This is a genomic window from Brevibacterium oceani, assembly GCF_013623835.1.
In the GTDB taxonomy this organism is placed as follows: domain Bacteria; phylum Actinomycetota; class Actinomycetes; order Actinomycetales; family Brevibacteriaceae; genus Brevibacterium; species Brevibacterium oceani.
Map to the genome: position 1 here is coordinate 57,672 of NZ_JABKDE010000009.1, position 111,786 is coordinate 169,457.

Consider the following 111,786-nt stretch of genomic DNA (forward strand, 5'->3'; position numbering starts at 1 on the left):
ACGGGTTCTCACGGTGCCGGAAGGCATCGCCACTTTAAGTGATCAGTTTGATCACTATAAGTCGATGTGACGTTAGACTCAAGACATGACGGAGAGAAATCCTTCGACACTTGATCCGGGGCCTGCGGAGGCGCATGCGGTCGACCGAACCCTCTTCGCCGCCCCCGGGGCCGCCGAACTCACGCGTCTGTCCGCCGTCGACACCGTCCGTGCCCGTGTCCTCCTCTCGATCGAACACGCGCTGTTGGCACCCGGCAGCAGACTGCCGAAGACCGAGCTTCTGGCCGCCGGGCTCGAAGTCAGCGTCATCACCGCCCGGCGAGGTCTCGAGAGCCTTGTCGATGACGGGGTCCTTGTCCGCCGGCGGGGTCGGGGCGGCGGCACCTTCGTCGCCGATGATCCGCCGCATCTCAACGACTCCGCCGTCACTGCCTACCGGGCCGACGCCGACGCAATCCACAGACTCATCGACCAGCGCAGTCTGATGGAATCCGCCATCGTCGCCGAGGCTGCCCTGCGCGCGACCCCCGACCAGTGCGATGAGCTCGACTCACTCATCAGGGCCTCCGCCGAGGCTGCTGACTGGCACGAGCATCACATCCCCGATACCCGGTTCCACCATCGTGTCGCCGACATCAGCGAACTGCCCGAGGTGCCGACTTATCTGGCCAGCTATGGCGGACTGACGAAGTACTTCGTTCCCTATCCCCAGGAGCAGCTCGAAGAGGGACGGGACCATCATCGACAGTTGGTGGCCGCTCTCCGGGCGCACGATCCGACCGCAGCCATGGCGATCACCCGTGTGCATGTCGATGCCCTGCGGCGGGAGATGTTCGTCGGCCTCGAACGCAACGACGGGACGGGGAAGTCTTGATGACTGAATTGGTGGAGCCGCGCGCATCTGAACTCGAACGATTCTGGTCGGCGGTTCGCACGCGCATCCTGGAACTGCCGGAACGGGTGCCCGAGGCGTGGGCGTTCGGTGCGACAGCGGACCATGCGGGCGAACTCCTCGCATTGGTCCTGTCCGGAACGAAGACGGGAACCGCCTCGGCGCTGTGGGACATCGAAGCCGACGGCGAGACCGTCCCCGAGGTGGGGCAGCTGAGCATCATCCTCGACGGGCAGGAGCGGCCGCGTGCGGTCATCGAGACCACTGCGGTCGACATCGTCCCCTTTGCCGAGGTGACTGTCGAACACGCGTGGTCCGAAGGTGAGGGTGACCGCACCCTGGAGGCCTGGCGTGAGATCCACGAACGCTTTTGGCGTGAGCGCGGCCGTCGAGGTTTCGCCGTCGACATGCCCGTCGTCTGCGAGCGTTTCGAACTCATCTATCCGATCAGTCACGCCGACGAGGTGCTCAGTTCATGACCGCAGCAGAATCCGCCGAGCATTGGAAGCTCATCCACGCAGAGCGAGCCCGTCTGCTCGGAGCGCTCGAGGACCTCTCCCCGGAGCAGTTCGCCCAGCGTTCGCTGTGTGACGGATGGTCCGTCGACGAGGTCGTCGCCCATCTCAGTGCGGCAGCGAACACCGGACGGTGGACCTGGATCCGCAGCATTGTCCGATCCGGTTTCGACCCCACCAAGCACAACGCACGCCTGCTGTCACGGTATCGGGGACGCTCGCCCGCCGAGACCGTCGACAACTTCCGCGAGGCGGTCACGGCCACGATCGCGCCGACGAAGGACTATCCGGCGTTCCTCGGCGAGGTGGTCGTCCACAGCCAGGACATCGCACTCCCGCTGGGGATCGAACTGTCGCCCGATCCCGAGGCGGTCGCATCCGTGGCCCGCTACTTTGCGGCGAAGGATTTCGCGGTCAACAGCAAAACGTTGGCCAAGGGTCTGCGACTGCGCGCAGACGATGCGGACTTCGACTCCGGATCCGGCCCGATGGTCACCGGACGACTGCTCGACCTCGTCATGGCGATGGCCGGACGCCCCGAGGCTCTGCGTGCACTCAACGGCGACGGCGTGGCCGAATTGCGAACCCGCATGAGCTGAATCGGGTGCCGCCACGGGGAGCCCTTGAAGGTCCAGACTCCTTGTGGACCCAGACACCTTGCATGCCCAGGTAATACGGCTCAGCCTTCAGCCGCGTCCCCGGTCCGCAGCTGTTTGCGGCTTCGCGTCGTAGGTCACCCAGTTCGTCTTGGTGGCCACCTTGTCGTAGAGCACCTGCGCCTGTTCGTTGTCGGAAGCGGTGATCCAACGGACGACGGAGCGTCCCTCCTCGGCGGCGATCTCCTGTAGGCGCGCGACGAGGGCACGCCCGGCACCGGACCCGCGCACCTCGGGGTCGGTGAAGAGGTCATCGAGCCAGATCCCGACGCTGCCGGTGGAGGGGCGGGAGAAGCGGCGGAAGTCGGCGATGGCGACGATCCGTCCGTCCACCTCGGCCGCGAGGCTCTGGACCTCATGGTCGGCATCGACGATCCACGACCAGACGCGGGAGACAATCTCCTCGGACTCCGGCAGATGGTAGAACTCGCGGTAGGCGCGGAAGAGCTCCTTCCACCGCGACTCATCATCGGGCGAGGTGGGGCGGACGGACAGCTGTGACGGGGCAGAGGAGTTCATCGGGACCTTTCCGGGGTAGACGATCGTGTGGATGACACTCTAGACGCCCAGAGTAAGTGGGATGACGGAGAGCAGTCCGGGGACGACCGCAGTCAGGCACAGCGACGTCGCGAGGAAGATGCGGAAGACCGTGTTCTGCCGGTCTTCCTGGGCATTGGCGACGACCAGGGTCCCGGCAATGTGGATCGGATTCATCACCATGAGTCCGGAAGGGACGGCAATGGCGGCGACGATCCAGAAGACGTTCGGCGAGTCGCTGAAGAATCCGAAGGCCAGCGGCATCGTCAGGCTGAGCACGCCGAGAGCGGATGACTCAACATTGCACAGCACAGCAGTGAGGTAGGCGAGCACCAGCAGTAAGACCGCACCGGATCCAACAGCTCCCATGCCGCTCTGGATCGCATCGATGGTGCCCACCGACTCCAACAGGCCGAGGTAGGTGAGGAGGCCGCCGATGAGCAGAGTCGCTCCCCAGGGCACCCGGCTGAACATCTCCTTCTGCGCGGGGTGGAAGACGATCTGAAGAATCGCGGCGACCGCCATCGACGTGAGACCGACGTCGAGCCCGAAGGCGATCACACAGAGGACGAAGGCGAGCAGACCGACGATCGAACTCACCGCATAAACGGTATTCGTCGGAGTGGAACGGGATTCTTCACCCTCGGCGACCTGGGACGCCTGCGGTTCTACGAGTGTTTGACCGCGACGCGCCAGCCACCGGAAGACAACCTGCAATGCGGCCAGGCAGACGGCGGTGACTACGACGGCGACGAGCCAGAGCGACCACTCCGAGTACGAGATGCCGGCCTTCGCTGCGAGGTGGCTGATCGTGGCCCCCCGTCGGGTTGAGCGGAGACATCCCCAGGCCGATGGAGCCCATGATCACGCCGAGGGCATTGATGAGGTAGGTGCCGGGATACTTCACCGAGATGAAAGCGATGATTGGGACCAGAATGGCGACGGGCCCGGTCCCGAAGATCCCCACGGTCGACAGGAAGCCGCCCAAAGCAAATCCGACCCAGGGAATCAGAGCTCTGCGATCACCGACGATGCGGAATGCCCCGTTGATGATCCAGTGGACCGCCCCGCTGAGCTCGAGATGGCTGAACATCAGCGAGACACCGATGATGAGTACCACCAGGTTCGCGGGGAAGCTGCTGTAGACGTCGTCGGCCGAAGCGTCAGACACGATGAGCAGAATGAACGCGGCGAACAGCGAGAGGATGCCGATGTTGATCTTCTTCCACACGGCGCCGATCAGAATCAGCACGAGCAGAATCAAAGCGATGATCTGGGCTGTTGTCACGGGATCCTCCTTATAGCCATGATGGTGCGACCCAAAAGCACCCGGTCACGCTATCAGGAGTCCTTGCCCGTTGTTTCGCGGTCTCGATGCGGATGAAGCAGTCGAGGCGAGCGCGCCGCACACGCGGTGAGCCTTCGGCCCGAATGTCAGTCGAAGACGACGAAACAGCCCTCCACCGCGACCCATCGGGGTCGGGCAGAGGGCTGTTTAGTCGTACGCGAGAGGGGACTTGAACCCCTACGTCCGAAGACACTGGAACCTAAATCCAGCGCGTCTACCAATTCCGCCACTCGCGCTCAAGCAGCCGGAACAGCGGCCGCAACGCCCTCAAGACTAGCAGGGGCGCCACGGCCTGCTGAAAACTCACGCGGCTCGGACGTCCGCGGAACGGAACTCAGGCGGCGTCGATGCCCAGTTCCTTGCGCACACGGGCAACGTGCCCGGTGGCCTTGACGTTGTACTGGGCGAGTTCGACTGTGCCCTCGGCGTCGACGACGACGGTCGAGCGGATGACGCCCTGGACGACCTTGCCGTAGTTCTTCTTCTCGCCGAAGGCACCCCACTCGGTCATCATCGTCTTGTCCTCATCAGAGAGGAGGTCGAAGTTCAGGCCCTCCTTCTCGATGAACTGCTGCAGCTTCTCCGGCTTGTCCGGGGAGATGCCGAGGACGACGATGCCAGCGGCCTTGAGAGCCGAGAGCGAATCCCGGAAGTCGCAGGCCTCGGTCGTGCAGCCGGGGGTCATCGCTGCGGGGTAGAAGTACACGACGACCCGCTGACCTCGATAGTCACTGAGGCTCACGGATTTCCCGTCTTGGTTGACGAGGGTGAAATCCGGGGCGGTGTCGCCGACCGACAAGCGTGGCATAGGAACTCCTGAATGCGTGATTGGGAATCGTTCTCCGCGTCCACTCTACCGTTCCGAGGACTTCCCGGCTCCCGGACCTGGCCCGCAGCGGATCACCGGTGGTCTCAGAGTGCTGCGGCCCAGTCCGCCACCGAAGTGACGAGCGCCTGGCGAGGGAACACCTTCTCCGTGAGGACATGATGGACCTCCGCATCCGGATCCGCGCAGGCGTCGGCGAGCACCGTGAGGCGGAAGTCGAGGTCGGCGGCGAGACGCACCGTCGAGAGCACGACCCCGCTCGTCGAGATCCCACCGAGCACAAGCGAATCGGCGCCGAGCCCGCGCAGCAAAACCTCGAGGTCGCTGCCGGCGAACGCCGAGATGCGTTTCTTGACGACGATAGGCTCGTCGTCCCGGGGGCTCAGGCGATCAATGATCTGGGTCGCCGGAGCGTCGAGACTCATCGCGTCGTCACCGCGCTCCTTCGCCGCAGAGAACGAGAGGTTCGATTCCGCGATCTCGGGGCAGCCGAGCCGGAAGGCGACCCGCACGAAGACGATGGGCATACCGGCATCGCGAGCGGCGGTGAGCGCGCGTTCGGCCGCGTCGACGGCAGGTTCGAAGCCGGGACGGCCGGCGATTCCGGCCTGGAAATCCATGAGAAGCAGTGCTGAGGTCATACGAGAACTCCGTTCGATGGGAGGTGGGTGAGAAATGGGCCATGAGGGACAGGCGAGAAGAACCGCACCGATAGCCAGTTTCAACTGCACAGTCTAGACTGTCAATATGTCGATGTCAGATTCCAACGCCCCGAAGCCGATGAACGACCCGTCGGAGACAACCGACCCGTCGCAGGCGAACGCCCACCAGGTGGCGGTCGATCTGCGAGCTGTCCTCGCCCGGCTCGTCCGCCGCCTGCGCGAGACCACGCTCGAGGACTCGCTCACCCCGTCCCAGGCCTCCGCACTGTCCCGACTGAGCAAGGGCGGGGTGTCCACGGTCGCGGCGCTCGCCCATGCCGAGAAAGTCCGCCCGCAGTCGATGGCCGCGACCGTCGAGTCGCTCGAGTCCCGCGGCTTCCTCACCCGCAGCCCGGACCCCACCGACGGCAGGCGGCAGATCGTCGACCTCACCGACGCCGGTTGGCAGCAGGTCGAGGGGCAGAGGGAAGCCGGTCTCGCGTGGCTCGACCACAGCCTCGCCGAGGAGGTCACCCACGCCGAACTCATGACGCTGGCCGAGTCGAGCAGAATCCTCGCGAGGATCCTCGACCGATGAGACTAGATCCTCGACCGATGAAACAGGCTCCCTCCGACCGTTTCGACCGTCGCCTGCTCGCGCCGATGATGCTCGGTGCGATGCTCAACCCGATCAACACCGCGATCATCGCGGTGGCTCTGACGCCGATCGGCATCGCCCTCGGCGCCCCTGCCTCCGAGGTGGTCTGGCTCGTCTCCGGCCTCTACCTCGCCACCGCGGTCGGCCAGCCCCTCGTCGGCCGCCTCGTCGACATCTTCGGGGTACGGACCCTCTTTCTCGCAGGCGGCGGGCTCGTCGCGATCGCCGGGACCATCGCACTGCTGGCACCAGAGACGCATGCGAGCCTGTGGTGGCTCGTCGCAGCACGCGTCATCCTCGGGCTCGGCACATGCGCGGGATATCCCGCGGCGATGCACATGATGCGCGCCGAGGCGACCCGCACCGGAATCGAATCCCCGGCGAGCATCCTCACGATCCTCACCGTCACCACCCAGACCGTCGCGGTTATCGGACCGACCCTCGGCGGCCTCCTCGTCGGCAGTTGGGGGTGGCGGGCGACCATCGCCGTGAACCTTCCGCTGGGGCTGGCGGGGGTCATCCTCGGTTGGCTGTACTTCCCGCGCAGGACCGGACTCGAGCCCGCGCGGTCCGATCGACCCCGCCTCGACTGGCCCGGCGTCGCCCTCTTCGCAGTCTCGATCCTCTCACTGCTCGTCTACCTCCAGAACCTCTCGCCGAGTCTGATCTGGATGCTGGCCGTCGCCGTCATCGCCGGTGCCGTGCTCGTGTGGTGGGAGCTGCGAGCCCCCGAACCCTTCATCGACGTCCGCGTGCTGGCCGGCAACGGGCCGCTGCTGCTCACATACCTGCGGTCCCTGCTCACCGCGACGATCTCCTACGTCTTCGTCTACGGGTTCACCCAGTGGCTCGAAGAGGGACGTGACCTCAGTGCGACCGGTGCAGGGCTCGTTCTGCTGCCCGTCTTCGCCGGCGGGATCGCGGTGTCGATCGCCTTCGGCCGCAGTCCCGAGGTGGCGTGGAAGCTCATTCTCGGTTCGATCGCGCAGCTGCTCGCCGGCGTCCTCGTCCTCTTCATGACCGACGGCTCACCGCTGTGGTTCCTCGTCATCGCGATGCTCGTCCTCGGCATCCCGCAGGGCCTGAATAACCTCGCGATCCAGACGACGCTCTACCATCAGGCCGAACCCGGGCGCATCGGATCCTCGGCGGGGCTGCTGCGCACCTTCATGTACCTGGGCGCGATCCTCGCCTCGGTCATCTACGGCAACGTCTACGGCACGCACGCGACGAGCAGCGGATTGCACATCCTCGGCTGGGTCGTCGTCGGCGTCGCCATCGTCTTCATCGCCATCACGGCCTTCGACCGCAGCCTCGCCGGCATCGGACGGACGTCCGCCGACGCCGGCAGCGACCGGAACGAGGACTCGACCGTCAGCTGATCCGCGCGATGACTCCGCCGACGGCGATCGCGTCCCCGACCTCGGCGAAGCGGCTGAACGTCCCCGATGTCGGAGCTTCGACGCGCGTCTCCATCTTCATCGCCGACAGCACGGCGACATCGTCACCGGCGTCCACTTGTGAGCCATCTTCGACGAGGTAATCGACGAGGCTGCCGGGAACGGGCGCGGTCACGTCCCCGGCGTTCTCGCCGCCGTCCCCATCCGCCGAGGCGGCCCCGCCGTTCCCGACTGTCGTCCCGTTCCCGGCCCCGCCGGCCGAGCCGAGGGCCGCGACCAGTTCCGCGGGCAGGCCGATGGTCGTGAGCTTCCCGTCGATTTCGATGCTCATCCGCTGGAGCTGGGCGTTCTCCGCCGGTGCCGGACGCTCCTGGGTGTCGAGGCGGGGGAGGAGCTCGGTCTCGATCCACTGCGTGTGGATGCCCGCGACGCCGTCGGAGCCGAGACCTGTGAACGCCTCATCGCGAAGGATCGCCAGCGAACAGGGCAACACCGTGGCCGGACCCTCGACCCTCAGCTCTGTGGCCGCGGTGATCGTCCGCGCGATCGCAGAATCACGGTTGGGACCTGCGACGATGAGCTTGGCGAAGAGCGAGTCGAAGGCCGGCTGCACGGCATCACCGGCCACGACGCCGGAATCCCAGCGCACGCCGGGGCCGCCGGGAACGTCGAGGGTCTCGATGCGGCCCGGAGTGGGCAGGAATCCGCGGCCCGGGTCCTCGGCGTTGATGCGCAGCTCGATCGCATGCCCGGTCGGCTCCGGAGTGGCCTCCACCGACAGTCCGTGGTCGAAGGCGATGCGGAACTGTTCGCCGACGAGATCGACCCCGGAGGTCACCTCGGTGACGGGATGTTCGACCTGCAGTCGGGTGTTGACCTCGAGGAACGTCATGGTGCCGTCGGCGGCGAGGAGGAACTCGACGGTGCCGGCACCGCGGTAGTCCACCTCGGCGCAGATCGCCTCGGCCGAACGATGCAGGCGCTCACGCTGATCGGGCGTCAGTCCCGGAGCGGGAGCCTCCTCGATAAGTTTCTGATTCCGTCGCTGGGCCGAGCAGTCTCTGTCGCCGACCGCCACGACGCGTCCCCGCCCGTCGCCGACGACCTGGACCTCGACGTGACGGGGCCGCTCCAAGAACTTCTCGACGAAGCACTCGGAGCGTCCGAACGCCTCGGCGGCCTCACGGGTGGCCGATTCGAAGGCTCCGGCCACCTCGTCGAGGTCGTTGACGATCTTCATCCCGCGCCCGCCTCCGCCGTGGGCGGCCTTGATGATGATGGGCAGCCCTGCCTCGGCGGCGAAGTCCTCGACCTCTCCCGCGTCCTTCAGCGGGCGGTCGATGCCGGGCGCCAGGGGAGCGCCGACCTTCTGCGCGAGCTGTCGGGCGGTGACCTTGTCGCCGAGGGCCGTGATGGTCGCAGCAGTCGGGCCGATCCAGGTCAGCCCGGCGTCCTCGACGGCGGCGGCGAAGTCCGCGTTCTCGGACAGGAAGCCGTAGCCGGGGTGGACGGCCTCGGCACCGGCGGTCTGCGCGGCGGCGAGGATCGCGTCGATGCTCAGGTACGTGTCCGCGGCGGTCGTGCCGGACAGCGCGAAGGCCTCGTCGGCGAGGCGCACGTGCAGGGCATCGGCGTCCTGATCTGCGTAGACGGCGACCGAGGTGTGCCCGTGCTCGGCGCAGGCGCGGATGATGCGAACGGCGATCTCGCCGCGGTTGGCGATGAGGATTCTCGACATTGTTCAGCTTTCGTTCTCGTGAGGGTAGGGCGCCTTGGCAGTGCCGTTGCTCTGGGCCCGGCGAGTACTCGATGCAAGGTGGTCGGCGGTGAAACGCAGCTTCACACCCGGGGGCAGCTGCGCGGCGAGGTCGAGGTCGTCGACGCTGGCGATGATCGGATAGCCGCCGGTGAGCGGATGGTCGGGGCCGAAGAGCACAGGCTGCCCGTTCGGCGGGACCTGCAGGGCACCGGTGACAGCGCCCTCGCTGGGCAGCTCACCGGTGCGGGCACGTTCGAGGACGACCTCACCGGACAGGCGCAGCCCGACGCGGTCGGATTCGTGGGTCACGATCCACTCCTGACCCAGCAGAGTGTCGATTCCGGCGTCCGTGAACCAGTCCTCGCGTGGCCCCAGGGTCACCGACAGCGTCACGGTCTCACCGGGCTGCGGCAGATTCCGGGGCGGTGCCGGGCGCGGATCGACGAGGTAGGGCGCGGTCTGCGGGTCGTGCAGGGCGAGGAGGGTGCCCTTCTCAGGCGTGGCCGGACCGAGCCCGGCGAGCGTGTCGGCCGAGCTGCTGCCCAGCGCCGTCTCGACGGCGATCCCACCGCGCAGCGCCAGGTACCGGCGGATGCCGCGTTCGACCGTGCCGAGTTCGAGTTCGTCACCGTCGACCAGGGCGAACGCCTCGCCGAGGCGGGGCGTGTGAACCGTGCCGTCGACCGCGGTCACGGTGATCGTGCCCTCGGCTCCGGTGACCGCGGCGACCGTATCGCCGGTGACGCGCAGGAGCGCACCCCCGCCGAAGCTCTCGAGCCCGGCCGCGGTCTCGGCATTGCCGACGAGGCGGTTCGCGCTGGTCAGGGCGCTGCGGTCGGCGGCTCCGGCACCCGAGACGCCCATCGACGCGAACCCGGGGCGCCCGAGGTCCTGGATAAGCAGTTGGAGCCCGGGTCGCACGACCTCGAGGTGGTGGGCTGCCGATACCGGCGATGCTGCCGGTGTTGCGCTCGCCGAGGTGGCCGACCCGGTGTCGTCGTGTGCCCCGCCATCCGTGTCGGAGGCAGCCGATTGCACCGCCTCGGCTGCCCCGTGTGTCGACGTTCCCACTTCGACGCTCTCGCGTCCCACGTCGGTGAATGTCACGATCGTGCCCGGTACGAACAGGGCAGGAGGTTCCCGGTCGAGGTCCCACAGTGTGGCGTCGGTGCGGCCGATGAGCTGCCACCCGCCGGGGGAGGAGCGGGGGTAGACGCCGGTGAATTCTCCGGCCAGGGCCACGGCACCCACGGGCACGCGGGTGCGCGGAGAGGACCGGCGGGGAACGTCGAAGAGATCGTCGTCGCCGGCAAGGTAGCCGAAGCCGGGGGCGAACCCGGCGAACGCGACCTCCCAGGTCGCGGCCTGGTGGCGGCCCACCACCTCGGTGGGGGAGACGTTGAGGAGGTCGGCCACCTCGGCGAGGTCGTCCCCGTCATAGATCACGGGGATGCTCACCTGGCGGGTCTCAGCCGACGTCGACTGGGTGAGGTCGAGCCCGCTGACGGCCTCAGCCAGGGCGCTCGCCCGAGTGCGGGATGGGTCGAAGCTGATGAGCACGGTGCGGGCGGCGGGGACGAGCTCGACGACGCCGGGCAGGTCGGCGGATTCGAGACTGTGGTGCAGGGTCATCGTCGCGGTCAGGTCGGCGCACTCGACGAGGAGGTGCCGGCGGGACGCGGTGCGGAAGGTCAGCCCGGTGGGGGCGGGTGTCGGTGCGGTCATCGGCGGTAGGTGTCTTCCGGTTCGTCGGTGATGAACATCTTCCCAGGTGAGTGGGTGATGGCGAAGGGCACGCCCGAGGCTTGGATCGCCGCCTGCGGGGTGACTCCGCAGGCCCAGAAGACGGGGATGTCGCCGTCGTTGATGACCGGCGGGTCGCCGAAGTCGGGGGAGTCGAGGTCGGTGATGCCGATCTGGGCGGGTTCGCCGATGTGGACGGGGGCGCCGTGGACGGCGGGGAAGCGGTCGGTGATGCGCACCGCCTCGGCGACCTGGGAAGCGGGGATCGGGCGCATGGACACGACCATGTCTCCGCTGATCCGACCGGCCGGGGTGCACGCGGTCGAGGTGCGGTACATCGGCACGTTGCGGCCGGCCTCCTGGTGTCGGATCGGGATGCCCGCGGCGGTCAGCCCGGTTTCGAAGGTGAAGGAGCAGCCGATGAGGAAGGACACGAGGTCCGGGTGGGTCTCCCACGCCGAGGTGGCATCGGCGACCTCGTCTGTGAGTTCCCCATCCGTCCAGATCCGGTAGCCGGAGATGTCGGTGCGGATGTCGCTGCCCGGGGCGAGGACCGATTCGACCTGCCCGGGTTCGAGGACGTCGACGATCGGGCACGGCTTCGGGTTGCGCTGGGTGAAGAGGAGGACGTCGAAGGCCCAGTCGACAGGCACGGCGATGAGGTTGGCCTGAACGAGGCCCGGCGCCAACCCCGAGGTGGGGCCGTCGAATCCCGCCCGGATACTCTCGCGGGCTTCCGCACCTGTGTTCATTTCCCGACCCCGGCGAACGCGGCGATCGTGACTCCTTCGGATTCGAGGAGATCCCGTGCCGCGCGGGCCATGTCGATCGACCCCTGGCTGTCGCCGTGGAAGCAGATCGATTGGGCGTCGACGTCGACGAGGCTGCCGTCGATCGCTTCGACCTGCCCGGTCTGCACGAGGCGCAGCACCCGGGCGGCCACGGCGTCGGGGTCGTGGAGGACAGCGTTCGGCTCCGACCGGGAGACCAGCGAGCCATCGGGGTTGTAGGACCGGTCGGCGAAGGCCTCGGCGGCCACGGGCAGTCCCGCCTCGGCGGCGACGCGGTTGGCAACGCTGCCGGCGAGTCCGAGGAAGACGAGGGAGTCGTCGACGGCTTTCACAGCGTCGACGACGACCTTGGCCTGTGCTTCGTCGTGGACGATCGCGTTGTAGAGCCCGCCGTGGGGTTTGACGTAGGCGACGGTTCCTCCGACGGCGGTGGTCAGGCCGAGAAGCGCACCGATCTGGTATTCGACCTGGGCCTGCAGGGTGGCGGCGGGCACGTCGAGGGCGCGACGGCCGAAGCCTTCGTAGTCGTCGTATCCGGGGTGAGCGCCGATGACGACTCCGCCGCGGGTGGCGGCATCGACGGTGGCGCGGATGCCCTCTGGATTGCCGGCGTGGAACCCGCAGGAGACGTTCGCGCTGGTGACGAGTCCGAGCATGGCGTCGTCGTCGCTGACCACCCGGTCGGGGACGTTCTCGCCGAGGTCCGAGTTGAGGTCGATGGTGGCGCCGGCGGCGCCCGTTTCAGTGGCTGTCATAGTCACCCTCCGATTCCGATCATGGCGAAGATGGGGCCGATCGACTGCACGGCCGTGTACCACGTGACCAGTGTTGCCGCGGTGCCGATGATGAGCAACCACTTCGGGTACGAATCCGTGCGCAGCAGGCGCGGCCGGAACCAGCCGATGTACATGAAGACCGTCAGACCGATCGGCAGGATGAGGCCGTTGAAGCCGCCGACGAAGACGAGCAGAGTGGCCGGCGCAGTGCCGAGGACGAGGTAGACGACAAGTGAGACGACGATGAAGGTCACGGTCGCCAGCTGCAGCGGCCAGCCGCCGCCGAGCCGTTTCGAGAAGGCGGAGAGGAAGGTCGCCGAGGTGTAGGCGGCGCCGATGACCGAGCTCAGTGCCGCGGCCCAGAAGATCGCCCCGAAGATGCGCATACCCGCGTCGCCGAGGACGGCCGCGAAGGCCTGACCGGCCGGGTTCGCCACGCTCGAGTCGAGGTCGAGGGCGACTCCGGAGGCGACGACGCCGAGGATGGCGAGGAAGAGGACGTAGCGCATGACGCCGGTGACAAGGATTCCCGACAGGGCCGAGCGCATGACCGAACCGGCGTTCTCCGGGCCTGTCTTGCCGGAGTCGAGGTAGCGATGGGCTCCGGAGTAGGTGATGTAGCCGCCGACGGTTCCGCCGACGATCGTCGTCACGGTGGCGAAGTTGATGGTGTCGGGCACGAAGGACTGCCTGATGGCCTCACCGACCGGCGGGTTGGAGACGATCGCGACGATCACGGTGAGGATGATCATCCCGATGCCGAGGATGAGCACGACGGTGTCGACGACCTTTCCGGCGCGCTTGAACAGGAAGATGCCGATGGCGAGCAGGCCGGTGACGAGTCCGCCGAGCTTCGGGTCGATGCCCAGAAGTGCGTTGAGGCCGAGGCCGCCGCCGGCGATGTTGCCGATGTTGAAGGCGAGCCCGCCGACGACGATGAGGATCGAGAGGATGATGCCCGTCCCGGGGATCGCCGAGGAGGCGAGCTGGGCGGCGCGTTTGCCCGATGAGGTGACCATCCGCCAGATGTTGAGCTGGATGGCGATGTCGATGAGGATCGACACGAGGATCGCGAACGCGAAGGCCGCTCCCATCTGGGCGGTGAACGTGGCCGTCTGGGTGATGAATCCCGGGCCGATCGCCGAGGTGGCCATGAGGAAGATGGCCCCGACGATCGCGCTGCGACTGATCTTCGCCCCGAGCTCGGTCTTCTGATCCGCGGACCCGGAGGCGATGGCGTCCGAGGTCGGTTCCGGCGGCTGGGCTTCCGGTGCGTCTGGCATGGGAGTCTCCGACTGTCTGTCTTGTCGATCTGGCTGGATTGTCAGTGTGGCTGGATTGTCAGCGGCGCGATGGCCGATCCGGCCGGGTGGCCGATGGTGCTCTGTGAGCGGTCTGCGGCTGAGAACAGTGGTGTCTGTGTCGTGGACCACTCGGTGAAGTGGTAAACAATCTAGCACCTATTGTTCAACAAACATAGACGCGGGTCACAATTTCTCAGAGAAATTGTTGACCGGAAGATGGATGTTCGCGCCGCTCTGTCATTAGGATGAAGGTGTGAATCACGACTCATCCCTGGTCAACAGGCTGACCGCCCGACTCATCGCCGGAGAGCTGCGTCCTGGGGGCCGTCTGTCCGAAACGTCGCTGGCCAAGGAATTCGATGTCTCGCGCAACACGCTGCGCGAGGCCTTCCGCGTGCTCGGTGAACAGGGGCTGGTCACTCACATCCCGCACCGAGGTGTCTCTGTGGCGTCGCCGAGCACCGCCGATGTCGTCGACATCTACCGGGTGCGCCATCACGTCGAATGTTCGGTGCTCGAGCATGCTCCGCGCAACCACCCGAATGCGGCGCAGATGGAAGCGGCTGTCGAGGTGGCCGAGAAGTCCGCGGCGGAGGAGAACTGGCTGGAGGTGGGCACGGCGAACATGGCGTTCCACAACGCCGTCGTCTCGCTCTCGGACAGCAGACGGCTGATGCGCTCGTTCTCGAACGTGCTCGCCGAGCTGCGACTGGCCTTCCTCAAGGTCGAGGTCCTCGACTTCCTCCACGCGCCCTTCATCGAACGCAATCGCGAGGTGCTCGAGGTCTACCGAACCGAGAGTCCGGCTGCCGCCGCGGCGAAGCTCGGCACGTACCTCGGGGATTCCGAACGGCAGGTGCTCGGCGCATACGCCCGCGCCGGCCAGGACTGAGCGATATAAGGCAAGTTCGGCACACTTCGCGCTGGGCAGCCCAGTTCGGAAACTGGGCTGCCCAGCGCAGAGTGTCCCTCTTGATCCCTCACCCGCGCCGCTGGCCCGAAACCCGCCGAAGCCCGGACCGCTTGAATGCGAAAGAACCGCTCCCGACGTGATGCCGGGAGCGGTTCTCTCTGTGCTGTGCGCCCCCCGGGACTTGAACCCGGAACCCACTGATTAAGAGTCAGTTGCTCTGCCAATTGAGCTAGAGGCGCGTGCTGCGCTCGCTGCGCAACGAGAATTAATATTACTCAGGTGTCGGACGATCATGCAAACCGAGATCGGCTCGTATTCGATTTTGTGATGAACGTCGCAAGCCCCAGGTCAGAGACCCCAGAATTCCGACCGCGCCGACTCTCAACCCACCGATGACGGGTCGCGCGGCACACCCGGTCCGACGGCTGTCACACCCTGTCCTGCCCCGGCCAAGACCCCTACAGGTACATCCCCGAACTCGACTGTTCGTCGGTCTCGGAGATCGCATGGACGTCGCGTTCGCGCAGCAGCACGTACAGCTGTCCTTCGAGCTCCACCTCGGCGAGCTCCTCCGGATCGTAGAGGACGGTGTCGCCGAGGTTGGCTTGCCGCACATGGGGCCCGGCCGCAACGACCTTGCCCCACACGAGGCGCTTGCCCATGCTGGCGGTGGCGGGGATGACGATGCCCGCCGAGGACTTGCGCTCTCCGGCCTCGGGGCCGGGTTCGAGCAGGATCCGGTCATGGAGCATCCGGATCGGCAGTGGCGAATCAGCCACGCTTGCGACCGGAGAGTCCGACGATCAGGGCGGCGACGCCGAGGACGGCACCGGCACCGAGGGCGATGATCTCGGGCTTGGGGGAGCCGTCCTCCTCGACGACCTCGGACTTGGCCTTGTTCACTGCGCGCGTCGCCAGCACCTTGGGGTGGATGCGGCCGACGAGCTCGTCGATGCTGTCAGCGATGCGCTCCTCGCGCAGACGGATCGACTCCGCGAGCTGTGCGGTTGTCGCCTGGTCGACGGTCACATCTGAGGTGTAGACGTTGTCAGTCATCGGGTCGAGTCCTCCCGGTCGAGAATGCAGATTGCGTCTGTGACCTTGTGCCACAGTGCTTCGCGTTCCAGCTTAGCGGCTGGGGGATGCGAGTGTCAGATATCGGGTGCGGTTCGGTGGAATCTTACGATCTCGACTTCTGCGTCAGTCGGAACCGCACGATCTCGACCTCCGCATCCGTCGGCATCGCGGGGTAGTGCCCGCGGAGGTTCGCGATGTAGCGGTCCACTCCGTCCGTTCCGTTCACCTCCAGATCGACCGGGCTGAGTTCCGCGACGCGTTTCACCGTCACCGAGGTGACGTCCACCGGAAGCGGATCGAGCTCCGTGTCCTCGAAATAGGCCAGAGCCTCACCCGCCGCGTGGGATTCGTTCCAGCGCACCGTCAGGGTCTTGGTCCCCGCGGCGACCGCCTCGGCGTAGCGGGCATGAAACCGCAGGAGCCGCAGCGGTGCCGCGTCCGGGTGCCGGTAGGAGTGGGGGAGGAGGGTCGGGATCGGTGCGATCGTGGGCTCGCCGGTGGCTTTGTCGGGCAGTGCAACGAGTGCGTCCGGGTGGAGGTCGAGGATGACCTGCCGGCACCGGCCGCAGGGGGCGAGCAGGCCGCGATCGTGGTCGCCGACTGCGGCGATCGTCACCAGCGGACCCGCTCCGGCCGCGGCGGCGGTTCCGATGGCGACGAGTTCGGCGCACGGTCCGCCGGTGAAGTGGTGGACGTTGACGCCGGTGTGGATGCGCCCGGACGTGTCCATTGCGGCCGCGGCGACCGTGTGGGAGGCATCGGCTCCGAGGCGGCGCGCGAGCGCTCCGGCCGCGTCGATGACGCGCAGTTCGGAGTCGAAAAGGTCCATGACTGCGATCTTAGGTCACAGATGCGTAGGTGATCCTGGGTGAGTGAAGGAAATCCTCGCCGAGGTGGCCGACCCCGTCCGTGGGTCCTCATTCCTGCTTGCCGCGGCGTCCCATGATGTAGATGATGAAGCCGACGGCGGCCATGCCGGAGGCGGCGAGGACGAAGACCGGCCAGGAGCTGACGATCGTCGACACGATGGATTCGCCGAACGACGTCGAGGGCTGCTGGTTCGCGCGCGGAGAGGGCTTGTCCCCTCCTGTGATGAGGTCGGTGTCGTCCTTCGGGGTAGGGGCGTCGGGGTTCTGCGGCACCGGGTCCGAATAGTCAGGGCGCTCGGCGTGGTCCTCGTCGCCGGGCAGCCATTCGTCGCCCGCGGTGCCGGGAATGGTCTCCCGTTCGTCGTCCTTCGAACCGTTGCCGTTCGACGGGTCAGGGGTGGTGTTGTCGCCGTCGGCTGTGCCGACAGGGGAGCCGTCCGGGTCGTCGGAGTCGTTGCCGTCGTCGTCCTTGGGCGACGAGTCCGAACCCGAACCCGCGGAATCCGAGTCGCTGTTGCGGGAGCCGTCGGATCGAGAGCCGGAGTCCGCAGTGGAGTTCTTATCGTCGGAGTTCTTGTCCGTCGACGAGTTCGCCCGGTCCCTGGACTCGGAGTTGCTGTTCGACGAAGAGTTGTTGTCCGACGCAGAATTGCTGTTCGAAAAAGCATCGTCCTCGTCCCCGGAACTGCCGCTGGCGTCGCTTCTCGCGGAGTCCGAACCATCGTCATCGCTGCTCGCCGAGCTCGACGAATCGCCGTCCGGAGAAGCATCGGTGGATGCGGCCCGGTTGCTGTCGTTCTCCCCGTCCTTGTCCGATGCCGAGCCTGCGGATCCATTCTTCGAGCCATCGGTGTCATTGCTGTCGGACCCATCGCCGGAGTCAGGGTATCCCCGGCCGGATACGATCGTGATTTTTCCCTCTTTGAGGTCGAGTGTCCAGTCTGGATCTCTGGTGAAGCCGGTGAAGACCACCGGATCACCTCCACCCTCAGGTACAACAGAGCCATCATCGGCGAGCTGTAACGTTTCTGGGACGGCGGCATCAGCAGCGGCTGAGGGCAGAGGGTGCCCGCTGTCATCGGTGTCTACGGCATTGTCAGCGGACTGCGAAGAGTTCTCGGAGTCGGTCGACGAAGAATCTTGGACCGGAAGGCTGACGGGGGTCCTCTTCTTGAGCTTGAATTTCTCGCCGGCCCAGTTCCTGGGCATGTTCCCTGCTTTGTTCTTGTCTGCAGTGTCCGCAGTCTTCAGCTTCAGAGTCTTGTTACTACTGCTCCAGTTTGCTTTCACCGGTTCCCTGACGGTGCAGGGCTCGGTGTTTGCCCCGTCAGCAGGGTCCTTGCACGCATCGTCGAGCTGATCGTCGCCATCGTTTGCGTTACCATCGCCGTTGTCATCCGTTTCGTCGGCAGATTCCGAATCGGCATCGGGGTTGCTGTCGGTGGCTTTGGGGCTGGGGCCTTCGGAATCGCCGCCGTCGGCACCACCGGAGGAACCTGCCCCGTCGGAAGTGTCGCTTCCATCCGCACCATCAGCCGCCTCGGCGTCGGCGGTTGAAGTCGAACCGGCCTCCGCGGACGGAGAAGGTGAGGGCTGCGCGAATGCGGGGGTGAACGTCGAGGACACAGGCAGTGCCACCAGGGCAAGCGCAGCGCCGATGGCGGCGATTCTGCGGTTGAACTGGTGTGAAACTGGCACTGCGTTCCTTAGCGGAGGGGATTCCGGCACTATGGGGTCAAGGGGACATGACGTTCAGACACATCGATCCCATCTTAATGGCTTGATCAGATGTGTTAAAGCCTGGGCTCGTTCGGCCGCAGGGACGGACGTCGGACCACTGTCCTGACCTGGACCTCGACAACCGATCCCCGGGCCGCCAGCCATCGAACTGCCGATCACCGGGCTACCTGTCCTCGGAGTCTGAGGTCTTCGAATACGAGCGGACCGTGGAGTCGTCGCCGAGGACCAGTGCCGAATCCCCGCCGTTGACGATGGCCAAGAGGTCGGTGTCGGTCTTGAACGCGTGCTTTCCGGCCAGCAGGCACGACGTGTTCGTGTCCATGGTGCAGGGGACGATGGTCCCGCGCGGTTCAGAGAGGTGGATGTCGCGGTTGGAGACATCCATGAGCAGCAGACCCGACTCGAGGTCGAAGAGATAGGGGCCGATATAGGCGCGCTGGCCGCCCTGACCGCGTACCCAGGACTTCTCGCCGACGATGTCGGTGGTCGTGGTCACGGTCGAGAGGATCGAGCCGTCCTTGAGGGAATGGACGACGAGCTGGATCCGGTGGCCGGAGTTCGTCGACGCGCCCTGTTCGCCCCACAGGGTGATGGCCTTCCCGTGCCCTGCGGAGATCCAGTCGATGATCTGCAGGTCGTCGGCGGGGCGTTCGAGGTCGATGCTGCGTTCGTCCCCGGTCTTGACGTTCTTGGCTTCGACCGGTCCGTTCCAGTCGGAGCTGAAGAGCTCGTCGTCCTCGATCGCCATCGGCGTCGAGCCGGCTTCCGGGGTCGGCACGTTCTCGAGGCCGTCGGCCCCGAAGGTGGAGAGCTTGTTGCCGGACTTGATGAGGACGCTCGTGCCGGCCGAGGTGATGCGAGCGTTCTCCGGCAGCCGATAGGACTTGGGCTTCTTATCACCGTCGAAGAGCGCCTCGGCGGTGTCGCCTGCCTGCCACAGCAAGGCGGGACGGCCGTCGATGACGGTGTCGACGGCAAATGTCGGGGCCTCGCTGATCTTCGCTTCGTAGCGGGACTTGCCGGTGTCGGAGTCGAGGACTTCGAGCTTATTCTTATAGACGAGGAGGACGCCGCGGTCCGAGGCGGTCACCGACGCCTTCTTCGGCACCTTGGCCTCCCAGGTCGGGGAGTTGTCGAAACTCGGAACGACGTCGTTGGTTTTGTCGACGGAGAATTCGGAGGCCGGATTAATCTGCTGCTCTGAGCCGATCGTCTGCGGCGAATCATCATCGTTGACGGGGACGATGTTGGGAACGACGAACGCCCCGATCATGAGGATCGCCAGCCCGATGAGGACCAGACCGGGAACGGTGACCTTCCTCAGTCGCTGCGGACGGCTCCGAGCGGAGCGCTTCCGCACTCGGGTCTTCTTCACTGCGGGTGCCGCGGGTGCGGCCGGGCCGGAGAACGGGGTCCCGAGCGGATAGCCGTCGCCGCCGCTGCCCTTCTGTTGGGCGCTGTCGTCGGACGGCTCTCGGTCTTCGGAGCCGGCATCCGTGGTCGCGTTGCCGGCGGCCCCGGCGGCGCCGGCGGGGGCTGTGGCGGCGTCGCGGGAAGCAGCGCTGTCGCCGGATTCGGCGGCGGCCGCCTCGGCGGGGGAATCGTCATGGTCCTCGTCTGCGTACCGCGCGCCCGCGGATTCCGAAGTCCCATCCGCGGAATCCGCTGACGGAGCGTTCGCACCCGACGAGGAGTCGGGCGGGGGACTCGACGAGGTCAAGCCCAGCCGTCCGTCCTTGTCGATGACCACCTCGGCGGTCTGGGTGCCGTCGTCGATGGTCACGGCCAAGGGTGTTTCGGTCTCTCGGGCGTAGTCGCCGAGGTAGGCGATGGCCTGTCCGGTGTCCGAATAGCGACTCGTCGCCCCGTTGAGGGAGATGTAGGTGAACCCGTCGTCGGAGACGGAGATCAACGCACGAGTCATGTACAGGGTTCCTTGAGTGATATCGAGGACAGGGCCGAATCAATCCTAATGAATGTCGCTGGGTGCTCCTACCGGTTTTCCGAAACCGTTATACAACGCTACTGAATCGTTGCACGTGAGGAGATCTCTGTCTCATTGTTCAGTATGACCGGTTCTGGTTTGCCCGGCTGAGGTCCTGAGGTTAAGATGTATCTTGCTGTCTGCGCCTGTATGCAGACATAGTGGTGGGTATAGCTCAGCTGGTAGAGCGCCGCGTTGTGGTCGCGGATGTCGCGGGTTCAAGTCCCGTTACTCACCCCGATTAAATCGCCCCGCGATCCCCGAGAAATCAGGGATCGCGGGGTTTTTCTTATGCTGCGGAATCGTCTCTGCCCATGTTTTGCCCAAGTTTCAAATCACGAGCACGGTTCAGCGCCTCGGCCACGACCGTCAGATCCTCGTCCCACAGGTCCGCGTACACGTCGAGAGTCATGGCCGCCGAGGCGTGCCCGAGCATGCGCTGGACGGCCTTGACGTTCGCGCCTGCCTGCACCGCCAACGATGCCGCGGTATGCCGGAAGTCGTGAGGCGTAATCGAGGCCGGGACACCAGCCGCCTCTTTGCCGCGCTTGAACCACCGCTCATTCGATCGTGCATGCCGAAGGAACCCGCCCATCGGGGCCGGGAATAGCAAATCATCAGGGCCCTTGCCGTCGACCTGCTCGGCCATGAGGTCATCGAGGAACGCCGGGTACTCGACCTCGCGTAGCTCGTGCGTCTTCGGAGTCTGCACATGATGCTTGCCCTTCACGTACACCGCGTTCTCGACGATGCGCAGCCGCCGGCGCTTCACGTCCGTGCGCGAGATCCGCAACCCCGCGAGCTCACCCCAGCGCAGGCCGGTGTAGCAGGCGACGTAGACGAGGCAGTCGCGCCCATTCGATCCCTCGGCGAACTTCGCCACCTGCTCGTGAGTCATGTAGATGTGCTCGGTCCGCCGTCGCTTCGGAAGGTTGTCGAGGTCGGCGGCAGGGTTGACGGGGATGAGGCGGTCCCGCATCGCATCACCGAGGATCCCGAGCAGCGCACCGTGGGCGCGGAGCACGACGGTGGGGGAGCGGGTCTTCGACATGGCGGCCACCCAGTCGGCGACGGCGGTGCGCTTCACGTCCGCGACTCGCACGTTCTCCCACACGGGCAGAACATGGATCCGCAGCGCCTGCTCGAGTCCGGTGCTCGTGGTGATCTTGAGGTGCGATTGCCGTGCTCGCCACGGTTCCGCGAGTTCACCGACCGTCACCTTCCCCTGCGTCGGGTCGACATACGTGCCGTCTAGCTTCGAGACCTCGACGGTGTTGAGGAAGATCTGCGCGTCCCGCTTCGTCTTGAACCCGCGCCGGTCGGTCGGCTTGCGGTCGGGTTTGGTGTAGCGGACCCTATACCGTTTGCCCTTCTTCGTTTCGTAGGGTTCGATCGTTGCCATTTCTGAGTCTCCGTAGTCGGTTGACGAGCACCGGTTCCAGCCATGCGGCCTCGGGGTCGTCGATTAAGGCGTTGAGAATCTGGAAGTACGACGTCGCGGACATGTCGAACCGTTCCCGGATCGCGTCATCCTTCGCGCCGCCGTACCGTGGGTGCTGCTTCTCGAGCTTGAGGATCTGCCGGTGTAGGTCGTTCATCGGTCGCAGAACCCTATGTCGCGGATGAGCTCGACGATCTGCTCGGCCTCGTCCTCGGTGACGTCGTGGTCGGCGTTCGAGAATCGCGTGATCGTGCTCTGCGTCAGCTTGTCACTATCGAGGCTTGTGCAGGTGTTCCGTGCGTTTCCGCGAGCGCCTTGGTCGGCGATGGCGGGATTGATCTCATTAAGGTCGTCGCGGAACTGCGCGAACTCCTCGTCCGTCATGTCCGGCGGCGCGGCGCTCGTGATGGCTTCCTGCACGCGCTCGTCCTCGGCGCGCTTCTCGGAGATCTTGACGAGCACCGCGGCGACGACCACGACAAGCACGATCGCGCCGACGATCGGGAGCAGGATGCGGTTGACGCGCCGATTTCGGGCGGCCTTATCTGAGGTGGGCATGGGCTTCCTTTCCAAGTGGGGTAGCGGGTCAGCCGTGGCGGGCTGCACCGATGAGCGCAAGCAGGGCGCGTTCGTTCGGGTGGAGGAACCGCAGGCGGTCCTCTAGGACTTCGGGCGTAACCCATAGTTCGTCGGCGGCCTCGTGGGCGTTGTGCGCCCATTTGAACACGTCGACCAGGGCATCCCAGGTGATGAGCTTCTGCGCCGCCAGGCGGCGGGTAGCGTTCTCCTCGGCGACGGTGGGTTTCGTCGTGTGCCCGAGGTCGATGTGCGCGAGCTCGTGCGAGAGTGTGCACCGTCGCTCGACCTGAAGCTGACGCGGTTCCATCCAGATCGCCGAGCTGCCGTCGGTGAGCCCGCGAACACCTGGCGGGAGATCCGCCCAGGTGAGTTCCAAGTGTTCCCGCGACCTCAGCTCGCGCCACGGGTGATAGTGCTTCCTTGCCATGACCACACCATATGAAGTGGGGGTGACACGACGATGGTGGCGCTAGTCCTAGCCGGACTTGGCGGCGAGTTCGCGGGCCTTTGTGCGGCGCTGTTCGAGTCGTCCCCATGTCGTCGAGCCCTGGTCGTGAGGGTCGCCGGCGGCGTACCTCTGGCGCTGAGCCTCGTAGCGGTCGATGAGCGCGATCTCGTCGGCATACTGTTTTCGACGCCGAAGGATGACCGAGGCCCGCTCGGTGTATCCAGGAGGTGGCGGTCGGTTCTCAATCGCCGCCGTCCGTTCGCTGGCCTCAATGATCTCCGTCAGCAGTTCGAGGCCCGCGTCATCATCCTTCTCCTTGCGGAGCTGGTTGAGGCGCGGCACCAAGTCGACGTAGAACTCGCCGCGGACCATTCCCGCCTGCCGGGCAAGGTGTTCGGTGCGCCTGCTCTCCTCGAGCTCATCGAGAATGTCGGGCGACTGCGCACTGGGGCGTGGATCCGGCGCTGGCTCCGGTACGGAGGGCTGCTGGCTGGGCGGCTCCGACTTCGGTGTGAATAGTCGTTTGAGCCAGTTCATTGCGGCTCCTCTCCCAGTTCGCTGGCCTCTTTGTCGAGGCGTTGCTGTTCGGTCATGTTGCCGACTTCGTATGCGGCAAGGTCGTAGTCACTCGCCTTCGCCGGCTTCCCGCCGGCGCGCTTCATGGAGGTGGCACTGCGTTCACTGCCATCACCTGCCCTTTCAAGATCGTGTATCTGTCGGTTCTGCTTGACGAGCACACGAGCCATTTCGATCAAAACGCGACGCTGGTCTGCGTCGAGAGTGTCAACATCGGGCGGCAGCTGATCCGCGAATGGAGCCTGCGGGAGCGGTAGGCCGGCGACCCGGTACGCGATCTCTTTCGGCACGCTGGCGAGTACGGCCAGGGCGTCGACGGTTTCGCGCTTCGGGGTGGACATGTACTTGCCGCTGTAGATGTTGTCGAACGTCGTGTACGTCAGGGTGAGCCCATGCTTCGCGGCGATCCGACCGAGTGCTCGCCCCCGCTTGCCGTCGTGGCGTTCGGATGCGAGTCGGGCGAGATCCTGCAAGGTCTGGGGTTCGTCTGACATGGCTTCATCCTCGTTTGGATTGTTCTACTGGTTCAAACATTATTACCAGCGGTTCATACAAGTTAGTTGTCAGTTTACGGCCTAGTTTCAAGGGTTTCGCGGGGTGGTGTTGACAAGTGAATGACGAATGGTGCAGACTCTACTTGTCAGATCGAATCAAGGAGGACAGAATGAACTCATACCAATTCGCCGGGGCGACTCGAGCGAAGCAGCGCAAGCGGCCACGAAGCCGTTATCTCAGGGAGGTGTACATGCGACCGATCAACCGCGAACGACTCGCAAGGCGTCGAGTCGAAGCGGGGTTCACTCAGCGAGAGCTCGCCATGCTGTGCAAGTGCACGCAGGCCGCGATCTCCGCACTTGAGACCGGGGCGATGGTGAACTGCTCAGCGGATCTCGCGAAGCAGATCGCCCGTCGACTCGATCGCGACTTGGAGGAACTGTTCGACTCTCACGACGGCGCTCGCGTGGCCAGAGTGACAAACGCAGTGAAATCCAATCGACAAAATGACCGCCTCGCGGCATGAAATGAGCCCGCATCTGCGGGAACAGATACGGGCTCTCGATCCAGAAAGGGATCAGCACATGACAAACGATATCAGCACACTCGTCCCGATCCGGGACCATGACGGCCAGCAGGTCGCCAGCGGTCGAGACATGCACGCCTACCTCGGCGTCAGCTCGAACTACACGACGTGGTTCGACCGCATGGTCGGTTACGGCTTCGTCGAGGGCCAGGACTACGTTTCCATTTCTGGAACCGTACCCACCGGACGCACCGACCGGACCTATACGCAGATCGACCACGCCGTCACGGTCGACATGGCGAAGGAACTCGGCATGATCCAGCGCACCCCGGAGGGCAAGCGCATCCGCCAGTACTTCATCGAGGTCGAGAAGCAGGCGAGGGAAGCGCAGGCAGTCGCCGCACCATCCGGCCCCGAGCTTGTCGCTCGGGCGCTCATCGAGGCGCAGTCGATGCTCGAGGCCAAGGACGAGAAGATCGCGACCCTCGAGCCGAAGGCGCGGGCGTGGGATCACATCGTCAGCTCGGAGGCTTCCTGGTCGTTCAACGATGCGGCCAAGTTCCTGTTCGAGCACAAGCAGATCGTCGTCGGCGAGAAGCGCCTGTTCAACCGCTGCGTTGCCTGGGGATACCTGTACCGCGACCACAAGCGACGCCCCCACGTCTACCAGCGCTACCTCGAGCAAGGGCTCTTCGCGGTCAAGGCTCGCACCTACCGCGACCACGAGACCGGCGAGGTCTTCGAGTCCTCGGCCCCGCAGGTGCGCATCACCGGCAAGGGCCTGGACACGATTTACCGCCGACTGACGGACGGGCAGCTCGAGGTGTCGGCATGAACGTCCACGTCGCATTCGACTGCGGGGGATGCGTCCCCGAGTCTGCCGCCCAGCACCACCGGAACACCTGCACCCTGTGCCACGAACTTAGGAGCCAGTCATGAACCCGACCCTCGGAAAGCGCCACCTGAAGCTCGCTAACAACACCGAGTTCACACGGAATATGCACCCCGAGACGCTCAAGAACTCGAACGACAGGCTGTGGTTGAAGTTCGACGAGCAGGCCGCCGGGGCTGTTGACGCCACGGATGGAATCTCCGGCGACGACCTCGCACGCATCGCGGCATTCGAGCCGAAGCGCGAACCGTCCCTGTGGTCCGACGTCCGCAAGGAGGGAGCCAGCAATGTCCGATCTGCTGCCTGACGAGGAAGTGGCGCGCCAGCTCAACATCTCGAAGAAGCGCCTGCAGAACCTCCGCACCTTGGAGCGCGGCGAGGCGCACGACCTGATTCCCGAATGGGTGGAGACAGGCACGTCATGGCGACCACGAGTGCGCGGGACGGCACAGGAAGCGATCGACGCATGGAAGCAACGAAACACGAGAGGCGGGGCCGCCGCATGACGAACCGAACACCGATCCAAGCGATCACAGCGAACTTCATCACCAACTACGTCGGCATGCAGGACCACTCGGCCATCCACCTCGAGGGCGCACTGGCGGACGGGTCGACATTCGACCACGCCATCAGCATCGACTCGGCCCGGGAACTGCTCGGCGACCTCGAGGAAGCCGTCGACGCCGAGGAAGAGCACCGCAACGTCGGGGCCGCCTTCGCAATGGATCGAGGTGCCGCATGAGTCGCGCACCCATCCACCGCAAGCGCCGCATCTGGTTCATCTGGACCCCGATCGTCGTGCTCGCCATGGTCGCCTACTTCGGCTCCTACTTCATCACACCCACACTCAACGGCCTCGGGCTCCTGGCGATGCTCGTCGGCTTCGGCGCCATGGTCGCCATCACCAAGGAAGGGACAACGCTATGACCTTCACATACTCCGTCGACAGCACCGACGAGGCCGCATGGCACGCCGCCCGCAGCACCACTGATGACGGGCAGATTGTCGTCACCGCATCCGAGGTTGCGGCCCTGGCATCGGGTGGCACGTCCACGTGGGCGAACCTCCGCGCCGAGAAGGCCGGCGGCAAGTCCCGATGGGGCGGCAACGAGTACACAGAATGGGGGCACGAGCGGGAGCCGGTTATCGCCGGAGCAGTCCACGCCCTCTACCCGCAGCTGCTCGCGAACACTCGACTCGTCATCAGCGACGACGATCCGCGCTGGCGTGCCACACCCGACATGATCGGCGAGACCGGGGACATGCTGTGCCAGATCAAGACCGTCCTGTGGGCCGGTGAGAAGTGGGTCGCCTTCGACGTGCCGAAGCGGTACTACGACCAGTGCCAGTGGGAAATGCTCGTCACCGGCGCGACCATCAACCTCCTGGCGGTCGAGTACTACGACCGGCTCGAGGATGGCGTGTTCGTCCCGACGTTCCTGTTCGAGGATCCGCACATCATCCCCATCGAGCGCGACGACGCCCGGATCGCCGAGATCATCGCCATCGCTGAGCAGTTCGTCGGCATGGGCGAACCGGACACGCTCGACCTGTACCTCGCCGACTACGCCCGAGCCGACGCCCGGGAGAAGGCAGCGAAGGCGGAGAAGGAAGCGGCCCGGAAGCTCATCGCCAAGGAGATCGCCGAACGCCCCGGCGGGAAGTACGTCTCCGACCTCGGCAGTGTCACGCAGGGCCAGGACACGACGAAGACCGTGACCGTGCTCAACGAGGCACGACTCAAGGAGAAGGCCCCGAAGACGTGGGAACGCTACGTCGAAGAACAGACCAAGACCACGAAGGGGCGACTGACCATCACCCCCGCGAAAGACAAGGAAGCAGCGTAATGACAACCGAAATGACACAGCATGGAGGGTCCGAACTCGCACTCGGTTCCGACCAGACATTCTGGACACCGAACCAGCGGGCCGTCCTCTCCCAGCTCGGAGTGAACCGGGCATCCGAGGAAGACCTGGCCGTGTTCTTCCATCAGGCGCAGCGCACCGGGCTCGACCCGTTCGCGAAGCAGATCTACATGATCGAGCGCCAGGGCAAGCAGACCATCCAGACCGGCATCGACGGCTTCCGACTCATTGCCCGTCGCACCATCGACCGCACTCATGAGGACTTCGGCTACCGCCCGACCCTGTGGTGTGGCCGCGACGGCCAGTGGCGCGACGTGTGGCTCGAGAATGAGCCGCCGGCAGCCGCGAAGGTCGTCGTCGTTCGTGGCGGACAGGAGTTCGACGCGATCGCCCTGTTCGAGTCCTATGCGGGTCGGAAGCGCGACGGGAACCTCAACAGCATGTGGTCGACGCAGGGCGCACACATGATCGCGAAGTGCGCCGAGGCGCTGGCATTGCGTAAAGCTTTCCCGCAGGATCTCTCCGGCCTGTACACGGCGGACGAGATGGCACAGGCGGACAACTCGCAGACCATCACCTCGCAGGTTCAGCGTCCCCGTCCTCAGCAGCAGGCACAGCGGCAGGGGAGTGGCCGTGACTGGCTGGCCGAGCTCGACCAGTGCGCGACTGCTGAGGATGCCCGGAAGCTGTACGCCGAGTGCTCGGCTGCCCGGGAGCTGACGAAGGAGATCGCGGAGCAGATCACCACCGCCGGGCGCACTCTGGCCGCGACGGAGAGCCTGCAGTCCGATGAGGGCGAAGTCGTCGACGGGCAGTTGATCGACGATGACGGCGTAATCCAGGACAACGCGGCATGAGCCGCACCATCAACCACCACAACATCAAGGAGAAATAACCATGCCAGACGCACCGATCCGAATCGACGGACGAATCGTCACCGAACCCCGCTACAACACCGTCAACGGCAAGGACGTCGCGAACCTCCGCGTCCTCGCAGGACGGTCGAAGAAGCTCGACAACGGCGACTATGAGAAGCAGTCCGAGACCGCGTACAACGTCGCATTCTGGGGCGACTACGCGCACCTGGTAGCCAACCTCGCCCCGAACAGCGGGGACAGCGTGATCGTTCACGGCACCGTCACGGGCCTCGAATCGTATGACGGCCAGAACGGGCAGTCGTTGTCGGCGAAGGTGTCCGGTGACGGGCTTCGCGTGTTCCCGAAACAGCAGCAGTCGGGCGGCGGGTTCAGTGGTCAGCAGTCCGGTGGTAACTTCGGCGGCCAGCAGTCGGGCGGGTTCCAGTCGGGCCAGCAGACCCAGCAGTCGTCCGGTTGGGGTCAGAACCCAAACCAGGGCCAGGACGCATGGGCCGCGCAGGGACAGCAGGGAGGTGGCACCGATGCGCCTCCGTTCTGACTCCACCACCTGCAAGACCCCCGGCTGCACCCGGGCGCCGAGGGCCGCCGGCTTGTGCCGTCCTTGCCGTACACGCGAGATCCACGGCTCAGACGTCGTGATGACCCACACGGCAGGCGAGGTCCAGCACCTCATGCGCCGGATCCTCGACCACTACCCGACAGCCCGGGACGCGATCGGTGCCTGCGGAATGTCGAGCGAGACGTTCTATCGGATCATGCGCAAGGATTCCCGAGCGTCGCTCAAGACGCCCACGTATCAGCGCATCATGGCCGCCGCCGAGGTGCTCAACGGGCTGCCGATCGAGTCGGAGCCGGGCGCGATCACCTGGCCGGAGGTCGCAGAATATGCGACAACTCCCGAGGGGCTGGCGTTCATTGTGCAGTGCCGGGCGCCGAAGGTTATTGGGCGAGCAGCATGAGCTTCATCAAGATCACCACGATGTACTCCGAGGACTACGAGATCACGAGCATCACAGAGCAGAACGTAGTCTCCGCCAAGGATGCGTTCGGCAACCGCGTCGAACGTCTCCGGGCCCGGTCGAGTCGACACGAAGCCGACGCGAAGAAGCTGACGATCCTGATTTATCCGACCGATGTAGTCGACTACTCCCAGCTGCTCCAGTATGCCGACACCCTCGCGGGGTTCGGCGACTACCAGCCAGGGCTATTTGAGGTGACGCCATGACCGAGCTCATCGTCAATGTTCCCGATAACGAGTGGTTGTCTTCGAATCAGCGACTCCACTGGCGACCGGAACGGCAACGGAAGCGGGCACTGCGCAACCGCGGCATGATGCTCGCACGTCAAGCCGAGCTGATCGTCCCGACGCCCGCGATACTCATCGTCGAGGTCGGTTTGCGCACTGGCGGCAGGGCGGATCCGCCAAATGCGGAGCCGACCGTGAAGTGCCTCATCGACGGCATCGTCGACGCCGGTGCGATTGCGGATGACAACAGCGACTTCATCACCAGCACTACCTACCGCCGCGGCCCCAGAGTCACCGAGAAGGGCTGGCGACGCATCCACCTCAAGTTCATCGACCAGCACGTCCCATTCTGAAAGGCAGATAAGCATGGCGAATATCCACTCACAGAACATCGTCCACTGGCTCGCAACAGGAGAGCGCGGCGTCTCGTCCGAGGCTATCGTCTCGCATCTCACCGGAGTCCCGGTGGGCGGCCGCCCAGGATCTGGCGGATATCCCTACGATCCCGCCGACTTCAACCGATGCCACAAGCTGCTTGAACGGTGCCCCCAGCTACGTATCGAGCTTCACCGCATGGCCGAACTCGGCCCGGTGTGGGCATCGCTCGTCGAGCGCTGGGACAACATCACTCGCCTGTTCCTGGCCGAGGTGGAGCAAGGTACAGGAAGGGCGCCTCGCACATACAAGGTGATGCAGTCCCTGCGCGAGGGCGGACGAAAGCAGGAGGCCCAGGCATGATCCCGAAACTCGAAGGCCCGATCCGGCCCGGCGCCGGCATCTCGTTCGACGCACAGAACACCATGAACGGCGGATACGCCGAAGCGCCCGACGAGGCCAAGCGCAACGCATCCTTGCATGCCGTCGCCGAGGCCCGCGACTTGGACGAGCGGCGCACGTTCCTCGCCATGCTCGGGCTACTCCCACCACGACCACAGGAGGGAACACCATGCGGATCCGGTCGGTGAAGCCGGAGTTCTGGCGAAGCCCCGACGTGAGCGAGCTGTGCATCGAGGACCGGCTGCTGTTCATCGGACTCTGGTCGTATGTCGATGACAACGGTGTGGGTCAGGATCGGGTGTCGACGATCTGCGCGGATCTGTTCGCCGATGACCTTTCGCGAGATCCTCGCGAGTGTCTCGCGAGGGTATCCGAAGGTCTCCGGAGGCTGTCCGAAGCGGGCCGAATCGTTCGCTACTCCGTCGAGAAACGCGACTACCTCGCCATCGACAACTGGGCGAAGCATCAGCGCATCGACAAGCCGAACAAGGCACGCTATCCCGGCCCCACCAGCGATAACGCACAGATTCGCGAGACCCTCGCGGAATCCTCGCGAGAGACTCGCGACATCCCCGCGCCTGGAACAGGGGAACAGGGGAACAGAGGAACAGGGGAACAGTTCTCTTCGTCGCAAGTCGCAAGCGACCCGCGACCCGACGAGCCGGATCCCGAACCACGCCCCGACGTGGATGAACTCCTCGACCTGCTCGATGCCGAGATCGAAGCCAACGGCAACCGGCCACCGAAACGCAACAAAGGAAACCGGGACGCCATGCGGCTCCTCCTCGACCGAGACAACGCCACCGAGGAGCAAGCGGCCTACGTCATCCGCTGGTCCCAACAGGACCAGTTCTGGAAGGCCAATATCCTCTCAGCCTCCAAGCTGCGCGAGAAGTTCCCGCAACTGGTCGCGAAGATCCGATCCGAAGCCGAACGACCAACGAGGCGGGACCAGCCCCGCAACTCAGCCGATGAGCGCATGGAACGCAACCGGGCCGTCATCGAGAACCTGCGCCGCATCGAAGAAGAACAAGACCGAACCATCCAAGGAGAACTGCTATGAGACTCAGTGAAGCCGGCGACGTCCTCACCCTCATCAGTGCCTACGACAATCGCAACTTCAACGAGGAGACCTCCGCTGCCTGGTACGACCTGCTCCACTCGTACTCGCTGGCCGAGGCCAAGCACGCGGTGAAGAAGCACTACGCCGAGTCCCGAGACTGGCTGATGCCCGCCGACGTTCTGCGCATCATCAAGACCGAACGGCGTGCGCGTCTAGCGAAGGTGGAGACCATTGCCCCGTCCCGAGCGGACATGACCAGCACGGCAGCCGAGCTCGAAACGACGAAAGCACTGTCGAAGGCGATCGCATCGGGAGAGCTCACCCCGGAGGCGTATGAGGACTATGTGCGCGGCAATACTCCCTGGGCGACCTACAGGCGGGGCCTGCGCGAGCTGAGAGCCGCATGATCCCCGCCCTGATAGCCGCCATCGTCACAGGATGCGCCACGGCGGCGATTCCAGCCGCTATCCCACACATCGAGTCGCATCTGACTCGCAAGCGCCTACAACGGGCACACAGGACCGCAACCGAAAGGACCGAATCATGAGCACCAAGGAAGAACAGCTCGCAGTCATCGCCACGATCTGCGAAGCCCTACCACGAGAGGAACTGAACAATGACGTAGCCCGTGGGATCGCGTTCGCAGTCGGGTACATCAGCCAGGCCGGCACAGAACAGGAGGCCAACGATGAGCACTGAACCGTATGTGCCGAGTGAAGAGGACGTGCGAGTTGCGTACATGGATCGCCAGGACTTCATAGCGCAGATCCACGACCATGACCGGAAGAGCGATCACACGCTGTCGGTCGAATTTGGCCGTTTCATTTCGAAGATCAAAGCGGATGCACGAATAGCCGCGTGGAAAGAGGCCGCTGAGTTCATGCGGAACCAGCGATCCGATGACGTGACGGTGTTGCGTGCCGCCCACTTGGCCGCGACAACCATCTACTACCGGGCCAGCCAGATCGAGCAGGAGGAATCCGATGACTGATAACCCGATCAAGGCGTGGATCGAGGAACGACGAGCAATCCACGCGGGCGGGAGAGATGTTCTCCTACGGAGTAGCTACGAACTTGAGCGTGAGAGCGGCATCGAAGAAGGCAACGACATTGACGCAATCGTGGATGCTCACAACATGTTCCCTCGCGCCCTGGACGCATTGAACGCGGTACTCGAACTGCACAAACCGATGCCCGTCTACGAAGTGGCCGAGATGTGCGAGAACGAGGACGAAGACCACCAGGACTCTCGGCACTGGGAAGCGGACGACGGAACGCTCATATGCGAAGACTTGCCCACCGGTGACACGAATTGCCGCTGGTGCTGCGACGAAGATGGCGATCCCATTGAGGGGCCGTGCTTCAACGTGAAAGTGATTCAGCAGGCAATCGAAGGAGCAACCAATGAGTGACGTGGACAACCTGCGGGACAGGATCGCGGACATTCTGGAAGCGCTTGACGGCAGAGACTTCGGCCAAGTCGCCCAGGCAATCATCGACGAGTTCGGGCTGACCGTGGAGGAACGCATCGACGAGCCAGGGAAGCGCGGCATCAACCCCGTGCAACGCGTCGTCGGGAAGTGGGAGAAGCAATGAGCTGGGACGACATGCACCTGCGGGACGCCGAGGCGCTGGGCGAGGCAAGGAAGCGCGATAAGGCCGATTCGGATTGGCATGCACGAGAGGCACGCCTGCTGTTCATTGATGCCGCACGCTGGCAGCGCGATCAACTCCGCACCGACGAGGCAGTCGAGAGGGTGGCGCGGGGAATCTGCCGCCGCAACTGGCCGAAAGACTTGGACTACGAGTACTACTGGCGACGCTATGGCGACGACTTCCAATCTGATGCCCGCGCCGCGATCACCGCACTACTCGAACAGGAGCCACGACCATGATCGAAGACCAGCACGAACGACTCCGCGGCCACCGCATCCGCATGACCCTCAAGCGCGTCCCCCAAATCCTCGACGACCTCGAACCCACACCCAAACGCGGGGGAGGGGCGGGCTCGTCCGAACCGCTGCTGCCCATCAGTGAGACCGTTCTCGAGGCCGGGAGCGTCCTGCGCAATGTCCTCGCGTCATGGGCGCGGATCACGATGGAAGAGCGCCACGTCCCACGACCATCCAGGGACACCCTGCCAGCCCTGGCCGCATACCTCACGTACCACTCCGAATGGCTGGGCAAGCACGAGGCCGGCGAGGAAGCCGAGGACGAGATCGCCGATGCCGTGGCGAACCTCGAACGCCTCACCGACCAGCCGGGCGCGAGCGTATTCGCCGGCAAGTGCCCCGAATGCGGGGGAGCGGTCTACGCCAAGGAAGGACGGAACGCCGCAACCTGCTCGCGCAAGCCCAGCGACGACGCCGAACCCTGCGGAACCGTCATCGACGTCGCACTCGGGAGGGAGCAGCTCCTCACGCAGGCCGTGAGCATGTTCGCATCAGCTGCCGATATTGCGAGCATCCTGCCCGTGAAGGCGTCGACCGTCAGGAAGTGGGGACAACGCGGCCACATCGGCGGATACTGCGACGTCGAAACCCGCGCCGGGAGGTGGCTCATCGGAGACGTCATGGAACGACTCAACGACACAATGACAAACGCGGCCTAATCCACTCGACAATATCGGATAGCACTGTCACACTAGGAGGGACGGCATAGTTATGCCATCTTCCAGACTTCGAAGCCCCGAGCCAACACCGGCCCGGGGCTTCACCATTGCAACGGCCCACACGGCCACATGCGTATCCGACCGGTCGGGAACCGGAGCGATACGGAGGTGAGCCATGGCGAGACGTGTGTACACCGAGGATGAGAAGGCCGAGGCGGTCAGCCTCTACGAATCCGAGGGCACCTCAGCCGCGTCGAAGAAGACCGGAATCCCGAAGAACACCATCCAGGGATGGGCGCGGAAGGCGGGCGTTCGTACTGTACGAAACGAAAACGTGCGCGCTCGAGTGGATGCGGCGCAGCTCGACAACGCCGAGCGGCGTGCGAACCTCGTGAAGCGTCTCTACGGTCTCGCGGAGCAGTCCGTGGAGCTCGTGGAGAAACCCGCCGAGTATCAGACCATCATGAAGGGCGATATGGGCGTGGAACGCTCAGCGATGCCTGGCTTCATTCCTGCGCAGGACAAGCAGCGGGAGATGACCGCCATCGGCATCATGCTCGACAAGGCTGCGGTGCTTGAGAAGTTCGATAACGACAACGGTGCCGCCGAAGCCAAGGGCCTGCTCGTGTCGTTGGCCGAGCAGATCGGTGTCGGCAGTGAGTGACGCATTCAGTGGCAAGCAGATCGCGTTCCTCAAGCAGTCATCGGCGCGTGTGAACTTCACCGAGGGCTCCATTCGTTCGGGCAAGACCATCGTGACGCTCGTGCGCTGGCTCGTGTACATCGCGACCGCTCCGTATGGTGGCGAGCTCGTCATGGTCGGACGCACCCGTGACGCTGTGTGGCGTAACTGCATCGCACCCCTGCAGAACCCGGAGCTGTTCGGCAAGAACGCCGCGCAGGTCGTCGGGAACTACGGGGCGCCCACGGTGAAGATCCTGGGCCGCATGGTCCACGTCCTCGGCGCATCGGACGCGAAAGCCGAGAAGGTCATCCGAGGCATGACAGTCGCCGGCTCCTACGTGGACGAGGCGACGACATTGCCGGAGGAGTTCTTCACGCAGCTGCTCGGGCGCATGTCGGTACCGAAGGCGCAGATGTTCGTCTCGACCAACCCAGACAATCCGGCGCACTATCTCAAAGCGAAGTACCTCGACCGCATCGAGCAGCTGCCCGACTGGCGGGCCTGGCACTTCACCCTCGAGGACAACCCGAGCCTGACCGAGGACTACAAGGCGTCCATCCGGTCCGAGTTCACTGGCCTCTGGTTCCGTCGCTTCATCCTCGGCGAATGGGTCGCCGCAGAGGGTGCCATCTATGACATGTGGGACAACGACACCCACATCATTCGCCACGAGGATCTGCCGCTCATGCGCCGAGTCCTCTCAGTCGGCATCGACTACGGCACCACGAACGCCACCAGCGCCGTCGCTCTCGGCCTCGGCATAGACGGGAAGCTCTACGCCCTCGACGAATGGCGCTACGACGCCGCACAGGATCAGCGCCGGTTCACCGACGCGCAACTGTCCGCCGGAGTGCGCGGGTTCATCAACGACCTCGAAGCACCGCCCGAGTGGGTGATCGTCGACCCGGCGGCCGCATCGTTCAAAGTGCAGCTGGCCTCAGACGGGATCCTCAACGTTATGAACGGCGAAAACGATGTCCTCTACGGCATCCGCCTCACCGCCTCATTGCTCGGCTCCGGGCACCTGTACGTGTCCGACCGATGCAAGGGCATCATCAGCGAAGCACCCGGGTATTCGTGGAGTCCCGAGGCGACAGCCAAAGGTGAGGACAAGCCCATCAAGGTCGCCGACCACTCGCTCGACGCATGGCGCTACGCCATCACGACCACTGAGACGCTGTGGCGTCCATACGTTGACACACCGATAGGAGGATGACCGATGAGTGACTGCGTGTTCTGCAGGATCGTTTCCAGCGAAGAGCCGGCAAAGGTTGTGTGGAGCACCGCCAATAGCATCGGCATCGTTCCGCTGAACCCGGTCACCGAGGGGCACGTCATCATCGTCCCGAACGTCCATGTTGCCGATGCTCTCGAAGAACCAGACGTCACCGGCACGACGATGCACGACGCCGCCTGGTACGCGAAGTCAGAGGGCATCGGCCCGGTCAATTTCATCACCAGCGTGGGCCGCGAAGCCACACAGTCAGTGTTCCACCTGCACGTCCACGTCGTGCCGAGAGCCGAGAACGACGGCCTCGCGCTGCCGTGGTATAGCGGTAAGACCTCGAAGAAGCGGGAGGTGCACTGATGCCACTGCCGACTATCGGTGGACACTGGCCGCCCGAAGATCAGGCCAGCATCTTTGCCAAGATGCGCGAATGGCAGGCGTGGTGGTCCGGCGACACCGACACCCTCCGCGACGTGTACACCGGGGCACAGTCCGTGCGCCCCAGCCTCGCCAAGGACGGTCTGATCGGAGCGGTCAAGCGCTTCTTCTGGGGCCGCAAGAACACCGACCCGCGCCGCCAGGAATCGCGCCTGCACATTCCCCTCGCCGGGGATATCTGCCAAGCCTCCGCGGACCTCCTGTTCTCCGAACCCATCACCGTCACCACCGACGCAGGCGACGAAGCCCAGGAACGCCTCGATGACATGCTCGACGACGGGTTCCACTCGACCATCGCCACCTCGGCGGAGATCGGCGCAGCGCTGGGCGGCACGTTCCTCCGCGTCGTGTGGGACTCGAAGATCGCGGACACGCCGTTCATCGACGTCGTGGATGCCGACTACGCCGCACCCGAGTTCCGCTGGGGCAGGCTGGTCGCGGCGACGTTCTACTTCATCATCAAGACCGAAGGCCAGTCCGTCTACCGGCACGCCGAACGCCACGAGCTCGACGAGCAGGGCAACGGCGTGATCTTCCACGGCCTCTACCAGGGCACCGCCTCGGAACTCGGCAGGATCGTCCCACTCGCAGACGCGGACGCCACGAAGGGCATCCAGGTCGACGAGGACGGCAAGATCGACACCGGCACGCCAGGCCTCGCCGCCGTGTACGTTCCGAACGTCACCCCCTCCCGCGGCTGGCGGAAGCACCCGATCGGTCGCCACCTTGGCCGCTCCGATTTGGACGGTGTGGAGGGGCTTCTCGATTCGCTCGATGAGACCTATTCGTCATGGATGCGCGACATTCGCCTTGGCAAGGCTCGCATCCTGGCGGGCGCTACAGCCCTTGAAGACAACGGGCCCGGGCGCGGCGCAACATTCGACCTCGACCGAGAGGTCTACGAGTCACTGAACACGACACCCGGATCAGCGAAGGACTCGAAGCTCGAGATCGAGACCGTGCAATTCGCCATCCGCTACGCCGAGCACCAGCAGACGGCGCAGGAACTCACCCGCAACATTCTCCGCTCGGCAGGCTACAGCCCGCAGACGTTCGGAGAGCAGGGCGAGATCGCCACGACCGCGACTGAGGTCTCGGCCAGGGACAGGCGGACGACGCTGACGAAAGGCCGCAAGGAGCGGCATTGGAAGCGCAGCATCCGCCAGATTTTGCAGAAGCTCATCGACGTCGACCAGGCCCTGTTCAACGGCCCTGGCGGTACCGTGTCGGTCGAGTTCCCGGACGGTCAGCAGGACTCGCAACTGCAGCTCGCCCAGACCGCGCAGGCGCTCAGCGCGGCGCAGGCGGCATCGACGCGCACTCTCGTCCAGATGGTCCACCCGGATTGGGATGAGGCCGCTGTGGACGAGGAAGTGGGCCGCATCAAGGACGGTTCGAGCATGTCGGACCCGGATCGCGTCGGCTACGGCGGGTTCGGGCTGTCGAATCAGTTCGAGACCGAGGGTGACGAGGAGGACGATGACGATGGACCCACTGAGTGATTCCGGTCTGGACGCCGCGATTTCGGCGTTCACGGCCCATAGCAATGCGCAGTCGTTCCTCAACCACCCGACGCGGAAGTTCGTTTGCAATGAGTGCGATGCAGAGCTTGCCGAGTTCGTGGACCTTCGGCGGCACGCCATGCGAGAAGCGATCATTGCATCGCACTATGGTGTTTCGGCTGGCACCGTAGAGTCGTAGCATGGCTGTCTCACCCGACTACGCTCGCGAACTCGTCCAGGCGATCCGCGAGGTCTACGAGGACGCCACGACACGACTCATCGCCGCCATCGCCGAGCAGGTCGCGGAGGGCATCCAGGACGAGGGCCGGGCGGACTTCCGCCTCGAATCGTTCCTGCGCCTCATCCAGCGCATCGACGTCATTATCGACGACCTCCGCCGAGGTGTCCCCGGTGCTGTCGAGCGAGCCATCGGCATCGCCTACCGACGTGGCAGTGCTGTGGCCACGGCGGACGCTGGCAAGGCTGGGCTGCCCGCCGCGAACGTCGGAGCCGTCGCTGCCGTTGGACGCACGGACGCCATCACACGACTCTTGTCGGAGGCGATGCGACCCCATGAGGAAGCCATACTGCAGATACGCAGGCAGGCCCGAGACGCCTACGACCGAGCAGTCACGAATGCTGTGGCTCAAATGCTCACCGGAAGCGGAACACGATTCGAGGCCGCCCGAGACGCTGTGCTGGACCTTATGCGCAGCGGCGTGACCACCTTCCGGGATCGCACCGGACGCAAGTGGGATCTCGCGTCCTATGTGGAGATGGCGACCCGCACCTCGGCAGGCAACGCCATGATCGAGGGCCACACGGATCGGCTCGTCGACATGGGTGAGGATCTCGTGATCGTGTCGAATGCCCCGGAGGAGTGCAAGATCTGCCGACCCTTCGAGGGCCGCGTGCTCTCAGTCTCGGGCCGCACAACCGGGAAGTTGTCGGACGGCAAGACGGTCATGTGCTCGGTCTCCGAGGCGAAGCGCGAGGGCCTGTTCCACCCGAATTGTCGGCACTCCATGTCGCTGTACCTCGTCGGCGTCACCGAGGCCCCTACCCGCACCGCCGACCCGGAGGGCGACAAGCTCCGGCAACGGCAGCGAGCCTACGAACGGCGTATCCGCGAATGGAAGCGACGAGTCGCCATGGACGAGGCCACACTCGGCAAGGATCACGCGACGACGAAGGCCGACCGGAAGAAGCTGAGGACCGCACAGTCCGAGTTCCGCGCATGGCGGGAAGCCAACGGCCGCAAGAACCTATCGAGGCGGACGAACATCACCGTTCGCTGACCACCGCACCATTCGAGCCCCTGGGGAGATTCCTCGGGGGCTTTCTCATGCACGAAAACACTTGGAGGACCAATGCCGAAGCCGACAGTTGGGCGAATCGTTCACTACTACCTGGACAGTGGAGATGCCGACTACCCCTCGCCTGCAATTGTGACGGCGGTTCCAGAGCTCTTGTCAGAAGCAGGCCCGAACAGTGGCCCGGAGGGGTATGTCGAGGCCCTGTATCTGGCTGTAATCGCACCTGCCGGAATCCTCTTCTGCTCAGACGTCCCGTTCAGCCGTGAACCTAAGCCGGGCCATTGGACGTGGCCGCCAATTGCACAGTGAAACACAGCACACCACTTGGAGGAATCATGAAGCGCAATACCATCAAGGCCGCGGCCCCGATTGCCCGCCGCGCATCGTTCCAGAACCCGCTCGCGTTCCCTGGCATCCGGTTCGTCGGTGATGGGGGAGACGGCTCGGCTGTCGGTGACGGTGGAGCACCCGCCGGAGACGGCCAGGAGGCCCAGGGCGGCGACGAAAGCACGCCGCCGAGCAACGATGCCGAGACCCCTGCGAACGACGGCCAGCGGGCCGCGCAGGACGACGAGCAGACCGGCTCGCAGGCCGACGATCCGAAGCTGAAGGCCGCACGCGACGAAGCCGCGCAGAACCGCATCAAGGCACGCGAGGCCACCGAGCAGATGGAGTCGCTTCGCACGACGCTCGGCAAGGCGCTCGGTCTCATCAAGGACGACGACGGCAAGGGCGAGGGCCCCGACGCTGAGGCACTGGCGAAGCAGATCGCCGACGAGCAGGCCAAGGCCACAAGCGCAGCGCGAGAACTCGCCGTATACAAGGCCGCCGCGAGTAACGGTGCCGACCCTGCGAAGCTGCTCGATTCGCGCTCGTTCCTGTCGTCCATCGAGAACGTCGACCACGCCGACGACAAAGCCATCGGCCAGGCGATCAAGTCCGCCGTCGATGGCAACCGAAGTTTCGCACTTGCCCGGGTGGCAGGCGCGTCAACCGCAGACACCGCCAGCGGGCCTGGTGGAAGAAGCACCCCGAAAGCCGAGGTGTCGCTCGACGACGCCGTGGCAAGTCATTTCAACAGCTAACCACTCACAAGGAGTAAGCCATGCCTGTTTCCCTTTCCCAGGCCCGTCAGAACGCGACGGACGCCCTGGACCTCGCCGTCATCGACGAGTTCCGTACCAATCAGATTCTCGACCTCCTCACCTTCGAGGACGTCGTGAACCCCGCCGGTGGAGGCGCGACCCTCACCTACACCTACACTCGCAAGGTCTCGCGTGGCACCGCCGGATTCCGCGCAGTGAACACTGAGTACGCGCCCGACGAGTCGACCACCAGCCGCCACAGCGTGGATCTCAAGATCCTCGGCGGCTCGTTCCAGGTCGACCGCATCCTTGCGAAGGTCGGACCCGCCGCGACCGGATCGATCGCGCTCAATATGAGCGACAAGATCGCCTCAGCTCGCGCCGAGTTCGGTAACGCCATCATCAACGGCGACTCCGCCACCGATGAGGACGCATTTGACGGTCTCAGCAAGGCCCTCGCCGGCTCCTCGACCGAGATCCAGGCGGACGGCACGTTCGACTGGTCGGCAGCCACTACCGAGGACGCATCATTCACCATCCTCGAGGCTCTCGATGAGTTGCTCGGCACTCTCGACAAGAGCGAAGGCGCGGCCATCATCGCGAACAAGCGGGCGATCAATAAGATCAAGTCCGCCGCCCGCCGTACATCCATGTACGTCGAGGCTCCCGGGCCGCGTGAGACCTCCCTGGCCTCCTACGGCAATGTCCGTCTCATCGAGGCAGGCAATACCGCGAACGGCAACGATCCGGTCATTCCCATCTCCGGCGGCCTGACCGACATCTACGCCGTGCGCTTCGGCCTCGACGGCTTCCATGGCGTCTCCACCACCGGCGGATCACTGGTGTCCCAGTGGATGCCCGACTTCACTCAGGCTGGCGCCGTGAAGACCGGCGAGGTCGAAATGGGACCGGTCGCTGTCGCTCTCAAGAAGACCAAGGCCGCCGCGGTTGTCCGCGACGTCAAGGTCGGAGCGGCGAACTGATCATGACGGTCAAGATCACCGCGCCGTCCACGGTCACCGGTGACTCGACATTCGGCCCGGTCACGCTTTCCTTCACAGATGGCGTGGCCGAGGTCGAATCGGTCTCCGATGGCCTGGGCCGCTACCTCGAAACCGCGGGCTACACGGTGGAGACACCGAAGCCCGCACGTCGTCGGTCGAAGAAAGCCGACGAGGACGGAGAGACCAATGCCGACTGACCCGAGAACCATCACCGACCAGACCATCGGCACGCCCCTGCGTGACGGTGCCGTGGATCCTCGCCCCGGTGACTTCCTCGGCCCTTCGAACGCCGGTGTCGAGGGTGAACTGGGCAACCCGCACGGCCCTACGGTCGTCAACCCCGGCCTGCACGCGCTGCAGGACGTTCGCCCGGTCCGCCCCGGTGTCGTCTCCGACGATCCGGCCACTCAGGACGCGAACGAGGATGCGCACCTCGCCGAATGGCAGACGCAGACCGTCCCGCCCGAGGAACCCGAACCGGAACCGGACCCGGAGGACCCCGGCGAGGGCTGACACATAGACCTGAGGGCTGGGCGTCAAGCCGGAGCGCAGCCACACACATCACCACCGGCAAGGTTCGATCGCGGGGATTTTTCAGCGCCCTTTCTGCCCCGTGCCATGACCGTTCCTGCGCCCTGCCCTCATCTCACCTCAGGAGGCGACCATGCCCGTCTATGCAACTGCCGCGGACTTCACTGACCCGCCGGAGAACATCGAATCGCAGATCCGTCTCGCCTCGTCCCTGGTGGATGACGCGACCATGACGGCCTTCTATTCGGTCGATGCCACCGGTGTGCCCACGAACGAGGACATTCGCGCCCGCTTCAAGGCCGCCGTCGTCGCTCAGGTCGGGTACTGGGCAGAGCTCGGCATTAACCCCGTCCTCGGGGTCGCCGGGATCGACTCCGAGAAGGTCGCGACGTCGAAGTCCATTGGCGGTGCATCCATTTCCTACGAGTCCGGGGAACGGGCATCGCTGGCGAAGTCGAATGCGCTGGGCGTGCTAGGCCCCGACGCACTCACCGTCCTCGGGCACCTCATTAAGGGCCCGGTGGTCGTCCGTGGCTGACGAACTCGCCCTGTTCTGGGTGCACACCACCAGCGTGCGCACCTACGAGGGCTCCGGGCCGTTCGGGGAGACCTACGCCGACCCGGTGGACGTGCCGTGCTTCATCGACAACACCCGGAAGCTGGTCAGGGATCAGACCGGGCGCGAAGTCACCAGCGAAGCCACCATCACCGGACCAGTCACGAAGGCCGCGCACTTCACCCCCGAATCGCTGGTCACGATCGACGGGAACGAGCGCACCGTGCTCACCGTGGCGACCCACTACAGCGGCTCACTCGACCTGCCCGACCACTTCGAGGTCACCACCACGTAGAGGAGGCAGTCATGGGCGCAACGTTCAAGGGCAAGAACCCGATCAAGTCCATCCGCGCCGCACAGCTCAAAGGCGCGGACAAGGCTGCCGAGTTCCTGCTGGGGGAGTCGCGGGCCATCGTCCCGATCGAAGAAGCCACCCTCGAGCGGTCTGGCGCCGCCTCGACGGAGCAGAACGCGAAGGGCACGACGCTCGCCGTCTCCTATGACACCCCGTATGCGGTGGTTCAGCATGAGTCGCTGGACTTCAAGCACGACGGCGGCCGCAAGGCGAAGTACCTCGAAGGCCCGTTCAACTCCAAGAACGACAAGGCGCTGCAGGTCATCGCCGACACCGTGAAGGGGGTCATCAATTGAGCTATCACGAGGATCTGTTCTACGGCATCGCCGACGAACTCGCCGACGTGGATGCCGTGCTCAACCTCGGTGTCCTGCCGCAGGATGCGAAGAACGCCATCGCGATCAACTTCTACAGCGTGCAGGACCACGGCACCATGACCGACAGCATCCAGGGTGTGCAGCTCGCGATCCGGGCTCAAGGCCGCGACCCGCGACTGACTCCCGCACTGTCGGAAGCCGTGTTCGACCGTCTCCACGGGATCACCGGTGCCGACTGGCACGGCATCCCCATCGTCCACTGTTATCGCAACTCCTCCGCCTACCTCGGAACCGATGACAGCGGGAACCACAAGATCACCGACAACTACTACGTCCAGCTCAGTCGGGCTGGCCGCCATCGCACCGACACCTAAGGAGCACAGCAATGTCTGTTTCGTTCGAACTACCCATGACCCCCGGCCTCGTCTCCGACTACCTCCTCGAAGTCGCACCTCTCACCGAGGGCGCGACCGAGCCGTCCGAGGTCACCGGCTGGACCGTCGTTCGCGGCATTCAGGAAATCACCCCGCCCGCCATCGAGAAGAACCTCGAAGACGACTCCGACCTCGACTCCGGCGCATGGGGTTCGCAGGTCGCCACCGGCCTCGAATACACCATCGAGGGCACCTGCAAGCGGCCCAAGGCTGGCTCGACTGATGCCGGCCAGGAGATCCTCGCCGCCGCAGGCCAGGGCGCAGGTGAGGACGGCATGTGCTGGTGGAGGCTCACCAGCAAGGCCACCGGCACCGGCAAGTCCGGCCTGTGCGACGCGACGTTCACCGAACAGGGCGGCGCACGCACCGACCTGACCCTGGCCGAGTTCACCCTCACCGGGCGCGGCGCAATCGTGCCCGTCACTGGCGGGTCCACCCCGCCCGAAGAGGGCTGACGCTCACCCCCTGATCCACCCCGGCTCGTCGTTTCCAAGTGGCGGCGAGTCGGGGTGCTCCACTTACCCACACTTGGACCACTTGGACACTTGGAGGAACCACCATGCGTTTCGCAGACGCTCACGAATCACTCGAAGAACCCCTCGAACTCCCCATCCGCGGCAAGGTCTACGAGATCCCGCCCGTCGACGCCGCAGACGGCATCCGCCTGCAGTCGTTCATGGCCGACCTGCAGGACATGGCACGCAAGCAGCAGGGCGGCGACGAGATCACCGAGGACGACGCCGTGAAATTCGGCGGCACCGACAGCCTCGAAGAACTCGAGGAGGCGAGCCTCACGAAGCCTGTGCGCGATCAGATGTTCGCAGACGGAGTTCCCCTGCGCGTCATCCAGGTCGCCGGCATGACCGCGTTCTACTGGCAGACCATCCAGGACGGAGGGGAAACGGCCAAGGCGTACTGGGAGTCCGGGGGAAAAGCACCCAAGCCCAATCGGGCCCAGCGCCGAACGGCGACCCGGACCCAACAGGGCGGGGCTACTACGACCCGGAAACAGGGCTCTCGGACTGGTACGAAGCCGAAGGCCGCCGCGTCCAAAACGAAGGGCTGACATGGATCGCCATTCTCGGCCAGTGGCGGCTCATCGAGCCTGACCTGCACCAGTTCTACGGCATCGACATACGCGACGGATCCATGCGGTCGAGGTCGTGGCGCTGGCTGAAAACCCGCATCGAGGGCCTATTCGGAGTGGAGCATTCCCGGCTTCGCCTCCACTTCTATCCACCGAAAAAGCAATCCCGCAGGAGGTAGGCCATGGCGCTGCAGGTCGGCGAGCTCGTCGCAACGATGACCCTTGAGGACAGCAAGTTCACTGCTGGTCTCAAGAACGCCCTCGAAGGTCTCGATGCCAAGCAGTGGGCGAACGCCGCCGACAGGGCCGGGGATGCCGCATCTGACAGCCTCGTGCTCAACGATGCCAAGTTCGCCTCCGACGTCGAGGCAGCCGCGAACGAACTCAGCCCGGCCGAGTTCCGAGCCGCGTCCGGTCAAGCATCGGACGCGGCCAGCTCGGCCCTGACGCTGGATGACGCGAAGTTCGCCGCCGACGCCAGTGCCGCCGCTTCGGAGGTTTCGCCGACCGAGTTTCGGGCCGCCGCGGGCCAAGCCTCAGCCGCCGCGTCCTCGGCGCTTGAGCTCGACGGGTCCAAGTTCGCCGCTGATGCGGACAAGGCCGCCGATGAGGTGGCGCCCTCGAAGTTCAAGGCCGCCGCCGGGCAGGCCAGCGCCGCCGCATCGTCCGCACTGGGACTCGATAGCTCCAAGTTCGCAGGCGATGCGAAGGAGGCACTGAGTAGCCTCAAGGGCGGCGAATGGAACAAGGCCGGCCTGGCCGCCGGTGCAGCTGCCGCCGCAGGCATCGGCATCGGGTTCTCCGGTGCCGTCAACGTCGAAGCAGGCCGGAACAAGATGTCGGCCCAGCTCAACCTCACCGCCGACGAATCGAAGCGCATCGGCGGACTTGCGGGCTCTATGTTTGCTGATGGCTACGGCGAATCCATGGACGACGTCAACACGGCCTTCACGTCGGTAATCACCGGCGTAAAAGGCATGCGGAACGCCTCTGACGAGGAGCTGAAAGGCGCTACTGGCGCGGTCCTCGACTTCGCCGATTCGTGGGGCCAGGACGTAGCTCGCTCCACCCAGATCGCTGGGCAGATGATTACCACCGGTTTCGCGCCCGACGTCGAGACCGCCATGGACATGCTCACTACAGCGATGGGCAAAGTGCCGGTAGCGGTCCAGGACGACCTCATGGATGCCGTCGACGAATACGGCCCATTCTTCAAGCAGGTCGGCATCGACGGCGAGACCGCCATGGCTGCCCTCGTGTCCGCCTCGGACAAAGGCATGTACGGCATCGACAAGGCCGGCGATGCCGTGAAGGAGTTCGGGATCCGCGTCTCCGACCTCGACGACACCGCCGCCCAGGAAGCGCTCGGCGAGCTCGGCATCAACGGCAAGTCCGCCGCGACGGCCATGACGCAGGGTGGGGATGCCGCTGAGGGCATGTCGTCGAAGATCTTCTCCGCGCTCTCCGGCATCAAGGATCCCGCCGAGCAGGCACGCCTGTCGATGGCGCTGTTCGGCACACCGCTGGAAGACCTCGGCAAGGACGGGATCCCCGAGTTCATCGACTCCCTCGCCAGCGGAAAGGGCGGTCTAGGCGACTTCGCCGGGGCATCGTCCGAGGCAGGGGAGAAGCTCCGCTCCGGCGTGGGCTCCGAGCTCGAACAGCTCAAGCGCACAGCCGGACAGGCGTTCTCCTCTCTGGCCGCCGCCGCACTGCCCGTCCTGCAGCCGATCCTCAACGTCCTCAAGCAGTTCGCGCCCGTCATCGCTCCGATCATTGTCGGACTGGGCGGGTTCGCTCTTGCGGTCGCTGGCGTCAATGCGACTACGAAGGCATGGACGGCGACTACGACTGCCGCGAAGGCAGTCATGTCAGTGTTCACGGGCACGACTGCGGCGAACACCGCCGCAACTACCGTGAACAACGGGGCGCAGAACGCGGGCCTGCTCACTCGGGTCCGGGCCACCGCCGCGATCGTGGCACAGAAGGTCGCCATGATCGCCACGTCCGCCGCCACGAAGGCCGCCGCCGCCGCGCAATGGCTACTCAATGCCGCCATGACCGCGAACCCCATCGGCCTCATCATCGCCGCCATCGCGGCCCTGGTGGCTGGCCTCATCTGGTTCTTCACCCAGACGGAACTCGGCAAGCAGATCTGGTCCGGGTTCATCTCCTGGCTCGGCACCGCCTGGGAGTGGATCAAGACCACTGCAGTCACCGTGTTCAACTCCGTCGTCACCGCGATCACGACCGCGTGGAACTGGATCAAGACGACCTCGATGGCGATCTGGAATGGCCTCATCAATTGGATCAAGGAGAACTGGCTCCTGATCATCGGGTTCATCACCGGACCAATCGGCATCGTCGTGGCCCTGGTCATCAAGCACTGGGACAAGATCAAGGCCGCAACGAAGGCCGTATGGGACTGGATCGTCAACAAGCTCAAGGCCGTCTGGAACGCCATCATCACCTGGGTCAAGAACTCCGCGACGAAGGTGTGGAACGGCGTGAAGAACGTCTGGAACAAGATCAAGTCCACGACGTCGAGCATCTGGAACGGCATCAAGACCGTCATCGCCAACGTCTTCTCATCCGTCGTGCGCAACGTGCAGGCGCGAGTGAACCTGGTGAAGGCGCGAATCCAGAACGCCTGGGCGCGAGCGAAGTCGCTGACCGTCAACGCCTTCAACGGCATCAAGAACGCCGTGTCGAACGGAATCAACGGTGCCGTGAACTTCGTCCGCAACCTGCCAGGCCGGGCACTGTCCGCCCTGGGCAACATCGGTTCCCGGCTCTACAACTCGGGCTGGGCCATGATCGACGGATTCCGCCGCGGCATCGTCAACGCATTCAGCAACGCCGTGAACGCGGTACGCAACGGACTGTCTCGGATCCGTAACTTCTTCCCGTTCTCACCGGCAAAGGAGGGACCGTTCTCGGGCAAGGGCTACACCAGCTACTCCGGTATGGCTCTCGTCGAGGGATTCGCGGACGGCATGCGGGCCAAGCAGTCCGAGATCGTCCGGCAGGCCGAAGCCATCACCAAGGCAGCGGCACTGTCGATGCCCGACACGGACCTCGGCGGCACGTCCAGCGCGGTCACTCGTGGGGCATCTGCGCAGGCCGGTGGGGTGACGAACAACTTCTACACCTACAACCCGGTCGAAGAGCCCACCTCGGAGACCGCACGTAAGGCTTCGGCCTACATCGGCGTGAGCATCTGAGAGGAGATCCCTTGTACACGATCGACGGAGTTCCCCTCTCGGATCCGCTCCACCGGTGGCGGTTGCACCGGGAGGCGCAACGCCGCACGCCGGTCGCATTCCGTTCAGTGGACGTGAACGTGCCCGGTGTCGACGGCAATATCCCCATCTACGGGGAGAACGTCGAAGCGACCGCACTGGCGCTCGACCTCAACGTGTACGGGTCGCCGGCGCAGATCGAGGAGCGGGTGAACTTCCTCCGCTCGCTCCTCGGTCGCACCTCCGGCCCGCTGACGGTGGAGAAGCGTGGGGGACTGGCCGCCGAGGCGAAACCAGCCTCCATCTCGGACCCGATCATGGTCGAGAACTTCGCCCGCCTCGCCGTCACCCTCTCCATCCCGGCAGGCGTGTGGCGCGGGGCGCTGGCGACATGGACCCACCCGGCCCCGGACAGCGCCGACACTCAAGCAGTGAGCACTCTCGAGGGCGCGAGCAGGCCGATCACCGACGCGCTCATCCTCATCACCGGGCCCGCCACCACACCGACCGTCACGGACACCGCGACCGGCTCCACCGTCCGCTACACGGGCACTGTCCCAGCCGGGCAGAAGCTACTCATCGACACCGCAGGCTGGCGGGCCGGACTTGGCTCGTCCATGTCCTGGGGCAGTAGCAGCACGAACGCGACGAGCGGCATCACAGCCACCGGGCCGCGCTCCGACACGACACTCTTTCCCCTCACGCCGAAGCCCGGACTCACTGCGGACGGCGACCCCACCACAGCGCCAGCGATCGCATTCGCCGCCACAGGCACCACCGAGGCCACGGCACTGCAGATCCGGGCCCGCACCTCACACATCTAGGAGGATTCCTTGGACTTCCGATTCGTCGCCTACAACCCGCAGACCGGCACCAAGCTCTACCAGCTGCCGCGGGCGAACTCCGTCCAGATCGGCGACACCTTCGGAACCCGGGGCACCCTCGAACTCAAGTACTCGGCCAAGGCCGTCAACGCCCGCGACCTGCCGACGTTCCTCGAGATCCAGGCTGAAGTCACGTTCGACGGCGGCCAGAACTGGGCTGAGGCCGGACCCCGCCTGATTCGCCTCACCGGTGAGCACGAGGACACCGACCAGGCTGGCATGCGGACCCTCCGATTCGTGGGCCGCGAGTGGACGCTCGACAAGGCTCGCGTCGGCGCCGGAGACGGTGAACTCGTCGACGGTAAGCGTGCCTTCTACCAGGCCACTCCTGGGCAGATCCTCCGCACTCTGCTCCTCGAAGCGCAGGACCGCGGGGCCGCGCAGGGCATCGAGATCGGCGGCTTCACCGCATCCAAGGACACCGCCGGCAACACCTGGTCGAAGTCAGCGACCATCTACTACAGCCCCGGCCTGCCCATCGGCTCCGTGCTCGAGAACCTCGTCGAGCAGGGTCTCTGCGACTACCGCCTCGACGGGCGCACCCTCAACCTCTACGAGCCCGAGACCGCGATGGGCCGCGACCTCACTGACCGGGCGAACCCGGTCCGCGTCCACGGCGCCGTCACCGAAGCTCCCGTGAAGTACTCCCTCGAGGATCTGGCCTCGGCGGCGCTGCTCATCGGCGATGAGGGGTTCGAACTCGAGGTCGAAAACCCCTCGGCGCCCGACGATTATGGGCGGCTCGAGGTCACCATAGAACAGGGCGGCGTCTCTGACGCTGGCACGGCGCGGCTCATGGTCGACGAGGCCCTGCAGCGCGGGTCGCGTGAGATCAAGGAGATCACCCGCTCGCAGTCCGCCGCGGGCGCCGCGTTTCTGCCGTACCGGGACTACCGTGTCGGCGACTACGTGCAGGTGCTCGACGGCGGGAACTGGGAACGCTACCGGGTCCGTGAGATTCAGCTGGTTCGCGACGGCCGGGAGTGGACGATCCACACGGTCATCAACGACCGCTTGCAGGAACTCCTCCTCAAGCTCGCGAAGCGCACCAGCGGCATCGTCAACGGGTCCACCGGGTCCGGCGGCGATGGCACGCGCCCCGCACCCGCCGACAAGCCGGGCATCGAACCGGCCGCGCCTGAGGGCCTGGTCATTGACCAGCAGGTGTACCTCGACCGTCAGGGAATCGCCCGCGGCCAGATCACGGCAGGCTGGGGCGAGGTCACCGAATCGACCAGGGGGACAAGTGTCGAGATCGGCGGCTACGAACTGTGGTGGCGCCGTAACGAGACAGGAGCCGTCTGGACCCGCGCTGCCGTCACCACCGGAGACCTCTCTGTCTCGCATTCGCCCGTCGTGCTCACTGACACCTTCGGTAACGCCATGGCCTACCAGTGGCGTGTACGTGCGATCGCGCAAGCATCGAACCGTCCCGGCCCGTTCTCCGATGCCGTGACGCTGACGATGACGCAGGACACCGAACCGCCGAACGTGCCGTCCCTGCCGACCGTGGCGACGGATCTGCGCATCGTGACCGTGGACTGGGACGGGCTGGACGAGGACGGCGAAGCAATGCCCGTCGACTTCAACCACGTTCGCATCTACTTCGCCTCTGCCGAGGACATGGCCGGCGCGGAGCAGGTCGGATACCTGACCGAACGAGGCATCTGGACCTCCGGGTCAATGCCTGCCGACGTGCCCGTGTGGGTGGCCGTGTCCGCCGTCGACAATGTGGGCAACGAGTCTGCCCTGACTCCCGCCCAGTCGGTGACACCGAAGAAGCTCGTTGACGATGACTCGATCCGGGAAGCCGTTGAGGGCATCGACGACAAGATCAACAACGCCGTCGACGACCTCAACGAAGCGATCGACAACATCGTCATCGACGCCAATGGCACCACGACCTACTGGATGCCGACCGAACCCGATGAGACCACCGACCCTGCACCTAAGGCCGGGGACCTGTGGTTCGACACCTCGGAGGAAGGGAAGAACAGGCTCTCCCGGTTCGACGGCCAGCAGTGGGTCTCGGCAGCTGACGAACGAATCGACGCGATCGGCCAGGCACAGGACGAGTTCAACTCCGATCTCAATGAGGTGCGGCAGTCCGCGAACGGCAAGAGCAAGATCGTCTACTCGGATCGACCGCCCACGGCAGAAGACGAAGGCAGCGCAAACGACGTGTGGTGGGTGGGGCAGACCCTTCCGACCGTACGAAACATCGTCATGGTCGGCGACTCCATCACCGAAGGCGTCGGTGCATCCCACACGGACAATCGCTGGCAGACGCTCGTCCAGGAACGCCTCAGCCCGAGCGGTGCACAGTATCCGTTCATCCCGACTGATTCGCAGGCACCGACACCGGGGTTCCCTGTCACTAAAGGCGGCTCAGTCCAGCGCACCACCAACGCCTACCGGTGGGGTTTCGGATGGCGCACAGCCGTCATCTATGACCACACCACCGACAACACCGATCCCGGATATGTTGAGTTCAGCTTCACGGGCACCAGCGCCGAGGTGGCGTTCGTATCCGAAACCTCGACCGCCATTGCGGAGATCTCCGTCGACGGCGGGGAACCTGTGCTGTTCGATACGAACAAGACCGCACACAGCGGGACCGCTGACTATGGCCTCACCTGGTCAACAGGCCCACTGACTGCAGGGCAGCACACAGTGCGGGTTACTCGGTCCGCAACGACTCCGTATTCGAGCCGCAGCGTCTACATCGAGGGCATGCTCAGCTACTCCGGTGACGAAGACACGGGCACCCGCCTCATCGACGCCGCCAAGGCCGGGATCTCGACGGCATGGTGGACCGTCGACGCGAACCGCCTCACCGGACTCGTCGGAACACCCGAAGTGCCTGGCGCGTTCAGTACCCTCGACTCGATCGACCTCGTTTGCCTCAACCTGGGAACGAACGACTACCGGGTAGGTGTGACGGTAGCCGAGTACAAGCAGCACTACGAGGACTTCATCGCCGCCGCCCGCACCGCAGGATACTCGGGCAGATTCCTCCTGATCGGCATGTACCAGGCCGCCGACCGGGATACAGAACTCTGGGACGACTACCACCAGGCTATGCAGGAGATCGCCGCCACGGAGTCAGGCGTCGACTACTTCGACCTGCGCCCAGTCGTCCCCGGCCCCGACGAGGCGCCGGACAACTACGCTGATGTCTCGCACCCGAACGACGCGGGGCATGCCGTGATGGCTGATGCTATCGAGGCGCGAATCCGGACCGAATATCCGGGCCGCTGGACCGTGAGCGAACAGTACGTCCACGACGGGACCGGATGGCAACAGACTGATATTGACGGTCAGGTGATCGCGAACCTCGACGCCGGCACCATCGTCTCCGGGTACATCGACACGGCTCGCTTCAAGGCCGGATCACTCGACGCTGATTCTGTGCTCGTGCCAGGGTCCGCGGGTTCGACTGTCATCCGAGACGGTGCGATCACGACCGAGAAAATTCAGGCGGGAGCGATCACCTCCGAGTCCGGGATCATCGGATCCATCGACGCTGGAACGATCAGCGTCGGCGAGATGAACGGTGAACGAATCGCAGCGGGAACGGTTACCGCTGAGAAGCTGCTCGTCGGGAACCCGCGGAACCTCGTTCCTAACGGTGCACTGGACAAGAGGTCCGGGGCCGGGTGGCCCACATCGGCGACCTACCGGGAACGGTACGGTCCGCCGGATGGCGGAAACACCCCGAACGTCGTCTGGGCCGCTGGAACTCGTCGTGTCGACACCGAATGGGAGGGCGCGCCCGTCGACGCGGGAGCGGAACTCACGTTCGAAGCGTGGGCTCGCCAGTCCACCCTTGAGGCATCCACGTTCGTCGAGGTGCAGTTCCAGGCCGATACGGGGGAGTGGTCGCGTCTAACTGGGTGGTCGGGTGAGTACTCGAGCAGCTCCGGGCCCATGCACTACGTGAACGACTCTGTCGACTGGATCCACGTTCGCTCTGTGACGACATTGCCAGGTAATGCAGTGGCTGTGCGAGTCAGTTACTTCGACTTCAACCGGCCCGGCTGGGGCACTGAGAACGCAGTGCCGATGATCGCGGGACTGAAGCTGTACACGCAGATCGGAACCACCCTCATCGAGGATGGCGCGATCACGACAGACAAGATCCTCGCCAACGCCATCACGGCAGGCAAGATCGCTGCTCTCGCCATCGAGGCCGACCATATCGCGGCGAACGCGATCACGGCGGACAAGATCAAGGCTGGCGCGATCGACGGCAAGCTCATCACGGGTGCCACGATCCGCACGGCGGAGTCGGGTCGGCGGACGGTGCTCGACGTCGAGGGGCTGCGGTCTTACGACTCGTCGGGGAATACGGTGCTGACGACGAGCACGTCGGATGGGTCGATCCGATTCAAGGGGTATCTGCGGCAGACGTCGAACGGCATGACTATTGAGGTCGGCGACAACTACCAGTCGGGCGGCCCCGGAATCCAGTGGTCGGACTCGAACACTTACGCCTTCCCTCCTGGCGTGGTCTACGGGATCGACACCGACGAGCCGAGCAAGAGAAGAACTCTCATTCAGGGGCCGGGCGTCACTGATGGCAACTCGTATCTGAACCTTATGGAGCGCGGCGACGAGTTCGACCTGCGCGCCTGGAAGGACTCGGGAGGCAGTCGCGAGGATTGGCGAGTTGAAGCCAGCATGGCCGACAACTTCATGAACATTGGATCGACTCGTACAGACGCACCGTATCTATATATGCGTCGTGGCTCTGGCGGCGGGTTCGCCTCCCTCTCCAACGGGGACGAAGCTTATATCTCAGTCAATGAGGGAAGCACCTATATCCAGCAAAACTCGTCGGGTGACCGCGACGGAGGGATCTATATTCGCCGGGGCCCGAGTGGAGACAACGGCGATCACGGCTTCATGTCCATTACGAGCGACGGGATCTACCTTAGCCCGCAAGGATCGCGGATGATAAACCTAGTTAGCGACACCATCCGCATCAACGGAGATATTCCAGTGGCGGACAAATACGCAACACTCGTCCGCAGTGGTGGAAATCTTGCCTACCTTCCGTCATCGCGACGGTACAAAATCGTCGAGGAATCACTCGACGTTACTATGCCGGACTTTGAGGATCGCATCCTCTCGGTGGACGCGAAGACCTGGTACAGCAAGGGGACCGTAGAGCGGTACGCCGACTATGAGACGGCGATCGCGAATGGAGTGGAGCCGGACATCAGCATCGACTCCATTGCGGAAATTGAGCGCATCCCAGGCGTCATCGCGGAAGACCTGCATGAAGTTGGTCTCAGTATGTTCGTCACCTACGACGACCAGGGCAGGCCCGACTCGGTGATGCACGAACGGATCATCCCCACCCTCATCCCCATCCTTCGACGTCTGCGCGACCGCGTGGACGCTCTCGAACAACAGCTTGGAGCAACAGCATGAACCCTGAAATGACCGTCCTCGTCGACTACGCCAACGAGAACCTGCAACTCAAGATCGAGAACGCGAGGCTCAGGCAGCGCGTGACCGAACTAGAACAGCAGGCGAATCCGGCGACCGACGAGGAACCCGATACCGCCGCGAGCTAAGAGGAGGGACTATGCCGTGGATATTCCGTCCCTGCTCGCCACCTACGGCGGCCCTGGCGGCTTCATCGCCGTGCTCATGTGGCTGTTCATCGCTGATCGGAAGTTCAACGCTGAAAGGCGCACGGAACTGCGCGAAGACATTGACCGGGAGAAGGCCGACAATGACGAGCTTCGGGCGAGGGTCGCGCAACTCGAGTCCGAACTGCGGATCTACCGCGACGACGGAGGTGCATCGTGAAGCGGCATGACAAGCGCCGGGATCGAGAGTTCCCGCCCAGGTGGACGATCGCGTTGATGATCCTCGTGGCGATCGGATTCCTGATCTGGACGATCTGGTCGATCAACACCACCCAGCAGGAGGCGGATAACGCCACGACGAACGCGAACGCCCTCGCCGATCAGGTCTCGCAGGCATGCAACGAAGGGGCCGTGAAAATCGACGGGCGCGACATTTGCACGAAGGCTCAGCAGGTGAAGGACGACGTGAAGCCTGCTGAGCCGGGGCCGCAGGGCCGGCGTGGCCTACAGGGGCCGCGTGGCGTCCCTGGCCCCGCCGGAACACCCGGCACTGATGGGGAGACCGGCGAGCAGGGTGAGGCCGGTCAACCTGGCGCCGAGGGTCAACCCGGCCAGGACGGCGAGTCGGGCAGCCCCGGTGAGGACGGCGAGCCCGGCGCCGCCGGCCAAGCTGGCGCGCCAGGGAAGAACGGCACGACCGGCCAGCCCGGAGCCAAAGGCGAGAAGGGCGACCCTGGCAAGACCGGCGACAAGGGCGAGAAAGGGGACAAGGGTGAGGCTGGCCGCGGCGTGAAGTCCGTGACCTGCACCGCCTCCGGTGACTGGTCGTTCACCTTCACAGACGGCACCACCGTCACCGTGACCGGCCCGTGCCGGGTCTCCGATCCCACGCCCACATCGACCCCGACGAGCACACCCACGACCGCACCATAACTGCACCACCCACCACAGCCCCGACAGGAACAGCCTGCCGGGGCATTCTCATGCCCAAGGAGGCACCATGTCTTACAAGTTCGTCAAGAACATCGGCCGCAACCACTCGTCGCGATCCAGTTACGGCTACGGGTCCGGCATCGTCGGCATCACCATCCACCATTGGGGATCTGACGGCCAGAAGCATGCGAACGTCGTGTCATGGCTGCGCGGCTACACCGGCAACCGCGGATCGTCGGCGCACTACGTGGTCTCGGACGGCCTCGTGACCCAGATCGTCGAAGACTCTCGCGCATCCTGGCACGGCGGCAACAACAAAGCCAACGGCACCACCATCGGCATCGAATGCCGCCCGGAGATGAGCGCCGGCGACTGGGCCACCCTCGTCGAACTGTGCGTTAACCTCGAGCGCAAGCACGGCTCCATGAAGTACTACGGGCACAAGGACTGGAAGAACACCGCATGCCCTGGCGACTACTATCCGCGTCTCGGCGAGCTCGTTGATGCTGTGAACGAGTACAAGAAGTCGGGCAAGGTGCCATCGACCACCGGCGGCGGATCGTCCAGCGGGGGCGGCTCGGGCAAGCGCGAATACGAGACCGTCGCCTACGGCATCACCCTCGGCCTGTGGGATAAGGGCGATCCGGTCAGGGATTGGCAGGACTTCCTCGTCTCCCAGGGATACGACCTCGGCGACGGCGGGGTCGACGGCTACTTCGGCACCGATACCGAGGAGCCCACGAAGGCATTCCAGAAGAAGCACGGACTCGTCCCGGATGGTCTCGCTGGTGACAAGACGATCGACAAGGCTGAGGAGCTGGGCCTCGAGTGGAAGCGCAAGCCGAAGAAGTCGAAGCCGTCGAAGTCGAAGGCGAACCTGACCGTCGACGGCAAGTGGGGCGAGTCGACCACGAAGGCCCTGCAGAAGATCCTCGGCACCCCCGTCGACGGCGAAGTGTCATTCCAGCCTGTCGCGTACCGCGACGAGAACCCGGGCCTGCTCTCCGGGTGGGAGTGGACGAAGAACCCGCACTCGTCGAACGTCATCGAGGCCCTGCAGGAGAAGCTCGGCGTCACCGCTGACGGGCGGATCGGCCCGAACACGATCAAGGCTCTGCAGCGCAAGCTTGGCACCGGTGTCGATGGTGTCGTGTCGAATCCGTCCGCGATGGTCAAGCAGCTGCAGCGCAACCTCAACGCCGGGAAGCTGTGGTGACCATGCGCGCCTTCGCCATTCTCGCCGGGATCACTATCGGTCTCGGCCTGCCGATCTTCGTGTTCGGCCTCATCATCTGCCTGCTGTCGCTCGTCGACGTGCAGGCCCAATTCCTCGGCATCGGCCAGGACTGACTCAAGGAGAACTCAATGATCACCAACAAGAAGACCTCGCCCAAGGTCGGCGCCGCCGGCATCTCGTCCGGCGTGTTCGTGGTCGCCGTCGCCATGCTCTCGGCGGTCACACCGGACATGCTCGACTGGGCTGGACGATGGACCCCTGTCATCTACGCTGGGGTGCCCGCGCTGGCCGCTGTCCTCGGCGCGTACATCAAGCGCGACCCGGACCGCGAGACGGTCGAGTCCGAGGTCATCGAGACCGACGAGACCCCTGTGTCCGACGACTACGAGCCGAAGCACTGACCTCGGCGCACCACGGCCCCGGCCTCACCTCACGGTGGGGTCGGGGCCATTCGTCGTGTGTGCGGCCACCTCGTGAAGTCAGAACGGGCGCACTGTCTTGTCCACCTGCCCATTGAACGCGGGTTCGTCTATCGAGATCTCCGGCGAATCCGAAAATCTTCCTTGCCAGGTGTACTCCTCGAATATCTTGGTGATGTCGTTTTCGAGTCGGGGCTCGGTCCACCGCAGCAAAAGGAACGCGGCATGCTGCATATCGAATTGAATGCGGCTCTTTAGTCCACTTCTCGTGGCGCCGTCCGGGTCATACATGCTCTTCTTATACAGTCCGGCAATCGCTGATAGAAACCGATGGACGTGGTCCGACAATGCAGGAGCATCTTCATCGAAGTCAGCATGGATTTTCAAGGCGTGCTGCTGGAGTCCAGCAACTCTACGCGCAATATGGTCCCTGCCTTCGAAATCCATTTGGTAAGTGAACTCGATTAGGTAGTCGGAGAGATCCTTGAGAAATGCGACCTCCCTGTCTCGACGACCCCGTTGGACCATTGCCTCAAGCTGTTGACCGTGCCGTTCCTCCGCTCTGCTTGCCTCTTCTTCGAGTCGGCGTACCTCGCTAGCGTGGCGGTCAGCTTCCTTTCCGGCGTCGACTTTCGCTCGGTTCATGTTCCCGCGATAGATCAGCCACGACACGAAGGCGGTCACAATGATGCCGGCGGCGGAAATGGCAAGGTTCCAGAAGTTCCCTTCCACCACTACGGTTACGTTCTCGATCGTGGCGTCAGACGCAGCAACGATCACACTGTCATCAATACTCATACCGAGATCCTAAGCGAGTTCATGTCCGCGCCTCGGCGCATACTGTTCCCATGACCGAAGACTACGGCACGGCCACCTGGCGCTACTGGCAGAAGATCCTGAACGAGGAACGCGCCCGCCCGTCGTTCCGAGACCGTCCGCCTGTCCCGGTCCGCGCCCGCATCGAGTGGGAGCGTGACGGGCAGGAGTGGGTCGACGGCACCGCGGAGCGCCTCGGATTCGACGGGGCGATCTACGTGCGCATCCGTGACCGGCGCTGCTCGACCATCGGCGCATGGCTTCGCCCGGATGATGTGTGGTGGGAGGGGAAGTAGTTCCGCGGCTACCCGCAGAACTATCTAGGTCCGAACATCTGGTTTCAACATCACGCTGATAGGGTGTCAATACCAGATTATGTCAGTGGAGCGAGATAGGTTGAATGCATCGATCCACGCGCTAGAGAGGTAGACAGCTCAGCTAGCGCGGAGCCCTACCGAGCAAGAGATCAGCAGGGAGGAACATTGACTAGTACCCCCGGTATTCGGTCGACCACTAGTTTTAGCGTGAGCCCGCCGGAGAAGCGTGACGATTTTGTCGTCGACCTGAGTGATCTTATGAACAACATGCAGTTCTCAGGCGCGGCCGTGAAGTGGGAAATCTATCTTAGAGGTAGCAATTCGATCGCGCTCGAGCTAGTAGTCACTACCTCAGACGCCTCGTTGGCGGAGAGAATCACCGACGATACTGTTGCATCAGTTCTTGAGACCTATGGAGTAGCAGGAAAGTCGCCTGGGCAACGCGGAGTTAAACGGGGAAGCAACAAGCTAGCACCGGCATGATGGTTGGTGGCTCTCCAACCCTCCATAGCAAGACCAAATGGTTGCACCGAGCTGGAATTTGGATCGGTGACTGGTGGAGCAGATGCCTATTAGCCGTCGGTACCGTGGTTCTCGCGGTACCGACGTTCTTTCCTTCGATCGCTGCGAGCCCTTGGCGGTGGGCCTGGTTGGGCGGAGCGATCATTTGCCTAGCGGCCTCTGCCTGGGGCGAATTGAGGCGGAGCAGGAGTATCCACCGCCTCGAAGTGGCCACCAAAAAGGCGGAGAGCCGGGCTCATTCCATGGAGAGGGGTTTGCGCCGGAGGCTGAAGGTTGCGTTGCGCGACCTGCTGAAAGAGTCTGGACTGGATCAGACGACGCACAAAGGAAAGCCCAGATCGCGAACTCGCGCCACAGTGTATTGCCACGATAAGACGAGGAGAGTATTCATCCCCTTGGCACGCTATTCGGGCAATCCTCTACTAGAGGTCGATGGCCGCCCTGAGTATCCCGACGACCAAGGGTTCATCGCGGAAGCTTGGGCTGATGCCTGGTCGTATAAGAAGGACTTGCCCGAGGGGCGCGAAGACTGGGTGGACGCTTTGGTCACTGAGGACGAGCTCCCCGCGCCTGTTGCTCGAAAATTGACAATGCATTCTCGTAGCTTGGCCGGCACCCGAATTTATGGAGGTGGCGGGGACGGCGAGGAAGCCGAGAAGATCGGCATCATAATTATTGAAAGCCTGGATGCTCGAGGCTTGAAATCCACAACTGGTCAAATGCTTCCTGAAGCGCAATGGTTCAAAGTCGTTGATGCATTGGTCAAGACATATCATCTCAGCCTTAACCCTGGAAGCGATTCGAGCTGAACGGAAGTTCGGTTCTCACCTGGGAGGGGAGGCGCTGAGCAGAAATCTAAGCAGGCATTTACGATCATCACAGTTTGCCCATTTTTTGCCCATATCTCGCCGTTATCGGGCGGGAATAGCGGGGCATCACAGGGTGTCAAGATGCCCGAGAATCCGCCGATTAGGTCTCCGGCCTGCACCTATGGGCGGGTTCAAGTCCCGTTACTCACCCCGATTGTTCGAGGTGCGAATTCTCGACCGAAGATCCTCTTTTCGGTCAGGGTTCGCACCTCGTTCTGATTTCGCAGGCTACCCCGGCGGTTCGCCTTCCACCGCGGAACCGACCTGTCTGACACGGGGTCAGACCGAGACGTCGTCTCCGGTGATCTCGACGACCGCTGCATCCAAGATGCGCCCGTTGACCTGCACCTCGATCCGGTGCGGTCCGGTATGGATCTTCCGCACTGAGGCGTGGGCGAACCGGTGTCTGCGCGAGAATCGCACTGGCCGGCCCGCGGGCAGATCCTTGACGCTCAGCTTGAACACCGTGCCCGCTTTCACACCATTGGCCCCTTGGTAATGGACCGCATAGTCGACTGCCGCTCGGGTATCGGCGGCGGCGCGCAGAGTGAAGCTGAGAGTGACCGTCTCGCCGACGGTGATGCTGGACGGAGAGCATGCGAACTCGGTGATCTCGACTGTGGCATCGGGGTCGAAACCGAGTATCGCCAGTGCTCCCGGGTGCCCCCGTTTGATGAGTGTGCGCAATCCATGCCGGACGACGAAGTCACCCTGCGTGGAGATGGCCGCCCATCGCGTGGCCGTGGCGAGGACGAGGTCCGGATGGTCCTTGGCGATGTCATTGAGATGGTTTGCCACCGAACGGCGCACATACAGCGACTCGTCGTTGACGAGCTCATCGAGCAGTCCGATCGTTGGGGTCGGATCGGCGATGAAACCGCGCAGGAGTCTGCCCCAGGGCAGTCGCGGACGGCTGCCTTCGGACACGAGCCGACGCACATGCTCATCCGCATCTCGAGTCCACGTCCGCAGATACTTCATTGTTGCTGCCTGGTGGGCGTCGATGAACGGGCGGATCGCGAATTCAGCCGTGTACCGAGAGGTCAACGCCGCCAGGAGCGGCAGACCGACATCGGGCCGGTCCAGCATCGCCCGGGCGATGTAGGCATTGACGGGCATCGAGGCCCACCCCTGAAGGCCGCCGTGGTCGAGAGCGGCGCGAACGATGCGGTCAGCGTCCTCGGGCTCGGGCGGCATCGTCTCCATGAGAGCTCCCGCGATCCAATCCACCCGTGCCATCAGCTCCCGCCCGTCCAGGCCGTCGATAGCGGACTGGACGAACGCCGTCCGGTCGAACGCCGCCGAGGCGCCAGCGAGGTCGCCGCCGAGGCATTCGACGAGCTGCGGTGAGAGCTGGTCCTTGAAATCTGTCAACGCGATTCCTTCCCACGATCCGGTCGGCACGTCTCGAACAGGCACTCGACCCTGTCACCGATGCTCGCGGCCCCATTCGTGCAGAGCTTCGAACACCGGCTGCAGACTCCTGCCTTCGTCCGTGATTCGGTAAGTCACCTGCGGTGGGACGCAGGGAATCACTTCCCGGTCGATGAGTCCGCGTTCCACCAGAGCCTTCAGTTCGCTCGAGAGAACCTTCTGAGATATCCCGACCAGCTGTCTCTGCAGGTCCGCGTAGCGGTGTTCGCGTTTGAGCAGTTCCCAGAGCACCAGCATCGTCCACTTGCCTCCGACGATGTCGATCGTGGCCCGCATGGTCTCACCGCAATAGTCCTGTGCTGTCGTTGGCATGTCCTACCTCGAGGTTGGCTGCTGACCTGAAAGTGCCGTCTTCCCAGTCCCGTTTGTATCAAGCAGGCTAGTTGAAGAACGAACCGAAGAACAGAAGGAGAGGCTATGCCCATCGTCAATCTCGACATCGTCCCCGAACTCATGAACGGCGACAGGGGGTCCCAGTATCAGAGTATCGCGCGTGGCATCACCGAGGCGATCGTTGCGAGCACGGGAGCGCCGGCAGAATCCGTGCACGTGCTCATCAACGAGGTCTCCGCGAAGACGTACTCGGTCGCAGGAACGATGCTGAGCGAACAGTCTGAGCCTTCCCGGCCGGTGTCACGGTAGGTGCCGCCTGAGGCGCTGCGAATCGGATTTCGGCAGCAGAGCAACCCACCGCGTTAGCCTTGTCTCATGAGCATCGACCTTGCCGTCGTCGGCAGCATCAACGCCGACATCACTGCGGTCACCAGCCGTCTGCCGGCCACGGGAGAGACCGTCGGCGGCGGGCGACTGCTCCGCTCGCCCGGGGGCAAGGGAGCGAATCAAGCCGCCGCCGCTGCCCGCCTCGGTGCCCGAACCAGGATGATCGGGGCGGTGGGACGCGATGCTTCGGGACAGGCGATGAAACGTGCCCTCGACCGCGCCGGAGTCGATCGCCGCGATGTCGCCGAGGTCGATGTGGAGACCGGCACTGCCCTGATCATGGTCGATGCGCAGGGGGAGAACCAGATCGCCGTGTGCGAAGGAGCGAACGCCCGGGTCCACCTCGATGAGGTGGAGTTCGCCGCCGATGAGGCCGTGCTCACCCAACTCGAGATCTCCATGGATCTCGTCAGCGAACTCGCCGTGCGTGTGCCCGGATACTTCGCGGTGAACGCGGCCCCGGCCCTGCCGCTGCCCGCCGAAGTGGTTCAGCGTGCCGATCTCATCATCGTCAACGAAACCGAATACTTCCTCCTCCCGCAGCTGGAAGAGGCGAGGCTCGTTGCCGTGACTTACGGGTCCCGAGGGTCATCCCTGCTCGCCCGCGATGAGCAGATCGCCTTCGCCGAGGCGCTGCCGAAGGCACCTGTGAGCACCGTCGGTGCCGGTGACGCCTTCGCCGCAGCCCTGACCATCGCTCTGCGCACCGGTTTGAGGCCCGAACGTGCCCTGCGCGCGGCCAACGCCGTCGGTGCCGCTGCCGTGATGGATGCCGCCGCGCAACCGGCCCTCGACCCTTTCGAAGTCTACCTGGACGGCGACGACTGATCGGTGCCGCTGCGTTTGTACCTGCCGAGCTGGCAGACTGGATTTCAGCGGACTCGTCCGCCGCCGCCATCCGACCGTTCGAGGAGGACACCTGATGAGCACCACCGAGTACGACCACCCCCCGTTCACCGGGCTGAGCGCCTTCCCGCTGACCCCGCTGGACGGCGACGAGATCGACGAAGATGCCTACATCGGGCTGATCGAACGGCTCGTCCTCGCCGGAGTCGACTCGATCACGGCACTCGGGTCAACCGGGTCGTATGCCTACTTCGACCGAGCAGAGCGGGCGCGGGTGGCGGAGCTGACCGTCGAATCCGGCCTCGACATCCCCATCCTCGTCGGCGTCGGAGCATTGCGGACGCGGGATGTGCTGGCCAATGTCCGCTCCGCGGAGACCGCGGGCGCGCAGGGTTTGCTGCTGGCGCCGGTGAGCTATCAGCCGTTGACGGCCGAGGACGTGTTCGAACTCTTCCGCACCGTCGCCGACTCCACCGACCTGCCGATCGTCGTCTACGACAATCCCGGCACCACGCACTTCACCTTCACCACTGAGCTCTACGCCCGACTCGCCGAACTCGACGGTGTGGCCTCGATCAAGATTCCAGGATTCCCGCTCTCCCCGTCAGGCTGGAACGAACGCATCGGTGAGATCCGCGCCGCGATCGGCAATGAAGTGACCATCGGCATCTCCGGCGACGCGTTCGGTGCCGAGGGCCTCATCGCCGGCTGCGACGCTTGGTACACGGCCGTCGGCGGCACCCTGCCCGAACCGATGCTCGAGATCACCCGCGCCGCAGAACTCGGCAACGTCGAAGGGGCCTGGGAGCTCTCCGCCGAGCTCCAACCGCTGTGGGATCTCTTCGCCGCTCACGGTGGCAGCCTGCGGGTGACAGCGGCCATCGCCGAGCACTTCGGCCTCGTCGGTCCGGGCAGCCTGCCGCTGCCGATCCGAGGTCTTGACGACGCTGCCAAGCGCACCGTCGCCGAGGTGGTCGACAGCCTCGACCTCGCCTGACCAGGGATTTTCGCGCTCCTCGTTCGCCGACCGCTCGAGTTGCCCGCGAAAGCTCGCCGCATAACGCGGTACAGAGTCGCTGACTCGAGCGGTCGGCGGAGGGGCCTGTCACAACCGCGGTCGGCGAAGGGCGGGTCTCAGCCAGTCTCAATCAGTCGATCTTGCCGATGGGTTCGCGCTTCTCGGCCTGGAACTGGTCCTCGGCACGGCCGCGGGCCCAGTACGCCGAGATCGACAGCGATTCGCGGGGAACCTCGCGTTCCTTGAGGATCTTACGGATCGTCTTGATCGTCTCGCGCTCTCCGTGGGCGAAGACCTGCGGTGTCCCTTCCTGCCAGTCGAGTTCGCGCACCGCGGCAATGAGCGCCTCGTCCGAATCGACCCAGGTGACGTCGAACCCTGCGGGCAGCTCGGGGAGCAGCCGATCCTCGGCATGTTCGACATTGGCGAGAATGACACCGGTCGCCTCCGCAGGCATCGCTTCGAGCGCGGAGCTCACAGCGGGGATCGCTGTGTGGTCGGCGATGAGCAGATGCCACGGGGCGTCCGCCTCGGGGGCGTATTTGCCGCCGGCTCCGACGAGGACGATCTGATCGCCGACCCGGGTGCTCTTCGCCCACGGACCGGCAATCCCCTCATCGCCGTGGACGACGAAGTCGATCTTCAGCCATTTCTCGACCTCGTTGATCTCGCGCACCGTGTAGGTGCGGTTGCGCGGCAGCTTCTCAGGGGAATTCTCGCGCAGATCGGCCAGGTCGTAGGGAGGGGTCAGCCCGTGCTGCGGATCGGCGAACATGATCTTGACGTATTTGTCTGTGGCGTCGTTGTTCGAGATCGCGTCGAATCCCGACCCTCCGGCGGTGATGCGGATGAGGTTCGGCGTAATCTCTTCGATTGCCTGGACGCTGAGGATGGCCTGGGGTTTCGGGGGACGAGCGGGACGCTGGTCAGGAGTGGCGGATGCCGTCATGGGGTTCCTTCCGTGGAAAAGCCCACGCCGAGGCGGTCGGAGGGCCGCCTCGGCGCTGAAGGGATTGTAAGGCTTACCTTAGCAAATGCCGAGAAGCCTGACCTACCTGACGCGTTCGGCCATCTCTCGTCGGCGGTCGTCGCGGACGCGCTTGAGTCCCTTGACGGACTTGAGTGAATCGAGGATCGTCGCGCCCGGCAGCGCCGAGTTCGGGCCCTTGCACTGCATCATGTCATCGGGGTCCATGAGCACCACACGGGTGCCGTCTTCCTCGAGGCGGGACAGGGCCTCGGTGAGCATGTATCGGGCCACCGAGTTGATCTCGTTGACCCGGCGCAGGTCGAGCACGAACGTGTCCGTGGTCGACTCCGGTTCGTCCATGGCGCGCAGGACGTTCTCCGAGCCGCTCCACTGGATGAGCCCCTGCAGGCTGCAGATGCGGACCATCTTGCCCTCGCCGTCGACGAAGCGACGGTCACGGCGGATGATCGAGCGGGCCGGTTCGGGTGCGTCCATGATGTGCAGGCTCAGCCGGTTGGAGAGGTCCTGGAAGATCTTCGCTCCGCGCACACTCGTGCCGTGCTTGTCCAGGCGCGGGGAGTAGGTCGCGATGCCGACCTGACCGGGCATGACGCCGAAGACTCCACCGGAGACGCCGCTCTTGGCGGGGATCCCGATCTCCGTCATCCAGTCACCGGCGGCGTCGTACATCCCGCAGGTCATCATCACCGCGAGCACCTGCCGGTTGACCCTGGGGGAGAGCACCCGTTCGCCCGTGAGAGGGTTGACGCCGCCGCCGGCGAGGGTAGAGGCCATGATCGCGAGGTCCTTGACCGTGACGAGGATCGAGCACTGCTCGATGTAGCCGCGCACCACCTCGTCGGGGTCGTCGTAGAAGATGTCATAGGAGCGCAGCATGTTCGCGATCGCGACATTGCGGTAGGCCTCGCGCCATTCGCCGTCGGCGACGCCTTCGTCGATGGCCAGCTCGCGACCGGCGAATCGGGAGAGCCCGGCGCGGACGATCTCGGTGCGTTCGGCCAGACTCGCACCCGGATCGCCGAGGACGGAGTGGATGGTCATGGCCCCGGCGTTGATCATCGGGTTGAGCGGCCGGCCCGACTTCTTATCCAGCGAGAGCTCGTTGAACTTCTCACCGCTGGGTTCGACGCCGACCTTCTCGAGCACGCCGGCCAGACCCTCCTGTTCGAGGGCGAGACCGTAGATGAAGGGCTTCGACATCGACTGGATGGAGAACTCGTGCTCGGCGTCCCCGGAGGTGTATTCGATGCCGTCGAGGGTGGAGATGCAGATCGCGAGCTTCTCCGGATCGGCGGCGGCGAGGTCCGGAATGTAGTCCGCGTTCTCTCCGGACCGATCGGGACGGAAACGATCGAGCGTCTCATCGAGGAAATCCGGGATGGGTGATCGCATGGCACCTCCTGCAGCATGTGGGGTCGGTCGTGTGGCCGGTCATCTCGCGTCCACGGCTGAGACAGCGTGGCTTGACGCAGACTGCCATTCTCACACACTCGAGCGTCGGCGGCGCATGTTCCAGGACTGGCACCGATCGTGGCGCCCCTGCCATCGGCGGCGATCCTACGGTGGAACCATGACACGGACCAAGCTCTTCCTCATCGCCGGCCTCGCGGTCTCCGCCGTCGCCGTGATCGTCGTCCGCGTCCTCGTCGTCGGGTTGGTCGTCCGCTGCGTCGCACCCCAACCCGAGACGCAGGATCTGCCCGATCATGCGCTGACCCCGGAAGAGACCATCACCGAGGTGGCCCCGCGCAAGGACGGAACCGTGGCGGTCCGTCAACGGCTGGTCTTCGAAGCCCCACCCGAGGGTGAGGACTCCGTGGGACTGTGGGTCGGCAGCGGGGGACTCGGCAGGAATCCGGTCAACGGCAACCGTCTGGCGATGATGCCGCTCGCTGATGAGCTCACCGCGGTGGAGCTGAGCACGGACGCAGGGTCGACGCGCCGACAGCCGCAGGAAGCAGGCGAACTCGACGTGCAGGTCGAGACCACGCGTGAGAAGGACTTCGACTATCCCAGGGCGCACTTCTCACTCCGCCCGAAGGACTCCGAGGGGCGGGCCGCGCGCTGGGAGGAGGGCCGATACATCGTCGAGGTGGAATACGTCCTCGACAAGGTCTTCCTCACAGTGTCCGGCAAGGAGGTCATCGTCCTCCCGCTGTCTGTCATCGGCGCACCCCGAGCCACCGAGGCGACGCACACGATGATCATCGACACCGATGGCCCGCTGCACTGCCCGGCGAACAATGTCGACTTCGCACTGACAGACTGCACCGATGACTTCGCGCAGATCGACAACGCCGGAACCGACGGCACGAGCCGAATGACCTGGCGGGAGGACAACGACTTCGACCATGACCATGACGTCGTCGTCATCGACCCGCCCGAGAACATGAACGCCCGACCTATTCACCCGATCGAGAGAGGCTGATGAGCATGCCGAACGAACGATGTGCCAAGGCGACGGCCGCAGTGTCGGGCTCGGTGCTGACTGGGTCGATCGTCGTTGTGGGATTGATGCCCGGCGGCGCGGATGCGGCACCGAATCCGCTGCGCGGCAGCGAGACGACGCACACGATGACGATCGCCGCCGACGGCACCTACACCGTACGGATGGACACGACGATCGACCTGGCACTCGAGACGCGCTGGGGCTTCGGCGACGAGATCCACGACGGATTCCGCCTGCCCGACACCGACGCTCTGCTGCCGCCCTATCTGCGGGCGACGTATTCGCAGCCGCAGGGAAGCATCGACTCGACCCCCGCCGAGGCGACCCTTAAGAAGGAGCTGCACTCCGTGGACATCGGGTTCAGTACGGACGACCTCGATCCGGGACGCCACCGGGGGACACTTGACTATCGGGTCAGCGGGGCCGCGATTCCTGCTGCCGACCTCACCGAGAGCAGGGGGAGCACGGAGGGCAGTGACGATGGCGGAGTCATCGTCTACTTCCGTCCCCTCGAACGCGGCAAGCTCGTCATCGAATCCGATGCGCGCATCACCGGTGTCGACTGTGAAGCACTGGCCCCGCACGGCAAACCGTGTGGTGAGAAGACGAAGGGCTCATGGTTGGTGTCGGCGGAGGAGATCGAACGCGCACGACCCCACAGCATCGATGCCGTGCGGATCACCCTCGATGCGGATCCTGACGGGGTCGACGACCCCGTCATCGATTCCTAGGCTGCGATTCTCGAGCTGCGATCCCGAGGCTGCAGACAGTTTCGAGGCCCCCACCGATGACGGTGGGGGCCTCGGCCCTGAGGATTGCCAGAGGCAGGGTCAGCTGTTGTTGTGCGGGTCCGTGCCCTCCTCGCCGCGGCCGGACTCCGAGCCGTTGCGAGGATCCTCGGTCTGTCCGCGCTCGCCGTCATTCCGTTCAGCGCTGCGGCCTTCGTCCTGTCCGCGCTCGTTGCCGATCGCGTTGTCGGCGGCGTCTCTGGCCTTCTGGATCTTCTCGGAGTGCTTGCCGCCGGTCAGCGACTCGGCGACGCCTGCCGCTTTGTCGAGGAGCGAATCGCTCATCTGCTCGGCCTTGTCGGAGTTGAGCTTGTCCTTGACCTTGGGGTCGTTGGCGAGGTTCTTGGCTTTGTCGAGGAACTTGTCGAATGCCATGGCACTGTCCTTCGTGTCGGTCGATTGCTCTGTCGATGCAGATCGCGGGGCTGGACGGGGGACGCTTCGAATCCTAAACGGGCTGCCTGTGACGGAACTGGCAATGCCCCGCCATTCCAGCGAGAGACGCGCGCTTGAACGAGAGATCCGCGGTCGAACGAGAGACAAGTGGGTCCAGATTGCCATTTTCACGTCGGATATGTGCAATCTGAACCCACTTGTCTGGCTGTGGGAGTGGCCAGACAGCCTCGCCGACAGGAAATTGCCCCAGCCCGCTGGACGGCCGACTCAGCCACGAAGGCCCGCTGGACGGCTGCCACAGAGCGTCTGTCGGCTACCCCAGCCCTCCGGACAGTCGAGCGTGGAGTGACTCGGTGTATGCGTTCATGCCGATCAGTTCGACTCTCGTGCCCAGGGCCTCGTACTTCGTCACGATCGCGTCGAGGGCGGCCACGCTCGAGGCGTCCCAGACGTGCGATTCGCTCATGTCGATGACGACCAGGCCGGGGTCGTGCGTGTAGTGGAACTGGGTGGTCAGGTCGTTCGAGGAGGCGAAGAAGAGCTCGCCGCGGACCGCGTAGTGGGCGACTGCCTCGGTGCCGGTGGGATCAGACGCACCCGCGTCGTCAGCGGGTGCGGCGTCGTCGGTGACAGTGCGTTCGACGGTGACGAAGTGGGCCACTCGCCGGACGAAGAGCACACTGGCGATGAACACGCCGATGACGACTCCGATCGCGAGGTTGCCGGTGGCGACGACGACCGCGACGGTGGCGACCATGACGAAGGTCTCGGACTTCGGCAGCGTCCGCAGCGTTGTCGGGCGGATCGAATGCCAGTCGAAGGTGTCGACGCAGACCATCATCATGATCGCCGCGAGAGCGACCATTGGGATCATGCCGACGATGTCGCCGAGGGCGACGACGAGGAGCAGCAGGAAGGCTCCGGCCATGAACGTCGAGATCCTCGTCCTGGCCCCGGACGCGCGGACGTTGATCATCGTCTGCCCGATCATCGCGCAGCCGCCCATCCCGCCGAAGAGCCCGGAGATCATGTTCGCCGCCCCCTGGCCCCAGGATTCACGGGTCTTGTTCGAATGGGTGTCGGTGATCTCGTCGACGAGCTTCGCCGTCATCAGCGACTCCATCAGCCCGACCAGCGCCATCGCCAGCGAATACGGAGCGATGGTGCGAAGCGTCTCCCAGGTCAGCGGCACGTGCGGGATGAAGAGTGAGGGCAGACTGCGCGGCAGCTCACCCTGATCGCTGACGGTAGGCACGTCGAGGGCGAAGGCGACGGCGATGCCGGTGACGACGACGATCGTCACCAACGGCGCGGGAATGATCTTCGTCCACTTCGGCATGAGTACGAGCACGATGACGGCGAGGACCAGCAGCGGGTAGACCATCCACGGCACTCCGATGACATGGGGCACTTGGGCTGCGAAGACGAGGATGGAGAGGGCGTTGACGAACCCGACCATGACGCTGCGGGGGATGAAGCGGATGAGCTTCGCGACTCCGCACACGGCCAGCAGGATCTGGAAGACGCCGGCGAGGATGACGGTGGCGATGAACATGTCCATCCCGTGCTCGCGGGCCACCGGTGCGATGACGAGTGCCACGGCACCGGTCGCCGCGGAGATCATCGCCGGGCGGCCGCCGAGGATGGCGATCGAGGTGGCCATGATGAACGCGGAGAACAGGCCGACCTTCGGGTCGACTCCGGCGATGATCGAGAACGCGATCGCCTCGGGGATGAGCGCCAACCCGACGACGAGCCCGGCGAGCACCTCACGGGTGAGCAGCCTCGGTGACTTCAGGGCTGTGAGCACGGTCGGGTCGGGGCGGTAGCGGCGGGAGTCGTCGGTCGTTGCGGCGGGGATCGGTGTCGTCACTTCCGGAACCTTACCCGATCGCTGGGATGGTCGGCCTCTCGCCGAGGCGGCCCAGCCGTCTCGCCCGAGTCACCGGGCACACTCGGCTCAACGTACACTCGCGGCCCAGCCGTCTCACTCGAGCGTGACCCCGGATCCGTGGAGGCGGACCTGCAGTCCCGCCTCGGTGGCGGTGATTTCGGTGAGTTCGAGCCCGGCGGGCAGGAAGTCCAGGTCGATGACGATGTCGGAGATTGCCGAGGTGAGGAACCCGGGCAGGCTGTCGACGTCGACGTGCGCGGAACCCAACCGGATCTCGGACGCGTCGACGACGGCACGTCGGCCGTCGGCCTTCGGCTCGATGCCGATCAGCAGGTCTTGGTCGAGCAGGGATCCTTTGAGGAAGAGTTCGCCGTCTTCGGTGGTGAACGTCATTCCCGCAGGCAGGGACGCATGGTCGGAGGCGAGGGCGTCGAGTGTGGAATGGGGGAGGACCGCGGTGGCGTCGACGGTGCCGATGGGACGTGAGGTGTCGGTGGGGACGTCGTAGAGCTTCGCGTCGACATCGGTGAAGTCGACGTCCTCATAGGTCGCCTCGTCTGCGGTGATGTGCACTGAGTCCAGCTTCCCGGACGCCATCTGCGTGAGCACGGGGAACCCCTCGACGGAGACGTCGGCGTCCCCATAGTCGGAGAGACCGTCGGCGATGCGCTGCTCGGTCGTGAAGTCGACGATCCGATCGGCGGCGATGACACCGATGATGAGGGTGAGGACGATGACGATCGCGGAGACGATCCACGTCTTCCGCCTCGACCTGCGCCGAGGCGGCTGCTGCGGATATTCGAGGGTGCGGGCGCTCGTCATGGACACCATTGTCCCCGATGGGGGCCGGTCGGCCCGCATCGGGGCAGGCTCACGAATCGAGGATGATGACGTCGAGGGTGCGCGGACCGTGGACGCCTTCCACCCGCTCCAGTTCGATGTCGCTCGTGGCAGAGGGCCCCGAGATGAACGTCAGCGCCGCTGTCGCCTCGAGCCGTGCGATCCCCTCGGGGACGATGTCGACGACGTCTGCGACACGGACCACGCAGATGTGATGGTCGGGCACGAGGGTGATCGCCCGCCGCCCGCATTCGGGGGACCCATCGAGGACGATGGTTCCCGTCTGCGCGATCGCCACCGCCGAGGCGGTCACCACCGCAGCCTGTGAGTCGAGTTCGGGGATGCTCAGCTCCTCACCCGGGGCATCGACCGAGATGTCACCGGTGAACGCCTGCAGCCACGACTCGTCGAGCCCGCGCGGGACGACGATCTTCGACCCCGCTTCGAGGAGGTCGGCGATGGTCTTCGCCGGATCGCCTGTGACACGGTGGACGTTGGCCTTGTAGTCGACGAGGCGGTCGACGAGGAGTTCGATGAGCTCCTCACCGGAATGCGTGCCGGTCCGCGCATAGTCAGCGCTCTGCCCGACGACGCCGCCGCCGGCTGCGGGGGCACCAGCGTGAGCATGCTCGACCTCGGCCGAAGCGGCACCCCGTTCGGTCGGCGCGGAGGGAACGGCGCCGGAGGTCGATGACACGTACTCGCCGCCACCTCGGCGACCGAGGGCCTCATTGATGCGTCCGAGGATCTCTTCGCGTGCGGTGTCCGTCATTTCTCGTCGCCCCCGTTCTCGGTCTCGCCGTCGTGATCCGTCCGGCCTTCGGACTCGGCCTGGCCTTCGGACTCGGCCCACAGCTGGTGGAAGCTCTTCTCCGGCAGTCCGGGAATGTCCCGGCTCGACGTCCATGCGCGGGCGATGCCGGGGAGGGCGTTGATCTGTCCGCCGCGAGTGGCCTTGTGCGCGAAGGGCAGGCCCTTCTCCGCGGCGGCCATCCGCTTGCCGTCGCCCATCATCCACGACGCTCCCGTGAGCGCCGTGTCGAGTTGGGTGGAGACGGGGGAGTGGTTGGCCTTGACGTCTTCGCTGCGCAGGTGGACGAGGATCTCCGGGATGTTGATCTTCACCGGGCACACGTCGTAGCAGGCCCCGCACAGGGATGAAGCGTAGGGCAGAGAACCGTTCGCCTCGTCCTCCACGCCGGTCAGCAGCGGAGAGAGGATCGCTCCGATCGGACCCGGGTAGGTCGATCCGTAGGCGTGTCCGCCGGTGCGCTCGTAGACGGGGCAGACGTTCATGCACGCCGAGCAGCGGATGCAGTTGAGGGCAGTCCTTCCGTGCTCGTCGGCGAGTGCCCGGGTGCGTCCGTTGTCGAGGAGGACGAGGTGGACGTTCTGCGGTCCGTCACCCTCGGTCCGACCGGTCCAGAACGAGGTGTACGGGTTCATCCGCTCACCCGTCGAGGACCGCGGCAGCAGCTGGAGGAACGCCCCGAGATCGTCGAAGCTGGGCAGGAGCTTCTCGATGCCCATCACGGTGATCAGGGTCTCCGGCAGGGTCAGGCACATCCGCCCGTTGCCCTCGGATTCGACGACGCCGAGGGTGCCGGTGTCGGCGATGCCGAAGTTCGCGCCCGAGACCGCGACCTTGGTGGTCAGGAACTTGTGACGCAGATGTCGGCGGGCAGCCTCGGCGAGGACCGCCGGGTCGTTCGTCAGCTTCCCGGCGTCGGGCATCTTGTCCATGAAGATGTCACGGATCTCGTCACGGTTGCGGTGGATGGCGGGCACGAGTATGTGGCTGGGCTTGTCCTCGCCGAGCTGGACGATGAGTTCGGCCAGGTCGGTCTCAAAGGCGTCGATGCCCTGGGTCTCGAGATGTTCGTTGAGCCCGATCTCCTGGGTCGCCATCGACTTGACCTTGATCACCTCACGGCGCCCGTTAGCGAGCACCGGGGCGTTGGCCTCGACGAGTTCGGTGACGATGGCGTTGGCCTCATCGGCGTCCCGGGCCCAGTGGATGGTTCCACCGGCGGCGGTGAAGTTCTCTTCGAACTCGACGAGGTATTCGGGCAGATTCGCCATCACCTGGTTCTTCGCCCGGGAGCCGGCTTCGCGCAGCTCCTCCCAGTCGTCGAGTTCGGCGACGACCCCGGCGCGTTTGTCCCTGATCGACGAGGTGGCATGGCCGATGTTGGTGCGCAGCTGCTGGTTCGACAGGTGCTGGTGCGAGACCTCGGGGAAGGGCTCGGTTTCGACGATGTTGCCCTGTCCGCCGGGCAGATCGGTGTGTGCGTGCTTCGAACGCATCAGCGGCATTCCCAAGAACGTCATCGCAGGCTCCCTCCGCTCACTTCTGCTCCTTCGCCGGGCACCCGCAGCGGGTCCTCCTTCGTCGAGGCGAGGATCCGTGCCAGGTGGACCGCGGCCTGACCGACGCGGAACCCCTGTACCCTGCTGGGCTCGGCCGGGGCAGTGCCTCTTTCGCCTGGGGTGAGGTGGTCGTCATCGTCGGCGCCGACGACGGTCGTCAGCTTCTCGGCCGTGTGGCCCTGCGCATCGGTCGAACTCGTCTCCTTGACGTGGACGGCGGTGACATCCGGGGTCCCGCCGAAGCTGCCGGTGCGTTCGAAGCGGGAGATCCCGCCGCCGATGTGGAGCAGGCAGGAAGCGTCGCCGCCGGTGCAGACATCCGCGTGAGTGGCCTGGACGGTGCGCACCTTGTCCGCGAGCATCGCCGAGGACACCTCCGGGTTCTTCACGGAGAAGGTGCCGCCGAAGCCGCAGCAGGAATCGGCCAGGGGCAGTTCCACGAAGTCGATGCCCTCGACGGAGCGAACCAGCGAGGACTGCCGATCGCCGAGGCGCAGCAGCCGCATCCCATGGCAGGACGGGTGGTAGGTCACCCGGTGCGGGAAATAGGACCCGAGGTCGGCGGCGGCATCGGTGACACCTGCGACGTCGGTGAGGAATTGGGTGAGTTCGTAGGTGCGGTCGGCCACCTCGGCGGCCTCGGAGGCCAAGGCCTCATTTCCCTGCCGGCGTGCGACCATCGGCTGCTGATGGCCCAGCGAGGCCACGCAGGAAGCGGAAGGGGCGACCGCGACATCCCATTCGGTGCTGGTGAAGGCGCGGACGTGGTTGGCGATGACCGGTTCGGCCTGCGCGAACTTGCCGGAGTTGATGTGCATCTGCCCGCAGCAGGACTGGCCTTCGGGGAAGACGACCTCATGGCCGAGGCGGCGGAGAATGCTCACGGTTGCCTGAGCAACCTCGGGATACATCGCATCGACGATGCAGGTGGCGAACAGTGCGATCCTCATCTGACCTCCAAGCAGGACCCCGTGCGGTTGCGAGGATCGTCTGCCGACCGGGCCGATGTCGAGGTCGGGAACGGTCCTTGTCACTCCGTGTCCAGACCGTAGCACCGGGGCTCGTCAGTGCAAACACCGTCGCCACTGCGGCGTCGCCGACCGCCCGAGTGGTGCGGAAGAGCCGCTGGGGCGCGCGCCGTGCGGGCGATTTAGGACGCATCCGCCTGCGCTAATTTCTTCCCCGCCCGTGGCCCATTTACCTGCGACGATGACGCCCATAGGATGACGCTATGGACAACCAGCGCACACAGACCATCCGCACGATCTCCGCCCGCCTCAACTCGTTCCACTCATCGATGTACTTCTCACAGACGGTCGGTGCCGTCTACGCCGAGCACGGCCTCGAACCCGGGGTCGAGGGCAATATGGCCGCCCGCTCGGCACCGCTGGGGCGGGTGAATCCGGGAGTCGTCAGCGCCGCCTACTACAACTACTCGCCGAACTTCGTCGCCGACATGCTGCCGAAGCTGTGGGACACCGTCACCCCCGAGGAGATGGTGCAGGCCCGCTTCGACGCCGTCGCCGCGTTCATGGACGAACTCTTCGGTGACCGTGACGACATCGCCCTGCTCACCGAGGCGGCCACCCAGGTCGACGAGGCTGTCCAGCCCGTGCTCGCGAACATGGACTTCGCCGGGCGCACGCTGGCCGCGGCCACCGCCGATGCGCTCGGCGGTCACCGGGGCGCGACCGTGTTCGAGAAGCTGTGGGACTCGGCGACCATTGCGCGTGAGTTCCGCGGCGACGGTCACGTCGCCTCCCTCGTCACCGCCGGCGTCCCCGGCATCGACGCGCTCGTGCTCGACGTCGCCACCGGCGCCGGATTCCGCCCCCGCGCGGCGCAGAAGACCCGCGGCTACACCGATGAGGAGTGGCAGACCGCCCAGGCCGGGCTCGCCGAGGCGGGGCTGATCACCGTGGACACCGACGATCGCGGCTACGACCTGCCCGTCATCACCGACGCGGGTCGGGAGCTGAGGGAACAGGTCGAGCAGCTCACCGACGGGACCGTGACCGCGGCCTGGTCCGTCCTCGACGACGATGAGCTCGAAGCCCTGCTCTCGCCGAGTCGCACCCTGATCAAGGTCATCGCCCAGTCCGGAGCGTTCCCCGCCACCGTATTCGCCCAGCCTGCGAAGAAGGCCGGCTGAGCCGATCGGAAAGGGCCGCACCGGGCCGAGCCGATGCAGCCGTGCGGGCGCGACGGCGCTGAGTGAGTCTCAGTGCTGCCGCGCCCGCTCCACATGTGAGCGGGCGTGGGCGATCGCCGAGGGCAGGTCGTCGAAGAGATGCTTGTGATGGCGCAGAGCACCGAGCACGCCCACGTGGCGGAAGAGCTCGACATGACCGTCCTTGACGCCCTTGATGAGCACAGTGATCCCGCGCCGTTCGAACGCCCTGACCACATCCGAGAGGATGCGCGCACCCGTGGCGTCGACGAGTTCGAGCTGGGACATGCGCAGCACCACGACGGTCACGTCGTCGAGCCGGGTGACCTCGTCGAAGACCCGGTCCGAGGAGGCGAAGAACAGGGGACCGTCGAAGCGGACGATCGCGATCGACGCATCGTCGGGGTGGGGGTCCTCCTCATCGGCGACCCGTTCGATGTTCACCCCGGTCGCGCGGGAGAGGTTGCGCAGAGCGAACACCGCGGCCACGACCATTCCGATGCCCACCGCGACGATGAGGTCGAAGGAGACCGTGATGAGCGCGGTGACGACGAACCCGAGGGCGTCCGACCGGGTCGAGCGCAGGATCGCGCGCATCGTGGCCAGGTGGATCATCCGGACCGCGGTGACGAAGAGAACTCCGCCGAGTGCGGCGAGCGGGATCCGGCTGACCGGTGCGGCCGCGATGAGGACGATGACGAGGAGGACGAGGGCGTGGACGATCGAGGCCAGCCGGGTCCGACCGCCGGAGCGGATGTTGACCGAGGTGCGCGCGATCGCGCCTGTGGCGGGCATGCCGCCGAAGAGTGAGGACCCGATCGAAGCGATCCCCTGACCGATGAGCTCCCGGTCCGGGTGGTAGGCACCCGAATCCGACATCGATGAGGCGACTCTGGCCGAGAGCAGCGACTCGATCGCCGCCAGCGCCGCGATCGTCCCGGCCGCGGGCAGCAGCGACCCGATCGACGCGAGATCGATGACCGGCACCGAGGGTGTCGGCAGTGACTGGGGGATCGCGCCGATCGTCGCGAGCGGGTTCGGCACGATCGCGGCGAGGATCGTGACGATGGCGATGCCGACGAGCGATCCGGGGATCGACGCGTGGATCTTCGGGGCCGCGACCATGCACACCACGACGATCGCCACGGCGCCCAGAGAGTAGGGCAGATACGACCGGTCCGCCTCGGCGATGAGCTGGGTCGCGGCGACGAAGGCGTTCGTGCTGTGCTCCCCGGGCCTCGAACTTGCGGCCGTGGTCACGAACGGGACCTGCTGGAGGAAGATGATCGCGGCGATGCCGAGCGTGAAGCCCTCGATGACCGGCCAGGGGATGAACGACACCGCCCTGCCCAGACGCAGGACGCCGGCGGCGACGACGATGATGCCGGCGATGAGCGTCACCGCGATGACGGCGCCGGCACCTTGGGCGGCGACGATCGGGACGAGCACGACGGCCATGGCGCCGGTGGGACCGGAGACCTGGACGTGGGAGCCGCCGAAGACCGCGGCGAGGAAGCCCGCGACGATGGCTGTGATGAGTCCCTGTTCCGCCGTCAGTCCCGAACTCACCCCGAAGCCCAAAGCCAGGGGGAGAGCGACGATGCCGACGGTGACGCCGGCGAGCAGATCCTTCGGCCACGACCGGCGCGTCTGCCGGTAGTCGCTGACGGTCGGCAGCAGGGAACGGGCGTGGCGCAGCAGTGAGGTCGTGCTCATGAGGTTCCCGTGCCCGAGATCTCCGGCAGCGAACGCGCCTCGGCGAGTCGCTGCTCATCGTCTTCGAGCATCGTCAGCAGCAGCGCCCTGGCCACCGCGAGGAGTTCGGCGGTGCGCCGGTCGGCCAAGCGGTAGTAGACGTGGCTGGCCCGACGTTCGGATTCGACGAGGCGGTGGCGCCGGAGCACAGCGAGGTGCTGGGACAGGTGGGAGGCCTCGAGCGCGGTCTCGGCCTGCAGATCGGCCACACTGACCTCATCGGTGCCCGAGAGGAGTTCGAGGATGCGGATGCGGAAGGGGTGGGCGAGGCCTTTGAAGAGGTTCGCCTTGACCTCATAGAGGGGTCGCTGAAGCTGATTCAATGGCATGATGAAATCATCATATCGGATGATCGCGGACCGCACGGTGTGGACGGCAGGTTGTGGTCGGCGCAGTGTCGTGGGCACTGCGTGGGTCCGCGGACAGCGCAAGCCCGGTTCCGCATCTGCGGAACCGGGCTTGCGTCAATGTGTGGTTCGGGCGGTGTCAGCTCAGTCGGACCCTGCTGACTCAGCTCAGTCGGACTCGCCCGACTCGGTGCCCGTCGGGAAGCTCGCGGCCACCTCGGCGGCGATGGTCTTCGCCTCATCGGAGCTCGGTCCCTCGGCGGAGAACACGGCCTTGCGGTAGTACTGGAGCTCGACGATCGAATCGATGATATCGCCCAGTGCCCGGTGGCCGCCGTGCTTGGCCGGGGCCTGGAAATAGGCGCGGGGGAACCACTGCTTGCTCAGTTCCTTGATCGAGGAGACGTCGATGATCCGGTAGTGCAGGTAGTCGACGAGCTCGGGCATCTGCTTGGTCAGGAAGACCTTGTCGGTGCCCACCGAATTGCCGCCGAGCGGTGCCTTGCCCGCCTCCGGGACGTGCTTCTTCACGTACTCGAGGACCTTCGCCTGCGCATCGGCGACGGTGGTGCCCCCGTCGAGCTCGGTGATCAGTCCCGAGGTCTTGTGCATGTTCGTGACGAACTCGTTCATGTTCGCCCGCGCGTCATCGGAGGGCCTGATGACGATGTCGATGCCGTCGTCGAGGGGGTTGAGCTCGAAGTCGGTGACGATCGCAGCCACCTCGATGAGTTCGTCCCTGACCTCGTCGAGGCCGGTCATTTCGCAGTCGATCCAGACAATTCTGTTGTTGCTCACCCGCCCAGCTTAAGGCAGATGTCGTCCGCGCGACACGTCGGGGCGGGTGTGGGAGTGGGCGGGAGGCGATGTGACGGCGGGGTGCACAATGGGCGGGAGCCGCCTCGGCGAGGGTCTCGGTTGTGAACGTCGACACACACTGAAAATGCGCACAAAGGCGATGCCCGGCATGTGACTTAAACTTGGAGGGTCCCCGATACCGGGGTGCCATTTTGCTCGGCTGAGGGAAGGTTTGCTCGTGCGTTACACATTCGCTGTGATTCTCATGGTGGTGGGTGTCGTCGTCGGTGGCCTCGGCATCCTGCAGAAGACCCTGTGGGCGCCGGAGGATACGATCACTGCCACCGCGCAGATCGACTCCGACAAACCGGCGGTCGTCGTCGACCCCGGAATGCTCAACCTCTACGAAACCCCGGCCACGCTGACGGTCAAGGGCAGCGGCGATCTCACCATCGCGCGGGCCCCGATCGAGAACGTCGAGGCCTGGGCCGGACAGTCCGGCTATGACCGCATCACCGGTCTCGCCGAGGACGGGAAGCTCACGACCAAGGCCACGGACGGCGACGGTTCGGTGCCCGACCCCAAGGGTGCCGACCTGTGGCAGAGCGAGGTCAACGGCACCGATTCGGTCGAACTCGAATGGAACGACGACGCCAACCGCACAGGCTTCCTCATCGCCGGCAACGGCGACGCCGGTCAGGTCAAGACCGTGACGCTGGCGTGGCCCAATCATGCCGACACCCCGTGGGCGCTGCCGCTGATGATCGGCGGCGGAGTCATCTTCCTCGGCGGCCTCGTGCTGCTCTTCTTCGGTGCGAACAATGCGAAGAAGGAAGCCAACCGCCGCAAGGCGCGGCAGGAGCGTCGCCGCAAGCTCGCCGAATACGGCACCGCCTTCGCCATCGTCCCCGTGTTGGCGCTCAGCGCCTGCGGGCCCGAAGAGCTGCCGAAGCCCGAACCCTCCGAAGCTCCGAGTTCCGCGCCGGCAGGAGTCACCGACGACCAGGCCAAGCGGATCCTCGACTCAGTGGCCGAAGACGTCAACGCAGCCGACAAGAAGACCGATGCGAAGGCGCTGGGCAAGCGTGCCGCCGGCCCCGCCCTGCAGCAGCGCGAAGACCTCTACAAGGTCAAGGACAAGGTCAAAGACCAGAAGATGCCCGCCGCGGTGGCGAGTGACGAGATCGTCGCGAACTACACCTCGGCGACCGACTCGTGGCCGCGCGTGACCAGCCTCATCACCTCCGCCGGTGGCGCCTCCCAGCTGCTGGTGCTCACCCAGGAGGACCCGCGCAGCGACTACAAACTGTGGTCGCAGACCCAGCTGACGAGCGGCACGAAGCTGCCCGAGCTGCCTGACTCGCGACAGGGAGCGCAGATGCTCGAACCCGGCGACAAGGACTTCGTCGCCACACCGGAGGCGGTCGTGTCGAACTATGCGAAGGCCCTGGGCAGCGGCAAGGACTCGAAGGAAGCGAAGAAGTTCGACGCCGATGACTTCTCGAAGTCCATCTGGAAGAACCAGAAGGAACTCAAGGACAGCGCCGCGGCCGGAAAGGCCGAGGTGAAGTACGACTACAAGCCGGGCAAGGAGCTCGTCGCGCAGGGCACTGCCGGTGATGCCGCCATCGTCACCGGAGTCGTCCAGGCCGAATCGACGATCAGCCCCGAATCGACAGGCGGACGCACCGGCACCCTGAACCTGTCCTCGCCGCAGAAGGAACTCATCGGATCGGACTCCACCAAGGAGCCGGTGACGACGAAGACGACCCAGGTGCTCACCTTCCTCGTCCCCAAGGACGGAAAGGTCAAGCTCATCGGCGGCCTCGAGACCCTGGCCGGAGCCGAGGCGGGCTGACCGGCACCGGGTATCGGCATCGTTTGTCCGCGATTGCGCCGACGGACGCGATTGCGCGGACGGACGCGATTGCGCGGACGGCGGCTGGCGAAGCAGTCGCCGCGGAAATAGCCGCAGGCTCACCGATGTTGATACCTTCTGTTGGATAAGCTTCCAAGCAAGGACCAGGTGCGAGACCGACTTCGCCGGACCCGCCGAACGCGTCATAAAGGAGACCCCGTGTCAATGGATCCCTCGCAGGAGAACACGCAGCCCAACCAGGGGCTCGACCTGTCCGCCGTGCGCAGCAAGAACATGCCGCAGGAGCAGGCCGGCAGTCCCGGACAGGCTCCCACGGGACCGGGAGCCGCGGGCCCCGGTGCAGCGGGTGCTGCTGGCGGCGGGGGAGCGCAGGACCCGAATGCGGTGGCCGTTCCGTCCCTGGTCTTCGATGTCGACGAGGCGAGCTTCAACGGTGTCGTCGCGATGTCCGACCGGGTCCCCGTCGTCATCGACCTGTGGGCCGAATGGTGCGAACCGTGCAAGCAGCTCTCACCCGTCCTCGAACGCGTCACCGAAGCCTACGGCGGCCGTCTCGTGCTGGCCAAGGTCGACGTCGATGCGAATTCGCGCCTGCAACAGGCCTTCGGGGTGCAGTCGATTCCCACGGTCGTCGCCATCGTCAAGGGCCAGCCTGTCCCACTCTTCCAGAGCGCCGTGCCCGACGAGCAGGTCCGCGCCTACTTCGACGAACTGCTCAAACTCGCCGCAGAGAACGGCGTGACCGGCTATGCGGTGGCCGACGGTGCCGAACCCGAACCGGCCGGTCCCGCCCACCCCGAAGCCGAAGAGGCCCTGGCCAAGGGTGACTTCGACACCGCCGAGCAGCTGTTCAAGGCGGCCCTGGCACAGTCCCCGGCCGACGACGAAGCCAAATTCGGTCTCGCGCGGGCCGGACTCGGCCGTCGCCTCATCGACAAGGAGCCTGCCGAACTCATCGCCGCCGCCGATGCGGACCCGAAGAACGTCGACCACGCGATGGCCGCCGCGGACGCCGAGGTCGTCGGCGGGAATGCGAGCAGCGCCTTCAACCGACTCATCTCCCTCATCCGCACCACGACCGGTGACGAGAAGGAGACCCTGCGCCTGCGGGTCCTCGAGCTCTTCGAAGTCCTCGGCGCCGACGACCCAGCCGTGACCAAGGCACGGACCGCACTCATGAGGGCACTGTTCTGATCCAGCGAATCCGACTCATCACGGCCATCCTCTTCGGCGTCGCGGCACTCACGCTCGCCGGACTGGTCATCTCCGCACTCTCGGTCGTCGGCACCGACGAGATCACCGAGACGCCCGCGTTCAAGGTCAAGGACGGTGCCTATGCCGTCGTCCTCGACGAGGGGATCGTGCCCTATTCGGGTTCGAGTGTGACAGTGAAGGCGAAGAACTCCCAGGGCACCGAACTGTTCATCGGCACCGCGAACGGCGTCGACGCCGACAGCTACCTCGACGGGGTCGCCCAGGAGCAGATCAGTGACATCTCCTTCCCGAATGCGACCGAACACCGGTTCATTCCGGGACAGCCGAAGCCGGAAGCCGCCATCGCCGACCGTGACTGGTGGATCAGCCAGGACACGGGTGAGTCGGTGGCCAAGACCTTCGACCTCGACGCCGAACCGCAGGTCCTCGTCATCGCGCCGGCCAACGCCGACGACAGCCTCGCCGGGACGAGCGTGGACGTGTCCATGCGCGTCAGCGGCGTGCTCGGACTCAGCATGCTCGGCATCGCCGGCGGCATCATCCTCGCCGGCTTCTCCGCATTCTTCTTCCTGCGCTGGTGGCAGTCGCGCATCCGTCCGCCCAAGAAGGACCGCGCCGGCAGGGGCTCCGACGGCAACGGTCCCGGCGGCGATGGTTCGCCCGGCGATAGTTCGCACGGTGGAGAAACCAACGACGAGACGAGCGCCGGGCGCCGCCGCCGGGCCGGCGCAGACTCGGCCCCGGCCACGCAGCCGATCTCGACGGTCCGGCCCGGGCCCGCCTCTGGCCAGACGGGCCAGGCGACACCGCCCCGGCCCACCGCCGCACCCCAGCCGGGCTCGCCCGCCCAGCCTGCCCGACCGAACGCGGCTCCGCCTCGGCGACGGGACCTGCGGAACCGACGGTCACTGCGCGCGGTCACGGCCGCGACCTTGGGCACGACCCTGGCGCTGAGCGGCTGCGCGAGCATGCCCGTCGCCAAGCCCAGCAACCCGGACACCACCCCGTACGAACGCGCCGCACTGCGCCCGGGCGAGGCCGGCAAGTTCATGACGAACTACACCGAGTCGCTCGACAAGACGCTCGGGAACAAAGGCGACGACCTCGACAAGATCCAGGCCGCCCCGCTCATCGACCGCACCCGCGCCCAGATCCAGATCGCGGACAAGGCCAAGCAGAAGCTGCGGGCACCGAACTTCACCGAGGTCGTCGCCGGCAGCCCGAGCTTCACCGACTACCCGATGTGGTTCTACGCCTTCGGCACCGCGGACAAGAACTCCACCGAGGGAGACGAGCAGCTGACGCAGGTGTCGCTCGTGACCCGCGAATCGGCCTCGGCCGACCCGCTCGTGCGCTCATCGTCCTACATCCCCTCCGACCAGATGCCGACGCTGATGGCCGACGATCGCGGAGCCGTCGAGACCGGGCCGGAGGACTTCGACGACGAACTGGCGACCTCGGCGAAAGACGTCTCGTCCTACCTCGTCGACGGCAAAGCCGAATCCGGGGCTCCCGGCGGAATCAAGGAGGGCGGCTTCAAGGACTTCCGCGACTACCTCGGCGGTCTGCGAGACAAGGACTCCGGCTTCGACAAGGTCGACGTCGACTGCAGACCGTACGAGGACCTGGCGTTCGAGGACATGACGCTGGCCACCGAGGACGGGGCGATCGGGATGGGCGAGGTGCGCTGCACCCTGACGATCAAGGTCCCCAACGACTACGCCCTCGACCTCGGCGACACCGTCGAGGCCGTGAAGACGAACGACAAGGACGGCGACACCGTCAAGGTCGACACCGCGCACCCGTACGTGCTGATGCAGACCGGTGACGATGTCTCCGCCGTGGCCACCGACTGGAACGTCCTGTCCTCACGCGTGGAGTGAGATGGTCCGGTCTCGGTCGGCTCAGTCGCGGTTCGCGCGGCGGCCGACCCGGATCAGCCACCACAGGCCGATGAGCGGGAGGATGAGCGGGATGAACCCGTACCCGCTGCCGAAGTTCGACCACACGGACGGCTTCGCGAAGTCCTCCGGGTGGGTGTAGCTGAGGATGCCGACGACGATGACGCCGATGAACTCGATCCCGCACGCGGCCAGTGCGATCCGATGCGAGATCCGCCTGCCGATGACGAGGCAGACCGTCGCCACGATGTAGATGACCGCGGCGAATGCCGAGAGCGTGTACGCGATCGGCGCGACGTCGAATTCGCGGATGAGCTGGTAGCCCGCGCGTGCCGTGGCCGAGAGTGCGAAGACCCCGTAGACCGCGGTCAGCGCCCGACCGGGGCCGGTGTGCATGGCCGAATAGGGGGAGCGGCTTTTCTTGGTCACTGCCAAATCTGGTCCAATCTCTCGATCATCACGACCACCGTCAGTCCTGCCGCGGCAAGCACTCCCGGCCCCCAGCGGCTGAGCTCTGCGAATGCCCAGAACCCGGCGAGGGCGATGACGAGGATCGCCGTGATCACGTAGCCGAAGTAGAGCAGCGGATCGACGTCGTGGGTCGATCCGAAGGTCGCGATTGAGAGGATCAGCTGCACGATGAGCAGGAGCAGCAGCAGGGCAGTCGCCCCGAGAAGGGCCTTGCCCGCCGGCCTGTTGCGGATGGTCTCGACGATCGACCACAGGGTCAGGATGCCGGTGACGGCGTAGAGGACGATGGTGTAAACGGTGAACACGGCCCCAGTGTAGTCGTGAACGGGCCGCACGTTCTCGGGGTGGCGCGCGCTCCCACGGGTGAGATGCCGCACGGATCCTGGCCGAAGTCTGCCTCAGCCACTAAAATCGCAGGGTGCCCATCTATCTCGACCACGCAGCCACCTCGCCGATGCCCGCCGAGGTCCTCGAGGTCTACACCGCCGAACTCGCCGCCAGGGCGAACCCCTCTGCCCTGCATGCCGTCGGCCAGGCCGCACGGATGCGGATCGAAGAGGCCCGCGAAGCCGTCGCCCGCGGCGTCGGTGCGGCCACCTCGTCGGAGGTCATCTTCACCTCCGGCGGCACCGAAGCCGACAATTTCGCCGTCAAGGGCCTCTACCTCTCCCGCAACGGCGGTGCGTTCGAACACCCGGGCCGCCCGCGCGTGCTGACGACCCCGATCGAACACCACGCGATCCTCGACTCCGTGGAATGGCTCGAAGGCTTCGGCGCCGAGATCGTCTTCCTCGACGTCGACGCCCTGGGCCGAGTCGACCTCGCCGCGGCCGAGGCCGAGCTGCGACGGGACCCCGACCGGACGGCGCTCATCAGCGTCATGGCCGCGAACAATGAGATCGGCACCCTCCAGCCGATCGCCGAACTCGGGGCGATCGCCGCCGAACTCGGCATCCCCTTCCACATCGATGCCGTACAGGCACTCGGACAGATCCCGCTGAACTTCGCGGACCTGCACGCCACGGCCATGTCGATCACCGCGCACAAGATCGGCGGACCCGTCGGCATCGGCGCGCTCCTCCTCGACCGGGCCGCGGCTCCCGCCCCGATCCTCCACGGCGGGGGACAGGAGCGCGGTGTCCGCTCGGGCACCCTCGACGTCGCCGGCGCAGTCGCCTTCGCGAAGGCCGTCGAGCTGGCCACCAGCGACCTCGAGTCTCGGGCCGGCAGGTTCTCGGCGCTGCGCGACCGCCTCATCGGCGGCATCGAATCGACGATCGAGGGCGCCGCCCTCTCGGGTCCCCGCGGTGCCGGCCGCCTGCCCGCCAACGCCCACTTCACCTTCGCCGGCTGCGAGGGCGATTCGCTGCTGTTCGGCCTCGATGCCAGGGGCCTGGCCACCTCGACGGGTTCGGCCTGCTCAGCCGGTGTGTCCCGTCCCTCGCACGTGCTGCTGGCCTGCGGCATGGATGAGGACACGGCCCGCTCCGCGCAGCGCTTCAGCCTCGGCCACGATTCGACCGAGGACGAAGTCGATGCCCTGCTCGCGGCCCTGCCCGAGGTCGTCGAGCAGGCCCGCCGGGCCGGGATGGTCTCGGCAACACCCCGATGGATGCAAGGAGCATCATGAGAGTACTCGTCGCCATGTCAGGCGGAGTCGACTCCTCCGTGGCTGCGGCCCGTGCCGTCGACGCCGGCCACGAAGTCGTCGGCGTTCACCTCGCCCTGTCCCGCATGCCCGGAACCCTGCGTACGGGTTCGCGCGGCTGCTGCACGATCGAGGACTCCCGCGACGCCCACAGGGTGGCCGGGATGCTCGACATTCCCTTCTACGTGTGGGACTTCTCCGAACGGTTCAAGGAAGACATCGTCGATGACTTCATCGCCGAATACGCGGCCGGACGGACTCCGAACCCCTGCATGCGCTGCAATGAGCGCATCAAGTTCGCCGCCCTCCTCGACCGGGCGCTGGCGCTCGGCTTCGACGCGATCGCCACCGGCCACTACGCTGAGGTGCTCCGTGACGACGACGGTCTGCCGGAACTCCACCGCGGTGAGGACCTGGCGAAGGACCAGTCGTACGTCCTCGGCGTGCTCACCTCGGATCAGCTCGAGCACTGCTACTTCCCGATCGGGGCCACCGCCTCGAAGGCCGAGGTCCGCGCCGAGGCGGCCGAACGCGGCTTCTCCGTGGCGAACAAGCCCGATTCCTACGACATCTGCTTCATCCCCGACGGAGACACGAAGGCCTGGCTGGCCGACAAGATCCCGATGCGTCCCGGCCTCATCAAGGATGCCGAAGGCGAGGTGCTCGGCGAGCACGACGGAGCGATGACCTACACGATCGGTCAGCGCAAGGGCCTCGGCATCGAAAAGCCCGCCGCCGATGGCAAGCCGCGCTTCGTCACCGGGCTCGATCCGGCGACGAACACGGTGACCGTGGGGTCGCGCGCCGACCTCGCGGTGTCCCACCTCACCGGCATCCGCACCTCGTGGGCGGGCGCGGCACCCTCGGATATGGGACATGACCCGGAGTCGGGAATCGACTGTGAGGTCCAGATCCGCGCTCACGCCGACCCGGTGCCGGCACGCGCGTGGCTCGGCGAGTTCGTCGCCGAGGCACCCGAACACGAGGTCAGCCCCGTCATCGACGAGGTAGAGGTGCCTGCCGCACGTCCGGCCGGCCAGCTCATGCACGTCGACGTCTCCGAGGAGCTCTCCGGGGTGGCTCCGGGTCAGACCATGGTCATCTACCGCGGCACGCGCGTCCTCGGACAGGCGACCATCGACTCGACCGCGAAGGATCACGTCGGCCCAGCACGGGAGGCCGCCCGCCTCGGCGCGTGATCGGGCGGCGATCGTGAGCGTTCGACGATCGTGACGCGATGACCGGGCTGTAAGTCAGTGTCTGGCGATACTGTGGAGGCATGAAGGAATCTCCCCAGGATGTGGTCGCGGCTCCTTATGGAACCTGGTCGTCACCTCTCAACGCCGCCGAGGTGGCTGCCGGTGCCGCACCCATCTTCGACGCGGCCTTCCGCGGGGATGAGATCTTCTACTCGACGAAGATCCCGTCCGAGAAGGCCCGCACGGGACTCGTCCGCACCTTGCTGTCCCGGCCTGGCGCTCGTGAGCAGATCCTGCCGTCCGGGTTCAACATCCGCTCCGCCGTCCACGAATACGGGGGAGCGGCCTGGGCGCTCGACCCCGACAGCGAGGTCGTCTACTTCGTCAACGCCTCCGACCAACGGGTGTGGCAGATCATTCCCGGGCGGAACCCGCACGCTCTGACCCCGGACACCTCGGGGCGGATCCGCTACGGCGATCTGACCATGACGAAGTGGGGGCTGCTGTGCGTGCGGGAGGACTGCCGCTCCACCCGCCGCGAACGCGCCGTCGTGCTCCTGACCAAGCACGGAACAACGAATGTGCTGTCCACTCATTCGCACTTCATGGCCTGGCCGCGGCTCTCGCCCGATGGAAGCACCCTGGCGTTCATCGGCTGGGAGCACCCGAACATGCCGTGGGACGGGACGAACCTGTGGCTGATCGACGTGCGCACTCCGGCCACGCCTGCCGTCGGCGTGCTCATCGGCGACGCCATCGACCGTCCGCTGCAGGCGCCGCCGGAGCTGCCTTCGCCCGAGGATGGGGGAGTCTCTCTGCTGCAGCCGGAGTTCACCTCGAACACCTCTCTGCATGTCATCTCCGACCACGGAGGTCACTGGGCGCTCTACGGCCTCGACTTCGACCCGGTGACGGCGACTCCCACCGTCTCGGATCGGCGCCGAGCGCGAGCGGAGGTGTCCCCGGAGCCGAGGAAGTTCGCGGTCGAGCAGCTGCGTCCCGTCATCGACACCGGGGCCGAGATCGGCGGGGCCCTGTGGCAGCTCGGCACGCGGTGGCATCTGAGCGACGGGCGAGAGGTGTGGGCACACACGCAGTCGGCGACGGCGACCCTCGTGCGTCGACGTGTCAGCACCCTCGAGGGCACCGGCCTCGACGCCATCACCCTCGAGGGCGAGACCTTCGGCACGATGGAGCTGCTCGACCTCGGCCGCACCCACCTGCTGCTCACGGCGAAGTCGGCGAAGCGCCCCGGCACGCTCTACGCAGTCGATCGGGCGACCGGTGCCTTCACCGAGATCGCCCGGGAGCGACTCGACACCCACCAGGGCTACTACTCGCGACCGTCTGTGAGAGAATTCGGGGGAGTCCCGGTCGTCATCCACCCGCCGCACAACCCCCGCTTCACCGCGCCCGACGACGAGCTGCCGCCCTACGTGGTCTCGATCCACGGTGGGCCCACCGGCCAGGCGACACCGGACATGTCCGCCCGCACGAGCTTCTTCACCTCCCAGGGCATCGGCGTCCTCGAGGTCAACTACGGCGGATCGACCGGCTTCGGACGTGCCTGGCGCGATCGCCTGCGCGGACAGTGGGGCATCGTCGACGTCGCCGACACGGTCGCCGCCGTCAACGGACTCGTGGCCGCAGGACTCGCCGACCCGCGGCGCATCGCGATCTCAGGGGCTTCCTCGGGCGGGTGGACCGTGCTCTCGGCCCTCGCCGAGACCGACGTCTTCGCCTGCGGGGCCTCCTATTTCGGCGTCACCGACCTCTTCCGCTTCGTCGTCGACACGCACGACTTCGAATCGCACTACATCGAGAACCTCGTCGGCCCGCTGCCCGAGGCTCGCGACGCCTACATCCACCGCTCACCCATCCGCCGGGTCCCCGACATCACCGTGCCCGTCGCCGTCATGCAGGGCGACCGCGACCCGATCGTCCCGCCCTCCCAGGCCCAGGAATTCGTCGATACACTCGAACTGGTCGGAGTGGAGTACATTTACCGTCTGTACAAGGGCGAATCGCACGGGTTCGTCCGCGCCGAGACCATCATCGATTCCCTGGAAAGCGAGTTCGGATTCTATGTCGACGTCTTCGGAATCCCGCGCACCGGCTGAGCCGGCCGATCCCCGTCCCGCTCCTCACGACGCCGAGGCGGCTGCGACCGGATCGACGAGTGCTGAGCCGACCGAGTCGACCACCGTGCTCCCGGCGACTGTGCTCCCGGCCGCCACGACGACCGGAATCTGGTTCCCCGGGGTACGCGACTCGAGTCGCGGCTACATCGCCACCAGTCCGGTCCGGGAAGCAGCCGCGACCGCCTTCGACGTCCTCGCCGACGACCTTCCGCCCGTCCCGCTGACCGCTCACCTGAGTGAGGACCGGTGGGGTGCCGACGCGATCGGTCGCGCCGTCGGTCTGCTCACGGACCTCCACGTCGACCGCACCTCCTACGGATGGCGGCTGACCGCCTCGGCGGGCAAGGACGAACGACGGGAGGACTCGGCACTCATCGAGGCCTTCGACGCGATTGCCGAATACGGTCAGTCCCGGCCCGGCCAGGTCCAAGTCTCGCTGCCGGGGCCGTGGACGCTCGTGACCGCGCTGAGCCTGAGTTCGGGCGCACGCGTGCTGGCCGATCACGGGGCCAGACGTGATGTCATCCAGGCCTATGCCTTCGGCATCGCCGCCTTCGCCGAGCGGATCTCCTCACTGGGAATGCAGCCGACGATCCGCCTCGTCGAGGCCCGCCTGACTCCCATCCTCACCGGCACCTGGCCGACCGTGTCCGGGTGGGGCAGCCTGCCCGCGATCAGCGAGACCCAGGTGTGGGCGGCGCTCGAATCCACATTGCGCCACCTGCCGCCGACCGTGCTCAGCCTCCCCGACCTCGCGCCCCTGCACCTGCGCGGGGCGCAGATCACCGCCGCCGAGGTGGTCCGACGCACCGGAGCGAGCTCCGTGTCCGTGCCGTTGGCTACGCTGAAGGCACACGGATGGGAACAGCTGGCGATCCTCGCCGAGGCGGGGCTCGGCCTTTGGCTGCGCCTGCCCTCCGACGCCGGCGCGCACCCGGACGCGGTCAACCACTGGGTCGACCGCATCCGCACCCCCTGGTCGCGCATCGGCATGGGGGTCACGGGGTTGCGCAAAATCGGCATCATCGCCGGACCCGAACTGCCCCTGACCTACCCGCCGCTGCTGGAGACCACACACGCGACCAGCCCCGAACACAATCGGGGAACCATGACCATCGCCGCCGGTCTGCGGCGCGCTCTCGAGGAGATCGAATGACCACGACACCGGGCAACGCCGATGATGCGAAGTCAGCGGAATCGACGACGGACGATCTGCAGAACGCCGACCTCTCGAACGCGGCCGAGCGCGCCAAGATCCACGCCCAGCTGACGGAGAGAATCGAGGAGCTTCGGGCCGCGTACTACCAGGACTCCCTGCTCGTCTCCGACGCCGAATACGACGACCTGGTCCACCGCCTCGAAGACCTCGAAGCTGCCTACCCCGAGCTCATCACCGACTCCTCACCCACACAGACCGTCGGCGGCGTCGTCGACACCTCGACGTTCGACCCCGTCGAACACATCGGCCCGATGTACAGCCTCGACAACGTCTTCGACTTCGAGGAGCTGAGGACCTGGTACGAGCGGACGCGGTCGGCGGTCTCGGCACGGTCGAAGTTCCTCTGCGAACTCAAGATCGACGGATTGGCCGTCAATCTGCTCTACCGGGGCGGGGAACTCGTCAGGGCGGCGACCCGCGGCGACGGTCGCATCGGCGAGGACATCACCGCGAACGTCCGCACGATCTCGGACATCCCGCAGCGCCTCGACACGGAGCATCCGCCGGCCGAGGTCGAGATCCGCGGCGAAGTGTTCTTTCCCGTCGAAGACTTCGCCGAACTCAATGCCTCCCTCGTCGCCGAAGGCAAGTCCCCCTTTGCGAACCCTCGGAACTCCGCGGCCGGTTCCCTGCGGCAGAAGGATCCTGCCGTCACGGCACGCAGGCCCCTGCACATGCTCGTCCACGGCATCGCCGTGTGGACGCCCGCCGACGATTCGCATCCGGAGCCGGCTCACCAGTCCGAGGTCTACGAGCAGTTCCGGTCCTGGGGACTGCCGATCAGCGACTACTTCAAGGTGCTCGAGACCGTCGACGAGATCGAGGACTTCATCACCTACTACGGCGAACACCGCCACGACGTCACCCACGAGATCGACGGCATCGTCATCAAGATCGACGACATCGCCGTCCAGGAGACGCTCGGCTACACCTCGCGCGCGCCGAGGTGGGCGACAGCATTCAAATACCCTCCCGAGGAGGTCACGACGAAGCTCCTCGACATCCAGGTCCAGGTCGGCCGCACCGGACGCGTGACCCCGTTCGCGGTGATGGAGCCCGTCACCGTGGCCGGATCGACCGTGGAGCGGGCGACCCTGCACAACGGGTACGAGGTCAAGCGCAAGGGAGTGCTCATCGGCGACACCGTCACCCTGCGCAAGGCCGGCGACGTCATCCCCGAGGTGCTCGGCCCCGTTGTGGCTCTGCGCGACGGGTCCGAACACGAATTCGTCATGCCCACCCACTGCCCGTCGTGCGGGACCGAGCTCGGAGAGCAGAAGGAAGGCGATAAGGACCTGCGCTGCCCGAACTCCCGGTCGTGTCCCGCACAGCTGGCCAACCGCATCTTCTACCTCGCGTCCCGGGCGGCCTTCGACATCGAGGCCCTCGGTGAGGAGGCGGCGCTCGCGCTCACGGCCCCTGCCGAACCGGAGACGCCGCCGCTGACCTCGGAGGCCTTCCTCTTCGATCTCACCGCCGAGGATCTCGCGGATGTGAAGATCTGGCGGGACAAGAAGGTCAAGGGCGTGGAGACCGGGGAGCGGGAGCTCGTGCCCTACTTCTACACGCGGGGGACGGCGAAGAAGCCGAGCGCCCCGAGTGCGAATACGACGAAGCTGTTCGACGAACTCGACAAGGCCAAGGACCAGGACCTGTGGCGGGTGCTCGTGGCCCTGTCGATTCGCCATGTCGGACCGACGGCCGCACGGACTCTGGCCGCGAAGTTCCGCACCCTCTCAGCGATCCGGCAAGCCGGTCTCGAGGAACTCGCGGCCGTCGACGGGATCGGGTCGACGATCGCGGGCAGCATCCGCGACTGGTTCGACGTCGACTGGCACAACGAGATCGTCGACACCTGGGCGGCCGCCGGAGTGCGGATGGAGGACGAGGAGGTCGAGACCGGCGAGCAGACGCTCGAAGGTCTGACGATCGTGGCCACCGGGTCGCTGAGCACCTACACCCGTGACGGCATCAAGGAAGCGATCCTCGGAGCCGGCGGCAAGGCCGCGAGCTCGGTGTCGAAGAAGACCGACTACGTCGTCGCCGGGGAGAACGCCGGATCGAAGCTGGACAAGGCCGAATCGTTGGGCGTGCCGGTCCTCGACGAGGAGCAGTTCACGACCCTGTTGGAGACCGGCAGCCTCGGTTGATCCCTGTCTGAGCGTCGAGCCCGGCACGCCTGGGAATACATCCCGGATCAGGGCGGTTCCATGGTACGGCTGTGGACTCATTCGTGACCGAACTCGAAGTCGGAGTTCAGACTCAGCCAAGCTCAGAGACAGCTTCGGATGGAAGAGTGTAGGCCATGAGATGGATTCCCCGACTCCTCGCCGGTACCTGCGTGGTCGTCGCCGCGGCGCTGACCGCCGCTCCTGTGACGGCCGGTCTGGCCGACCTGGTGCTCAACCCGGGACCGCAGACCACCAAGCGCGGCGCTCAGCCGGCTCTGACCTCCCAGCGCACACCGTCTGCCCCGACGATTACCCGCAGCGAGAAGTCGCCTGACCGCACTGCAGCCACGGACAGCCGCTCGGGCGCCGATGGTGCCGACGTCATCGAGGGCACGATCGTCGACGACGCGACCACCGGCTCCGCGGCCGGCGCAGCCACCCGATCTGGATCCACCCGAACCGGGGCCACCGGCACCGCGACCGCGAGCACCGAACTCGTCGCCGCCACCCCCGATGCCGCACGAGCCCGCGTGACCGATCTCGCCGCCGACCTGCAGGCCGGAGTCGATGCCGGCGAATTCACCCAGGCCGACGCCGACCGGGTGCTCGACGACATCGCCGGATACATCCACGGCGACCGCACCTGGCCCGAACGCCTCTCCGCCTAATTACTACCCGACGGCGGCCCAGCAACCTCGCGCCAGGTTGCTGGGCCGCCGTCACGTAGCAAATGGGCGGGGTGAGCGGCTCTGGCGAAGCGATTAGACTGGGGTGCGAGTGAAACGACGATGAAAGGCAGGGAATGACGGAGTCTTCCGCAATCACCCCCGAACAGGTGGAGCATCTGGCTTCACTGTCTCGGATCGCCATGAGCGAGGACGAGCTGAAATCGCTCGCCGGTGATCTGAGCACAATTCTGGGAAACGTCGCCAGGGTCAACGAAGTGGCCGGCGACGATGTGCCCGCAACCAGCCACCCCATCCCGCTGACGAACGTCATGCGCCCCGACGTCGTGGGTCCGACGCTGACCAGCGAACAGGCACTGGCCTCGGCCCCGGCCGCCGAGGATGACAAGTTCCTCGTCCCGCAGATCCTCGGGGAGGAATGAGATGACCGCACTGACGAACAAGAGCGCCCTCGAACTCGCCGCAGGTCTGGCCTCCGGCGAGTTCTCCTCCGTTGAGGTCACGCAGGCCCACCTCGACCGCATCTCCACCACTGAGGACGACTTCAACTCCTTCATCACCGTCACCGACGAGGCGGCCCTGGCCACCGCGAAGGACATCGACGCCAAGCGCTCGTCCGGTGAGGACGTCCATGCCCTGGCCGGCGTGCCGGTGGCGCTGAAGGACCTCGTCGTCACCGAAGGCGTGCGCACGACGGCCGGATCGAAGATGCTCGAGAACTGGATCCCGCCCTACGAATCGACCGTGCACAACAAGGTCAAGGCCGCCGGCCTGCCGGTGCTCGGCAAGACCAACCTCGACGAGTTCGCGATGGGATCGACGACCGAGCACTCGGCGTTCGGCAACACCCGCAACCCGTGGAACCTCGAGCACGTGCCCGGCGGCTCCTCCGGCGGCGCGGCCGCCGCGCTCGCCGGCTTCCAGGCACCCCTGTCCGTGGGCACCGACACCGGCGGATCAGTCCGCCAGCCGGCCGCATTCACCGGCACCGTCGGCGTCAAGCCCACCTACGGTTCGATCTCGCGCTTCGGCATCATCGCCATGGCCTCGAGCCTCGACCAGGTCGGCCCGATGGGCCGGTCCGTCGCCGATGCCGCTGCCCTGCACGAGCTGCTGGCCGGACACGATCCGCTCGACTCGACCTCCCTGCCCGATGAGGTCGGCGGGTTCCTGGGTGCCGCGCAGTCCTCGGAGCTGAAGGGCAAGAAGCTCGGCGTCATCAAGCAGCTGCGCGGCGAGGGCTACCAGGACGGGGTCCGCGATGCGTTCACCGCAGCACTTGAGACCGCTGCCGCCGCCGGTGCCGAGATCGTCGAGGTCGACTGCCCCGCGATCTCCTACGCCCTCGACGCGTACTACCTCATCATGCCCTCCGAGGTGTCCTCGAACCTGGCCCGCTACGACGGCATGCGCTACGGCCTGCGCGTCGAACCCGAGGCCGGTCCCGTCACCGCCGAGACCGTCATGTCCGCCACCCGCGCCGCCGGCTTCGGCGACGAGGTCAAGCGCCGCATCATCCTCGGCACCTATGCGCTCTCGGCCGGATACTACGACGCCTACTACGGTTCGGCGCAGAAGATCCGCACCCTGGTGCAGAACGACTTCGCGAAGGCCTTCGCCGCGTGCGACGTTCTCGTGTCCCCGACGGCACCGACGACGGCACTGAAGTTCGGCGCCGAGGCGGCTGCCGACCCGATGGCCCTCTACTTGGGCGACGTGGCGACGATCCCCGCGAACCTCGCCGGAATCCCGGGCCTGTCCCTGCCGGCAGGGCTGTCCGACGGTCTGCCCGTCGGGTTCCAGATCCTCGCCCCCGCCCGTGAGGACGTCAAACTCTACGAGGTGGCCGGACCGCTCGAAGCCGCCCTCGAAGCCGCTGGCGGGCGCGTGCTCGACACCCTCGCGGAAGGACTGACCAAGTGAAATACGAAGACGCGATCAAGAAATACGATCCGGTCATCGGTATCGAGGTCCACGTCGAGCTCGGCACCGCGACCAAGATGTTCGACGCCGCCCCCAACACCTTCGGCGGCGGAGCGAACACCAACGTCACCCCGACCTCCCTGGGCCTGCCCGGCTCCCTGCCCGCGGTCAACGAGAAGGGCGTCGAGTACGCGATCAAGATCGGTCTGGCACTCGGCTGCGAGATCGCCGAGACCTGCCGGTTCGCCCGCAAGAACTACTTCTACCCGGACGTGCCCAAGGACTTCCAGACCAGCCAGTCCGATGAGCCCATCGCGGCCGAGGGACAGGTCGAGGTCGAGCTCGAGGACGGCACCATCGTCACCGTCCCCGTCGAGCGCGCCCACATGGAGGAAGACGCCGGCAAGAACACCCACGTGGGCGGCGCGACCGGCCGCATCCAGGGCGCCGACCACTCCCTCGTCGACTACAACCGCGCCGGCGTTCCGCTGGTGGAGATCGTGACCCACCCGATCACCGGGACAGGGGAGCGGGCCGCCGAGGTGGCCGCCTCCTATGTGCGCACGCTGCGTGACATCTTCCGCGCCCTCGATGTTTCCGAGGCCCGGATGGAACAGGGCAACGTCCGCGCCGACGTCAACGTCTCCCTGCGGGAGAGCCCCGACGCACCGTTGGGCACGCGGACGGAGACGAAGAACGTCAACTCCTTCCGCTCGATCGAACGCGCCGTGCGCTTCGAGATCGCCCGCCAGGCGACCCTGCTCGAGGCGGGAGAGAAGATCGTGCAGGAGACCCGGCACTTCCACGAGGAGACCGGTGAGACCTCCTCGGGACGTCCGAAGTCCGACGCCGACGACTACCGCTACTTCCCGGAGCCCGACCTCGTTCCGCTCACGCCCAGCCGCGACTGGGTCGAGCAGCTGCGGGCGACCCTGCCCGAGCTGCCGGCGCAGAAGCGTCGCCGGCTGCTGGCCGAATGGCAGTTCTCCGATCTCGAGATGCGCGACATCGTCAACGCCGGACTCCTCGAGGCCATCGAGGATACCGTCACCGCCGGTGCGAAGCCTGCCCAGGCGCGCAAATGGTGGACCGGTGAGGTCGCCCGCCTGGCCAACCAGGAAGAGAAGCACCCCACCGAGATCGTCACGCCCGCGCAGGTCGCCGGGCTCGTCGATCTCATCGGGCAGGGCAAGCTCAACGACAAGCTCGCCAAGGACGTACTTGCCGGAGTCGTCGCCGGTGAGGGCGAGCCCGCCGAGGTGATGAGTGCCCGCGGACTCGAGATCGTCGAGGACACCGGTGCGCTCGAGGCCGCCGTCGACGAGGCGATCGCTGCGAACCCGGACGTCGTCGAGAAGATCAAGGGCGGGAAGATGCAGGCCATCGGCGCGCTCATGGGCCCGATCATGAAGGCCACACGCGGGCAGGCCGATGCCGGAAAGGCCAAGGACCTGATCCTCGCCAAGATCAACGGCTGAATCCCGGCAGGGTTTCCTGCCCGAGACTCAGGATTGATCCAGCCACACCCTCTAGACTGTGCATCCAAGGGAGCCGAGCGGTTCCCTGGCACAGCGGAGGGTGTGGCTTCTCGCATGCTCCGACACCCACGGTCGGCACCGTCCCGAGCCGTGAGAGTGCACGCACGCGTGGAGGTGAGAACGGTGTCTTCGTGGAAGTCCCTGTGGAAGAGCGAATGCGGCAAAGCCGCTCCGATCTATCGAGTCCTCGTGCCCGAGAGCGTCAGTGACGACGTCAGGCGCGCATGGGATGCCCGCGGCTACCGATACACGGCGGGAGCACCGAGCGCGATCATGCTCACCGGCGGAATGAACCGCAACCTCTTCCGCTCGAGCGTCGTGTTCAAGGGAGGCACCGCCGCAGGCACGGCCGTGACCGCGGGATTCGCCGCACCCGGCGGACTGGCCCTGGTGTCGGGATTCGCCGATGCGGCATTCACCTTCGGCGGGCTGGGCGCCGCAACCGCGCTGGGCACGGGAATCTTCGCGGCCGTGACCGGACCGAAGTATCTGCGTGATCCGAAGCGGCTGAGCCGGAAGGCCCGGCGCAAGGTCACCGGAGCCCGCTGGATCACCCCATCGAGTCTCGGATACGTCGCCGGCCGCAAGGACGGCCGCGACACCGACGAACAGCGCCTCTTCCACCTTGCTGTGACGATCGCACGCAAGATCGTGCGCACCCGCGCCTGGACCCACCCCATCCTCAAAGACCACGTCTCGCGTGTCGACCTCGACCATGCGGTGGCCTCGATCGGCATCCGTCTCGAGGAACTCGTCGCCCTGCGCGAGGAGATCGAGGGCATCCGCGATGCGGGAACCGCGAAGTCCGTCGAAACCTACCTGTCTAAGCTCGCGGTGGCCTTCACCTCGATGGCCCGCCGTGTGGAGTCGATGCACGAGTACTACGAGCGGCTGCTGGCGCTGGACGAGCAGCTGCTGCTCCTGCACAACTCCGAACGGTCCCGCGAACTCGGCGACCGTGTCCTCGACGTCCTCTCACGCACCGCCGCCGACGACTCGGCCGACTGGCAGTTCCGGGAGCTGCGCATCGATGCGGAGTCGCAGTCGTCGATCATCTCCGGCCTCGTCGCCGAGCTCGATGAGACGGCCGATGACTTCGACGACTTCGACTCCCGGCTGGCGGCGGCTCAGAAGTCGGTCGACGAACTCGAGGCCTGAACTCTCAGTACCCGAACGAGTCGGGTCTCAGTGCCCGAACGGGTCGGGGTCGACTCCGGGCATCCACGACCGCCCCGGCTCGTTGTAGCCGTTGGCAGACTGTTCCTTCTTCCACTTCTTCGACCACCGCTTGTCGAGCTTGTCGACGTAGAGAGTGCCCAACAGATGGTCGTATTCGTGCTGCATGATGCGTGCGAACCAACCTTGGGCGCTCAGGGTAACCGGCTGGCCCGTCTCATCGACCCCGTTGACCGTGACTCGGTCGGCGCGCTTGAGCGGGAAGTCGAGGCTCGGCACCGACAGGCACCCCTCGGTCTCGTCGTCGGGATCCGGGCGGGTGTCGGGAACCTTCGAGGAGATGAGAACGGGATTGACGAAGGTGCCGCGGCGGCGCACACCGAAGTCGTCCTCGGCGTTGAACACGAAGATGGCCTTGCCGACGCCGATCTGCGGTGCGGCCAGCCCGACGCCGTTGGAAGCATCGAGGGTTTCGTGCATGTCCGCGACGAACTCGGCGAGCTCCTCGTCGAACTCGGTGATCTTCTCTGCGCGGCGATGCAGGACGGGCTCGCCGTAGATGACGATGGGGTGAATGGCCATGAGCACAATCGTATCGGCCCGCGCACCGGCGCTCGGCCGCGGGGCGGGGGAGGGACGCCTCGGCGTCTCAGAATCAGCCGGCCCGTTCGTCAACGCGTCGCGGGACTCCGCACCGCACCACTTCCACCCGTCGGCGATGCCGACGATGACGAGACGCGATTGCTCAGCGGTTGGAGCCCTTCATCCGCGGTGATCGCAGATGCCGTCGCAGAATTTTCATCCGATTGACACACGGAGTCACGAAGTTTCGCTCCGAGCGAACACATATTGTTGAGCAAGATTTCTGGGAACATGCTCAGGGTCGGCGTGGTTATGATGTGCACAAGCCGTCTCGGACCACGAGATGCAAGCTGTCGCTCCACCCGTTCAGGTGCACGTCTTCGAACGGCGAGTGGCCGTCGGCGGCGGTGCACACAGAATCGTGAAAGGACTCACTTTGACCATCTTCAACAATGTCTCCGAACTCGTCGGCCGCACGCCGCTGGTCCGCATCAACAAGGCCAGTGATCGGTCGGGCGCCGAGATCGTGGCGAAGCTCGAATCCTCGAACCCCGGCAACTCTGTCAAGGACCGCATCGGCGTGGCGATGATCGACGCCGCCGAGAAGTCCGGTGAGCTCAAGCCCGGCGGAACCATCGTCGAGGCGACGTCGGGCAACACCGGCATCGCGCTGGCCATGGTCGGCACCTCCCGCGGCTACAAGGTCGTCCTCACGATGCCCGAATCGATGTCGAAGGAGCGCCGCGCTCTGCTGCGCGCCTTCGGAGCCGAGCTCGTCCTCACCGACAAGGCCGCCGGCATGAAGGGCGCCGTGGCGAAGGCCGAAGAGGTCGCCGCCGAAGGTGCCGTGCTCGTCCGTCAGTTCGAGAACAAGGCCAATGCAGAGATCCACAAGGCCACCACCGGCCCTGAGATCCTCGCCGACACCGATAACAAGGTCGACATCTTCGTCTCCGGCATCGGCACCGGCGGCACCATCTCCGGTGCCGGCGCCGCTCTGCGAGAGGCGCTGCCCGAGGTCAAGATCGTCGCCGTCGAACCCTCCGCCTCGCCGCTGCTGACCGAAGGCACCGCCGGACCGCACGCCATCCAGGGTCTCGGTGCGAACTTCGTGCCGGGCATCCTCAACACCGAGATCTACGACGAGGTCGTCGACATCGACAACGAGGCCGCCATCGAACGGGCACGCGAGGTCGCCAAGGAAGAGGGACTGCTCGTCGGAATCTCCTCGGGTGCCGCCCTCGTCGCCGCCGAGCAGGTCGCCTCGCGTCCCGAGAACGCCGGCAAGCGCATCGTCGTCATCCTCCCCGACTTCGGTGAGCGCTACCTGTCGACCCCGCTGTTCTCCGAATACCTCGACTGATTCGAACGGCTTCAGTCGCTCGGCCTCGTCGGATCTGTCCTGCATCCATCCGGCTGAGCGCCTGACTTCGAGGGCGTCAAACTTCGGTTTGGCGCCCTCGCCGTTTCGGAATTTTTGCCGGCGCAGCGGACTTGAGTCAGATGACCGGCAGCAAGGACAACGGGAACGCTCAGATCGGTGAGCGGAACGACCGAGAGGAAGAGGGCGGACACAATGAAGGCACTGTGGACGGCGGCCGCTGCGGCTGCGGGAGCGGCGATCTACGGGTTGACCCGACCCGGAGTGCGCGAGAGCCTGCGCGAGGACCTCGACACCGTGCGTCGGCGCGACCCGGCGGCCACGAGTGACTTCGTCTCACTCGTCTCCTATCCCGGGATGCATGCGATCTGGGCCCACCGCGGCCTGCACCGTCTCTGGCAGCACGACGCGGGGAAGGTGCCTGCGCGGCTGATGTCGCAGATGGTGCGCACCCTCACCGGCGTCGAGATCCACCCGGGAGCGACGATCGGGCGGCGGTTCTTCATCGACCACGCCAACGGCGTCGTCATCGGGGAGACCTCGGAGATCGGCGACGACGTCATGCTCTACCACCAGGTGACGCTCGGCGGCACGTCGATGGCGCAGACGAAGCGCCACCCGACGATCGGCAACCACGTGCTCGTCGGTGCCGGGGCGAAGATCCTCGGACCCGTCGTCGTCGGAGACAACTCCGCCGTCGGGGCCAACGCCGTCGTCGTCAAGGACGTGGCAGCCGATTCGAGCGCCGTGGGCATTCCCGCGACCGTGCGATCGAAGAAGGGCGGCGCCTCCGAGGCAGAGGCCGAGGCTGAATCTTCAGCGACACAGCCGGACTTCGTCCTCGAGGACCCTGCCCTCTGGATCTGAGCTCACGCCCGCGTCCGGGTTCGGTGTCAGACTTCTCTTCACCAGACGCGGTCACCCCATCGACCATGGAGAACTGACCGCACGCGGCCCTTGCCTTCGGGCAGGGGCCGCTCTGCGCCCAACGCCTGGGCGAACCATTGCCTGTGCGTCCGGTGTTTGGTCAATCCACCGCGCTGGGGCCCGGGATAACGCAGTGGATCGACCAAAGAATCCGAAGAATGACCCTCCACTCCATGCCGGGGAATACTTTCGCAACCGCTTCTGTTAAGCTTTCAACTAGTTACTTCAAAACTGAAGTATTGGTTTCTCGCGGGGCCCGCGAGGTCGACAGTGGAACCGCCGGATCGATGGCGGTACCCGCTAGGTCGTCAGCGATCGGGCCTCGTCGGCAGCGAACAGAAGGAGCAGTCATGGAATTCGGAATCTTCACCATCGGGGATGTCACCTCCGACCCGACCGACGGCACCACGGTCTCAGAGCACCAACGGATCAAGAACACCGTCGAGATCGCGAAGAAGGTCGAAGAGGTCGGCCTCGACGTCTTCGCGACCGGTCAGCACCACAACCCGCCGTTCGTCGCGCCCGCGAACCCGCCGGTGCTGCTCGCGAACATCGCGGCTCAGACGCAGCGTCTGCAACTGTCCACCGCGACCACGCTCATCACCACCACCGATCCCGTGCGCATCGCCGAGGATTACTCCTATGCCCAGCACCTCTCCGACGGTCGCATCAGCCTGATCATGGGCCGCGGCAACACCGGCCCGGTCTACCCGTGGTTCGGCAAAGACATCCGCGCCGGCGTGCCGCTGGCGGTCGAGAACTACAACCTGCTCTACCGGCTGTGGCGGGAGAAGAACCTCGACTGGGAGGGCAAGTTCCGCACTCCTCTCAACGGGTTCACGGTCACTCCGACCCCGCTCGACGAGGTTCCGCCCTTCGTCTGGCACGGGTCTATCCGCAGCCCCGAGATCGCCGAGCAAGCCGCCTACTACGGTGACGGATTCTTCCACAACAACATCTTCTGGCCGACCTCCCACACCGCGCGGATGGTCCAGCTCTACCGTCAGCGCTATGAGTACTACGGCCACGGTAAGGCCAGCCAGGCGATCGTCGGCCTCGGCGGTCAGGTGTTCATGCGCAAGAACTCGCAGGACGCCGTGCGTGAGTTCCGCCCGTACTTCGACAACGCCCCGGTCTACGGTCACGGACCCAGCCTCGAGGACTTCTCCACGCAGACCCCGCTGACCGTCGGCTCGCCCCAGCAGGTCATCGAACGGACTCTGAGCTTCCGCGACTGGGCCGGGGACTACCAGCGTCAGCTCTTCCTCATCGACCACGCTGGACTGCCGCAGAAGACCGTGCTCGAACAGCTCGACCTCCTCGGCGAAGAGGTCATCCCCGTCCTCCGCGAGGAGTTCGCGAAAGGCCGCCCCGCCGACGTCCCCGACGCACCGACCCACGAATCGCTCGTCATCCGCCACCGCGAGGGCCGCGATCCGATCCCCGGCGGCGGCGAAGGTTCGCGTGCCTTCGAGGACCGTCAGGCACGCGCCTCCGAAGCGGCGAAGGAAGGGGCCGAACAGTCATGAGCACCACAACCATGACCATCGTGGCCGTGACCACCTCGCTGAGCGAGGACTCGACCACACTCAAACTCACCGACCGGATCCTCGCATCGGCCACCTCGGCGGGGGAGTCCGTGGGTATCGAGGTCAACACGGAAGTCATCAACATCCGCGACCTCGCCACGGCGCTGTCGGACATGACCCTGACAGGGTTCCGCTCGGAAGCACTCGAGGCCGCGTTCGCCGCCGTCGTCGAGGCGGATGCCGTCGTCTCCGTCGCGCCCGTGTATAAGGTCGCCCCGGTCGGGCTGCACACCCTGTTCTGGCAGCTCATCGATGAGAAGGCGTTGGCGCGCACGCCGGTGCTCATCGCCTCGACCGGCGGCACGCCACGGCATTCCCTGGCTGGGGAGTCCGTGCTGCGGCCGATGCTGGCCTATCTCAAAGGCGTCGTCGTGCCGACCACGGTCTTCGCTGCCACCGATGACTGGGGTTCGAGTGAGGGCGGCCGGGCGCTGAGCGCCCGCATCCGCCAGGCCGCCGAGGAGGTCGTGTCCTTGACAGCGACCCTGATCGGGGCCGGCAAAGGTGACCTCGCCGAGGTGGCCGATCCCGAAACCTCCGATGCGCAGTTCGCCTCCGGCGAGGGAGCGGGGCGGGCTCGGGGAGCGGGCCAGGACGGGCGAGTCGGTCGCGGCGGTGGAATCGTCGATGAGTTCGATCCCGCGAACGTCACCCCATTCGCGCAGCTGCTCGAGGGCTGAGATGACCGAGATCAGATTCGGCCGAGACCGGGAGACGCTCGCGCTGAATGCCTGGCGGACCTACTTCGAGACTTCGCAGAAGGTCCGCCAGGCGCTCGAGGTCCAGCTCAAGGACGATGCGGGGCTCACGGTCAGCGACTACAACACGCTGCTCCTGCTCTGGGAGGCCCCGGACCGGACCCTGACGATGAGCGCGTTGGCCAAGAAGCTCGTCTTCTCACCGTCGCGGCTGAATTATCGGATCAAGGTCCTCGAGGATTCGGGTCTGGTGACGAAGACGCCGTGCCCCGAGGACGGTCGGGCCCACAACGTGGCACTGACCGAGGCCGGGGCGCGAGCGTTCCTCTCCGCCGGTGCACAGCACAAGGCATATGTCGACGAGATCTTCTTCGACCATGTCAGCGATGAGGAGCTCGAGGTCCTCGAATCCGTGTTCACGAGGATCGGCGGCGCACTGCCGGAGTGAGGCAGGCGTGCGATCGCGCGGCCCGACCTGGGGGTACGGTTCGACGTTCCGCCTGCGCCCGCATCTCATTGTGACGAGAGTCTCGGCGACACCGGGGACAGCGTGCCACAATGAGGGCATGTCCCTCACCACCATCGCCTTCCCGACCACCGAACTCCGCAATCAGGTGATCGCACGGATCCCGGCCCACCAGCGAGCGAACGTCGACCTCGTCGTGTTCTCCGACGCAGAACGATCGGCCAAGCTCAGCCGCGATGACGTCGACGTCGTGGTCCTGCCCTACCTCGATTCGGGGCCGACCATCGAAATGCTCGACGAGCTGCCGAATCTCTGTCTCGTCGTCACCCAGACCACCGGCTATGATCCCGTCGCCCACCTGCCCGAACGCGGCATCCAGGTCGCGACTGCCTCGGGAGTGCACACGGGAGGCACCGCCGAACTCGCGCTGGCGCTGACCCTGGCCAGTCTGCGCGGCATCGACGACGCGGTGCGATCGCAGGTGTCGCGGAACTGGGCGCATCAGCGTTACCGCTCCCTGCAGGACCGACGTGTGATGGTCATCGGCGTCGGTGAGATCGGCGCGGCCATCGCCGACCGCTTCGATCCGTTCGAGATCCAGCTCACCCGTGTGGCCTCGAGTGCCCGCGAGGACGAGCGCGGACAGGTCCACGGTGTCGACGAACTCCCGAGCCTGCTTCCCCACACCGAGGTGGTCGTGCTCATCACCCCGCTCAACGACGGCACGCACCACCTCGTCGATGCCGACTTCCTCAGCCGGCTGCCGGACAATGCTCTCATCGTCAACGTCGCCCGGGGCAAGGTCGTCGACACGGATGCGCTCGTGGCGGAGCTGTCGACCGGGCGACTCCACGCAGCGCTCGACGTCACCGACCCCGAACCGCTGCCGGAGAACCATCCGCTGTGGGGGACTCCGAACACGCTCATCACCCCGCATGTCGGCGGTGACACCTCGGCGTTCGAGCCCCGGGTCGTGAAGATCCTCGCCGAACAGGTCCGCCGCATCAACGACGGAGAGCGACCGGTCAACCTCATCAGCGTGTGAGTGCCCGGGAGCAATGAGCCGGACGGACGGCCGGTGAGCCAGACGGACAGTCGATGAACCGGGAAGAATAGGTCACGTCCATCTGACCTAAGCGAGCCCGGATCACCGCCTCTGACCTCGGTTCTCGCATGGTGCCCAGGAGGGGTTCCATCATGCGAGAGTCGGGCGTGCGAATGCTGAAATCGGGCGTAGCATGCCCGCATGAGCATCGATACAGACACCTCCACTCCCGACATCAAACCCCGCTCCCGCGACGTCACCGACGGACTTGAGGCCACTGCTGCCCGCGGCATGCTGCGCGCGGTCGGCATGGGCGACGATGACTGGGTGAAGCCCCAGATCGCGATCGCCACCTCGTGGAACGAGATCACCCCCTGCAACATGTCCCTTCAGCGCCTCGGTCAGGCCTCCAAAGAGGGTGTCCACGAGGCCGGCGGCTTCCCACTGGAATTCGGCACCATCTCCGTCTCCGACGGCATCTCGATGGGACATGAGGGCATGCACTACTCGCTGGTCTCCCGCGAGGTCATCACCGACTCAGTGGAGACCGTGATGAGCGCCGAACGCCTCGACGGTTCGGTCCTCATGGCCGGCTGCGACAAGTCGATTCCAGGAATGCTCATGGCCTCGGCTCGCCTGGGTCTGTCCAGCGTCTTCCTGTACAACGGTTCGATCATGCCCGGAACCGCGAAGATGGAGGACGGCTCGGAGAAGGAAGTCACCCTCATCGATGCCTTCGAGGCCGTCGGCGCCTGCCGTGCCGGCACCATGTCCCAGAAGGACGTCGACGCCATCGAGCGCGCCGTCTGCCCCGGTGAGGGCGCCTGCGGCGGCATGTACACGGCGAACACCATGGCCTCTGCCGCCGAGGCCATGGGTATGTCCCTGCCCGGTTCGGCCGCCCCGCCGGCCATCCACCGCAACCGCACGATGTTCGCTCGCAAGTCCGGCGAGGCCGTGGTCAACCTGCTGCGGCAGGGCATCACGACGAAGGACATCATCACCCGCGAATCGCTGCACAATGCGATCGCCGTGGTCATGGCCTTCGGCGGATCGACCAACGCGGTGCTCCACCTGCTCGCGATCGCCCACGAAGCCGGCGTGGAGCTGCAGCTTGATGACTTCAACCGCATCGGTGACAAGGTTCCGCACCTGGGCAACGTCAAGCCCTTCGGTCAGTACGTGATGAACGATGTCTTCAAGATCGGCGGCGTTCCCGTGATCATGAAGGCTCTGCTCGATAACGGACTGCTCAATGGAGACTGCCTGACGGTGACCGGCAAGACGGTGGCCGAGAACCTCGAATCGATCAACCCGCCGGACCCCGATGGAAAGATCCTCCGCGCGCTCAACAACCCGATCCACGCCACCGGCGGGCTCACCGTCCTCCAGGGCTCGCTCGCACCCGAGGGTGCCGTGGTGAAGTCGGCCGGCTTCGACGCCGAGGTCTTCGAGGGCACCGCCCGGGTCTTCAACCAGGAGCAGCCGGCCATGGACGCCGTGCTGAACGGCGAGCTGAAGAAGGGCGACGTCGTCGTCATCCGCTACGAGGGCCCCAAGGGCGGACCCGGCATGCGTGAGATGCTCGCGATCACCGGTGCCATCAAGGGAGCGGGCATCGGCAAGGACGTCCTGCTGCTCACCGACGGTCGCTTCTCCGGCGGCTCGACGGGACTGTGCATCGGTCACATCGCCCCCGAGGCCGTCGACGGCGGGCCGATCGCGCTCGTCGAGAACGGGGACAAGATCACCGTCGACATCGCCGCTCGGTCGATCGAGCTCCACGTCGATGAGGATGTCCTGGCCGAACGTCGCAAGTCGTGGACGATCCCCGAGAACCACCGCCTCAAGGGCGTGCTGGGCAAGTACGCGAAGCTTGTGCAGTCGGCCTCGAAGGGTGCGGTCTGCTTCTGATCAATCCCCGTTCCACGCTCGTGTGAGGTTCCGAAAGCGGGGCTGAGCGAGCAGAGCAGAACCATCGCCGAGGCGGTGCAGACGAATGGTCTGCACCGCCTCGGCGATGGTGTGCCCGCGTGGTCGTGAGTTCGTGGTCAGGTGATCTTTCGACCTGACTTCCACAACGGTAGTTACCCTCGCGGCGTGAGCGCGTCGCGGATATAGGCGGCATCGTCACTGACAGGATCAGCAGCAGCGACGGTATGCCCGGCGATCGTGACTGTCGTCTCGATGATGGGCCTCAGCGTGGTGATGATCCTTTTCTTCGACCAGCCAGTCACAGCGTAGAGGTAACGCTCTACAGCCAACGCGGTAAACACGATCGTCAGATGCGCTTCGATCGCGTCCCTGGTGCGGTGGAAGATCGGGCGGGCCCTCAGGTCGGTCTTCGACATGCGAAACGACTGCTCGACATGCCAGAGCTCATGGTAATTCCCGATCACCTCGGCCGCGGCCATTGTGGCAGCGGGCAGATTCGTGAGATATCCCTTCCAACCAGCCAAGCTCATGGCCCGATCGTAGGCGTCCTCGTCAAAGGACTTCTTCGCGTCCTTGACGCGCACGAACCGAGTCTTCCGCGCCGGTTTGTCCCCATCGATGATCGCTACGGCCTTGTTGCGCTGCTGGGTCAGCGTCTGCCGGTCCCTGACGGCTCGTTTACGTCGAAACTGCCACACCGCCCGCCACGCGTCCGGATGCGACTCATCCGCCCATATGGGTTCGGCCCTCGTATTGACCCGCTCAGGATCCAGGCATTTTGCCCCGCGCGGAGTGATCGTATCGACGATTCGCCCGTCGTCGGTGGCCGTGCCTTCCCAATGGAAGTACGTGGCCAGGTCGCCTGGTGCTCGGGTCAGACGCGAACCGACGATGAACCGCAGACCAGCATCGTCGAGATCTTTTAGGTTCTTCGCCGAAAGCATTCCGGCGTCGGCGGCGATGACCATATCGGCGATCCCATGTCGGTCTTGGAACTGCTTCACGATCGGAATGATCGTGTGCGTCTCGGCTTTGTTGCCTTCGTAGCAGCCGATCTCTAACGGGAAGCCGTGGCGGTCGACGAGGAGCCCGACGACGATCTGCGGGTCGACTCGGCGCTCTTTGGAGTACCCGACTTTGCGGAGGTCGTCTTCCTTCTCTGCCTCGAAATATAATGTCGTGACGTCGTAGAGACACAGTGTCACACCGCCGGTTGACTCCGCGTACCTATAGCACTTCTCAGCGATTTGGTCGCGGTACTTCCTTCCGCGGGCACGGCCGACTGCGTTGAGTAGCGTGTTGCAGTGCGGCGGGTTCGCGCCGATCTCGTTGAGGACGCGGACGCTGTCGCGTTTCGACGTTGGCTCGACGAGACGCGCCAACACGAGTTGGAAGAACACGTCGTCATCAACGATGTCGAAACCGAGCCGCCGATAGGCCGTGTCGATGGTATCGATGAGCAGGCCAGAGCGCTTGGCGCCCAAAACCGCGGTGTGACCAACCGCTGCGGAGTCGACAGCATCGAAGTCCAGAACGCCTTGGCCGGGGTTGAGGAACTCGCGTGCTTCTTCCATCTTCACGGCCAGTTCTGCATCAGTTCGGGCCGAACCGATGTGCTTGACGATTTTGTACTGTCCGCCCGACTTGTCCACGATCTGCACAAGCGTGACTCCAGGCCTTCCAGGCACACGACGGACGAACGGGCTCATATCCTCATTCTAGGCGTCCTTGTAGTTACCCACGAGAGGTCAGTGCAGCCTACTGACCAGCGCAAACAGTTCGCGAAACAAGGAAATCACCCGAAATTGTGGAAGTCAGGTGTGAGGTTCCGAAAGCGGGGCTGAGCGAGCAGAGCAGAACCATCGCCGAGGCGGTGCAGACGAATGGTCTGCACCGCCTCGGCGATGGTGTGCCCGCGTGGTCGTGAGTTCGTGGTCAGGTGATCTTTCGACGGGCGCGGATCCTTCTGAGAGACCGTCGGACGGCACTGCAGTTACCGGAAAGTTACATCGGCGTGTCGCCCGAGATCATGCGGATTTCTCCTTGCCGACAACGTGAATACTGCAAGGGAAGTTTGTGTGACGGGTCACAGCGGGATATAGTGCAACTTACGTTCAGTCATTTATGAAGAACCATTGAGGGTTCGTGCATAAAGATTGATCTGGGCACCGCATATTCCAAAGGAACCTTGATTGCTGATGATTCACACCGCCTAACCGATCCGCAAAGAGATCTATACTCAGTTCCCAGGTCCCATGCACCATTCCGCTGCCCACGGTGAGGTTCGGTCGAGCTCCGTGTCGTAGTCGACACGATGGGCAAATACGTTCTTCGGCGGTTCGTCAACTACTTCGTCCTGGCGTTCATCGCCACGGTCACCGCCTACATCGTCTCCAGCTCGTTCATGGATCCGGCCTCCCGTTATCGCGGGCAGAATCCGCCCTTGTCCGAGGCCTCGATCCAGTCCATCCTCAATGGTCACGGCACGAATCCCGATGTCCCCATCCTCGAGAGGGCGTGGGACTGGCTGACCAAGATCTTCCTCCACGGCGACTTCGGCACGACGATTCACAATTCGCCGGTGCTCCAGGAGATCATCGTCCGTGCCGGGGTCAGCCTCAAGCTGCTGCTCATCGGCTCGATCCTCGGTGCACTCCTCGGCGTAGTCCTCGGTGTCTGGGGTGCGGTCAAACAATACAAGGCCTCCGACCAGACCGTGACCTATGCGTCGTATCTCACCATCGCCACCCCGACATTCGTCATCGGCGTGATCCTCATGATCCTGGCCACCGGTTTCAACAATATGGTCGGCACCACCCTCATCAGATTCTCCGGTGATTATTCGGCGAATATCGATCCTGGCTTCGTCCCGTGGTTCACTGACCAGTTATCGCACATGTTGCTTCCCACTCTGGCGCTCGTACTCATGGGGGCAGCGACATACTCCCGCTATCAGCGCTCGGTCATGCTTGACGTGCTCGCTTCGGACTTCATCCGCACCGCCAGATCCAAGGGCCGAACGCGCAAGACCGCGCTGATCAAACACGGTGTGCGCGTTGCGCTGATCCCGATGTCGACGTACTTCGCCTATGCGTTTGGCACTCTCGTCGCGGGCTCATCGATGCTCGAGGTGGTCTTCTCCTGGAACGGCATGGGCCAGTTCACCATCAACTCGATCCTGCAATCCGACATCAATGGAGCAACAGGCTCCGTCCTCTTCGTCGCAGTGCTCACACTCCTGGCTTCGACCCTGTCCGAAGTCCTCTATGCCGCACTCGACCCGAGAGTGAGGATCTGACATGGCCACAGACATCCCGATCTCCACCGAACCCGACACCGAGGAGGTGTCGAAGCGGTCGAAGCCGACATCCCGAACGATCCTCATCTGGCGTCGCCTGCGATCAACACCCCGCTTCTGGGTCGGAGGCATTCTGCTCGCCTTCTTCGTGCTCTTCGCGCTGTTCGGCAATACCATCAACATCTACTCTCCGACCGACCAGGACGTCTTCGCCCTCAACGAGGGCCCGAGCGCTCAGCACTGGTTCGGGACGAACACCATCGGCCAGGACATCTACGCCCAGACCGTGGTCGGTCTGCAGACCCGCTCCTGCCCGACGATGAGCCCTGGTCGCCACAGCACCACGAAGGCGAGCCAGCCGATGAGCCCTGGTCGCCACAGCACCACGAAGGCGAGCCAGCCGATGAGGAGCAGAGCAGGACCGAACCTGCCGACGGTGTCCCAGGCGCCGCGAACGAGAGCATCGCCGAGGAGGTAGGCGAGGAAAGCCCAGACGATGATGGTGATGACGGGGCCGCTGCGTTGTCTCAGGACGATGGGTGCACTCACCTACTCAGCCTATCGGCTCTACGATGGAGGCCACACGGATCCAGGAGGAACAGCATGCGCATCGTCGTACTCGATGACTATCAGCAGGTGGCCGCCGACTTCGCGGACTGGAGCGTCCTCGGTGCCGAGGTCGAGTTCGTGTCCCGTCCCATTGTCGACGACGAAGACCTGGTCGCGACGCTCACCGGCGCCGAGGCGGTCGTGGCGATGCGTGAGAGAACGGCGTTCACCGCCGGTCGGCTCTCCCGGTTGCCGGACCTGCGACTGCTCGTGACCACGGGGCGGGTCAACGCCTCGATCGATCTGGATGCGGCCCGAGCACAGGGGATCATCGTCTGCGGGACCGAGTCGACCACCTCGGCGACTCCCGAGCTGACCTGGGGTCTCATCCTCTCTGTCCTGCGCAGCATTCCCACCGAGGATGCCTCCGTGCGCAATGGTGGATGGCAGACCACGGTCGGGGGAGACCTCGACGGACACCGCCTCGGCGTGGTCGGTCTGGGGCGCCTCGGTGCAAAGGTGGCGCGCGTGGGTGCGGCCTTCGGAATGGACGTCGTGGCCTGGAGTCAGAACCTCGACGCGGATCGGGCCGAAGGCCTCGGCGTGCGAGCGGTGAGCAAGGAGGAGCTGTTCTCCACCGCCGACGTGGTCACCATCCACTACAAACTCAGCGAGCGCAGCCAGGGCCTGGTCTCGGCAAACGAGCTCGAGCTCATGAAGTCCGGCAGCATCCTCGTCAACACCTCCCGAGCGGGCCTCGTCGACACCGAAGCGCTCATCGAAGCCCTCGAGGCGGGACGGATCCGGGGCGCCGGACTCGACGTCCACGACCTCGAACCGCTGCCGTCCGACCACCGTCTGCGCAGCACCCCGCGGACCGTGCTGACTCCGCATCTGGGCTATGTCACCGAGGACACGTATCGGATCTTCTTCACCCAGGCGGTCGAAGACATCGCTGCGTGGACGGCGGGGGAGCCGATCCGCGTACTCACCTGAACGGCGAGGCCACGCACCAGAACCGTCAGCCCCGTCAGGCGCCGCTGCTGCACCCACCAGGCAACGACGAAGCCGCCGGAGAGTCGGAACTCTCCGGCGGCTTCGTGACTGTCGATCACCAGAACTGAACTCGCCTCGGCGGGCTCAGCTTATGCGCTCAGCCCATGTCACCAGTGCTCAGTTCACTTCGGCGGGATCGGCCGAGACGCGGCCGCCGTTCTCCAGCGCATCGATGGAGGCCACCTCGGCGTCGGTGAGTTCGAAGTCGAAGACATCGAAGTTCTGGGCCATGCGGTCACGGTTGTTCGACTTCGGGAAGACGATGTGACCCTTCTGCAGGTGCCAGCGGATGATGGCCTGCGCCCAGGACTTCTCGTGCGCGGAGGAGATCTCGCCGATGACGGTGGACGCGTAGTCGACCTTGCCCTGTCCGAGCGGGCCCCAGGCCTCGATCTTGATGTCGTGCTCGGCCAGCAGCGGACGGGTGTCGACCTGCTGGAACTGCGGGTGGACCTCGATCTGGTCGACGGCCGGGACGATGCCGGTGTCGAGGATTTCGGGCAGGAAACGGTAGTCGAAGTTCGACACACCGATCGACGTGGTCAGGCCCTGATCGCGGTAGCCGGGGAAGGCCTCCCAGGTCTCCACGGAGTTCTTGTTCTCCGGGGTCGGCCAGTGGATGAGGTAGAGGTCGACGTGGTCGAGGCCGAGCTTCTCGAGGCTCTCGCCCAGGGCCCGCCTCGACTCCTCGGCGCCGTGGCGGTCGTTCCAGAGCTTCGTGGTCACGAACAGTTCGTCACGGGCGATGCCGGACTTCGCGATCGCGCGGCCCACACCTTCCTCGTTGCCGTAGACGGCGGCGGTGTCGATGTGGCGGTAGCCGACCTCGAGGGCATCGGTGACGATGCGTTCGGTCTCATCGGGATCGACCTTGAACACGCCGAAGCCCAGCTGAGGGATGGTCTTGCCGTCGTTGAGGGTGAGTGTGGGAACGGTCATGGTGCCGCCTTTCATCACTGTGGTTGGAATGGTCCGCGGGGCGTCCGGTGGAACGTCGTCGCGGTCACGGGCACCCGCGGTCGGTGCCCCTGCGACTCTACAACGACGAACCCGGCCGCGAGCATTCCCGAG

General features: G+C 65.4%; 124 protein-coding genes, 3 tRNA genes and 1 pseudogene. 86 read left to right on the forward strand and 42 right to left on the reverse strand.

Annotated features, from left to right (window positions below; genetic code table 11):
• Window positions 1-85: 85 nt before the first annotated feature.
• The 3 genes from HK401_RS17580 to HK401_RS17590 are packed head-to-tail and all read left to right on the forward strand — an operon-like array spanning window position 86 to window position 2,006.
• A complete protein-coding gene (locus HK401_RS17580) occupies window positions 86-874 on the forward strand; it encodes a FadR/GntR family transcriptional regulator (protein ID WP_181275948.1) in 789 nt (262 codons plus the stop codon).
• Window positions 874-1,371, forward strand: a complete 498-nt coding sequence (locus tag HK401_RS17585; RefSeq protein ID WP_181275949.1) for an ASCH domain-containing protein — start codon at window positions 874-876, stop codon at window positions 1,369-1,371. Before HK401_RS17580 ends, HK401_RS17585 begins: the two co-directional genes overlap by 1 nt.
• Entirely contained in the window at window positions 1,368-2,006 is a 639-nt protein-coding gene (locus HK401_RS17590; RefSeq protein ID WP_181275950.1) for a maleylpyruvate isomerase family mycothiol-dependent enzyme, read from the forward strand. Before HK401_RS17585 ends, HK401_RS17590 begins: the two co-directional genes overlap by 4 nt.
• A gap of 87 nt (window positions 2,007-2,093) precedes the next feature.
• On the opposite strand, the gene HK401_RS17595 is transcribed toward HK401_RS17590, so the two are convergent.
• The 6 genes and pseudogenes from HK401_RS17595 to HK401_RS17620 all read right to left on the reverse strand — a co-directional run bounded on the left by HK401_RS17595 (window position 2,094) and on the right by HK401_RS17620 (window position 5,415).
• Window positions 2,094-2,582, reverse strand: a complete 489-nt coding sequence (locus HK401_RS17595; protein ID WP_181275951.1) for a GNAT family N-acetyltransferase — start codon at window positions 2,580-2,582, stop codon at window positions 2,094-2,096.
• A gap of 39 nt (window positions 2,583-2,621) precedes the next feature.
• Window positions 2,622-3,410 (reverse strand): SLC13 family permease, encoded by a 789-nt coding sequence (locus HK401_RS17600; protein ID WP_507134200.1) that lies wholly within the window; start codon window positions 3,408-3,410, stop codon window positions 2,622-2,624.
• 52 nt (window positions 3,411-3,462) lie between these two features.
• Window positions 3,463-3,888: pseudogene (locus HK401_RS17605) on the reverse strand (SLC13 family permease); the annotation flags it as partial.
• A 214-nt stretch (window positions 3,889-4,102) separates the two neighbouring features.
• Window positions 4,103-4,184, reverse strand: a tRNA-Leu gene (locus tag HK401_RS17610).
• 98 nt (window positions 4,185-4,282) lie between these two features.
• Window positions 4,283-4,756 carry a thioredoxin-dependent thiol peroxidase gene (bcp, locus tag HK401_RS17615; protein ID WP_181275954.1) on the reverse strand — a complete coding sequence of 158 codons (474 nt, stop codon included), beginning with the start codon at window positions 4,754-4,756 and terminating at the stop codon, window positions 4,283-4,285.
• Between the two features lie 104 nt (window positions 4,757-4,860).
• Window positions 4,861-5,415: a cysteine hydrolase family protein gene (locus tag HK401_RS17620; RefSeq protein ID WP_181275955.1), complete on the reverse strand. Its 555-nt coding sequence runs from the start codon at window positions 5,413-5,415 to the stop codon at window positions 4,861-4,863.
• A 106-nt stretch (window positions 5,416-5,521) separates the two neighbouring features.
• Between HK401_RS17620 and HK401_RS17625 the strand changes: the two genes are divergently transcribed.
• On the forward strand, window positions 5,522-6,013 hold the full coding sequence (locus HK401_RS17625) for a MarR family winged helix-turn-helix transcriptional regulator (protein WP_258234313.1): 492 nt from the start codon (window positions 5,522-5,524) through the stop codon (window positions 6,011-6,013).
• Between the two features lie 17 nt (window positions 6,014-6,030).
• Window positions 6,031-7,455 (forward strand): MFS transporter, encoded by a 1,425-nt coding sequence (locus tag HK401_RS17630; RefSeq protein WP_219922054.1) that lies wholly within the window; start codon window positions 6,031-6,033, stop codon window positions 7,453-7,455.
• Here the strand turns inward: HK401_RS17630 and HK401_RS17635 are convergent.
• From HK401_RS17635 to HK401_RS17655, 5 genes are read right to left on the reverse strand one after another with little or no spacing between them, the layout of a single operon-like run.
• Window positions 7,448-9,211: an ATP-binding protein gene (locus HK401_RS17635; RefSeq protein ID WP_181275956.1), complete on the reverse strand. Its 1,764-nt coding sequence runs from the start codon at window positions 9,209-9,211 to the stop codon at window positions 7,448-7,450. The two genes, HK401_RS17630 and HK401_RS17635, sit on opposite strands and share 8 nt — an antisense overlap.
• Before the next feature lie 3 nt (window positions 9,212-9,214).
• The gene (locus HK401_RS17640) at window positions 9,215-10,957 is read right to left on the reverse strand and encodes a 5-oxoprolinase subunit B/C family protein (protein ID WP_181275957.1); all 1,743 of its coding nucleotides are present in this window, start codon (window positions 10,955-10,957) and stop codon (window positions 9,215-9,217) included.
• The gene (locus tag HK401_RS17645; protein ID WP_181275958.1) at window positions 10,954-11,727 is read right to left on the reverse strand and encodes a putative hydro-lyase; all 774 of its coding nucleotides are present in this window, start codon (window positions 11,725-11,727) and stop codon (window positions 10,954-10,956) included. Before HK401_RS17645 ends, HK401_RS17640 begins: the two co-directional genes overlap by 4 nt.
• Complete coding sequence (locus HK401_RS17650) at window positions 11,724-12,521, reverse strand: LamB/YcsF family protein (RefSeq protein ID WP_181275959.1); 798 nt, start codon at window positions 12,519-12,521, stop codon at window positions 11,724-11,726. The genes HK401_RS17645 and HK401_RS17650 overlap by 4 nt, the downstream gene beginning before the upstream one ends.
• Window positions 12,522-12,523: 2 nt before the next feature.
• Window positions 12,524-13,825, reverse strand: coding sequence for an NRAMP family divalent metal transporter (locus HK401_RS17655; RefSeq protein ID WP_373563662.1), 1,302 nt, complete (start codon window positions 13,823-13,825; stop codon window positions 12,524-12,526).
• 274 nt (window positions 13,826-14,099) lie between these two features.
• Here HK401_RS17655 and HK401_RS17660 point away from each other — a divergent pair, with 274 nt between their 5' ends.
• On the forward strand, window positions 14,100-14,738 hold the full coding sequence (locus tag HK401_RS17660) for a GntR family transcriptional regulator (protein WP_181275960.1): 639 nt from the start codon (window positions 14,100-14,102) through the stop codon (window positions 14,736-14,738).
• A 187-nt stretch (window positions 14,739-14,925) separates the two neighbouring features.
• Here HK401_RS17660 and HK401_RS17665 read toward each other — a convergent pair.
• From HK401_RS17665 to HK401_RS17690, 6 genes are all read right to left on the reverse strand, one after another.
• Window positions 14,926-14,998, reverse strand: a tRNA-Lys gene (locus tag HK401_RS17665).
• A 219-nt stretch (window positions 14,999-15,217) separates the two neighbouring features.
• Window positions 15,218-15,538: a GroES family chaperonin gene (locus tag HK401_RS17670; protein ID WP_181275961.1), complete on the reverse strand. Its 321-nt coding sequence runs from the start codon at window positions 15,536-15,538 to the stop codon at window positions 15,218-15,220.
• Entirely contained in the window at window positions 15,531-15,815 is a 285-nt protein-coding gene (locus HK401_RS17675; RefSeq protein WP_181275962.1) for a DUF3618 domain-containing protein, read from the reverse strand. The genes HK401_RS17670 and HK401_RS17675 overlap by 8 nt, the downstream gene beginning before the upstream one ends.
• A gap of 124 nt (window positions 15,816-15,939) precedes the next feature.
• Window positions 15,940-16,665 carry an ASCH domain-containing protein gene (locus HK401_RS17680; RefSeq protein ID WP_181275963.1) on the reverse strand — a complete coding sequence of 242 codons (726 nt, stop codon included), beginning with the start codon at window positions 16,663-16,665 and terminating at the stop codon, window positions 15,940-15,942.
• A gap of 88 nt (window positions 16,666-16,753) precedes the next feature.
• Window positions 16,754-18,403 (reverse strand): hypothetical protein, encoded by a 1,650-nt coding sequence (locus HK401_RS17685; RefSeq protein ID WP_181275964.1) that lies wholly within the window; start codon window positions 18,401-18,403, stop codon window positions 16,754-16,756.
• Window positions 18,404-18,608: 205 nt separating this feature from the next.
• Window positions 18,609-20,369 carry a hypothetical protein gene (locus HK401_RS17690; protein WP_181275965.1) on the reverse strand — a complete coding sequence of 587 codons (1,761 nt, stop codon included), beginning with the start codon at window positions 20,367-20,369 and terminating at the stop codon, window positions 18,609-18,611.
• Between the two features lie 224 nt (window positions 20,370-20,593).
• Here HK401_RS17690 and HK401_RS17695 point away from each other — a divergent pair.
• A tRNA-His gene (locus HK401_RS17695) sits at window positions 20,594-20,666 on the forward strand.
• 52 nt (window positions 20,667-20,718) lie between these two features.
• On the opposite strand, the gene HK401_RS17700 is transcribed toward HK401_RS17695, so the two are convergent.
• From HK401_RS17700 to HK401_RS17725, 6 genes are read right to left on the reverse strand one after another with little or no spacing between them, the layout of a single operon-like run.
• Window positions 20,719-21,831 carry a tyrosine-type recombinase/integrase gene (locus tag HK401_RS17700; protein ID WP_181275966.1) on the reverse strand — a complete coding sequence of 371 codons (1,113 nt, stop codon included), beginning with the start codon at window positions 21,829-21,831 and terminating at the stop codon, window positions 20,719-20,721.
• Window positions 21,785-22,027: a DUF3263 domain-containing protein gene (locus HK401_RS17705; RefSeq protein WP_181275967.1), complete on the reverse strand. Its 243-nt coding sequence runs from the start codon at window positions 22,025-22,027 to the stop codon at window positions 21,785-21,787. The genes HK401_RS17700 and HK401_RS17705 overlap by 47 nt, the downstream gene beginning before the upstream one ends.
• A complete protein-coding gene (locus tag HK401_RS17710; RefSeq protein ID WP_181275968.1) occupies window positions 22,024-22,428 on the reverse strand; it encodes a hypothetical protein in 405 nt (134 codons plus the stop codon). The genes HK401_RS17705 and HK401_RS17710 overlap by 4 nt, the downstream gene beginning before the upstream one ends.
• A gap of 28 nt (window positions 22,429-22,456) precedes the next feature.
• Entirely contained in the window at window positions 22,457-22,876 is a 420-nt protein-coding gene (locus tag HK401_RS17715; protein WP_181275969.1) for an ImmA/IrrE family metallo-endopeptidase, read from the reverse strand.
• A 48-nt stretch (window positions 22,877-22,924) separates the two neighbouring features.
• Window positions 22,925-23,434: a hypothetical protein gene (locus HK401_RS17720; protein WP_181275970.1), complete on the reverse strand. Its 510-nt coding sequence runs from the start codon at window positions 23,432-23,434 to the stop codon at window positions 22,925-22,927.
• The gene (locus tag HK401_RS17725; RefSeq protein WP_181275971.1) at window positions 23,431-23,967 is read right to left on the reverse strand and encodes a hypothetical protein; all 537 of its coding nucleotides are present in this window, start codon (window positions 23,965-23,967) and stop codon (window positions 23,431-23,433) included. Before HK401_RS17725 ends, HK401_RS17720 begins: the two co-directional genes overlap by 4 nt.
• Before the next feature lie 170 nt (window positions 23,968-24,137).
• On the opposite strand from HK401_RS17725, the gene HK401_RS17730 reads away from it, so the two are divergent.
• The 47 genes from HK401_RS17730 to HK401_RS17960 all read left to right on the forward strand — a co-directional run bounded on the left by HK401_RS17730 (window position 24,138) and on the right by HK401_RS17960 (window position 56,664).
• The gene (locus tag HK401_RS17730; RefSeq protein ID WP_181275972.1) at window positions 24,138-24,494 is read left to right on the forward strand and encodes a helix-turn-helix transcriptional regulator; all 357 of its coding nucleotides are present in this window, start codon (window positions 24,138-24,140) and stop codon (window positions 24,492-24,494) included.
• 58 nt (window positions 24,495-24,552) lie between these two features.
• Entirely contained in the window at window positions 24,553-25,329 is a 777-nt protein-coding gene (locus HK401_RS17735; RefSeq protein WP_181275973.1) for a phage antirepressor KilAC domain-containing protein, read from the forward strand.
• A 100-nt stretch (window positions 25,330-25,429) separates the two neighbouring features.
• Window positions 25,430-25,693, forward strand: coding sequence for a hypothetical protein (locus HK401_RS17740; RefSeq protein ID WP_181275974.1), 264 nt, complete (start codon window positions 25,430-25,432; stop codon window positions 25,691-25,693).
• Entirely contained in the window at window positions 25,674-25,892 is a 219-nt protein-coding gene (locus HK401_RS17745; RefSeq protein ID WP_181275975.1) for a hypothetical protein, read from the forward strand. Before HK401_RS17740 ends, HK401_RS17745 begins: the two co-directional genes overlap by 20 nt.
• Window positions 25,889-26,128, forward strand: coding sequence for a hypothetical protein (locus HK401_RS17750; RefSeq protein ID WP_181275976.1), 240 nt, complete (start codon window positions 25,889-25,891; stop codon window positions 26,126-26,128). Before HK401_RS17745 ends, HK401_RS17750 begins: the two co-directional genes overlap by 4 nt.
• Window positions 26,125-26,313: a hypothetical protein gene (locus tag HK401_RS17755; RefSeq protein WP_181275977.1), complete on the forward strand. Its 189-nt coding sequence runs from the start codon at window positions 26,125-26,127 to the stop codon at window positions 26,311-26,313. Before HK401_RS17750 ends, HK401_RS17755 begins: the two co-directional genes overlap by 4 nt.
• Window positions 26,310-27,233 carry a YqaJ viral recombinase family protein gene (locus HK401_RS17760; RefSeq protein ID WP_181275978.1) on the forward strand — a complete coding sequence of 308 codons (924 nt, stop codon included), beginning with the start codon at window positions 26,310-26,312 and terminating at the stop codon, window positions 27,231-27,233. Before HK401_RS17755 ends, HK401_RS17760 begins: the two co-directional genes overlap by 4 nt.
• Window positions 27,233-28,108 (forward strand): phage recombination protein Bet, encoded by an 876-nt coding sequence (gene bet, locus HK401_RS17765; protein ID WP_181275979.1) that lies wholly within the window; start codon window positions 27,233-27,235, stop codon window positions 28,106-28,108. Before HK401_RS17760 ends, bet begins: the two co-directional genes overlap by 1 nt.
• Before the next feature lie 40 nt (window positions 28,109-28,148).
• Entirely contained in the window at window positions 28,149-28,667 is a 519-nt protein-coding gene (locus HK401_RS17770) for a single-stranded DNA-binding protein (RefSeq protein ID WP_181275980.1), read from the forward strand.
• Between the two features lie 100 nt (window positions 28,668-28,767).
• Window positions 28,768-29,088, forward strand: coding sequence for a hypothetical protein (locus HK401_RS17775; RefSeq protein WP_181275981.1), 321 nt, complete (start codon window positions 28,768-28,770; stop codon window positions 29,086-29,088).
• Complete coding sequence (locus tag HK401_RS17780; RefSeq protein WP_181275982.1) at window positions 29,085-29,354, forward strand: hypothetical protein; 270 nt, start codon at window positions 29,085-29,087, stop codon at window positions 29,352-29,354. Before HK401_RS17775 ends, HK401_RS17780 begins: the two co-directional genes overlap by 4 nt.
• Window positions 29,351-29,728 carry a hypothetical protein gene (locus tag HK401_RS17785; RefSeq protein WP_181275983.1) on the forward strand — a complete coding sequence of 126 codons (378 nt, stop codon included), beginning with the start codon at window positions 29,351-29,353 and terminating at the stop codon, window positions 29,726-29,728. Before HK401_RS17780 ends, HK401_RS17785 begins: the two co-directional genes overlap by 4 nt.
• A 13-nt stretch (window positions 29,729-29,741) precedes the next feature.
• Window positions 29,742-30,113 (forward strand): hypothetical protein, encoded by a 372-nt coding sequence (locus HK401_RS17790; protein WP_181275984.1) that lies wholly within the window; start codon window positions 29,742-29,744, stop codon window positions 30,111-30,113.
• Window positions 30,110-30,340 (forward strand): hypothetical protein, encoded by a 231-nt coding sequence (locus HK401_RS17795; protein WP_181275985.1) that lies wholly within the window; start codon window positions 30,110-30,112, stop codon window positions 30,338-30,340. The genes HK401_RS17790 and HK401_RS17795 overlap by 4 nt, the downstream gene beginning before the upstream one ends.
• A gap of 26 nt (window positions 30,341-30,366) precedes the next feature.
• Window positions 30,367-31,215, forward strand: coding sequence for a phage replication protein O (locus HK401_RS17800; RefSeq protein ID WP_181275986.1), 849 nt, complete (start codon window positions 30,367-30,369; stop codon window positions 31,213-31,215).
• A complete protein-coding gene (locus HK401_RS17805) occupies window positions 31,212-31,622 on the forward strand; it encodes a replicative helicase loader/inhibitor (protein ID WP_181275987.1) in 411 nt (136 codons plus the stop codon). Before HK401_RS17800 ends, HK401_RS17805 begins: the two co-directional genes overlap by 4 nt.
• Window positions 31,623-31,758: 136 nt before the next feature.
• The gene (locus HK401_RS17810; protein WP_181275988.1) at window positions 31,759-31,914 is read left to right on the forward strand and encodes a hypothetical protein; all 156 of its coding nucleotides are present in this window, start codon (window positions 31,759-31,761) and stop codon (window positions 31,912-31,914) included.
• Window positions 31,904-32,206 (forward strand): hypothetical protein, encoded by a 303-nt coding sequence (locus HK401_RS17815; protein WP_181275989.1) that lies wholly within the window; start codon window positions 31,904-31,906, stop codon window positions 32,204-32,206. The genes HK401_RS17810 and HK401_RS17815 overlap by 11 nt, the downstream gene beginning before the upstream one ends.
• Complete coding sequence (locus HK401_RS17820) at window positions 32,199-32,627, forward strand: hypothetical protein (RefSeq protein WP_181275990.1); 429 nt, start codon at window positions 32,199-32,201, stop codon at window positions 32,625-32,627. Before HK401_RS17815 ends, HK401_RS17820 begins: the two co-directional genes overlap by 8 nt.
• On the forward strand, window positions 32,620-32,811 hold the full coding sequence (locus tag HK401_RS17825) for a hypothetical protein (protein ID WP_181275991.1): 192 nt from the start codon (window positions 32,620-32,622) through the stop codon (window positions 32,809-32,811). The genes HK401_RS17820 and HK401_RS17825 overlap by 8 nt, the downstream gene beginning before the upstream one ends.
• Window positions 32,808-33,110, forward strand: coding sequence for a hypothetical protein (locus HK401_RS17830; RefSeq protein WP_181275992.1), 303 nt, complete (start codon window positions 32,808-32,810; stop codon window positions 33,108-33,110). Before HK401_RS17825 ends, HK401_RS17830 begins: the two co-directional genes overlap by 4 nt.
• Complete coding sequence (locus HK401_RS17835) at window positions 33,107-33,826, forward strand: hypothetical protein (RefSeq protein WP_181275993.1); 720 nt, start codon at window positions 33,107-33,109, stop codon at window positions 33,824-33,826. The genes HK401_RS17830 and HK401_RS17835 overlap by 4 nt, the downstream gene beginning before the upstream one ends.
• Before the next feature lie 175 nt (window positions 33,827-34,001).
• Window positions 34,002-34,490 carry a MerR family transcriptional regulator gene (locus HK401_RS17840; protein WP_181275994.1) on the forward strand — a complete coding sequence of 163 codons (489 nt, stop codon included), beginning with the start codon at window positions 34,002-34,004 and terminating at the stop codon, window positions 34,488-34,490.
• A complete protein-coding gene (locus HK401_RS17845; protein WP_309136037.1) occupies window positions 34,483-35,727 on the forward strand; it encodes a PBSX family phage terminase large subunit in 1,245 nt (414 codons plus the stop codon). Before HK401_RS17840 ends, HK401_RS17845 begins: the two co-directional genes overlap by 8 nt.
• 3 nt (window positions 35,728-35,730) lie before the next feature.
• Complete coding sequence (locus HK401_RS17850; protein ID WP_181275996.1) at window positions 35,731-36,099, forward strand: HIT family protein; 369 nt, start codon at window positions 35,731-35,733, stop codon at window positions 36,097-36,099.
• Window positions 36,099-37,679, forward strand: coding sequence for a phage portal protein (locus HK401_RS17855; RefSeq protein WP_181275997.1), 1,581 nt, complete (start codon window positions 36,099-36,101; stop codon window positions 37,677-37,679). The genes HK401_RS17850 and HK401_RS17855 overlap by 1 nt, the downstream gene beginning before the upstream one ends.
• Entirely contained in the window at window positions 37,657-37,878 is a 222-nt protein-coding gene (locus tag HK401_RS17860; RefSeq protein WP_181275998.1) for a hypothetical protein, read from the forward strand. The genes HK401_RS17855 and HK401_RS17860 overlap by 23 nt, the downstream gene beginning before the upstream one ends.
• 1 nt (window position 37,879) lies before the next feature.
• Window positions 37,880-38,977: a phage minor capsid protein gene (locus HK401_RS17865; protein WP_181275999.1), complete on the forward strand. Its 1,098-nt coding sequence runs from the start codon at window positions 37,880-37,882 to the stop codon at window positions 38,975-38,977.
• Window positions 38,978-39,330: 353 nt separating this feature from the next.
• Window positions 39,331-40,080: a hypothetical protein gene (locus HK401_RS17870; RefSeq protein WP_181276000.1), complete on the forward strand. Its 750-nt coding sequence runs from the start codon at window positions 39,331-39,333 to the stop codon at window positions 40,078-40,080.
• A 20-nt stretch (window positions 40,081-40,100) separates the two neighbouring features.
• Window positions 40,101-41,063, forward strand: coding sequence for a major capsid protein (locus HK401_RS17875; RefSeq protein WP_181276001.1), 963 nt, complete (start codon window positions 40,101-40,103; stop codon window positions 41,061-41,063).
• Window positions 41,064-41,065: 2 nt separating this feature from the next.
• Window positions 41,066-41,281 carry a hypothetical protein gene (locus HK401_RS17880; RefSeq protein ID WP_181276002.1) on the forward strand — a complete coding sequence of 72 codons (216 nt, stop codon included), beginning with the start codon at window positions 41,066-41,068 and terminating at the stop codon, window positions 41,279-41,281.
• Window positions 41,271-41,597, forward strand: a complete 327-nt coding sequence (locus HK401_RS17885; RefSeq protein ID WP_181276003.1) for a hypothetical protein — start codon at window positions 41,271-41,273, stop codon at window positions 41,595-41,597. The genes HK401_RS17880 and HK401_RS17885 overlap by 11 nt, the downstream gene beginning before the upstream one ends.
• A gap of 151 nt (window positions 41,598-41,748) precedes the next feature.
• The gene (locus HK401_RS17890) at window positions 41,749-42,153 is read left to right on the forward strand and encodes a head-tail connector protein (protein ID WP_181276004.1); all 405 of its coding nucleotides are present in this window, start codon (window positions 41,749-41,751) and stop codon (window positions 42,151-42,153) included.
• Complete coding sequence (locus HK401_RS17895; protein ID WP_181276005.1) at window positions 42,146-42,466, forward strand: hypothetical protein; 321 nt, start codon at window positions 42,146-42,148, stop codon at window positions 42,464-42,466. The genes HK401_RS17890 and HK401_RS17895 overlap by 8 nt, the downstream gene beginning before the upstream one ends.
• Before the next feature lie 11 nt (window positions 42,467-42,477).
• Window positions 42,478-42,822, forward strand: a complete 345-nt coding sequence (locus HK401_RS17900; protein WP_181276006.1) for a hypothetical protein — start codon at window positions 42,478-42,480, stop codon at window positions 42,820-42,822.
• Window positions 42,819-43,217, forward strand: coding sequence for a phage tail terminator protein (locus tag HK401_RS17905; RefSeq protein WP_181276007.1), 399 nt, complete (start codon window positions 42,819-42,821; stop codon window positions 43,215-43,217). The genes HK401_RS17900 and HK401_RS17905 overlap by 4 nt, the downstream gene beginning before the upstream one ends.
• Before the next feature lie 11 nt (window positions 43,218-43,228).
• Window positions 43,229-43,732, forward strand: coding sequence for a phage tail tube protein (locus tag HK401_RS17910; RefSeq protein WP_181276008.1), 504 nt, complete (start codon window positions 43,229-43,231; stop codon window positions 43,730-43,732).
• Between the two features lie 104 nt (window positions 43,733-43,836).
• Entirely contained in the window at window positions 43,837-44,343 is a 507-nt protein-coding gene (locus HK401_RS17915; protein WP_181276009.1) for a DUF7426 family protein, read from the forward strand.
• Between the two features lie 203 nt (window positions 44,344-44,546).
• A complete protein-coding gene (locus HK401_RS17920; RefSeq protein WP_181276010.1) occupies window positions 44,547-47,588 on the forward strand; it encodes a phage tail tape measure protein in 3,042 nt (1,013 codons plus the stop codon).
• Window positions 47,589-47,599: 11 nt separating this feature from the next.
• A complete protein-coding gene (locus HK401_RS17925; RefSeq protein ID WP_181276011.1) occupies window positions 47,600-48,430 on the forward strand; it encodes a hypothetical protein in 831 nt (276 codons plus the stop codon).
• A gap of 9 nt (window positions 48,431-48,439) precedes the next feature.
• Window positions 48,440-53,929: a GDSL-type esterase/lipase family protein gene (locus HK401_RS17930; protein ID WP_181276012.1), complete on the forward strand. Its 5,490-nt coding sequence runs from the start codon at window positions 48,440-48,442 to the stop codon at window positions 53,927-53,929.
• Entirely contained in the window at window positions 53,926-54,075 is a 150-nt protein-coding gene (locus HK401_RS17935) for a hypothetical protein (protein WP_181276013.1), read from the forward strand. The genes HK401_RS17930 and HK401_RS17935 overlap by 4 nt, the downstream gene beginning before the upstream one ends.
• Window positions 54,076-54,091: 16 nt before the next feature.
• Window positions 54,092-54,313, forward strand: a complete 222-nt coding sequence (locus HK401_RS17940; RefSeq protein WP_181276014.1) for a hypothetical protein — start codon at window positions 54,092-54,094, stop codon at window positions 54,311-54,313.
• The gene (locus HK401_RS17945; protein ID WP_181276015.1) at window positions 54,310-55,026 is read left to right on the forward strand and encodes a collagen-like domain-containing protein; all 717 of its coding nucleotides are present in this window, start codon (window positions 54,310-54,312) and stop codon (window positions 55,024-55,026) included. Before HK401_RS17940 ends, HK401_RS17945 begins: the two co-directional genes overlap by 4 nt.
• Before the next feature lie 67 nt (window positions 55,027-55,093).
• Complete coding sequence (locus HK401_RS17950) at window positions 55,094-56,242, forward strand: peptidoglycan recognition protein family protein (RefSeq protein WP_181276016.1); 1,149 nt, start codon at window positions 55,094-55,096, stop codon at window positions 56,240-56,242.
• Window positions 56,239-56,376, forward strand: a complete 138-nt coding sequence (locus tag HK401_RS17955) for a hypothetical protein (RefSeq protein ID WP_181276017.1) — start codon at window positions 56,239-56,241, stop codon at window positions 56,374-56,376. Before HK401_RS17950 ends, HK401_RS17955 begins: the two co-directional genes overlap by 4 nt.
• A gap of 15 nt (window positions 56,377-56,391) precedes the next feature.
• Window positions 56,392-56,664, forward strand: coding sequence for a hypothetical protein (locus tag HK401_RS17960; protein ID WP_181276018.1), 273 nt, complete (start codon window positions 56,392-56,394; stop codon window positions 56,662-56,664).
• Between the two features lie 78 nt (window positions 56,665-56,742).
• On the opposite strand, the gene HK401_RS17965 is transcribed toward HK401_RS17960, so the two are convergent.
• Window positions 56,743-57,480 (reverse strand): hypothetical protein, encoded by a 738-nt coding sequence (locus tag HK401_RS17965; protein WP_181276019.1) that lies wholly within the window; start codon window positions 57,478-57,480, stop codon window positions 56,743-56,745.
• Window positions 57,481-57,530: 50 nt separating this feature from the next.
• Between HK401_RS17965 and HK401_RS17970 the strand changes: the two genes are divergently transcribed.
• From HK401_RS17970 to HK401_RS17980, 3 genes are all read left to right on the forward strand, one after another.
• Window positions 57,531-57,794 carry a hypothetical protein gene (locus tag HK401_RS17970; protein WP_181276020.1) on the forward strand — a complete coding sequence of 88 codons (264 nt, stop codon included), beginning with the start codon at window positions 57,531-57,533 and terminating at the stop codon, window positions 57,792-57,794.
• Between the two features lie 228 nt (window positions 57,795-58,022).
• On the forward strand, window positions 58,023-58,298 hold the full coding sequence (locus tag HK401_RS17975; protein WP_181276021.1) for a hypothetical protein: 276 nt from the start codon (window positions 58,023-58,025) through the stop codon (window positions 58,296-58,298).
• A gap of 434 nt (window positions 58,299-58,732) precedes the next feature.
• The gene (locus tag HK401_RS17980) at window positions 58,733-59,146 is read left to right on the forward strand and encodes a hypothetical protein (RefSeq protein ID WP_181276022.1); all 414 of its coding nucleotides are present in this window, start codon (window positions 58,733-58,735) and stop codon (window positions 59,144-59,146) included.
• Window positions 59,147-59,485: 339 nt separating this feature from the next.
• Here HK401_RS17980 and HK401_RS17985 read toward each other — a convergent pair whose 3' ends face one another.
• Window positions 59,486-60,580: a DNA alkylation repair protein gene (locus tag HK401_RS17985; protein WP_181276023.1), complete on the reverse strand. Its 1,095-nt coding sequence runs from the start codon at window positions 60,578-60,580 to the stop codon at window positions 59,486-59,488.
• Window positions 60,581-60,634: 54 nt separating this feature from the next.
• Window positions 60,635-60,952 carry a winged helix-turn-helix transcriptional regulator gene (locus HK401_RS17990; protein WP_181276024.1) on the reverse strand — a complete coding sequence of 106 codons (318 nt, stop codon included), beginning with the start codon at window positions 60,950-60,952 and terminating at the stop codon, window positions 60,635-60,637.
• A gap of 105 nt (window positions 60,953-61,057) precedes the next feature.
• Here HK401_RS17990 and thmT point away from each other — a divergent pair, with 105 nt between their 5' ends.
• The 3 genes from thmT (at window position 61,058) to HK401_RS18005 (ending at window position 63,203) form a co-directional block, all read left to right on the forward strand.
• Window positions 61,058-61,282 (forward strand): 2-hydroxymuconate tautomerase, encoded by a 225-nt coding sequence (thmT, locus tag HK401_RS17995; protein WP_181276025.1) that lies wholly within the window; start codon window positions 61,058-61,060, stop codon window positions 61,280-61,282.
• A gap of 66 nt (window positions 61,283-61,348) precedes the next feature.
• Window positions 61,349-62,188: a PfkB family carbohydrate kinase gene (locus tag HK401_RS18000; RefSeq protein WP_181276026.1), complete on the forward strand. Its 840-nt coding sequence runs from the start codon at window positions 61,349-61,351 to the stop codon at window positions 62,186-62,188.
• 94 nt (window positions 62,189-62,282) lie between these two features.
• A complete protein-coding gene (locus HK401_RS18005) occupies window positions 62,283-63,203 on the forward strand; it encodes a dihydrodipicolinate synthase family protein (RefSeq protein ID WP_181276027.1) in 921 nt (306 codons plus the stop codon).
• Window positions 63,204-63,354: 151 nt separating this feature from the next.
• Here the strand turns inward: HK401_RS18005 and HK401_RS18010 are convergent, their stop codons facing one another.
• Complete coding sequence (locus tag HK401_RS18010; protein WP_181276028.1) at window positions 63,355-64,173, reverse strand: siderophore-interacting protein; 819 nt, start codon at window positions 64,171-64,173, stop codon at window positions 63,355-63,357.
• 102 nt (window positions 64,174-64,275) lie between these two features.
• Complete coding sequence (locus HK401_RS18015; RefSeq protein WP_181276029.1) at window positions 64,276-65,607, reverse strand: glutaminase; 1,332 nt, start codon at window positions 65,605-65,607, stop codon at window positions 64,276-64,278.
• 178 nt (window positions 65,608-65,785) lie between these two features.
• Here HK401_RS18015 and HK401_RS18020 point away from each other — a divergent pair, with 178 nt between their 5' ends.
• The gene (locus tag HK401_RS18020; protein ID WP_181276030.1) at window positions 65,786-66,643 is read left to right on the forward strand and encodes a hypothetical protein; all 858 of its coding nucleotides are present in this window, start codon (window positions 65,786-65,788) and stop codon (window positions 66,641-66,643) included.
• 5 nt (window positions 66,644-66,648) lie between these two features.
• Window positions 66,649-67,395 (forward strand): hypothetical protein, encoded by a 747-nt coding sequence (locus tag HK401_RS18025; protein WP_181276031.1) that lies wholly within the window; start codon window positions 66,649-66,651, stop codon window positions 67,393-67,395.
• A 99-nt stretch (window positions 67,396-67,494) separates the two neighbouring features.
• On the opposite strand, the gene HK401_RS18030 is transcribed toward HK401_RS18025, so the two are convergent.
• The 6 genes from HK401_RS18030 to HK401_RS18055 all read right to left on the reverse strand — a co-directional run bounded on the left by HK401_RS18030 (window position 67,495) and on the right by HK401_RS18055 (window position 73,902).
• A complete protein-coding gene (locus tag HK401_RS18030) occupies window positions 67,495-67,827 on the reverse strand; it encodes an antitoxin (protein WP_181276032.1) in 333 nt (110 codons plus the stop codon).
• 334 nt (window positions 67,828-68,161) lie between these two features.
• Window positions 68,162-69,709, reverse strand: coding sequence for a SulP family inorganic anion transporter (locus HK401_RS18035; protein ID WP_373563665.1), 1,548 nt, complete (start codon window positions 69,707-69,709; stop codon window positions 68,162-68,164).
• A gap of 126 nt (window positions 69,710-69,835) precedes the next feature.
• Window positions 69,836-70,564, reverse strand: coding sequence for an LmeA family phospholipid-binding protein (locus HK401_RS18040; RefSeq protein WP_181276034.1), 729 nt, complete (start codon window positions 70,562-70,564; stop codon window positions 69,836-69,838).
• Window positions 70,565-70,613: 49 nt separating this feature from the next.
• Window positions 70,614-71,354 carry a LutC/YkgG family protein gene (locus HK401_RS18045; RefSeq protein WP_181276035.1) on the reverse strand — a complete coding sequence of 247 codons (741 nt, stop codon included), beginning with the start codon at window positions 71,352-71,354 and terminating at the stop codon, window positions 70,614-70,616.
• Window positions 71,351-72,913, reverse strand: coding sequence for a lactate utilization protein B (locus HK401_RS18050; protein WP_258234314.1), 1,563 nt, complete (start codon window positions 72,911-72,913; stop codon window positions 71,351-71,353). Before HK401_RS18050 ends, HK401_RS18045 begins: the two co-directional genes overlap by 4 nt.
• A complete protein-coding gene (locus HK401_RS18055; RefSeq protein WP_181276086.1) occupies window positions 72,910-73,902 on the reverse strand; it encodes a (Fe-S)-binding protein in 993 nt (330 codons plus the stop codon). Before HK401_RS18055 ends, HK401_RS18050 begins: the two co-directional genes overlap by 4 nt.
• Before the next feature lie 281 nt (window positions 73,903-74,183).
• On the opposite strand from HK401_RS18055, the gene HK401_RS18060 reads away from it, so the two are divergent.
• Window positions 74,184-75,104 (forward strand): SCO6745 family protein, encoded by a 921-nt coding sequence (locus tag HK401_RS18060; RefSeq protein WP_181276036.1) that lies wholly within the window; start codon window positions 74,184-74,186, stop codon window positions 75,102-75,104.
• A gap of 69 nt (window positions 75,105-75,173) precedes the next feature.
• On the opposite strand, the gene HK401_RS18065 is transcribed toward HK401_RS18060, so the two are convergent.
• From HK401_RS18065 to orn, 3 genes are all read right to left on the reverse strand, one after another.
• The gene (locus tag HK401_RS18065; protein WP_181276037.1) at window positions 75,174-76,838 is read right to left on the reverse strand and encodes a SulP family inorganic anion transporter; all 1,665 of its coding nucleotides are present in this window, start codon (window positions 76,836-76,838) and stop codon (window positions 75,174-75,176) included.
• A complete protein-coding gene (locus tag HK401_RS18070) occupies window positions 76,835-77,206 on the reverse strand; it encodes an ArsR/SmtB family transcription factor (protein WP_181276038.1) in 372 nt (123 codons plus the stop codon). The genes HK401_RS18065 and HK401_RS18070 overlap by 4 nt, the downstream gene beginning before the upstream one ends.
• A 186-nt stretch (window positions 77,207-77,392) precedes the next feature.
• Complete coding sequence (gene orn, locus HK401_RS18075) at window positions 77,393-78,022, reverse strand: oligoribonuclease (RefSeq protein WP_309136038.1); 630 nt, start codon at window positions 78,020-78,022, stop codon at window positions 77,393-77,395.
• 238 nt (window positions 78,023-78,260) lie between these two features.
• On the opposite strand from orn, the gene HK401_RS18080 reads away from it, so the two are divergent.
• From HK401_RS18080 to HK401_RS18090, 3 genes are all read left to right on the forward strand, one after another.
• The gene (locus tag HK401_RS18080) at window positions 78,261-79,880 is read left to right on the forward strand and encodes a DUF8094 domain-containing protein (protein WP_309136039.1); all 1,620 of its coding nucleotides are present in this window, start codon (window positions 78,261-78,263) and stop codon (window positions 79,878-79,880) included.
• Window positions 79,881-80,105: 225 nt separating this feature from the next.
• Entirely contained in the window at window positions 80,106-81,095 is a 990-nt protein-coding gene (locus tag HK401_RS18085; protein ID WP_181276089.1) for a tetratricopeptide repeat protein, read from the forward strand.
• Between the two features lie 194 nt (window positions 81,096-81,289).
• Window positions 81,290-82,999 carry a hypothetical protein gene (locus HK401_RS18090; RefSeq protein ID WP_309136040.1) on the forward strand — a complete coding sequence of 570 codons (1,710 nt, stop codon included), beginning with the start codon at window positions 81,290-81,292 and terminating at the stop codon, window positions 82,997-82,999.
• Window positions 83,000-83,020: 21 nt separating this feature from the next.
• Here the strand turns inward: HK401_RS18090 and HK401_RS18095 are convergent, their stop codons facing one another.
• Entirely contained in the window at window positions 83,021-83,413 is a 393-nt protein-coding gene (locus HK401_RS18095; RefSeq protein WP_181276091.1) for a hypothetical protein, read from the reverse strand.
• Window positions 83,414-83,442: 29 nt separating this feature from the next.
• Complete coding sequence (locus HK401_RS18100) at window positions 83,443-83,793, reverse strand: hypothetical protein (RefSeq protein ID WP_181276039.1); 351 nt, start codon at window positions 83,791-83,793, stop codon at window positions 83,443-83,445.
• A 113-nt stretch (window positions 83,794-83,906) separates the two neighbouring features.
• On the opposite strand from HK401_RS18100, the gene HK401_RS18105 reads away from it, so the two are divergent.
• From HK401_RS18105 to HK401_RS18150, 10 genes are all read left to right on the forward strand, one after another.
• Window positions 83,907-85,118 (forward strand): cysteine desulfurase family protein, encoded by a 1,212-nt coding sequence (locus HK401_RS18105; RefSeq protein ID WP_181276040.1) that lies wholly within the window; start codon window positions 83,907-83,909, stop codon window positions 85,116-85,118.
• Window positions 85,115-86,335 carry a tRNA 2-thiouridine(34) synthase MnmA gene (mnmA, locus tag HK401_RS18110; protein WP_181276041.1) on the forward strand — a complete coding sequence of 407 codons (1,221 nt, stop codon included), beginning with the start codon at window positions 85,115-85,117 and terminating at the stop codon, window positions 86,333-86,335. Before HK401_RS18105 ends, mnmA begins: the two co-directional genes overlap by 4 nt.
• A gap of 80 nt (window positions 86,336-86,415) precedes the next feature.
• Window positions 86,416-88,455, forward strand: coding sequence for an alpha/beta hydrolase family protein (locus HK401_RS18115; protein ID WP_181276042.1), 2,040 nt, complete (start codon window positions 86,416-86,418; stop codon window positions 88,453-88,455).
• Entirely contained in the window at window positions 88,421-89,632 is a 1,212-nt protein-coding gene (locus HK401_RS18120; RefSeq protein ID WP_181276043.1) for a uroporphyrinogen decarboxylase/cobalamine-independent methonine synthase family protein, read from the forward strand. Before HK401_RS18115 ends, HK401_RS18120 begins: the two co-directional genes overlap by 35 nt.
• Window positions 89,629-91,845 carry an NAD-dependent DNA ligase LigA gene (ligA, locus tag HK401_RS18125; protein WP_258234315.1) on the forward strand — a complete coding sequence of 739 codons (2,217 nt, stop codon included), beginning with the start codon at window positions 89,629-89,631 and terminating at the stop codon, window positions 91,843-91,845. The genes HK401_RS18120 and ligA overlap by 4 nt, the downstream gene beginning before the upstream one ends.
• A 155-nt stretch (window positions 91,846-92,000) precedes the next feature.
• Entirely contained in the window at window positions 92,001-92,534 is a 534-nt protein-coding gene (locus HK401_RS18130) for a hypothetical protein (RefSeq protein WP_181276044.1), read from the forward strand.
• A 134-nt stretch (window positions 92,535-92,668) separates the two neighbouring features.
• Window positions 92,669-92,974, forward strand: a complete 306-nt coding sequence (gene gatC / locus HK401_RS18135; RefSeq protein WP_181276045.1) for an Asp-tRNA(Asn)/Glu-tRNA(Gln) amidotransferase subunit GatC — start codon at window positions 92,669-92,671, stop codon at window positions 92,972-92,974.
• Between the two features lies 1 nt (window position 92,975).
• Window positions 92,976-94,475, forward strand: a complete 1,500-nt coding sequence (gatA, locus tag HK401_RS18140; RefSeq protein ID WP_181276046.1) for an Asp-tRNA(Asn)/Glu-tRNA(Gln) amidotransferase subunit GatA — start codon at window positions 92,976-92,978, stop codon at window positions 94,473-94,475.
• A complete protein-coding gene (gene gatB, locus HK401_RS18145; RefSeq protein WP_181276047.1) occupies window positions 94,472-95,953 on the forward strand; it encodes an Asp-tRNA(Asn)/Glu-tRNA(Gln) amidotransferase subunit GatB in 1,482 nt (493 codons plus the stop codon). Before gatA ends, gatB begins: the two co-directional genes overlap by 4 nt.
• Before the next feature lie 183 nt (window positions 95,954-96,136).
• On the forward strand, window positions 96,137-97,171 hold the full coding sequence (locus tag HK401_RS18150) for a hypothetical protein (protein WP_246490377.1): 1,035 nt from the start codon (window positions 96,137-96,139) through the stop codon (window positions 97,169-97,171).
• 27 nt (window positions 97,172-97,198) lie between these two features.
• On the opposite strand, the gene def is transcribed toward HK401_RS18150, so the two are convergent.
• Window positions 97,199-97,771 (reverse strand): peptide deformylase, encoded by a 573-nt coding sequence (def, locus tag HK401_RS18155; protein ID WP_181276048.1) that lies wholly within the window; start codon window positions 97,769-97,771, stop codon window positions 97,199-97,201.
• Between the two features lie 436 nt (window positions 97,772-98,207).
• Here def and cysK point away from each other — a divergent pair, with 436 nt between their 5' ends.
• The 7 genes from cysK (at window position 98,208) to ilvD (ending at window position 105,791) form a co-directional block, all read left to right on the forward strand.
• Window positions 98,208-99,134, forward strand: coding sequence for a cysteine synthase A (cysK, locus tag HK401_RS18160; protein WP_181276049.1), 927 nt, complete (start codon window positions 98,208-98,210; stop codon window positions 99,132-99,134).
• 213 nt (window positions 99,135-99,347) lie between these two features.
• On the forward strand, window positions 99,348-100,019 hold the full coding sequence (gene epsC / locus HK401_RS18165; RefSeq protein WP_181276050.1) for a serine O-acetyltransferase EpsC: 672 nt from the start codon (window positions 99,348-99,350) through the stop codon (window positions 100,017-100,019).
• Window positions 100,020-100,429: 410 nt separating this feature from the next.
• Window positions 100,430-101,608 (forward strand): LLM class flavin-dependent oxidoreductase, encoded by a 1,179-nt coding sequence (locus tag HK401_RS18170; RefSeq protein WP_181276051.1) that lies wholly within the window; start codon window positions 100,430-100,432, stop codon window positions 101,606-101,608.
• Complete coding sequence (locus tag HK401_RS18175) at window positions 101,605-102,348, forward strand: CE1759 family FMN reductase (RefSeq protein ID WP_258234316.1); 744 nt, start codon at window positions 101,605-101,607, stop codon at window positions 102,346-102,348. Before HK401_RS18170 ends, HK401_RS18175 begins: the two co-directional genes overlap by 4 nt.
• Window position 102,349: 1 nt before the next feature.
• Window positions 102,350-102,814, forward strand: coding sequence for a MarR family winged helix-turn-helix transcriptional regulator (locus HK401_RS18180; RefSeq protein ID WP_181276052.1), 465 nt, complete (start codon window positions 102,350-102,352; stop codon window positions 102,812-102,814).
• Window positions 102,815-102,932: 118 nt separating this feature from the next.
• The gene (locus tag HK401_RS18185; protein ID WP_181276053.1) at window positions 102,933-103,877 is read left to right on the forward strand and encodes a 2-hydroxyacid dehydrogenase; all 945 of its coding nucleotides are present in this window, start codon (window positions 102,933-102,935) and stop codon (window positions 103,875-103,877) included.
• A gap of 201 nt (window positions 103,878-104,078) precedes the next feature.
• Window positions 104,079-105,791 (forward strand): dihydroxy-acid dehydratase, encoded by a 1,713-nt coding sequence (ilvD, locus tag HK401_RS18190; protein WP_181276054.1) that lies wholly within the window; start codon window positions 104,079-104,081, stop codon window positions 105,789-105,791.
• Between the two features lie 173 nt (window positions 105,792-105,964).
• Here the strand turns inward: ilvD and HK401_RS18195 are convergent, their stop codons facing one another.
• Window positions 105,965-107,521, reverse strand: coding sequence for an IS1634 family transposase (locus HK401_RS18195; RefSeq protein ID WP_181276055.1), 1,557 nt, complete (start codon window positions 107,519-107,521; stop codon window positions 105,965-105,967).
• A gap of 605 nt (window positions 107,522-108,126) precedes the next feature.
• Here HK401_RS18195 and HK401_RS18200 point away from each other — a divergent pair.
• From HK401_RS18200 to HK401_RS18210, 3 genes are all read left to right on the forward strand, one after another.
• Window positions 108,127-109,110: an ABC transporter permease gene (locus tag HK401_RS18200; protein WP_181276056.1), complete on the forward strand. Its 984-nt coding sequence runs from the start codon at window positions 108,127-108,129 to the stop codon at window positions 109,108-109,110.
• A gap of 1 nt (window position 109,111) precedes the next feature.
• Entirely contained in the window at window positions 109,112-109,588 is a 477-nt protein-coding gene (locus tag HK401_RS20885) for a hypothetical protein (RefSeq protein ID WP_258234317.1), read from the forward strand.
• 125 nt (window positions 109,589-109,713) lie between these two features.
• Entirely contained in the window at window positions 109,714-110,655 is a 942-nt protein-coding gene (locus tag HK401_RS18210) for a D-2-hydroxyacid dehydrogenase family protein (RefSeq protein ID WP_181276057.1), read from the forward strand.
• Between the two features lie 177 nt (window positions 110,656-110,832).
• Here HK401_RS18210 and HK401_RS18215 read toward each other — a convergent pair whose 3' ends face one another.
• Window positions 110,833-111,654 carry an aldo/keto reductase gene (locus HK401_RS18215; protein ID WP_181276058.1) on the reverse strand — a complete coding sequence of 274 codons (822 nt, stop codon included), beginning with the start codon at window positions 111,652-111,654 and terminating at the stop codon, window positions 110,833-110,835.
• Window positions 111,655-111,786: the final 132 nt, after the last annotated feature.

Coding starts and splice junctions, on each gene's coding strand:
- HK401_RS17960 (WP_181276018.1), top strand. CDS start 56,392: ATGATCACCAACAAGAAGACCTCGCCCAAGGTCGGCGCCGCCGGCATC.
- HK401_RS18170 (WP_181276051.1), top strand. CDS start 100,430: ATGGAATTCGGAATCTTCACCATCGGGGATGTCACCTCCGACCCGACC.
- HK401_RS17890 (WP_181276004.1), top strand. CDS start 41,749: ATGCCCGTCTATGCAACTGCCGCGGACTTCACTGACCCGCCGGAGAAC.
- HK401_RS18185 (WP_181276053.1), top strand. CDS start 102,933: ATGTCCCTCACCACCATCGCCTTCCCGACCACCGAACTCCGCAATCAG.
- HK401_RS18015 (WP_181276029.1), bottom strand. CDS start 65,607: ATGCGATCACCCATCCCGGATTTCCTCGATGAGACGCTCGATCGTTTC.
- HK401_RS18085 (WP_181276089.1), top strand. CDS start 80,106: ATGGATCCCTCGCAGGAGAACACGCAGCCCAACCAGGGGCTCGACCTG.
- HK401_RS17595 (WP_181275951.1), bottom strand. CDS start 2,582: ATGAACTCCTCTGCCCCGTCACAGCTGTCCGTCCGCCCCACCTCGCCC.
- HK401_RS17745 (WP_181275975.1), top strand. CDS start 25,674: ATGTCCGATCTGCTGCCTGACGAGGAAGTGGCGCGCCAGCTCAACATC.
- HK401_RS17775 (WP_181275981.1), top strand. CDS start 28,768: ATGACCCACACGGCAGGCGAGGTCCAGCACCTCATGCGCCGGATCCTC.
- HK401_RS17700 (WP_181275966.1), bottom strand. CDS start 21,831: ATGGCAACGATCGAACCCTACGAAACGAAGAAGGGCAAACGGTATAGG.
- HK401_RS17880 (WP_181276002.1), top strand. CDS start 41,066: ATGACGGTCAAGATCACCGCGCCGTCCACGGTCACCGGTGACTCGACA.
- HK401_RS17855 (WP_181275997.1), top strand. CDS start 36,099: ATGCCACTGCCGACTATCGGTGGACACTGGCCGCCCGAAGATCAGGCC.
- HK401_RS17625 (WP_258234313.1), top strand. CDS start 5,522: ATGTCGATGTCAGATTCCAACGCCCCGAAGCCGATGAACGACCCGTCG.
- HK401_RS17635 (WP_181275956.1), bottom strand. CDS start 9,211: ATGTCGAGAATCCTCATCGCCAACCGCGGCGAGATCGCCGTTCGCATC.
- HK401_RS17675 (WP_181275962.1), bottom strand. CDS start 15,815: ATGACTGACAACGTCTACACCTCAGATGTGACCGTCGACCAGGCGACA.
- HK401_RS18045 (WP_181276035.1), bottom strand. CDS start 71,354: ATGACGGACACCGCACGCGAAGAGATCCTCGGACGCATCAATGAGGCC.
- HK401_RS17795 (WP_181275985.1), top strand. CDS start 30,110: ATGATCCCGAAACTCGAAGGCCCGATCCGGCCCGGCGCCGGCATCTCG.
- HK401_RS20885 (WP_258234317.1), top strand. CDS start 109,112: ATGGCCACAGACATCCCGATCTCCACCGAACCCGACACCGAGGAGGTG.
- HK401_RS18095 (WP_181276091.1), bottom strand. CDS start 83,413: ATGCACACCGGCCCCGGTCGGGCGCTGACCGCGGTCTACGGGGTCTTC.
- HK401_RS17950 (WP_181276016.1), top strand. CDS start 55,094: ATGTCTTACAAGTTCGTCAAGAACATCGGCCGCAACCACTCGTCGCGA.
- bcp (WP_181275954.1), bottom strand. CDS start 4,756: ATGCCACGCTTGTCGGTCGGCGACACCGCCCCGGATTTCACCCTCGTC.
- HK401_RS17585 (WP_181275949.1), top strand. CDS start 874: ATGACTGAATTGGTGGAGCCGCGCGCATCTGAACTCGAACGATTCTGG.
- HK401_RS18065 (WP_181276037.1), bottom strand. CDS start 76,838: ATGAGCACGACCTCACTGCTGCGCCACGCCCGTTCCCTGCTGCCGACC.
- HK401_RS17875 (WP_181276001.1), top strand. CDS start 40,101: ATGCCTGTTTCCCTTTCCCAGGCCCGTCAGAACGCGACGGACGCCCTG.
- ilvD (WP_181276054.1), top strand. CDS start 104,079: ATGAGCATCGATACAGACACCTCCACTCCCGACATCAAACCCCGCTCC.
- HK401_RS17860 (WP_181275998.1), top strand. CDS start 37,657: ATGACGATGGACCCACTGAGTGATTCCGGTCTGGACGCCGCGATTTCG.
- HK401_RS17790 (WP_181275984.1), top strand. CDS start 29,742: ATGGCGAATATCCACTCACAGAACATCGTCCACTGGCTCGCAACAGGA.
- HK401_RS18180 (WP_181276052.1), top strand. CDS start 102,350: ATGACCGAGATCAGATTCGGCCGAGACCGGGAGACGCTCGCGCTGAAT.
- HK401_RS17850 (WP_181275996.1), top strand. CDS start 35,731: ATGAGTGACTGCGTGTTCTGCAGGATCGTTTCCAGCGAAGAGCCGGCA.
- mnmA (WP_181276041.1), top strand. CDS start 85,115: ATGAGAGTACTCGTCGCCATGTCAGGCGGAGTCGACTCCTCCGTGGCT.
- HK401_RS17760 (WP_181275978.1), top strand. CDS start 26,310: ATGACCTTCACATACTCCGTCGACAGCACCGACGAGGCCGCATGGCAC.
- HK401_RS18060 (WP_181276036.1), top strand. CDS start 74,184: ATGGACAACCAGCGCACACAGACCATCCGCACGATCTCCGCCCGCCTC.
- HK401_RS17770 (WP_181275980.1), top strand. CDS start 28,149: ATGCCAGACGCACCGATCCGAATCGACGGACGAATCGTCACCGAACCC.
- HK401_RS18130 (WP_181276044.1), top strand. CDS start 92,001: ATGAGATGGATTCCCCGACTCCTCGCCGGTACCTGCGTGGTCGTCGCC.
- HK401_RS17910 (WP_181276008.1), top strand. CDS start 43,229: ATGTCTGTTTCGTTCGAACTACCCATGACCCCCGGCCTCGTCTCCGAC.
- HK401_RS17990 (WP_181276024.1), bottom strand. CDS start 60,952: ATGCCAACGACAGCACAGGACTATTGCGGTGAGACCATGCGGGCCACG.
- HK401_RS18115 (WP_181276042.1), top strand. CDS start 86,416: ATGAAGGAATCTCCCCAGGATGTGGTCGCGGCTCCTTATGGAACCTGG.
- HK401_RS17720 (WP_181275970.1), bottom strand. CDS start 23,434: ATGAACTGGCTCAAACGACTATTCACACCGAAGTCGGAGCCGCCCAGC.
- HK401_RS18030 (WP_181276032.1), bottom strand. CDS start 67,827: ATGGCATTCGACAAGTTCCTCGACAAAGCCAAGAACCTCGCCAACGAC.
- HK401_RS17655 (WP_373563662.1), bottom strand. CDS start 13,825: ATGCCAGACGCACCGGAAGCCCAGCCGCCGGAACCGACCTCGGACGCC.
- HK401_RS17815 (WP_181275989.1), top strand. CDS start 31,904: ATGAGCACTGAACCGTATGTGCCGAGTGAAGAGGACGTGCGAGTTGCG.
- HK401_RS18210 (WP_181276057.1), top strand. CDS start 109,714: ATGCGCATCGTCGTACTCGATGACTATCAGCAGGTGGCCGCCGACTTC.
- HK401_RS17840 (WP_181275994.1), top strand. CDS start 34,002: ATGGCGAGACGTGTGTACACCGAGGATGAGAAGGCCGAGGCGGTCAGC.
- HK401_RS17680 (WP_181275963.1), bottom strand. CDS start 16,665: ATGGACCTTTTCGACTCCGAACTGCGCGTCATCGACGCGGCCGGAGCG.
- HK401_RS17640 (WP_181275957.1), bottom strand. CDS start 10,957: ATGACCGCACCGACACCCGCCCCCACCGGGCTGACCTTCCGCACCGCG.
- HK401_RS18050 (WP_258234314.1), bottom strand. CDS start 72,913: ATGACGTTCTTGGGAATGCCGCTGATGCGTTCGAAGCACGCACACACC.
- HK401_RS17915 (WP_181276009.1), top strand. CDS start 43,837: ATGCGTTTCGCAGACGCTCACGAATCACTCGAAGAACCCCTCGAACTC.
- HK401_RS17835 (WP_181275993.1), top strand. CDS start 33,107: ATGATCGAAGACCAGCACGAACGACTCCGCGGCCACCGCATCCGCATG.
- HK401_RS17805 (WP_181275987.1), top strand. CDS start 31,212: ATGAGACTCAGTGAAGCCGGCGACGTCCTCACCCTCATCAGTGCCTAC.
- HK401_RS18010 (WP_181276028.1), bottom strand. CDS start 64,173: ATGACGGCATCCGCCACTCCTGACCAGCGTCCCGCTCGTCCCCCGAAA.
- epsC (WP_181276050.1), top strand. CDS start 99,348: ATGAAGGCACTGTGGACGGCGGCCGCTGCGGCTGCGGGAGCGGCGATC.
- bet (WP_181275979.1), top strand. CDS start 27,233: ATGACAACCGAAATGACACAGCATGGAGGGTCCGAACTCGCACTCGGT.
- HK401_RS17885 (WP_181276003.1), top strand. CDS start 41,271: ATGCCGACTGACCCGAGAACCATCACCGACCAGACCATCGGCACGCCC.
- HK401_RS18175 (WP_258234316.1), top strand. CDS start 101,605: ATGAGCACCACAACCATGACCATCGTGGCCGTGACCACCTCGCTGAGC.
- HK401_RS17920 (WP_181276010.1), top strand. CDS start 44,547: ATGGCGCTGCAGGTCGGCGAGCTCGTCGCAACGATGACCCTTGAGGAC.
- thmT (WP_181276025.1), top strand. CDS start 61,058: ATGCCCATCGTCAATCTCGACATCGTCCCCGAACTCATGAACGGCGAC.
- HK401_RS17900 (WP_181276006.1), top strand. CDS start 42,478: ATGGGCGCAACGTTCAAGGGCAAGAACCCGATCAAGTCCATCCGCGCC.
- HK401_RS18020 (WP_181276030.1), top strand. CDS start 65,786: ATGACACGGACCAAGCTCTTCCTCATCGCCGGCCTCGCGGTCTCCGCC.
- HK401_RS17710 (WP_181275968.1), bottom strand. CDS start 22,428: ATGCCCACCTCAGATAAGGCCGCCCGAAATCGGCGCGTCAACCGCATC.
- HK401_RS18195 (WP_181276055.1), bottom strand. CDS start 107,521: ATGAGCCCGTTCGTCCGTCGTGTGCCTGGAAGGCCTGGAGTCACGCTT.
- HK401_RS17750 (WP_181275976.1), top strand. CDS start 25,889: ATGACGAACCGAACACCGATCCAAGCGATCACAGCGAACTTCATCACC.
- HK401_RS17810 (WP_181275988.1), top strand. CDS start 31,759: ATGAGCACCAAGGAAGAACAGCTCGCAGTCATCGCCACGATCTGCGAA.
- HK401_RS17780 (WP_181275982.1), top strand. CDS start 29,085: ATGAGCTTCATCAAGATCACCACGATGTACTCCGAGGACTACGAGATC.
- HK401_RS17970 (WP_181276020.1), top strand. CDS start 57,531: ATGACCGAAGACTACGGCACGGCCACCTGGCGCTACTGGCAGAAGATC.
- def (WP_181276048.1), bottom strand. CDS start 97,771: ATGGCCATTCACCCCATCGTCATCTACGGCGAGCCCGTCCTGCATCGC.
- HK401_RS17740 (WP_181275974.1), top strand. CDS start 25,430: ATGAACCCGACCCTCGGAAAGCGCCACCTGAAGCTCGCTAACAACACC.
- HK401_RS17865 (WP_181275999.1), top strand. CDS start 37,880: ATGGCTGTCTCACCCGACTACGCTCGCGAACTCGTCCAGGCGATCCGC.
- HK401_RS17725 (WP_181275971.1), bottom strand. CDS start 23,967: ATGTCAGACGAACCCCAGACCTTGCAGGATCTCGCCCGACTCGCATCC.
- HK401_RS17650 (WP_181275959.1), bottom strand. CDS start 12,521: ATGACAGCCACTGAAACGGGCGCCGCCGGCGCCACCATCGACCTCAAC.
- HK401_RS17690 (WP_181275965.1), bottom strand. CDS start 20,369: ATGACTCGTGCGTTGATCTCCGTCTCCGACGACGGGTTCACCTACATC.
- HK401_RS17755 (WP_181275977.1), top strand. CDS start 26,125: ATGAGTCGCGCACCCATCCACCGCAAGCGCCGCATCTGGTTCATCTGG.
- HK401_RS17590 (WP_181275950.1), top strand. CDS start 1,368: ATGACCGCAGCAGAATCCGCCGAGCATTGGAAGCTCATCCACGCAGAG.
- HK401_RS17785 (WP_181275983.1), top strand. CDS start 29,351: ATGACCGAGCTCATCGTCAATGTTCCCGATAACGAGTGGTTGTCTTCG.
- HK401_RS17825 (WP_181275991.1), top strand. CDS start 32,620: ATGAGTGACGTGGACAACCTGCGGGACAGGATCGCGGACATTCTGGAA.
- HK401_RS18000 (WP_181276026.1), top strand. CDS start 61,349: ATGAGCATCGACCTTGCCGTCGTCGGCAGCATCAACGCCGACATCACT.
- HK401_RS17730 (WP_181275972.1), top strand. CDS start 24,138: ATGAACTCATACCAATTCGCCGGGGCGACTCGAGCGAAGCAGCGCAAG.
- gatA (WP_181276046.1), top strand. CDS start 92,976: ATGACCGCACTGACGAACAAGAGCGCCCTCGAACTCGCCGCAGGTCTG.
- HK401_RS18120 (WP_181276043.1), top strand. CDS start 88,421: ATGTCGACGTCTTCGGAATCCCGCGCACCGGCTGAGCCGGCCGATCCC.
- HK401_RS17705 (WP_181275967.1), bottom strand. CDS start 22,027: ATGAACGACCTACACCGGCAGATCCTCAAGCTCGAGAAGCAGCACCCA.
- HK401_RS18025 (WP_181276031.1), top strand. CDS start 66,649: ATGCCGAACGAACGATGTGCCAAGGCGACGGCCGCAGTGTCGGGCTCG.
- HK401_RS17580 (WP_181275948.1), top strand. CDS start 86: ATGACGGAGAGAAATCCTTCGACACTTGATCCGGGGCCTGCGGAGGCG.
- HK401_RS17965 (WP_181276019.1), bottom strand. CDS start 57,480: ATGAGTATTGATGACAGTGTGATCGTTGCTGCGTCTGACGCCACGATC.
- HK401_RS18005 (WP_181276027.1), top strand. CDS start 62,283: ATGAGCACCACCGAGTACGACCACCCCCCGTTCACCGGGCTGAGCGCC.
- ligA (WP_258234315.1), top strand. CDS start 89,629: ATGACCACGACACCGGGCAACGCCGATGATGCGAAGTCAGCGGAATCG.
- HK401_RS17820 (WP_181275990.1), top strand. CDS start 32,199: ATGACTGATAACCCGATCAAGGCGTGGATCGAGGAACGACGAGCAATC.
- HK401_RS18055 (WP_181276086.1), bottom strand. CDS start 73,902: ATGAGGATCGCACTGTTCGCCACCTGCATCGTCGATGCGATGTATCCC.
- HK401_RS17645 (WP_181275958.1), bottom strand. CDS start 11,727: ATGAACACAGGTGCGGAAGCCCGCGAGAGTATCCGGGCGGGATTCGAC.
- HK401_RS17830 (WP_181275992.1), top strand. CDS start 32,808: ATGAGCTGGGACGACATGCACCTGCGGGACGCCGAGGCGCTGGGCGAG.
- HK401_RS17620 (WP_181275955.1), bottom strand. CDS start 5,415: ATGACCTCAGCACTGCTTCTCATGGATTTCCAGGCCGGAATCGCCGGC.
- HK401_RS18215 (WP_181276058.1), bottom strand. CDS start 111,654: ATGACCGTTCCCACACTCACCCTCAACGACGGCAAGACCATCCCTCAG.
- HK401_RS18070 (WP_181276038.1), bottom strand. CDS start 77,206: ATGCCATTGAATCAGCTTCAGCGACCCCTCTATGAGGTCAAGGCGAAC.
- HK401_RS18040 (WP_181276034.1), bottom strand. CDS start 70,564: ATGACGAGCGCCCGCACCCTCGAATATCCGCAGCAGCCGCCTCGGCGC.
- HK401_RS17935 (WP_181276013.1), top strand. CDS start 53,926: ATGAACCCTGAAATGACCGTCCTCGTCGACTACGCCAACGAGAACCTG.
- gatC (WP_181276045.1), top strand. CDS start 92,669: ATGACGGAGTCTTCCGCAATCACCCCCGAACAGGTGGAGCATCTGGCT.
- HK401_RS17735 (WP_181275973.1), top strand. CDS start 24,553: ATGACAAACGATATCAGCACACTCGTCCCGATCCGGGACCATGACGGC.
- HK401_RS17870 (WP_181276000.1), top strand. CDS start 39,331: ATGAAGCGCAATACCATCAAGGCCGCGGCCCCGATTGCCCGCCGCGCA.
- HK401_RS18200 (WP_181276056.1), top strand. CDS start 108,127: ATGGGCAAATACGTTCTTCGGCGGTTCGTCAACTACTTCGTCCTGGCG.
- HK401_RS17630 (WP_219922054.1), top strand. CDS start 6,031: ATGAAACAGGCTCCCTCCGACCGTTTCGACCGTCGCCTGCTCGCGCCG.
- HK401_RS17715 (WP_181275969.1), bottom strand. CDS start 22,876: ATGGCAAGGAAGCACTATCACCCGTGGCGCGAGCTGAGGTCGCGGGAA.